The organism is Marmoricola sp. URHA0025 HA25 (assembly GCF_054059435.1).
The window spans coordinates 4,045,356-4,155,887 of record NZ_JBSSCD010000001.1 but is presented as its reverse complement, the minus strand read 5'-3'; the positions used below and the strand labels follow the sequence as shown (position 1 = coordinate 4,155,887).

The 110,532-nt window shown below is 71.3% G+C and carries 108 protein-coding genes and 1 tRNA gene (2 of these 109 running past the window's edge); 67 read left to right on the top strand and 42 right to left on the bottom strand.

The window, feature by feature from the left end; all coding sequences use genetic code 11:
* Positions 1-714, top strand: partial view of a hypothetical protein gene (locus ACVW00_RS20410; protein ID WP_457112728.1) — the 3' portion only. It extends 21 nt beyond the left edge of the window; only the last 714 of its 735 coding nucleotides appear in the window; the start codon falls outside the window, past its left edge; it ends in the stop codon at positions 712-714.
* Positions 715-789: 75 nt separating this feature from the next.
* On the opposite strand, the gene ACVW00_RS20405 is transcribed toward ACVW00_RS20410, so the two are convergent.
* The 3 genes from ACVW00_RS20405 to ACVW00_RS20395 form a co-directional block, all read right to left on the bottom strand.
* Positions 790-1,836 (bottom strand): C40 family peptidase, encoded by a 1,047-nt coding sequence (locus ACVW00_RS20405; protein WP_457112727.1) that lies wholly within the window; start codon positions 1,834-1,836, stop codon positions 790-792.
* A 78-nt stretch (positions 1,837-1,914) separates the two neighbouring features.
* On the bottom strand, positions 1,915-3,936 hold the full coding sequence (locus ACVW00_RS20400; RefSeq protein WP_457112726.1) for an oxidoreductase: 2,022 nt from the start codon (positions 3,934-3,936) through the stop codon (positions 1,915-1,917).
* The gene (locus ACVW00_RS20395; RefSeq protein WP_457112725.1) at positions 3,933-4,463 is read right to left on the bottom strand and encodes a PadR family transcriptional regulator; all 531 of its coding nucleotides are present in this window, start codon (positions 4,461-4,463) and stop codon (positions 3,933-3,935) included. Before ACVW00_RS20395 ends, ACVW00_RS20400 begins: the two co-directional genes overlap by 4 nt.
* 98 nt (positions 4,464-4,561) lie before the next feature.
* Between ACVW00_RS20395 and ACVW00_RS20390 the strand changes: the two genes are divergently transcribed.
* A complete protein-coding gene (locus ACVW00_RS20390) occupies positions 4,562-5,056 on the top strand; it encodes a DUF4396 domain-containing protein (protein WP_457112724.1) in 495 nt (164 codons plus the stop codon).
* Here the strand turns inward: ACVW00_RS20390 and ACVW00_RS20385 are convergent.
* Complete coding sequence (locus ACVW00_RS20385) at positions 4,998-5,642, bottom strand: TetR/AcrR family transcriptional regulator (RefSeq protein WP_457112723.1); 645 nt, start codon at positions 5,640-5,642, stop codon at positions 4,998-5,000. The two genes, ACVW00_RS20390 and ACVW00_RS20385, sit on opposite strands and share 59 nt — an antisense overlap.
* 67 nt (positions 5,643-5,709) lie before the next feature.
* On the opposite strand from ACVW00_RS20385, the gene ACVW00_RS20380 reads away from it, so the two are divergent.
* Together ACVW00_RS20380 and ACVW00_RS20375 are read left to right on the top strand one after the other, a co-directional pair.
* On the top strand, positions 5,710-6,192 hold the full coding sequence (locus ACVW00_RS20380; RefSeq protein WP_457112722.1) for a cupin domain-containing protein: 483 nt from the start codon (positions 5,710-5,712) through the stop codon (positions 6,190-6,192).
* Between the two features lie 58 nt (positions 6,193-6,250).
* On the top strand, positions 6,251-7,420 hold the full coding sequence (locus ACVW00_RS20375) for a CaiB/BaiF CoA transferase family protein (protein ID WP_457112721.1): 1,170 nt from the start codon (positions 6,251-6,253) through the stop codon (positions 7,418-7,420).
* A gap of 12 nt (positions 7,421-7,432) precedes the next feature.
* On the opposite strand, the gene ACVW00_RS20370 is transcribed toward ACVW00_RS20375, so the two are convergent.
* Both ACVW00_RS20370 and ACVW00_RS20365 read right to left on the bottom strand, forming a co-directional pair.
* Complete coding sequence (locus ACVW00_RS20370) at positions 7,433-8,827, bottom strand: amidase (protein WP_457112720.1); 1,395 nt, start codon at positions 8,825-8,827, stop codon at positions 7,433-7,435.
* Positions 8,824-10,005, bottom strand: coding sequence for a PucR family transcriptional regulator (locus ACVW00_RS20365; protein WP_457112719.1), 1,182 nt, complete (start codon positions 10,003-10,005; stop codon positions 8,824-8,826). The genes ACVW00_RS20370 and ACVW00_RS20365 overlap by 4 nt, the downstream gene beginning before the upstream one ends.
* A 112-nt stretch (positions 10,006-10,117) precedes the next feature.
* On the opposite strand from ACVW00_RS20365, the gene ACVW00_RS20360 reads away from it, so the two are divergent.
* Positions 10,118-11,287, top strand: a complete 1,170-nt coding sequence (locus ACVW00_RS20360) for a ferredoxin reductase (RefSeq protein ID WP_457112718.1) — start codon at positions 10,118-10,120, stop codon at positions 11,285-11,287.
* Positions 11,288-11,318: 31 nt separating this feature from the next.
* On the top strand, positions 11,319-12,545 hold the full coding sequence (locus ACVW00_RS20355; RefSeq protein WP_457112717.1) for a fatty acid desaturase family protein: 1,227 nt from the start codon (positions 11,319-11,321) through the stop codon (positions 12,543-12,545).
* A 44-nt stretch (positions 12,546-12,589) separates the two neighbouring features.
* Here ACVW00_RS20355 and ACVW00_RS20350 read toward each other — a convergent pair whose 3' ends face one another.
* Positions 12,590-12,961 carry a VOC family protein gene (locus ACVW00_RS20350; protein ID WP_457112716.1) on the bottom strand — a complete coding sequence of 124 codons (372 nt, stop codon included), beginning with the start codon at positions 12,959-12,961 and terminating at the stop codon, positions 12,590-12,592.
* A gap of 320 nt (positions 12,962-13,281) precedes the next feature.
* Here ACVW00_RS20350 and ACVW00_RS20345 point away from each other — a divergent pair, with 320 nt between their 5' ends.
* Both ACVW00_RS20345 and ACVW00_RS20340 read left to right on the top strand, forming a co-directional pair.
* Positions 13,282-14,454 carry an alpha-hydroxy-acid oxidizing protein gene (locus tag ACVW00_RS20345; RefSeq protein ID WP_457112715.1) on the top strand — a complete coding sequence of 391 codons (1,173 nt, stop codon included), beginning with the start codon at positions 13,282-13,284 and terminating at the stop codon, positions 14,452-14,454.
* Between the two features lie 115 nt (positions 14,455-14,569).
* On the top strand, positions 14,570-15,127 hold the full coding sequence (locus tag ACVW00_RS20340) for a dihydrofolate reductase family protein (protein ID WP_457112714.1): 558 nt from the start codon (positions 14,570-14,572) through the stop codon (positions 15,125-15,127).
* 73 nt (positions 15,128-15,200) lie between these two features.
* Here ACVW00_RS20340 and ACVW00_RS20335 read toward each other — a convergent pair whose 3' ends face one another.
* Together ACVW00_RS20335 and ACVW00_RS20330 are read right to left on the bottom strand one after the other, a co-directional pair.
* Entirely contained in the window at positions 15,201-15,629 is a 429-nt protein-coding gene (locus ACVW00_RS20335; protein WP_457112713.1) for a pyridoxamine 5'-phosphate oxidase family protein, read from the bottom strand.
* A gap of 108 nt (positions 15,630-15,737) precedes the next feature.
* Positions 15,738-16,490, bottom strand: a complete 753-nt coding sequence (locus ACVW00_RS20330; protein WP_457112712.1) for a hypothetical protein — start codon at positions 16,488-16,490, stop codon at positions 15,738-15,740.
* 137 nt (positions 16,491-16,627) lie between these two features.
* Here ACVW00_RS20330 and ACVW00_RS20325 point away from each other — a divergent pair, with 137 nt between their 5' ends.
* The 4 genes from ACVW00_RS20325 (at position 16,628) to ACVW00_RS20310 (ending at position 22,515) form a co-directional block, all read left to right on the top strand.
* Positions 16,628-17,845, top strand: coding sequence for an acetyl-CoA C-acetyltransferase (locus ACVW00_RS20325; RefSeq protein WP_457112711.1), 1,218 nt, complete (start codon positions 16,628-16,630; stop codon positions 17,843-17,845).
* A 133-nt stretch (positions 17,846-17,978) separates the two neighbouring features.
* On the top strand, positions 17,979-20,168 hold the full coding sequence (locus ACVW00_RS20320) for a 3-hydroxyacyl-CoA dehydrogenase NAD-binding domain-containing protein (protein ID WP_457112710.1): 2,190 nt from the start codon (positions 17,979-17,981) through the stop codon (positions 20,166-20,168).
* A gap of 111 nt (positions 20,169-20,279) precedes the next feature.
* Positions 20,280-21,005, top strand: a complete 726-nt coding sequence (locus ACVW00_RS20315; protein ID WP_457112709.1) for an ABC transporter ATP-binding protein — start codon at positions 20,280-20,282, stop codon at positions 21,003-21,005.
* A complete protein-coding gene (locus ACVW00_RS20310) occupies positions 20,980-22,515 on the top strand; it encodes a hypothetical protein (protein ID WP_457112708.1) in 1,536 nt (511 codons plus the stop codon). The genes ACVW00_RS20315 and ACVW00_RS20310 overlap by 26 nt, the downstream gene beginning before the upstream one ends.
* A gap of 3 nt (positions 22,516-22,518) precedes the next feature.
* Here ACVW00_RS20310 and ACVW00_RS20305 read toward each other — a convergent pair whose 3' ends face one another.
* Entirely contained in the window at positions 22,519-23,076 is a 558-nt protein-coding gene (locus tag ACVW00_RS20305; RefSeq protein ID WP_457112707.1) for a hypothetical protein, read from the bottom strand.
* A gap of 293 nt (positions 23,077-23,369) precedes the next feature.
* Between ACVW00_RS20305 and ACVW00_RS20300 the strand changes: the two genes are divergently transcribed.
* The 6 genes from ACVW00_RS20300 to ACVW00_RS20275 are packed head-to-tail and all read left to right on the top strand — an operon-like array spanning position 23,370 to position 29,521.
* Positions 23,370-23,924: an LPXTG cell wall anchor domain-containing protein gene (locus ACVW00_RS20300; RefSeq protein ID WP_457112706.1), complete on the top strand. Its 555-nt coding sequence runs from the start codon at positions 23,370-23,372 to the stop codon at positions 23,922-23,924.
* Positions 23,925-23,934: 10 nt separating this feature from the next.
* Complete coding sequence (locus ACVW00_RS20295) at positions 23,935-25,701, top strand: DUF4012 domain-containing protein (protein ID WP_457112705.1); 1,767 nt, start codon at positions 23,935-23,937, stop codon at positions 25,699-25,701.
* Positions 25,702-25,732: 31 nt separating this feature from the next.
* Positions 25,733-26,980 (top strand): acyl-CoA dehydrogenase family protein, encoded by a 1,248-nt coding sequence (locus tag ACVW00_RS20290; RefSeq protein WP_457112704.1) that lies wholly within the window; start codon positions 25,733-25,735, stop codon positions 26,978-26,980.
* The gene (locus ACVW00_RS20285; protein WP_457112703.1) at positions 26,977-27,777 is read left to right on the top strand and encodes an SDR family NAD(P)-dependent oxidoreductase; all 801 of its coding nucleotides are present in this window, start codon (positions 26,977-26,979) and stop codon (positions 27,775-27,777) included. The genes ACVW00_RS20290 and ACVW00_RS20285 overlap by 4 nt, the downstream gene beginning before the upstream one ends.
* Positions 27,777-28,865 (top strand): phosphotransferase family protein, encoded by a 1,089-nt coding sequence (locus tag ACVW00_RS20280; RefSeq protein WP_457112702.1) that lies wholly within the window; start codon positions 27,777-27,779, stop codon positions 28,863-28,865. The genes ACVW00_RS20285 and ACVW00_RS20280 overlap by 1 nt, the downstream gene beginning before the upstream one ends.
* The gene (locus ACVW00_RS20275; RefSeq protein WP_457112701.1) at positions 28,865-29,521 is read left to right on the top strand and encodes a histidine phosphatase family protein; all 657 of its coding nucleotides are present in this window, start codon (positions 28,865-28,867) and stop codon (positions 29,519-29,521) included. The genes ACVW00_RS20280 and ACVW00_RS20275 overlap by 1 nt, the downstream gene beginning before the upstream one ends.
* On the opposite strand, the gene ACVW00_RS20270 is transcribed toward ACVW00_RS20275, so the two are convergent.
* Positions 29,508-30,689 (bottom strand): MFS transporter, encoded by a 1,182-nt coding sequence (locus ACVW00_RS20270; RefSeq protein WP_457112700.1) that lies wholly within the window; start codon positions 30,687-30,689, stop codon positions 29,508-29,510. The two genes, ACVW00_RS20275 and ACVW00_RS20270, sit on opposite strands and share 14 nt — an antisense overlap.
* Before the next feature lie 42 nt (positions 30,690-30,731).
* On the opposite strand from ACVW00_RS20270, the gene ACVW00_RS20265 reads away from it, so the two are divergent.
* On the top strand, positions 30,732-31,481 hold the full coding sequence (locus tag ACVW00_RS20265) for an SDR family oxidoreductase (RefSeq protein ID WP_457112699.1): 750 nt from the start codon (positions 30,732-30,734) through the stop codon (positions 31,479-31,481).
* Positions 31,482-31,487: 6 nt separating this feature from the next.
* Here the strand turns inward: ACVW00_RS20265 and ACVW00_RS20260 are convergent, their stop codons facing one another.
* The 3 genes from ACVW00_RS20260 to ACVW00_RS20250 are packed head-to-tail and all read right to left on the bottom strand — an operon-like array spanning position 31,488 to position 34,078.
* A complete protein-coding gene (locus tag ACVW00_RS20260) occupies positions 31,488-33,017 on the bottom strand; it encodes a PH domain-containing protein (RefSeq protein ID WP_457112698.1) in 1,530 nt (509 codons plus the stop codon).
* On the bottom strand, positions 33,014-33,505 hold the full coding sequence (locus ACVW00_RS20255) for a PH domain-containing protein (RefSeq protein ID WP_457112697.1): 492 nt from the start codon (positions 33,503-33,505) through the stop codon (positions 33,014-33,016). The genes ACVW00_RS20260 and ACVW00_RS20255 overlap by 4 nt, the downstream gene beginning before the upstream one ends.
* Positions 33,506-33,535: 30 nt before the next feature.
* Positions 33,536-34,078: a QsdR family transcriptional regulator gene (locus ACVW00_RS20250; RefSeq protein ID WP_457112696.1), complete on the bottom strand. Its 543-nt coding sequence runs from the start codon at positions 34,076-34,078 to the stop codon at positions 33,536-33,538.
* 80 nt (positions 34,079-34,158) lie between these two features.
* Between ACVW00_RS20250 and ACVW00_RS20245 the strand changes: the two genes are divergently transcribed.
* Genes ACVW00_RS20245 through ACVW00_RS20235 form a run of 3 tightly spaced genes read left to right on the top strand, consistent with a single transcriptional unit; the run spans position 34,159 to position 36,198 of the window.
* A complete protein-coding gene (locus ACVW00_RS20245) occupies positions 34,159-34,893 on the top strand; it encodes an FAD-binding protein (RefSeq protein ID WP_457112695.1) in 735 nt (244 codons plus the stop codon).
* A gap of 4 nt (positions 34,894-34,897) precedes the next feature.
* A complete protein-coding gene (locus ACVW00_RS20240) occupies positions 34,898-35,812 on the top strand; it encodes an FAD-binding dehydrogenase (RefSeq protein ID WP_457112694.1) in 915 nt (304 codons plus the stop codon).
* A gap of 5 nt (positions 35,813-35,817) precedes the next feature.
* Positions 35,818-36,198 (top strand): VOC family protein, encoded by a 381-nt coding sequence (locus tag ACVW00_RS20235; protein WP_457112693.1) that lies wholly within the window; start codon positions 35,818-35,820, stop codon positions 36,196-36,198.
* On the opposite strand, the gene ACVW00_RS20230 is transcribed toward ACVW00_RS20235, so the two are convergent.
* Both ACVW00_RS20230 and ACVW00_RS20225 read right to left on the bottom strand, forming a co-directional pair.
* Complete coding sequence (locus tag ACVW00_RS20230) at positions 36,192-36,764, bottom strand: YbhB/YbcL family Raf kinase inhibitor-like protein (protein WP_457112692.1); 573 nt, start codon at positions 36,762-36,764, stop codon at positions 36,192-36,194. The genes ACVW00_RS20235 and ACVW00_RS20230 overlap by 7 nt on opposite strands.
* Before the next feature lie 18 nt (positions 36,765-36,782).
* A complete protein-coding gene (locus ACVW00_RS20225; protein WP_457112691.1) occupies positions 36,783-37,523 on the bottom strand; it encodes a TetR/AcrR family transcriptional regulator in 741 nt (246 codons plus the stop codon).
* Positions 37,524-37,631: 108 nt separating this feature from the next.
* Here ACVW00_RS20225 and ACVW00_RS20220 point away from each other — a divergent pair, with 108 nt between their 5' ends.
* Positions 37,632-39,833, top strand: coding sequence for an MMPL family transporter (locus ACVW00_RS20220; protein WP_457112690.1), 2,202 nt, complete (start codon positions 37,632-37,634; stop codon positions 39,831-39,833).
* Here the strand turns inward: ACVW00_RS20220 and ACVW00_RS20215 are convergent.
* Complete coding sequence (locus ACVW00_RS20215) at positions 39,803-41,608, bottom strand: CocE/NonD family hydrolase (RefSeq protein ID WP_457112689.1); 1,806 nt, start codon at positions 41,606-41,608, stop codon at positions 39,803-39,805. The genes ACVW00_RS20220 and ACVW00_RS20215 overlap by 31 nt on opposite strands.
* A gap of 107 nt (positions 41,609-41,715) precedes the next feature.
* On the opposite strand from ACVW00_RS20215, the gene ACVW00_RS20210 reads away from it, so the two are divergent.
* From ACVW00_RS20210 to recD, 8 genes are read left to right on the top strand one after another with little or no spacing between them, the layout of a single operon-like run.
* Positions 41,716-42,771: a CE1758 family FMN-dependent luciferase-like monooxygenase gene (locus ACVW00_RS20210; protein ID WP_457112688.1), complete on the top strand. Its 1,056-nt coding sequence runs from the start codon at positions 41,716-41,718 to the stop codon at positions 42,769-42,771.
* A complete protein-coding gene (locus ACVW00_RS20205; protein WP_457112687.1) occupies positions 42,768-43,415 on the top strand; it encodes a CE1759 family FMN reductase in 648 nt (215 codons plus the stop codon). The genes ACVW00_RS20210 and ACVW00_RS20205 overlap by 4 nt, the downstream gene beginning before the upstream one ends.
* Positions 43,416-43,446: 31 nt before the next feature.
* Complete coding sequence (locus tag ACVW00_RS20200; RefSeq protein WP_457112686.1) at positions 43,447-43,953, top strand: general stress protein; 507 nt, start codon at positions 43,447-43,449, stop codon at positions 43,951-43,953.
* Positions 43,954-44,013: 60 nt separating this feature from the next.
* Positions 44,014-46,056 (top strand): exodeoxyribonuclease V subunit gamma, encoded by a 2,043-nt coding sequence (locus tag ACVW00_RS20195; protein ID WP_457112685.1) that lies wholly within the window; start codon positions 44,014-44,016, stop codon positions 46,054-46,056.
* Positions 45,941-46,987: a hypothetical protein gene (locus ACVW00_RS20190; protein WP_457112684.1), complete on the top strand. Its 1,047-nt coding sequence runs from the start codon at positions 45,941-45,943 to the stop codon at positions 46,985-46,987. The genes ACVW00_RS20195 and ACVW00_RS20190 overlap by 116 nt, the downstream gene beginning before the upstream one ends.
* 37 nt (positions 46,988-47,024) lie before the next feature.
* Positions 47,025-47,327, top strand: coding sequence for a hypothetical protein (locus ACVW00_RS20185; protein ID WP_457112683.1), 303 nt, complete (start codon positions 47,025-47,027; stop codon positions 47,325-47,327).
* Positions 47,324-50,626: a UvrD-helicase domain-containing protein gene (locus ACVW00_RS20180; protein WP_457112682.1), complete on the top strand. Its 3,303-nt coding sequence runs from the start codon at positions 47,324-47,326 to the stop codon at positions 50,624-50,626. Before ACVW00_RS20185 ends, ACVW00_RS20180 begins: the two co-directional genes overlap by 4 nt.
* Entirely contained in the window at positions 50,623-52,440 is a 1,818-nt protein-coding gene (recD, locus tag ACVW00_RS20175; RefSeq protein ID WP_457112681.1) for an exodeoxyribonuclease V subunit alpha, read from the top strand. Before ACVW00_RS20180 ends, recD begins: the two co-directional genes overlap by 4 nt.
* Positions 52,441-52,586: 146 nt before the next feature.
* On the opposite strand, the gene ACVW00_RS20170 is transcribed toward recD, so the two are convergent.
* The 5 genes from ACVW00_RS20170 to ACVW00_RS20150 form a co-directional block, all read right to left on the bottom strand.
* Positions 52,587-54,683 carry an elongation factor G-like protein EF-G2 gene (locus ACVW00_RS20170; protein ID WP_457112680.1) on the bottom strand — a complete coding sequence of 699 codons (2,097 nt, stop codon included), beginning with the start codon at positions 54,681-54,683 and terminating at the stop codon, positions 52,587-52,589.
* Entirely contained in the window at positions 54,640-56,496 is a 1,857-nt protein-coding gene (gene treZ / locus ACVW00_RS20165) for a malto-oligosyltrehalose trehalohydrolase (protein ID WP_457112679.1), read from the bottom strand. The genes ACVW00_RS20170 and treZ overlap by 44 nt, the downstream gene beginning before the upstream one ends.
* Positions 56,496-58,868 (bottom strand): malto-oligosyltrehalose synthase, encoded by a 2,373-nt coding sequence (treY, locus tag ACVW00_RS20160; protein WP_457112678.1) that lies wholly within the window; start codon positions 58,866-58,868, stop codon positions 56,496-56,498. The genes treZ and treY overlap by 1 nt, the downstream gene beginning before the upstream one ends.
* The gene (glgX, locus tag ACVW00_RS20155) at positions 58,865-61,030 is read right to left on the bottom strand and encodes a glycogen debranching protein GlgX (protein ID WP_457112677.1); all 2,166 of its coding nucleotides are present in this window, start codon (positions 61,028-61,030) and stop codon (positions 58,865-58,867) included. The genes treY and glgX overlap by 4 nt, the downstream gene beginning before the upstream one ends.
* A gap of 70 nt (positions 61,031-61,100) precedes the next feature.
* Positions 61,101-62,021 (bottom strand): M15 family metallopeptidase, encoded by a 921-nt coding sequence (locus ACVW00_RS20150; RefSeq protein WP_457112676.1) that lies wholly within the window; start codon positions 62,019-62,021, stop codon positions 61,101-61,103.
* Positions 62,022-62,060: 39 nt separating this feature from the next.
* Between ACVW00_RS20150 and ACVW00_RS20145 the strand changes: the two genes are divergently transcribed.
* From ACVW00_RS20145 to ACVW00_RS20110, 8 genes are all read left to right on the top strand, one after another.
* Positions 62,061-62,798, top strand: coding sequence for a hypothetical protein (locus ACVW00_RS20145; protein ID WP_457112675.1), 738 nt, complete (start codon positions 62,061-62,063; stop codon positions 62,796-62,798).
* Positions 62,799-62,821: 23 nt separating this feature from the next.
* Positions 62,822-63,967 carry an acyl-CoA dehydrogenase family protein gene (locus ACVW00_RS20140; RefSeq protein WP_457112674.1) on the top strand — a complete coding sequence of 382 codons (1,146 nt, stop codon included), beginning with the start codon at positions 62,822-62,824 and terminating at the stop codon, positions 63,965-63,967.
* An 8-nt stretch (positions 63,968-63,975) separates the two neighbouring features.
* A complete protein-coding gene (thpR, locus tag ACVW00_RS20135; protein ID WP_457112673.1) occupies positions 63,976-64,542 on the top strand; it encodes an RNA 2',3'-cyclic phosphodiesterase in 567 nt (188 codons plus the stop codon).
* A 27-nt stretch (positions 64,543-64,569) separates the two neighbouring features.
* Positions 64,570-64,800: a hypothetical protein gene (locus ACVW00_RS20130; protein ID WP_457112672.1), complete on the top strand. Its 231-nt coding sequence runs from the start codon at positions 64,570-64,572 to the stop codon at positions 64,798-64,800.
* A 79-nt stretch (positions 64,801-64,879) separates the two neighbouring features.
* On the top strand, positions 64,880-65,248 hold the full coding sequence (locus ACVW00_RS20125; RefSeq protein WP_457112671.1) for a hypothetical protein: 369 nt from the start codon (positions 64,880-64,882) through the stop codon (positions 65,246-65,248).
* A gap of 185 nt (positions 65,249-65,433) precedes the next feature.
* The gene (locus ACVW00_RS20120; protein WP_457112670.1) at positions 65,434-66,849 is read left to right on the top strand and encodes an HNH endonuclease signature motif containing protein; all 1,416 of its coding nucleotides are present in this window, start codon (positions 65,434-65,436) and stop codon (positions 66,847-66,849) included.
* A 28-nt stretch (positions 66,850-66,877) separates the two neighbouring features.
* Positions 66,878-67,507: an NADPH-dependent F420 reductase gene (locus ACVW00_RS20115; RefSeq protein WP_457112669.1), complete on the top strand. Its 630-nt coding sequence runs from the start codon at positions 66,878-66,880 to the stop codon at positions 67,505-67,507.
* Between the two features lie 53 nt (positions 67,508-67,560).
* Positions 67,561-68,202 carry an ACT domain-containing protein gene (locus ACVW00_RS20110; RefSeq protein WP_457112668.1) on the top strand — a complete coding sequence of 214 codons (642 nt, stop codon included), beginning with the start codon at positions 67,561-67,563 and terminating at the stop codon, positions 68,200-68,202.
* 15 nt (positions 68,203-68,217) lie between these two features.
* On the opposite strand, the gene ACVW00_RS20105 is transcribed toward ACVW00_RS20110, so the two are convergent.
* Genes ACVW00_RS20105 through ACVW00_RS20095 form a run of 3 tightly spaced genes read right to left on the bottom strand, consistent with a single transcriptional unit; the run spans position 68,218 to position 69,423 of the window.
* Positions 68,218-68,661 carry a nitroreductase family deazaflavin-dependent oxidoreductase gene (locus ACVW00_RS20105; RefSeq protein ID WP_457112667.1) on the bottom strand — a complete coding sequence of 148 codons (444 nt, stop codon included), beginning with the start codon at positions 68,659-68,661 and terminating at the stop codon, positions 68,218-68,220.
* Between the two features lie 43 nt (positions 68,662-68,704).
* A complete protein-coding gene (gene trxA / locus ACVW00_RS20100) occupies positions 68,705-69,037 on the bottom strand; it encodes a thioredoxin (protein WP_457112666.1) in 333 nt (110 codons plus the stop codon).
* Complete coding sequence (locus tag ACVW00_RS20095; protein WP_457112665.1) at positions 69,034-69,423, bottom strand: MerR family transcriptional regulator; 390 nt, start codon at positions 69,421-69,423, stop codon at positions 69,034-69,036. Before ACVW00_RS20095 ends, trxA begins: the two co-directional genes overlap by 4 nt.
* Positions 69,424-69,518: 95 nt before the next feature.
* On the opposite strand from ACVW00_RS20095, the gene ACVW00_RS20090 reads away from it, so the two are divergent.
* The 4 genes from ACVW00_RS20090 (at position 69,519) to ACVW00_RS20075 (ending at position 72,914) form a co-directional block, all read left to right on the top strand.
* The gene (locus tag ACVW00_RS20090; protein ID WP_457112664.1) at positions 69,519-70,436 is read left to right on the top strand and encodes a 1,4-dihydroxy-2-naphthoyl-CoA synthase; all 918 of its coding nucleotides are present in this window, start codon (positions 69,519-69,521) and stop codon (positions 70,434-70,436) included.
* Between the two features lie 113 nt (positions 70,437-70,549).
* Positions 70,550-71,344 (top strand): ABC transporter ATP-binding protein, encoded by a 795-nt coding sequence (locus ACVW00_RS20085; protein WP_457112663.1) that lies wholly within the window; start codon positions 70,550-70,552, stop codon positions 71,342-71,344.
* Positions 71,341-72,117 carry an ABC transporter permease gene (locus tag ACVW00_RS20080; RefSeq protein WP_457112662.1) on the top strand — a complete coding sequence of 259 codons (777 nt, stop codon included), beginning with the start codon at positions 71,341-71,343 and terminating at the stop codon, positions 72,115-72,117. Before ACVW00_RS20085 ends, ACVW00_RS20080 begins: the two co-directional genes overlap by 4 nt.
* 29 nt (positions 72,118-72,146) lie before the next feature.
* Positions 72,147-72,914 (top strand): MerR family transcriptional regulator, encoded by a 768-nt coding sequence (locus ACVW00_RS20075; RefSeq protein ID WP_457112661.1) that lies wholly within the window; start codon positions 72,147-72,149, stop codon positions 72,912-72,914.
* 21 nt (positions 72,915-72,935) lie between these two features.
* Here ACVW00_RS20075 and ACVW00_RS20070 read toward each other — a convergent pair whose 3' ends face one another.
* From ACVW00_RS20070 to ACVW00_RS20040, 7 genes are all read right to left on the bottom strand, one after another.
* A complete protein-coding gene (locus tag ACVW00_RS20070; RefSeq protein ID WP_457112660.1) occupies positions 72,936-73,619 on the bottom strand; it encodes a response regulator in 684 nt (227 codons plus the stop codon).
* The gene (locus ACVW00_RS20065; RefSeq protein ID WP_457112659.1) at positions 73,616-76,129 is read right to left on the bottom strand and encodes a DUF4118 domain-containing protein; all 2,514 of its coding nucleotides are present in this window, start codon (positions 76,127-76,129) and stop codon (positions 73,616-73,618) included. The genes ACVW00_RS20070 and ACVW00_RS20065 overlap by 4 nt, the downstream gene beginning before the upstream one ends.
* Before the next feature lie 4 nt (positions 76,130-76,133).
* Complete coding sequence (gene kdpC / locus ACVW00_RS20060) at positions 76,134-76,742, bottom strand: K(+)-transporting ATPase subunit C (RefSeq protein WP_457112658.1); 609 nt, start codon at positions 76,740-76,742, stop codon at positions 76,134-76,136.
* A 26-nt stretch (positions 76,743-76,768) separates the two neighbouring features.
* On the bottom strand, positions 76,769-78,874 hold the full coding sequence (kdpB, locus tag ACVW00_RS20055) for a potassium-transporting ATPase subunit KdpB (protein ID WP_457112657.1): 2,106 nt from the start codon (positions 78,872-78,874) through the stop codon (positions 76,769-76,771).
* Positions 78,874-80,532, bottom strand: a complete 1,659-nt coding sequence (gene kdpA, locus ACVW00_RS20050; RefSeq protein ID WP_457112656.1) for a potassium-transporting ATPase subunit KdpA — start codon at positions 80,530-80,532, stop codon at positions 78,874-78,876. Before kdpA ends, kdpB begins: the two co-directional genes overlap by 1 nt.
* Position 80,533: 1 nt before the next feature.
* Positions 80,534-80,623, bottom strand: a complete 90-nt coding sequence (kdpF, locus tag ACVW00_RS20045) for a K(+)-transporting ATPase subunit F (RefSeq protein ID WP_457112655.1) — start codon at positions 80,621-80,623, stop codon at positions 80,534-80,536.
* A 76-nt stretch (positions 80,624-80,699) separates the two neighbouring features.
* A complete protein-coding gene (locus ACVW00_RS20040) occupies positions 80,700-81,071 on the bottom strand; it encodes a hypothetical protein (protein ID WP_457112654.1) in 372 nt (123 codons plus the stop codon).
* Positions 81,072-81,222: 151 nt separating this feature from the next.
* Between ACVW00_RS20040 and ACVW00_RS20035 the strand changes: the two genes are divergently transcribed.
* Complete coding sequence (locus ACVW00_RS20035) at positions 81,223-83,106, top strand: amino acid transporter (protein WP_457112653.1); 1,884 nt, start codon at positions 81,223-81,225, stop codon at positions 83,104-83,106.
* Between the two features lie 6 nt (positions 83,107-83,112).
* Here ACVW00_RS20035 and ACVW00_RS20030 read toward each other — a convergent pair whose 3' ends face one another.
* Positions 83,113-83,484 carry a winged helix-turn-helix transcriptional regulator gene (locus tag ACVW00_RS20030; protein WP_457113149.1) on the bottom strand — a complete coding sequence of 124 codons (372 nt, stop codon included), beginning with the start codon at positions 83,482-83,484 and terminating at the stop codon, positions 83,113-83,115.
* Between the two features lie 90 nt (positions 83,485-83,574).
* Between ACVW00_RS20030 and ACVW00_RS20025 the strand changes: the two genes are divergently transcribed.
* The 3 genes from ACVW00_RS20025 (at position 83,575) to ACVW00_RS20015 (ending at position 85,406) form a co-directional block, all read left to right on the top strand.
* Positions 83,575-84,174 (top strand): NAD(P)-dependent oxidoreductase, encoded by a 600-nt coding sequence (locus ACVW00_RS20025; RefSeq protein ID WP_457112652.1) that lies wholly within the window; start codon positions 83,575-83,577, stop codon positions 84,172-84,174.
* Between the two features lie 67 nt (positions 84,175-84,241).
* Positions 84,242-84,958: a flavodoxin family protein gene (locus ACVW00_RS20020; RefSeq protein ID WP_457112651.1), complete on the top strand. Its 717-nt coding sequence runs from the start codon at positions 84,242-84,244 to the stop codon at positions 84,956-84,958.
* A gap of 31 nt (positions 84,959-84,989) precedes the next feature.
* A complete protein-coding gene (locus ACVW00_RS20015) occupies positions 84,990-85,406 on the top strand; it encodes a hypothetical protein (protein WP_457112650.1) in 417 nt (138 codons plus the stop codon).
* Position 85,407: 1 nt separating this feature from the next.
* Here the strand turns inward: ACVW00_RS20015 and ACVW00_RS20010 are convergent, their stop codons facing one another.
* Positions 85,408-87,003 carry a glycoside hydrolase family 13 protein gene (locus tag ACVW00_RS20010; RefSeq protein ID WP_457112649.1) on the bottom strand — a complete coding sequence of 532 codons (1,596 nt, stop codon included), beginning with the start codon at positions 87,001-87,003 and terminating at the stop codon, positions 85,408-85,410.
* Positions 87,000-87,332 carry an ArsR/SmtB family transcription factor gene (locus ACVW00_RS20005; RefSeq protein WP_457112648.1) on the bottom strand — a complete coding sequence of 111 codons (333 nt, stop codon included), beginning with the start codon at positions 87,330-87,332 and terminating at the stop codon, positions 87,000-87,002. Before ACVW00_RS20005 ends, ACVW00_RS20010 begins: the two co-directional genes overlap by 4 nt.
* Before the next feature lie 107 nt (positions 87,333-87,439).
* Between ACVW00_RS20005 and ACVW00_RS20000 the strand changes: the two genes are divergently transcribed.
* Genes ACVW00_RS20000 through ACVW00_RS19990 form a run of 3 tightly spaced genes read left to right on the top strand, consistent with a single transcriptional unit; the run spans position 87,440 to position 90,075 of the window.
* Positions 87,440-88,669, top strand: coding sequence for an MFS transporter (locus ACVW00_RS20000; protein WP_457112647.1), 1,230 nt, complete (start codon positions 87,440-87,442; stop codon positions 88,667-88,669).
* 39 nt (positions 88,670-88,708) lie between these two features.
* Positions 88,709-89,287 carry a hypothetical protein gene (locus tag ACVW00_RS19995; protein ID WP_457112646.1) on the top strand — a complete coding sequence of 193 codons (579 nt, stop codon included), beginning with the start codon at positions 88,709-88,711 and terminating at the stop codon, positions 89,285-89,287.
* Between the two features lie 47 nt (positions 89,288-89,334).
* The gene (locus ACVW00_RS19990) at positions 89,335-90,075 is read left to right on the top strand and encodes a VIT1/CCC1 transporter family protein (protein ID WP_457112645.1); all 741 of its coding nucleotides are present in this window, start codon (positions 89,335-89,337) and stop codon (positions 90,073-90,075) included.
* A 6-nt stretch (positions 90,076-90,081) separates the two neighbouring features.
* On the opposite strand, the gene ACVW00_RS19985 is transcribed toward ACVW00_RS19990, so the two are convergent.
* Together ACVW00_RS19985 and ACVW00_RS19980 are read right to left on the bottom strand one after the other, a co-directional pair.
* Positions 90,082-90,978 (bottom strand): hypothetical protein, encoded by an 897-nt coding sequence (locus tag ACVW00_RS19985; protein WP_457112644.1) that lies wholly within the window; start codon positions 90,976-90,978, stop codon positions 90,082-90,084.
* The gene (locus ACVW00_RS19980; protein ID WP_457112643.1) at positions 90,975-91,511 is read right to left on the bottom strand and encodes a SigE family RNA polymerase sigma factor; all 537 of its coding nucleotides are present in this window, start codon (positions 91,509-91,511) and stop codon (positions 90,975-90,977) included. The genes ACVW00_RS19985 and ACVW00_RS19980 overlap by 4 nt, the downstream gene beginning before the upstream one ends.
* Before the next feature lie 127 nt (positions 91,512-91,638).
* Here ACVW00_RS19980 and ACVW00_RS19975 point away from each other — a divergent pair, with 127 nt between their 5' ends.
* The 5 genes from ACVW00_RS19975 (at position 91,639) to ACVW00_RS19955 (ending at position 95,856) form a co-directional block, all read left to right on the top strand.
* Complete coding sequence (locus ACVW00_RS19975) at positions 91,639-92,874, top strand: Re/Si-specific NAD(P)(+) transhydrogenase subunit alpha (protein WP_457112642.1); 1,236 nt, start codon at positions 91,639-91,641, stop codon at positions 92,872-92,874.
* On the top strand, positions 92,871-93,203 hold the full coding sequence (locus tag ACVW00_RS19970) for an NAD(P) transhydrogenase subunit alpha (protein WP_457112641.1): 333 nt from the start codon (positions 92,871-92,873) through the stop codon (positions 93,201-93,203). Before ACVW00_RS19975 ends, ACVW00_RS19970 begins: the two co-directional genes overlap by 4 nt.
* Positions 93,200-94,591: an NAD(P)(+) transhydrogenase (Re/Si-specific) subunit beta gene (locus tag ACVW00_RS19965; protein WP_457112640.1), complete on the top strand. Its 1,392-nt coding sequence runs from the start codon at positions 93,200-93,202 to the stop codon at positions 94,589-94,591. Before ACVW00_RS19970 ends, ACVW00_RS19965 begins: the two co-directional genes overlap by 4 nt.
* A gap of 112 nt (positions 94,592-94,703) precedes the next feature.
* Complete coding sequence (locus ACVW00_RS19960; RefSeq protein WP_457112639.1) at positions 94,704-95,624, top strand: hypothetical protein; 921 nt, start codon at positions 94,704-94,706, stop codon at positions 95,622-95,624.
* Between the two features lie 55 nt (positions 95,625-95,679).
* A complete protein-coding gene (locus tag ACVW00_RS19955; RefSeq protein WP_457112638.1) occupies positions 95,680-95,856 on the top strand; it encodes a hypothetical protein in 177 nt (58 codons plus the stop codon).
* 12 nt (positions 95,857-95,868) lie between these two features.
* Here ACVW00_RS19955 and upp read toward each other — a convergent pair whose 3' ends face one another.
* On the bottom strand, positions 95,869-96,510 hold the full coding sequence (upp, locus tag ACVW00_RS19950; RefSeq protein WP_457112637.1) for a uracil phosphoribosyltransferase: 642 nt from the start codon (positions 96,508-96,510) through the stop codon (positions 95,869-95,871).
* A gap of 94 nt (positions 96,511-96,604) precedes the next feature.
* On the opposite strand from upp, the gene ACVW00_RS19945 reads away from it, so the two are divergent.
* Positions 96,605-97,093 (top strand): tRNA adenosine deaminase-associated protein, encoded by a 489-nt coding sequence (locus tag ACVW00_RS19945; RefSeq protein ID WP_457113148.1) that lies wholly within the window; start codon positions 96,605-96,607, stop codon positions 97,091-97,093.
* Between the two features lie 28 nt (positions 97,094-97,121).
* On the top strand, positions 97,122-97,553 hold the full coding sequence (gene tadA / locus ACVW00_RS19940; RefSeq protein WP_457113147.1) for a tRNA adenosine(34) deaminase TadA: 432 nt from the start codon (positions 97,122-97,124) through the stop codon (positions 97,551-97,553).
* On the opposite strand, the gene ACVW00_RS19935 is transcribed toward tadA, so the two are convergent.
* From ACVW00_RS19935 to ACVW00_RS19925, 3 genes are all read right to left on the bottom strand, one after another.
* Positions 97,537-97,917, bottom strand: a complete 381-nt coding sequence (locus ACVW00_RS19935) for a DUF779 domain-containing protein (RefSeq protein WP_457112636.1) — start codon at positions 97,915-97,917, stop codon at positions 97,537-97,539. The two genes, tadA and ACVW00_RS19935, sit on opposite strands and share 17 nt — an antisense overlap.
* Before the next feature lie 111 nt (positions 97,918-98,028).
* Positions 98,029-99,552, bottom strand: a complete 1,524-nt coding sequence (gene exaC, locus ACVW00_RS19930) for an acetaldehyde dehydrogenase ExaC (RefSeq protein ID WP_457112635.1) — start codon at positions 99,550-99,552, stop codon at positions 98,029-98,031.
* An 82-nt stretch (positions 99,553-99,634) separates the two neighbouring features.
* Positions 99,635-100,846, bottom strand: coding sequence for a GAF domain-containing protein (locus ACVW00_RS19925; RefSeq protein ID WP_457112634.1), 1,212 nt, complete (start codon positions 100,844-100,846; stop codon positions 99,635-99,637).
* Positions 100,847-101,014: 168 nt separating this feature from the next.
* Here ACVW00_RS19925 and ACVW00_RS19920 point away from each other — a divergent pair.
* The 6 genes from ACVW00_RS19920 (at position 101,015) to ACVW00_RS19895 (ending at position 105,437) form a co-directional block, all read left to right on the top strand.
* Positions 101,015-101,104, top strand: a tRNA-Ser gene (locus ACVW00_RS19920).
* Positions 101,105-101,230: 126 nt separating this feature from the next.
* On the top strand, positions 101,231-101,539 hold the full coding sequence (locus ACVW00_RS19915) for a hypothetical protein (RefSeq protein WP_457112633.1): 309 nt from the start codon (positions 101,231-101,233) through the stop codon (positions 101,537-101,539).
* A 76-nt stretch (positions 101,540-101,615) separates the two neighbouring features.
* Positions 101,616-102,107: a hypothetical protein gene (locus ACVW00_RS19910; protein ID WP_457112632.1), complete on the top strand. Its 492-nt coding sequence runs from the start codon at positions 101,616-101,618 to the stop codon at positions 102,105-102,107.
* A gap of 24 nt (positions 102,108-102,131) precedes the next feature.
* Entirely contained in the window at positions 102,132-103,544 is a 1,413-nt protein-coding gene (locus ACVW00_RS19905; protein WP_457112631.1) for a sensor histidine kinase, read from the top strand.
* Positions 103,541-104,176: a response regulator gene (locus ACVW00_RS19900; RefSeq protein WP_457112630.1), complete on the top strand. Its 636-nt coding sequence runs from the start codon at positions 103,541-103,543 to the stop codon at positions 104,174-104,176. Before ACVW00_RS19905 ends, ACVW00_RS19900 begins: the two co-directional genes overlap by 4 nt.
* A gap of 28 nt (positions 104,177-104,204) precedes the next feature.
* A complete protein-coding gene (locus ACVW00_RS19895) occupies positions 104,205-105,437 on the top strand; it encodes an MFS transporter (protein WP_457112629.1) in 1,233 nt (410 codons plus the stop codon).
* On the opposite strand, the gene ACVW00_RS19890 is transcribed toward ACVW00_RS19895, so the two are convergent.
* Entirely contained in the window at positions 105,387-105,911 is a 525-nt protein-coding gene (locus ACVW00_RS19890; RefSeq protein ID WP_457112628.1) for a hypothetical protein, read from the bottom strand. The genes ACVW00_RS19895 and ACVW00_RS19890 overlap by 51 nt on opposite strands.
* A 112-nt stretch (positions 105,912-106,023) precedes the next feature.
* Here ACVW00_RS19890 and ACVW00_RS19885 point away from each other — a divergent pair, with 112 nt between their 5' ends.
* The 4 genes from ACVW00_RS19885 to ACVW00_RS19870 all read left to right on the top strand — a co-directional run.
* Positions 106,024-106,884 (top strand): AAA family ATPase, encoded by an 861-nt coding sequence (locus ACVW00_RS19885; protein ID WP_457112627.1) that lies wholly within the window; start codon positions 106,024-106,026, stop codon positions 106,882-106,884.
* The gene (locus ACVW00_RS19880; RefSeq protein WP_457112626.1) at positions 106,881-108,290 is read left to right on the top strand and encodes a vWA domain-containing protein; all 1,410 of its coding nucleotides are present in this window, start codon (positions 106,881-106,883) and stop codon (positions 108,288-108,290) included. Before ACVW00_RS19885 ends, ACVW00_RS19880 begins: the two co-directional genes overlap by 4 nt.
* Positions 108,291-108,320: 30 nt before the next feature.
* Positions 108,321-109,241 (top strand): metallophosphoesterase family protein, encoded by a 921-nt coding sequence (locus ACVW00_RS19875; protein ID WP_457112625.1) that lies wholly within the window; start codon positions 108,321-108,323, stop codon positions 109,239-109,241.
* A gap of 61 nt (positions 109,242-109,302) precedes the next feature.
* Positions 109,303-110,532, top strand: the 5' portion of a protein-coding gene (locus tag ACVW00_RS19870) for a HelD family protein (protein ID WP_457112624.1). The gene runs 903 nt beyond the window's last position; 1,230 of the gene's 2,133 nt are visible here — the first part of the coding sequence; it begins with the start codon at positions 109,303-109,305; its stop codon lies beyond the right edge, outside the window.

The following is a 110,532-nucleotide window of genomic DNA, read 5'->3' as shown; positions in this document are numbered from 1 at the left end:
GCCCTGAGCCTGGGCCTGACCGCCTTCGCCGGCTCGGCGAACGCGGCACGCTCGGCATCGAAGTGTTCGGCCCAGCACACCGCCCTGGTGAAGGCCAGGAAGCACGTCACGAAGGACAAGAAGCAGCTGCACGCGGCCAAGCGGCACCACAACAAGGCAGGTGTCCGGAAGGCCAAGCGGCACCTCGTCCGCGACCGGGCCCGGCGCAACGCCGCCCGCAACGCCTACTACGCCTGCGTCTACGGCACCCCTGCCCCGGCCCCGTCCGGCGGCACTCCCGCACCGGCACCGGCCCCTTCGAACCCGGTGACCGAGCAGTGCAACGCGATCGCGGGCCAGATCGCGGCCCAGGACCCGACCGGCTCCTTCAGCTCCGGTGCCTCGGCCTTCTGCGACCTGCTCGGCCAGGTCAGCGCATCCGCCCCGAGCTCCGACCCGACGGCGGTCTGCAGCCAGCTCGCCGCGCTCGACCCGAGCGGCCAGTTCGGCCAGATCTGCGACGCCATGGGTGGCGGCCTGCCCACGGGCGGCGGCCTCCCGGGCCTGCCCGGTCTGCCCGGCCTGCCGGGTCTGCCCGGCCTCCCGGGTGTGCCGAGCAGCGACGGCGGCATCATCGGCGACACGCTCGGTGACCTGTGCGACCAGATCGCCACGCAGGACCCGTCCGGCCAGCTCGTCCACCTCTGCGACGCGCTGCACTCGCTGCCGATCTGACCGACTGTTCGACACCGGGGACGCCCGGCACGCACCACGCGTGCCGGGCGTCCTCACGTCATGTCCCGGCGCTGGTCAGTCGAGATAGCGTCGCGCGCCGGCGTACTCGGCTCGCAGCGGCGGCGCTGAGAACGAAGCGATCCGTACGACGTCGCCGGTGTGCGGCGCGTGGATCATCAGGCCGTCGCCGAGGTACATCGACACGTGGTGCACCAGTCCGTTGCTGGCGTAGAACAACAGGTCGCCCGGGAGCCGCGTCGTCACCTGCCGGCCGGCCCGCGACTGCGGCAGGGCGTCGCGCGGGATCCGGATGCCGTGCGCGCGGTAGTCCAGCCAGGTCAGCCCGGAGCAGTCGATCCCGAAGCCGGACAGTCCACCCCAGAGGTAGGGCAGCCCGAGGAACGACCGTGCCGTCGTGGTCATGCCGGCCGGGCTCGCGGCGAGCGCAGGTCTGCCGGGCGCGTGCACCGCGACGACCGAGCTCGCCAGGCGACGCACGGCCCCGCCGGGGGCCGTGACCCGCACGTAGCCCGCGGCGGTCCCGGCGACCGGCAGGTCGGTCCCGAAGCTGATCTCGGTCAGCCGCTGAGCCGCGGCGTCGTCGCTGCGGAGCCAGGCGGTCCGCGCGACGACGGTGGCGACCTGTCCCGGGCTGCCCGGTCCGACCGCAGTCAGCTGCCGGCGTGGCACCCACCCCGGGTAGCCGCGCGGATCCTTCTGGCTCGGCTGCGACGGCACGACCACCTTCGCCCAGTGCGGCCGCAGGCGTACGACGACCACTCGGTCGCCCATGAGGGCCTCGGTGTCGCTGCGGAGGTCGAGCGCCCGCCGCTGCGAGAGCGACATCGCTCGCAGCCACGCGCGGAACTGCACCGGTGCTCTCAGCGCCGGCGCGTCCACCGACCAGGGCGAGTGAGGTGACTGCCACAGCCGGGCGACCGCGACCGACACCCATGCGCTGGAACCGGTCGCGAGCGCCGGAGCAGCCGACGCGTGCGCCGGCGCAGCCACGGGCGCGTGCGGCCGGACGGCGGTGGGCTGGGGCGCAGCGGTCCCGCACCCGGCCACCACGGTCGCGACCACGGCGGCCGTCACCAGGCGCGAGATCCGAAGGCGCAGCACACAGCCACGGTAGGTCGAGTTGGCAGGAACGACCCTGCGAGTGGGCAGAAAAGTCCGCGTGAGTGGGCAGAAAGTCGCTCAGCCGGCGGCCAGGCGGACGCCCTGCTCGATGGCGCGCTTGGCGTCCAGCTCGGTGGCCACGTCGGCACCGCCGATGACGCTCACCTTGGTCCCGGCGACGGCGGCCAGCTCGTCGTACAGGCTGCGCACCGACTCCTGCCCGGCGCAGACCACGACGGTGTCGACCTCGAGCAGGCGTGGCCGACCGTCGACGGTCAGGTGCAGCCCACGGTCGTCGATGAGGTCGTACGCCGCGCCGCTGACCTGCTCGACGCCGGCCTGCTTGAGCACCGCCCGGTGCGCCCAGCCGGACGTCTTCCCCAGGCCCTTGCCGATCATCGACGTCTTCCGCTGCACGAGGGTGACCTCGCGGACCGGGTCGCGCGGCTCGGGCTCGGTGAGTCCGCCGGCGTGCAGCGCAGGGTCGCCGACACCCCAGTGCGCGAGCCAGTCGTCGGTCGTCTCGGACGGGTCGTGGGTGAGGAAGTGTGCGACGTCCACGCCGATGCCGCCGGCGCCGATCACCGCGACGCGACGTCCGGCGGTGGCGGTCCCGTCGAGCAGTTCGGCGTACGAGACCACCGTGGGGTGGTCGATGCCCGGGATCGCCGGCATCCTGGGCTCGACCCCGGTCGCGACGACGACCTCGTCGAAGCCGGCCAGCGTCGAAACGGTGGCCGTCGTGCCGAGCCGCACGTCGACGCCGAGGACCTCGAGCCGGCGCCGGAAGTAGCGCAGCGCCTCGGAGAACTCCTCCTTGCCGGGGATCTGCATGGCCAGCCGGAACTGTCCGCCGAGCTCAGCTGCCTTCTCGAACAGCGTGACCCGGTCACCGCGCTCCGCGAACGACACAGCGGCGCTGAGGCCGGCGGGTCCGCCACCGACCACCGCCACCGAGCGGGGCCGCATCACCGGCGTGAGCACCAGCTGGGTCTCCCGGCCCGCCCGCGGGTTGAGCATGCAGGAGGCCGACCGGTTCACGAAGGCGTGGTCGAGGCAGGCCTGGTTGCAGGCGATGCACGTGATGATCTCGTCCTCGCGCTCGGCCGCGGCCTTGTTCACGAACTCCGGGTCGGCCAGCAGCGGGCGCGCCATCGAGACCAGGTCGGCGGTCCCGTCGGCGATCAGCCGCTCGGCCAGCTCCGGGGTGTTGATCCGGTTCGACGCGCAGACCGGGACGCCGACCTCCTTCCGGAGCCGTGCCGTGGTCCAGGTCCACGCGCCGCGCGGCACCTGGGTGATGATCGTCGGGACCCGCGCCTCGTGCCAGCCGATGCCGGTGTTGATGACGGTCGCGCCGGCCTCCTCGACGAGGTGCGCGAGCGTGACCACCTCGTCCCAGGTCTGGCCGCCCTCGACGAGGTCGAGCAGTGAGAGCCGGTAGATGATGGGGAACCCGTCGCCGACGACCTCGCGCGTGCGCCGGACGATCTCGACCGGGAATCGCATCCGCTTCTCGGCCGACCCGCCCCACGCGTCTGCGCGGTGGTTGGTGCGCGCGGCCAGGAACTGGTTGATCAGGTACCCCTCGGACCCCATGATCTCGACGCCGTCGTACCCCGCGCGCTGGGCGAGCCCGGCCGTGCGCGCGAAGTCCGACACGGTCCGGTCCACGCCCCGGCTCGACAGCGCGCTCGCCTTGAACGGGTTGATCGGCGCCTTCGTCGAGGACGCCGAGACGGAGAACGGGTGGTAGGCGTAGCGGCCGGCGTGCAGCACCTGGAGCGCGATCGCGCCACCCTCGGCGTGGACGGCCTCGGTGACCTGCTTGTGGCGCTCGGCCTGCAGCCGGTTCGACAGCTCGCTCGCGAGCGGCTTGAGCCAGCCGCGCCGGTTGGGCGCGTAGCCCCCGGTGATGATCAGGCCGACCCCGCCGCGGGCGCGTTCGGCGAAGTACGCCGCGAGCTTCGGGAGGTCCCAGAAACGGTCTTCGAGACCGGTGTGCATGGACCCCATCACGGCCCGGTTGCGCAGCGTGAGGTCGCCGATGGTGACCGGCTCCAGCAGGTGGCCGTACTTGAGATTGCCGGTGCGGGTCATGCGTGGGCCTCCAGGTACTCGGTGAGCCAGGAGATCCAGAAGGTCTCCTGGAGGATGCCGCCGCGCAGCACCAGGTAGGTGTCCAGGTCGTGCCCGGTGAGCTCGTGCGGCTCGGGGTAGTCGCGCTCCGCCAACGACTCGTAGTGCGCGAGCCGGGTGCGGTGGTCGCCGACGAGCTCGGCGATGTCCGCGAGGAGCGCGGGCCGGTCGCCGTACGACGCGCCGCGCATCTTCACCGCGATCTCGCTGCGGAAGCCGGGCCGCGGAGTCGTCGTGGCGATCCACTCGGTGAGCGCCTTGGCGCCGAGGTCGGTGACCGAGTACTCGCGCTTCTCGGGTCGTCCGGACTGCCCGATCACCCGGGCCGTCACCCAGCCGTCGTCCTCCATCCGGCGGAGCACCTTGTAGATCTGCTGGTGGGTGGCGGTCCAGAAGAACCCGATCGACCGGTCGAACCTGCGCGCGAGCTCCAGGCCGGCAGCAGGGCGCTCGCGCAGCGAGACGAGCAGGGCGTGTTCGAGGGCCACGCGTCCACTGTGCCCGGAACGACCGCGCATGTGCAACTAGTTGCATACGTGATGCCGTTCACTTGCCACATACCCCCAGGGGGTATATGTTTCGCGGCATGGACCACTCCGGACACCACAGTGAGAGCACCCACGACCACGCGACCGCAACGGGCCACGACTCGTCCTGGCAGACCGCCATCTCGGCCACCCTGCACTGCCTGACCGGCTGTGCGATCGGCGAGGTGCTCGGCATGGTGCTGGCGACGTGGTGGGGCTGGGACAACCTGCCCAGCATCGCGCTGGCGGTCGTGCTCGCCTTCTTCTTCGGCTACCTGCTCACCTTCACCTCGGTACGCCGCCACGGGCTGACGTTCGCCGACGCGATCAAGGTGGCGATCGCCGCCGACACCGTGTCGATCCTGGTGATGGAGCTGATCGACAACGCGTTCATCGTCGTCGTCCCGGGCGCGATGGCCGCCGGCCTCGCCGACGTGCTGTTCTGGACGAGCCTGGTCGCGTCGCTGGCGATCGCGTTCGCGGTCACCGTGCCCGTCAACCGCTGGATGATCGGCCGCGGCCGCGGGCACGCGGTGGTCCACTCGATGCACTGAGCGCGTCGCGCACCAGGGCGCGAGCCGACGACAGCATCAGCTCGGTGGCCTCGTCACGGGTCAGGCCGGCGACGTCGACGAGCCAGACGAGCGACTCGATGCCGACCGCACTGCGCACGGCGACAGCGAGCCGACGGACGCCGGCCGGGGACAGCTCGAGCGTGGCCGGCGCGAGGGCCTCCTCGAACCAGCCGATCGCCCGACCCTTGCGCAGCGGCAGGTCCCGCGGCTCGTCGGCCTTCTCCAGCGAGAGCCGCAGCATGGTGCGCTGCTGTGCCTCGGTCTGCACCACCATGTCGAGGAACCCGCGGGCGACCGCGAGGAGTCGCACCTCCGGGTCGTCCCCGATGCCGGGCGGCAGCCAGGTCGCGCGATCGACCTCGGGGTGCGCCGCGACCAGGAGCTCCTCCTGGCTGCGGAAGTACCGATAGGCGGTCGTGCGCGAGATCGACGCCGCAGCCGCGGTCTCCTCGACGGTCGGCGCCCGGCCTCCGCGCGCGATGAGCTCTCGGGCCGCAGCGATCAGGTCGCTGCGGGTGCGCTGCTTCTGCCGGGTCCGGCCGGAGTCCTCGTACGCCGTTGACACGGCACTCACGGTACCGTAGTTTCTTCATGGGACATCAGTCCCATGAAGGCGGAGAACGGAGATCATCGTGGAGACCTTGACGGCGACGGTGCGGGACAGCGGCACAGGCGAGGCGCGCTGGTTCTACGGGGGCGGCAAGCTGACCTGGCTCGCCACCCCGGACGAGACCGGGGGCGAGTTCTTCCTCACGGAGTTCTCCGGCGAGGCCGGGAAGGTGACGCCGCTGCACATCCACCCGGCTGCGCACGAGACGTTCTACGTGGTCGACGGCGAGATCGTGCTCGACCTCGACGGCACGAAGCGCCCGCTCGCCACCGGCGGCATCGCCGTGGTGCCGCGCGGGCTCCCGCACGCGTTCATGGTCACCTCGGCCGACCTGCGGATGCTGATCCTCCAGACGCCCGGCACCGACGAGGCGTTCTACCGGATGGCCAGCGAGCCGGCGACGGCCGGCAGCTCGCCGGTCGCCGTGGACTTCGACAGGATCAGGCAGGCGGCACTGGCCACCGGGGCGATCGAGATCGTGGGCCCGCCGCCCTTCGGGCCCTGATCCGCCTGCGCCGGACAGCCGCGGGATCGTGACAGTGAATCTGTCATGATCCCGGGTCATGACCTATCAGCTGGGACAGGGCACCGGACCGCTCCGGGGCGTCAAGGTCGTGGAGATCGCCGGCATCGGCCCGGGGCCACACGCGTGCATGCTGCTCGCGGACCTGGGCGCCGACGTGATCCGCATCGAGCGGCCGGGCGGGCAGATGCTCACCGGCGGGTCGCACGACCTGCTCAATCGCGGCCGTCCCAGCGTCGCCCTGGACCTCAAGAAGCCGGAGGCCGTCGAGACCGTCCTGCGCCTCGTCGAGGACGCCGACGTGCTCGTCGAGGGGATGCGGCCCGGTGTCACCGAGCGGATCGGGATCGGGCCGGACGCGTGCCTGGCCCGCAACCCGCGGCTGGTCTACGGCCGGATGACCGGCTGGGGCCAGACCGGCCCGTGGGCGAAGACAGCCGGCCACGACATGAACTACATCGCGATCACCGGCACGCTGTTCGGGCTCGGGCAGGTCAAGGAGAAGCCGCAGTTCCCGACCAACCTCGTCGGCGACTTCGGCGGCGGGTCGACGTACCTGGTCATCGGCGTGCTCGCCGCGCTGCTCGAAGCCAGGCTGAGCGGGCAGGGCCAGGTCGTGGACGCCGCGATCGTCGACGGCACCGCGAGCCTCAACGCGATGGGCGCAGCCTTCCTCGCGAGCGGCACGTTCAAGGAGGAGCGTGCGGCGAACCTGCTCGACGGCGGGGCGCCGTACTACGACATCTACGAGACCGCCGACGGCAAGCACATGTCGGTCGGGGCTCTGGAGCCGCAGTTCTACGAGGCGTTCGTCGACCTGCTCGGGATCCGGGACGTCGCGCCGGACCGCTACGACTTCGACCGTGCCGGGGAGCTGCGCGCCATCATCGCTGCGCGGTTCCTGGAGAGGTCCCAGGCCGAGTGGTCGGCGGTCTTCGACGGCACCGATGCGTGCGTCGCGCCGATCCTCCCGATGAGCGAGGCGATCGACCACCCGCACATCAAGGAGCGGGGCGTCTTCGTCGAGCACGACGGTCTGGTGCAGCCTGCTCCGGCGCCGCGCTTCTCGCGCACGGAGGCCACCCTCGGCCTGCCGCCCGCACCGGGACCCGGCGCGCACACCCGGGACGCGCTGACCGCCTGGGGCATCGCGGAGGTCGACTCGCTCATCGAGGCCGGGGCCGCGGTCCAGGCACCTGCCGGTGGTTGAGCCTGTCGAGACCTAGACGAAGTCCGGGTACGTCGGCTCCGGCAGCGGTCCGGTGTCGGCGTCACGGGCGAGCTCGTAGCCGTGGCCGATCTCGACGAGCGTCGCCTCGCTGCGGGCGCCCGCCCAGAAGCTGATCGCCACCGGCAGGCCGTGCGCCAGGCCGCACGGCACGGTGAGGATCGGGTAGCCGGCGAGCGCGCTGGGCGTGGAGCAGGAGCCGCGAAAGCCGTCGCCGTTGGCGAGGTCGATCGAGACGGCGGGGCTGGAGGACGGCGCGACGAGCGCGTCGAGCCGGTCCTTGCGCAGGGCCGCGTCGGTGCCGTCGCGGCCGATCCGCAGGCAGGTGGCGAGGGCCGCGGCGTACTCGGGTGAGTCGGGTCCGGCCGACTCCAGCGCACGCTCGAAGAAGTCCTGTCCGAACCACTGCAGCTCGGTGTCGGCGTGCGCGCGGTTGAACTCCACGACCTCCGCGAGTGTCCTCGGCACCCCTGAACGCGTTGCGAGGTACGAAGCCAGGCCGGGGCCGAGCTCGGCGAGCATCACGGTCAGCTCGTCGTTCCAGTCGAGATCGGGATACCCAGGTAGCAAGGTGCGCTCGATGATCTCCGCACCTGCCTTCGACAGCACCGAGAGGGCCGCCTCCGCCGCTGCGTCCGCAGGCGGGCTGTAGCCCCACAGCTCGCGCGCGACGCCGATCCGCTTGCCACGCAGCCCGTCCTCCCGAGCGTGGGCGACGTAGTCGGTGCCGTTGCCGGCCAGCACGCTGAGCAACGCGGCGGCGTCGCGCACACTGCGCGCCATCGGGCCGGGCGCGTCCATCGACCAGGAGATAGGCACCACGCCGGCGGTCGGCACCAGGCCGACGGTGGGCTTGAGCCCGACACAGCCGTTGAACGCGGCGGGGCAGGTGATCGACCCGTCGGTCTCGGTGCCGATCGCGAAGGGTGCGAGCCCCGCTGCGACCGCGGCACCGCTGCCCGAGCTCGAGCCGCCGGCCGAGCGGTTGAGGGCGTAGGGGTTGCGGGTGAGGCCGCCGTACCCGCTCCAGCCGGACGTGGATCCCGGCCCCCGGATGTTCGCCCACTCGGTGAGGTTCGTCTTGCCCAGGACGACCATGCCGGCCTCGCGGAGCCGCCCGACGAGGGCCGCGTCGGCCGCGGGCGGATGACCGGCGAGGGCGAGGGAGCCGGCGGTCGTCGCCAGCCCCGCCGTGTCGATGCTGTCCTTCACCAGGACGGGCCGTCCGTGCAGCGGACCGCGCCGCCGCCCGGCCTCCGTCTCCCGGTCGAGCTGCGCAGCCTCGTCCAGGGCCCGCGGGTTCACGTCGGAGACGGCGCACACCTGCGCGTCGACCTCGCGGATCCGGTCGAGCAGCTCGGCGACTTCCTCGCGCGCGGTGTTCGTCACCGTTGCAGTCTTGCCCGACCGGAGCCGGTCAGGCCAGCGCGATGGTGGCGTCGCCGCACGAAGGCCGGGTCGGTGAGCCGGTCGCCGTACAGGTCGCGCAGCTGGCCCATCCGGTAGCGCACGGTCTGCGGGTGCACGAACAGCTCTGCGGCGACCTCGTCGCGCCGGCCCTGGTGGCGCAGCCAGGACGCGAGCGTCTCGGTCAGCTTCTCGGCAGAGGCTTGCCTGACCTCGCGGAGCGGGGCGAGCACCCGAGCGCGGAGGTCGTCGAGGGCGTCGCCGTCGGCGGTGCGGACCAGCTCGGCGAGGTGGGTCTCGGTGTCGAGGGCCAGGCCGAGGCGCTGGGCGCGGACCGCGCGCCGGTACGACGCGCGCACGTCGGTCCACCCGCGGGTGGGCCCGACGACCGCTCCGCTGTCACTGAGCACGCGGAGCAGGGCCTTCCGCGCCGTCGCCGATCCGACCGGCACGAGCAGCACGGTCAGGCCGCTGTCGATGTCGACGCTGGGTGAGTCCTCCGACAGCTGGAGGGTCTGGAGGTCGAGCCGGCCGATGACCGCCCGGACCCTGTCCTCGGGAAGGACGACCGCGGCCATCGACTTCGGCGGCGCCCAGTCCGCGCGCTCCGCCGCTCCGACGACGTCGGCCTCCGCGGCGCCCTCGAGCAGCAGCACCGCGAGCCGCTCGAGCCGCCGCTGCCGGAGGCGTCCGGACGTGGCCAGCTCGTCGGCGTGCCCGGTGACGCTGGCGTCGGAGAGCTCGTCGATGTAGGCGAAGACCAGCTCGGCGAAACGGGCGGTGGTCGTGGCCGACAGGCCGGCCCCGACGGCCGCCCCGCTCATCTCGCGCCATGCGACGCGGGCGCCGACGCGGTACGCCCGCGCGAGAGCGTCCATGCTCCGGCCGCTGCGTGCCTCCCCGCGGCCCAGCGCGTACGCCGCGTCGAGCACCGCCTCGATCTGGTCCCCGGCGTCGATGCCCTCACGTCGTGCGGCGAGGTCGAGGAAGCCCTCGAGCGCCGTCTTCACCGCGATCTCGATGTTGCGCCCCATCTGGCCACGGAACGGGTCGCTGTAGCTGGGCACCTCGTTGATCACCGCGGAGACCACCTGCTCGGCGACCCCGGTGACGTCGCGGCGCATCACCTCGACCACCTCGCCGGGGAGCCGGAGAGCCATCTTCTGACGGTGCGGTGCCATCGGTGCCCTTTGTTCGGAGAGTACAAAACTAGCCGATGGATTCACGTACAGGGGTCAGGTCTTTGCCATCGAGAGCCGCAAAACTGGGACCATGACCGACACGATCGCCCCGTCGCGTGCGTCGCGCCCGTTGCGCCGGCTCGGTGCTGAGCTGGGCCGGCTCGCCGGTTCGGCGACCACGCCGCTGCTGCCCGACGACTACCTCGACCTGTTCAGCCCGCTGCGCCGCGGCGCAGAGCTGCGCGGCCGGGTCGTCGAGGTCATCCCGGAGACCCGCGACGCCGCCACGCTGGTGATCAGGCCCGGCGCCGACTGGGCCGGCCACGTGCCCGGCCAGTACGTCCGCGTCGGGGTCGACGTCGACGGCGTCCGCGAGTGGCGCGCCTACTCGCTGACCCACGGGCCGCGCCGGGACCGCAACATCTCGATCACGGTCAAGGCCGTGCCCGACGGCAAGGTCAGCAGCCACCTCGTCCACCGGACGCGTCCGGGCACGCTGGTCCACCTCGAGCAGGCGACCGGGGACTTCGTGCTGGCCGATCTCGACACGGCCAGGCTGCTCTTCGTCACCGCCGGCTCCGGCGTCACGCCGGTCATCGGGATGCTGCGCAACCTGTACCCGTCCACCGACGAAGGGGTGCTGGGTCTCGACAGGCTCAACCGCCGAAGGTCGCTCGACGACCGCGGCCGGGGCCTCGACATCGTCGTCGTGCACGTCGCTCCCCGAGAGCCCGACTCGATCTTCCTGTCCGACCTCAAGGCGCTCGACGCGGCCGGGGCCATCCGCCTCGTCGCCCGGTACGACGACGAGCACGGCGTCCTCGACGTCGCGGACCTCGCGACGCTCGTGCCCGACATCGCGGACAGGACCACCTATGCCTGCGGGCCCGGTGGCCTCCTCGATGCGCTCGAGGACCACCACGCCCGGGCAGGCCTGCCGCTCTACACCGAGCAGTTCCGGGTGAGCACCCTGGTCGCCGGTGAGGGCGGCGAGGTCACCTTCGGCCGCAGCGGCACCGTCGTCGAGGCCGACGGCACCACCCCGATCCTGGTGGCCGCTGAGGAGGCCGGCGTGCTGATGCCGTCGGGCTGCCGGATGGGCGTCTGCTACAGCTGCGTGCTCCCGCTCAGGGAGGGCGCCGTGCGCGACCTGCGCAGCGGCGACCTGACCACCGCCGTCGCCGGTGAGACCGACCCCGGCGGCGTGCTCGTCCAGACCTGCATCAACGCGGCCGCCGGCCCGTGCACCTTCGACCACTGAACCGACCACCCACGTAACCGGGAGGAACCCGATGACCACGATCCAGAAGAAGAGCGACAACCCGATCGCCCACCTCAGCGCCCAGGACATCGAGCAGCTCGGCAAGGAGCTCGACGCGATCCGCGCCGAGGTGATCGCGTCGCGCGGGGCCGACGACGCGGCGTACATCAGGAAGCTGATCAAGACCCAGCGCTCGCTCGAGCTCGGCAGCCGGATCGTGCTGCTGGCCTCGATCTTCCCGCCCGCGTGGCTGGTCGGCACCGCCGGCCTGAGTGTCGCGAAGATCCTGGAGAACATGGAGATCGGCCACAACGTCCTGCACGGCCAGTGGGACTGGATGCGCGACCCGAAGATCCACTCCACCACCTGGGAGTGGGACATGGCCACGCCCGCCAAGGACTGGCAGCACTCCCACAACGAGCTGCACCACACGTACACGAACGTGATCGGCAAGGACAACGACCTCGGCTACGGCATCGCGCGCGTCGACGAGGAGCAGCCGTGGCACCCGATGTTCCTGGGCCAGCCGCTGTGGAACTTCATCAACGCCGTCTTCTTCGAGTACGGCATCGCGGCGTACGACCTCGAGCTCGGCGCCACCATCAAGAAGAAGAAGACCAAGGACCCGGACTTCCAGCGCCGGCTGAAGGGCGTCCTCCGCAAGATCCGCAAGCAGGCCACCAAGGACTACCTGGTGCATCCGGCCCTGTCGATCCCGACGGGGTCGTTCCTCCCGACCCTCTCGGCGAACTTCACCGCCAACATCGTGCGCAACCTGTGGAGCAACTCGATCATCATGTGCGGCCACTTCCCCGAGGGCGTCGAGACGTTCGAGAAGCGCTCGATCGAGGGCGAGACGAAGGGTGACTGGTACCTGCGCCAGATGCTGGGCGCCGCGAACATCTCCGGCGGCAAGGCGATGCACATCATGAGCGGCAACCTGAGCCACCAGATCGAGCACCACCTGTTCCCCGACCTGCCCAGCAACCGGTACGCCGAGGTCGCGCCGAAGGTGAAGGCACTCTTCGACAAGTACGGCCTGAACTACCACGCCGCACCGTTCCCGAAGCAGCTCTACTCGGCCTGGCACAAGGTCGTCCGGCTGTCGCTGCCCAACGGGTGGCTGGCCGAGACCAAGGTGAGCAACGCACCCAGGCAGCTCGCGAAGCTCTACAAGATGACCACCGGCGGGCCGAAGGTACGCCGCGCGATCATCGCCCTCGACCGGCGGGCGGCGACCGAGGGCCAGGCCGCCTGACCACGGCGGAGCCCGACTCCTTCGCGGCGGCGCCGCCAGATCGCTCAGGAGGCCTGCGCGACCATCAGGTTGTTGCCCTCGGGGTCCCGGAACCAGAACGTGGGCGGGGCGCCCTCGTAGTCGTCGATCTCGTCGTCGACGTCCGCACCGGCTGCCTTCAGGCGCGAGTGGAAGGCGTTGACGTCGTCAGTGTGGAGCGAGATCCCGGTCTCCTTGCCGCCCGGCGTGACGCCAGGTCCGGGCGGGCAGATGGCGATGGTGGTGGCCGAGTCCTTCGGGGCCACCTCGATCCAGCGCAGACCGCCTCCGAAGGAGAGCTCGGCCCGCTTCTCGAACCCGACGACCTCGGTGTAGAAGGCCAGGGCCCGGTCCTGGTCGGCGGTGGGGATGATGAGGTTGGCGATCTTCAGGGTCATGCTGGATCTCCTTGAGGGTGGATGAGTCGCGCGAGCGGCCCGAAGCCCGGTCGGGCCGTCGGCTGCGTGTCGGTCGAGGTGCTGACTCCTCGTGAGGTCGATCCGACGACATCACTCTGGTGGCGACGAAGGCCGGGCGGGAGTGCGCCGGGGCACGACGTCGTCCCGCACCCTGCACGCGCGAGGTGTGCAGTTCGCCCTACCGGATGAGACTGCGCGGGTGACGGCATCGTCGGGACCCGAACCGAGGGGCCGCCGCGCGACGAGCCGGGAGCCCGCTTCGGCCGCGAGAGTCATGCCGGAGTGACAGACTCCGAGCAATGTCAAACTTCGGCGACTTCAACATGGGTGTCTACGTCAACAACTTCTTGGCGGGCCAGAAGTCGCCGTACCCTTTCACGTACGCCGAGCTGGAAGCCCGAGCCGCGGAGCTGCTCGGCCCGGAGCTGTTCGACTACGTCGCCGGTGGCGCCGGTGATGAAAGCACGGCGCGGGGCAACGTGGCTGCGTTCGAGCGCTGGGGCATCGTTCCGCGAATGTTCGGCGGTGCGGCCGTACGCGACCTCTCCATCGAGCTCTTCGGTCGCCGCTATCCCACGCCCCTTATGATGGCGCCCATCGGCGTGATCGGCGTGATGCACGCAGGCCAACACGGCGATCTGGAAGTGGCGAAGGCGGCCGCCGCGACGGGCGTCCCGATGGTGGCTTCGACGCTGACTCAAGACCCGATGGAGGACGTTGCTGCCGAGCTGGACGAGGCGGCGGGCTTCTACCAGCTCTACACGCCGAATGATCGCGAGCTGGCCGAGAGCCTCGTCCGGCGTGCTGAGGCCTCCGGGTACGCCGGAATCGTGGTCACCCTCGACACGTGGGCACTCGGGTGGAGACCGCGTGACCTGAAGCACGCTTCGTTTCCCCAGCTCAAGGGTCTGTGTCTTGCGAACTACTTCTGCGACCCTGTCTTCCTCGGTCGCCTGGAAAGGTCTCCGGCGGAGGACCTCACTTCCGCGACGCTGGCGGTGACCCAGGTCTTCGGAGACCCCTCTCTCTCGTGGGAAGACCTCGCCTGGCTTCGCGGGCTCACCGATCTGCCGCTGCTGCTCAAGGGAATCTGTCATCCCGAAGACGTGCGCCGCGCCCGAGATGGCGGCGTCGACGGCATCTACTGCTCCAACCACGGAGGCCGCCAGGCGAGCAGCGCTCCCGCCCTCGAGTTCCTGCCGGGGGTGGTCGCGGCAGCCGAAGACATGCCCGTGATCTTCGATTCTGGCGTTCGTTCTGGGGTCGACGTCGTCAAGGCGCTCGCTCTCGGAGCGACAGCGGTGGCGATCGGTCGTCCGTACGGTTACGGCATCGCCATCGGCGGCGCCCAAGGCGCCGAACACGTTCTGCGCTGCATACTGGCCGAGGCCGACCTGACCATGGGGTTGAACGGTTATCGGTCCATCGCCGACCTGAAGCCCGACGTCCTCGTTCGGCTGCCCCAGGGATGACCTAGGAGGCTCGATCCCTGGCGTCGTCGGTGTCGGATCCGGCCCGGCTCGTTCGTGGTGATGGCACGGGTGTGGCGCACGGCCGCGCCGACCAGAAGCGGAACAAGGAGGAGCCATGTCGCTGTCTGTGCTCGACATGTCGGTCTCGGTCGACGGCTTCGTGGCCGACGCCAACGACTACCTCGGCGGTGCGGATGGCGAGCGCCTCCACACCTGGGCCGAATCACGAGACCCGTCGCGACCGGTCAAGCAGTTCGAGGACGAGTGGAGGGCGGCCGGGGCGATCCTCGCCGGCCGCCGGACTGCGCAGCTCATGGATCACTGGGGCGGTTCGCACGGCGGGCTTCCCATCTTCGTGGTCAGCCACCGCCCGCCCCCGCCGGCCGCCCGCTGGGGCTACCCCTTGGTCAGCTACGTCTCCGGCATCGAGAGCGCAATGGAACGAGCGAAGGCTGCCGCCGGCGACAAGGATGTCCAGGTCCGTGGCGCCAACGTCGCACAACGAGCCCTCGAGGCCGGTGTCCTCGACGTGATCCAGATCCACCAGATCCCTGTCCTGCTGGGCGAAGGTCGCCGCCTCTTCGACGTCCTGCCCGCGCTCGTCGAGCTGGACATCCGCCAGGTGATCGACACCCCCGAGGCGACCCACATCCGGTACGGCGTCCGTCACTGAGCCGAGCCGCCGCACCTGCACCCCGGACCGAGAGGACGGGGCGGTGTGCTTCGGCTCTGGGCGAGCCGCGCTCTCAGCTCGACGGCACCATGTGCAGCCACGGGCGGCTGAGCTCGAAGGCCCGGCCGGTGATCTCGGTCGGCCGGATCTCCACGACGTCGTACTTCAGCGTGGGCACCCACGGTCGCAGCGGCACGTTCTCCGCACGGTGCTGCTCGTCCTCCTCCAGACGGCGGGCGACGCCGCGGAGGACGACGCTGCGGGCGTGGTGCTCGTCGAACTCGTCGATCTCGAACGCGACGTCGGGGTTCATCACCACGCCGAGCAGCTTGCTGCCCTCGGCGGTGCGGAAGAGCAAGGTGCCGTGGTCTACGGCGTAGTTGACCGGCGCCAGGTGCACCTCCCCGGCAAGGTGGAAGGCGAGCCGCCCGAACTCTGCTGCCCGAAGCATCTCCCAGCACTGCTCGGTGGTCATCACGCCGACCGGTTCGTTCTCACTCATCGAGGCACCTCCTGCCGTGGTACTTCGACGCTAGGTCTCCCGCCCGGTGAGCGGCGGAGTCCTTGGTCCCGAGATGGCGGCCGAGAGACCCGGCTGCGTCGCCGGCCGTCAGTCGGCGACGTCGACGTGCACGTGGTCGCGGTGCTCGAGCACGCGGAGGACGGCCGGGCTCTTGCCCGACGGATCGACGCGGTAATCGCGCCAGCCGTCTGCCGCACGCTGCGCGGTCCAGATCCTCGCGTCGAAGATCACGGTGTCGATGGACAGCCGCGCCGCCTGGGCGACCAGGTACTGCGCCAGCGCCCATCCGCGGACCTTGTCCGCGGCGCTCACCGGACGGAAGAAGACGTCGATCGCCCGGCCCTCGTAGTGGGCAGACCCCGGCATGTGGCCGCTGTGCACGCCGCCCGGCGCGAACCCGCCGAGGGGGAGCGGACCGAAGGCGTCGAGCACGTCCTCCCGCACCGCCTCGGCACGCCCGGTGAGCCCGCCGGCGTCGAGCCGGTCCGGCTCGGAGGTCGACGCCCCGCCGTGCCGGCACGAGAGAGCCTCCGCCGAGCGCCCGGTCAGCGCATCGGCAACCAGCCGGCTGTCCTCGCCGGACGTCCCGGCCGCGTGGGCGACGGCGCTCGCCGCTGCGGACGGCCCGCCTGCCCGGCGTACGACGGGCGCGACTGCGGTCGCCGCCCGCTCGGCCTGATGCTGGTCGAGGTCGACGGTCCGGCTGCCGGACCGGACGACGCAGTCCGGGGAGCCGGTGAGCCGGAGGACGACGACGGTGAGGCCGGTGACCACGAGCAGCCCGGCCACCGCCAGCGCGACCCAGCCGGCGCGCGTCAGCCGTACCCCGCTCGGTGACATCGACCCAGTCTCCCGCGGTCTCCAACTCACCCGGGTGAGGTAGCCCACATGCCCGATCCCATTGACCCTGACAGTCTTACTGTCACAATGGCGGAGGCCCGCATCCACGGGCTCCACCGACCGAGTTGGGACTTCTCATGGCACAACCTGAAGCGCTCGTGTACGACGCCATCCGCACGCCGCGGGGCAAGGGGAAGAAGGACGGGTCGCTGCACGGCACGAAGCCGGTCGACCTGGTCGTGGGTCTGCTGGACGCCGTCCGCGAGCGGAACCCGAACCTCGACCCGAACCGGATCGACGACCTGGTGCTCGGCGTCGTGTCGCCGGTCGGCGACCAGGGTGGCGACATCGCGAAGACCGCGGCGCTCGCGGCGGGCCTGCCCGACACCGTGGCGGGCGTGCAGCTCAACCGCTTCTGCGCCTCGGGCCTCGAGGCGGTCAACCAGGCCGCCAGCCGCGTCCGCGGCGGCTTCGAGGACCTGATCCTCGCCGGCGGCGTCGAGTCGATGTCACGGGTCGCGATGGGCTCGGACGGTGGCGCCTGGGCCTCCGACCCGTCGACGGCGTTCGGCACGTCGTTCGTGCCGCAGGGCATCGGCGCCGACCTGATCGCCACCCTCGAGGGCTTCACCCGTGACGACGTCGACGCGTTCGCCGTGCAGTCCAACCAGCGTGCCGCCAAGGCGTGGGCCGACGGCCGCTTCGCCACCTCGATCGTCCCGGTCCGCGACCGCAACGGCATCACCGTCCTCGACCACGACGAGTTCATCAAGCCGGAGTCGACCGTCGAGGGCCTGGCCAGGCTCAAGCCCAGCTTCGCCAGCCTCGGGGCCGACGCGGGCTTCGACAGCGTGGCGCTCGAGAAGTACCACTGGGTCGAGAAGATCGACCACGTCCACCACGCCGGCAACAGCTCCGGCATCGTCGACGGCGCAGCGCTGGTCGCGATCGGCAACGAGCAGGTAGGCAACGACCTCGGTCTGACCCCGCGCGCCCGGATCGTGGCCACCGCGGTCTCCGGCGCCGACCCGACGATCATGCTCACCGGTCCAGCGCCGGCGAGCCGCAAGGCGCTGGCGAAGGCGGGCCTCGAGGTCAAGGACATCGACCTCTTCGAGATCAACGAGGCCTTCGCAGCCGTCGCCATGCGGTTCATGAAGGACATGGGCATCGATGAGGAGATCACCAACGTCAACGGCGGCGCGATCGCCATGGGCCACCCCCTGGGAGCGACCGGGGCGATGATCCTCGGCACGATCATCGACGAGCTCGAGCGCCGCGACCTGAAGCGTGGCCTCTGCACGCTCTGCGTCGGCGGCGGCATGGGCATCGCGACGATCGTCGAGCTGATCTGACCGAGGAACGAGGCCAGGTCAGCTCATCGGTGGTCGAGCAGCGTCCGCGAGTGAGGAACGAACTCGCGAAGAGCGTGTCGAGACCTGGTGAGCGACCTGGCGAACGCAACCAAAGCTTCGAGAGAGAAGAAAAATGACTGACTCTGCAGTGAAGTACGAGCGCGGCGACGACGGCATCGTCGTCCTCACCCTCGACGACCCGACAGCCAGCGCCAACACGATGAACGACCTCTACCGCGACTCGATGCGCGCGGCGGTCGACCGCCTGTACGCCGAGAAGGACGACCTGACCGGCGTGGTGATCACCAGCGCGAAGAAGACGTTCTTCGCCGGCGGCAACCTCAAGAGCATGCTGGCCGCGACCCCGGACGACGCCGACCAGGTGTTCGCGCTCGCGGAGGGCATCAAGGCCGACCTGCGTCGCCTCGAGCTGCTCGGCAAGCCGGTCGTCGCGGCCATCAACGGCGCCGCCCTCGGCGGCGGGCTGGAGATCACCCTGGCCTGCCACCACCGGATCGTCGTCGACGACCCGAAGGTCGACCTCGGCCTGCCCGAGGTCACCCTGGGCCTGCTGCCCGGTGGCGGCGGCGTGACGCGCGTCGTACGCATGCTCGGGATCCAGTCCGCCCTCATGGACGTGCTCCTGCAGGGGCCCCGGTTCAAGCCGGCGCAGGCCAAGGAGAAGGGCCTGGTCGACGAGCTGGTCGCCACCCGCGAGGAGCTGGTCCCCGCCGCGAAGGCCTGGATCCAGGCCAACCGCGACAACGCCGAGGCGGCCACGAACCCCTGGGACCGACAGGGCTACAAGATCCCGGGCGGTACGCCGTCCTCCCCGTCGCTGGCGGCGTTCCTGCCGGCGTTCCCGGCGATGCTGCGCAAGCAGACCAAGGGTGCGCTCTACCCGGCACCCCGCGCGATCATGGCCGCGGCCATCGAGGGGGCGCAGGTCGACTTCGACACGGCGAGCACCATCGAGTCGCGCTACCTGACCAACCTGGTCGTCGGGCAGAACGCCAAGAACATGATCCAGGCGTTCTTCTTCGACCTCTCGGCGATCAACGGCGGCTCGCTGCGGCCCGACGGTGTCGAGGTCTTCAAGCCCACGAAGGCGCTCGTGCTCGGCGCCGGCATGATGGGCGCCGGCATCGCCTACTCCTGTGCGCGCAGCGGCATCGAGGTGGTCCTCAAGGACGTCACGCTCGAGGCTGCCGAGAAGGGCAAGTCGTACTCGGAGAAGCTGCTCGGCAAGGCCGTCGAGCGCGGCAAGATGGACGAGGCGAAGAAGGCCGAGATCCTCGGCCGGATCACCGCCACGGCCGATCCCGCCGACGCCAAGGGCTGCGACCTCGTGATCGAGGCCGTCTTCGAGGACCCGTCGCTGAAGGCGAAGGTGTTCGGCGAGATCCAGGAGCTGGTCAACCCCGACGCGCTGCTCTGCTCGAACACCTCGACCCTGCCGATCACCGAGCTCGCCGAGGGCGTCGACCGCCCCGAGGACTTCATCGGGCTGCACTTCTTCTCACCGGTCGACAAGATGCCGCTGGTCGAGATCATCAAGGGCGCCAGGACGACCGACAAGGCGGTCGCGCACGCGCTCGACGTCGTGATGGCGATCCGCAAGACCCCGATCGTGGTCAACGACAGCCGCGGCTTCTACACCAGCCGGGTCATCGGCACGATGATCAACGAGGGCCTGGCGATGCTGGCCGAGGGCGTCCACCCGATGTCGGTCGAACGGGCGGCGACGATCGCCGGCTACCCGGTCGGCACGCTGCAGCTCTCCGACGAGCTCAACCTCGAGCTGATGAAGAAGATCCGGGTCGCCAACGACGAGGCCGCGGTCGCCGCGGGCCTCACCCCGTCCGACCACCCGTCGAACGCGGTCGTCGACGCCATGATCGAGGCCGGTCGTCCCGGCCGCCTGCGTGGTGCGGGCTTCTACGAGTACGACGAGAACGGCCGTCGCGGCGACCTGTGGGCCGGCCTCGCCGAGCTGTTCCCGCCGAACCCGGCGCCGGCCGACCTCCCGGACCTCGAGGACCGCTACCTCTTCATCGAGGCGCTCGAGACCGCCAAGTGCTTCGAGGAGGGCGTGATCGAGTCCGCGGCCGCGGCCAACATCGGCTCGATCATGGGCATCGGCTTCCCGGCGCTGACCGGCGGCACGGTGCAGTACATGGCCGGCTACGAGGGCACCGCCGGCAAGGGGCTGGTCGGGTTCGTCGCCCGGGCCCGTGAGCTCGCCGCGAAGTACGGAGAGCGCTTCGAGCCGACCGCGCGCCTGGTCGAGATGGCCGAGAAGGGCGAGTCCTTCCCCGCCTGAGCACGACGCCGAGGCGGCGCAGATGAAAATGCGAAATGTTTCATTTGCGCCGTCTCGACGCATTCGGGGCTTTCATCTGCGCCGCCTCGGCGAATCGGGGAGGATGGCTCGGTGGAGAGTCGTGCGGCCGAGCCCAACGAGCGGATCCGGGTGCGTGGCCTCTGGGTGCGGTTCGGGTCCGTGGAGGCGGTGCGCGGCATCGACATCTCGGCGTACGCCGGCCACGCGACCGCCCTGCTGGGCCGCAACGGCGCCGGCAAGTCGACCACCATGCGCGTGCTCGCGGGGGTGGTCCCGCCGACCTCCGGCGAGGTCCTCGTCGACGGGGTCGACGTGCGCGCCGAGCCGCTCGCCGTCAAGCGGTCGGTCGGCTACTGCCCCGACGTCGGCGGGCTGGTGCCGCGGGCGACTCCCTGGGAGCACCTGCAGCTGGCCGCGCGCCTCCGGCGCATGGACGGCTGGGAGACCCGGGCGCAGGACCTCCTCGAGCGCTTCGAGCTCGGCGACGCCGCCCACCGGGTCACCGGCGGCTTCAGCCACGGCATGGGCCGGCGCCTCTCGGTCGTGCTGGCCGCCTTCCACCGCCCGGGCGTGCTGCTGCTCGACGAGCCGTTCGACGGTGTCGACCCGCTCGGGGTCGAGGCGACCCAGCAGGTCATCGACGACGCCAAGGCACGCGGTGCCGCGGTCCTGATCTCCACCCACCTGCGCGATCTCGCGATGGAGTCGTGCGAGGACGCGCTGGTGCTGCGCGGTGGCGCCGCCGTCGCGGCGATGGACGCGGGCGGGCTCGTGGGAGAGGCGGGCGCGCGTGCCTACCGAGCACTCCTGGACTGAGGTACGCCGCGGGCTGGCCGACCTGCGAGCACTGCTGGCCTTCCGAGCGGCAGGGCTCGCCGACCGGGTCCGGCTGCGGCTGCGGATCGCGGGCGGTCTCGTGCTCGCCGTGACGGTCGCCGCGATCTTCGTTCCGGCGTACCTCAGGGAGCCGCTCGACGGTCGCCACGCCAACCAGTTCGTCGCCGTCCTGCCGTCGGTCTACCTGGGCTTCCTCATCCTTGCCGTGCTCGGCGCGATCGCCTCCGGCGGCGGCCGCGAGGTGGTGCCGCGCGAGCAGGCGGTCGCGTTCCCGATCTCGAGCGTCACCGAGCACTTCGGCGCCCTGCTCCTGGCGCCGCTGAACATCGCCTGGCTGATCCAGGCCTGGACGATCCTGGGGCTGACCTCCTACGTGGTCGGCCCGTTCGGGGTGGCCCTGGCGGCCGTCCCGCTGCTGCTCTGGATCGCGCTGGCGACCGCGTTCGGGCAGGCCGCCGGCTGGGTGTTCGAGGGGATCCGCCGCGGGCCGCACGGCATCCTGGTCGCGCGCCTGATCTCGGGCGCTGCGCTGGCGACGGTCGTCGCCCTGGTGCTCTCCCACCGGCTGGTGCCCCTGCTCGACCGGAGCCCCACGGTGCGGGTCTACCTGACGGCGGCGTACGGCGGCAGCCGTGTGTGGGTCCCGTGGGCACAGGGTGTGGCATCGCTGGCGGCGCTGGTCGTGGTGACGACGCTCATCGGCCTGCTGCCGGCGCGATGGGCGCTGCACCGCGCGCTGCGCGAGGAGCTGCGCCTCGAGTCGGGACACATCGAGCCGCGGCCCAATCCCCGCAGCGACCTGCGCGCGATGCTGCGTGTCGACCGGGCGTCGATCTGGCGGGCGGTGCCGCTGCGTCGCGGGCTGATGGTGCTGGCCTTCATGCCCGGCCTGATCGCGGTCGCCGGGCACCTCGAGTGGGACATGGTCACGATCCTTCCGGGCCTGGTCGCGTCCGGCGGCGCACTGCTCTTCGGCGTCAACACCTGGTGCCTCGACGGCCGCGGGGCGCTGTGGCGCGACAGCCTGCCGGTGTCCGCCGCGGTGGCCTACTACGCGAAGGTGATCGTGCTGTTCGAGGTGCTGATCGGCGCCGCCGGGCTCACCATCGTGCTGGCGTCGTTGCGCGCCGGAAGGCCCACCTCGGCCGAGCTCGCCTCTGCCGTGGCCGCCGCAGCCGTCGTGGCCACCCAGGTGGTCGCCGCCGCGATGCGATGGTCGGTCGAGCGGCCGTTCGCGACCGACATGCGCTCGGCCCGGGCCACGCCGGCGCCGCCGGTGGTGATGGCCGGATACAGCGCGCGGCTCGCCCTGAGGACGACCATGGTCGGCCTGGTCTTCTCGGCCACCGCGCTCGCACCCGACTGGCGGTTCCCGGTGCTCGTCGCGGTGCCGTTCCTGTGCTGGTCGGGCTACCGCCTGGTCCGCACCGAGGGCATGTGGGCACTGCCCCCGGTGCGCGCGCGGGTCATCGCCGTCGTCGCCAGCTGAGGGCTACTTCTTCGAGGAGTTCTTGCAGTCGGTCATCGCCTTGGTGCCCTGCTCGCCGATCTGCGCTTGGTCACTGGCGTTCGTCTGTGACGCGACCAGCATCTTCTTGACCAGCGAGTCGGGGAGATTCTTCTTCAGGCACGCCTCGAACTTGGTGACGTCGATGGTCGTGTCGGTCTTCGCGGTCTCGGTGGCCAGCCGCTTCTGGTAGTCCACGCAGCCGAGCAGGGCGTCGGCGAACTTGCCCGACGTGTCGTTGTCGAACGTCGGGCTGCCGGTGGTGTTGACCTCGTCCTTGTCGGTCAGCAGCTTCGCGGACTTGAGCTTGGTCAGGCCCACCTTGTCGACGAAGTCGGTCGCGACGCACTTGGCCTCGGTGGTGCTGAGCCCGCCGGTCGTCGACTGCGTGAACGCCTTCTCCAGGTTCGTGACGGCGGTCTTCTCCTCCGCGGAGAGCTTGACCGTCTCCTTGCCCTTGGTGTCGTCGGACTTGCTGGATCCGCATGCGGTCAGCGCAACCATCAGCAGGACGCCGAGGGCGGCCGTCGAGGCCTTCTTCATGAGGTCTCCGATTCGTCGGTGAGCGCTCCGGCTGGGGCCCGGCGTGGGCCCCGGGGCGCGGCGTACCGGGCCAAGCCTGCCTCATCGACCCTGCGGACGCAGCATCGGCGCCGTACTCGGCCTCGTGGCCGGGCGTCGACCGGCTGTTCCGTCGTCCCGGCAGCCCCACCAGCCCGCCCGACATTTCTGCGTTGCATCCGTAACCTCCCCCGGAACCCGTCGTTGACCAGTCGTTCACAGGTGCCAGGGGAGTGCCTTTTCCGCCGCTCATGCCGACGTTCTGGGAGATCGTCATGAAGAAGTTCGTTTCGCTGGGACTCGCTGCGTTCGCAGCGCTGGCCGGCGTGCTCGTGATCCTCGGGGCACAGACCCCGGCCCAGGCGTACCCGGAGCTGTCGATCTCGCTGTCGGTGAACCGCACCGTGCTCTACGGCGGCCAGACCTTCACGGCCACGGCCACGGGGAACGTCACCTGTGACTGGGACCTTGCCTGGAACGGCGCGGTCCGCGACGCCCACCGGGCACCGAACGCGGCGTTCGACACCACGTTCACGGCGCCCAAGGTCACGAAGGTGACCAAGATCCCGCTGCACGGCACCTGCGTGTACGACGCCGCCGAGCACCCGAGCGCCCGGACGACCGCCGCGTGGCAGCGCACGATCGTGATCACCCTGCTTCCGCGCAGCAGCGCGGTCTCCCCGCCGGTGGGCTCGCACCTGCCGAGCACCGGCGGACCCAACCTGCTCTTCCTCGTCGGCGGCTTGGGCCTGCTCGTTGCCGGCGCCACCGCCGTGACCGTTGCCCGCCGTCGCGCCGAGGAAGCCGAGATCCAGGCTTCCGGGGCCTAGTCTCGGGCGCGTGGGCAACCTGACGACATCCGGGTTGTCCCGTCGCCGGATCCTCTGGGGCCTCGCCCTGCTCGTGCTCGTGGCGATCGGGGTGTTCGCCTGGCAGGCAGTGACGGCCAGCCGCTCACTGCTGGACGCGCGCGAGACGGGCGAGAAGGTCCAGCAGCTGATCCGCACCGGTGACTTCGACGGAGCCAACCGGGCTCTCGCCGACCTGCGCGCCGAGACGCACCGGGCCCACGACTCCACCGACGGGGTGCTGTGGGACCTCGGCGGGCATGTCCCCTACCTGGGTCGCAACATCGCAGCGGTGCAGACCGTCTCGGACGTCCTGGACACCGCGACCAGCGTCAACGCCCCGATCGCCCTGCAGCTGAGCAAGGCGGTCGACGAGGGTCAGTTCCGGCCCAAGGACCAGCGGATCGACCTCACGGAGGTCGAGAAGCTCACTCCTTCGGTACGCCGTGCCGCCGACTCCATCGACCGGGCCGCCTCGCGGCTGGCCGGCACCCGGCCCGACGAGCTGCTCTTCCCGTTCAACGACCTCGTCGGTGACCTCCAGACCCAGGTCGAGCGGGCCAGCTCCGCGGCCGGCGCCACCGCCAACGCGTTCGAGCTGCTCCCCGACATGCTCGGCGAGCAGCAGCCCAGGAACTACCTCCTGGTGGTCCAGAACCCCGCCGAGCTGCGGTCTACCGGCGGCCTCCCGGGATCGCTCGCCGTCCTGCACGCCGAGGACGGGAAGCTCACCATGGGCTGGCAGGGCTCGGCGTCCGACATCGCCGGGCCGGCGACACCCGCCCTCGCGCTGAGCAAGGACACCGAGCAGCAGTACGGACCGAGCCCGGCGTTCGACCCACGCGACGCCAACTTCACCCCGGACTTCCCCGAGGCGGCCCAGATCCTCAAGGCGATGGTCGAGCGCACCCGCGGGGTCAAGATCGACGGCGTCGTCGCGGTCGACCCGATCGCGCTGGCCTGGCTGATGCGCGGCACCGGCCCCGTCCCGGTCACCAACGGGGTCACGCTCACCGCCGACAACGTCGTCCAGGCCCTGCTCAACCAGACCTACCAGGTGCTGCCGGACCCTCAGGCGCAGAACGACTTCTTCGAGGCCTCCGCGCGCAAGATCTTCGACTCCGTGATGGGCGGGCAGGGCGACCAGCAGCTGGCGATCCGTGGCCTGGCCGCCGCCGCCGGAGAGCACCGGGTGCTGCTGTGGTCTGCCCACGACGACGAGCAGGCGGTGATCGCGGGGACCGGGGTATCGGGGTCGATCTCGCCCGCGTCCTCTCGCCACGCCCAGATCGGGCTGTACATCAATGACAGCACCGCGGGGAAGATGGACTACTACCTGCAGTACCGCAGCAGCGCTGCGGCTGTCGACTGTCGCCGTGACGACAGCCAGGACGTCAGGGTGACCATGGCGCTCACCTCCACGATGCCGGCGGACTTCGGTTCGCTCTCGGAGTGGGTGCTCGGCAACGGCCAGTACGCACCCCAGGGGACGATCGCCTTCAACCTGCGCGTCTACGCGCCGCCCGGCGGCGAGATCACCGGGCTCGCCGTGGACGGCCAGACCCGCTCGATCACCTCGGACAAGCACCTGGGCCGGCAGGTCGCGCTGCTCCCGGTCAGCCTGGGTCCGGGGCAGAAGAGCACCGTCACCGCGGACATCCGGACGGCGCAGGGACAGTCCGGCGCCGGCGTCCTCAGCTTCACCCCGGGCATGGTGCCGGCCCCCAACGGCGTCCGCATCGCCAGCGCCTGCGGGTGACCCGGCTCGCGGCGCTCGATAGGCTCCGCGGGTGGACTTCTCCCCCTCACCGCGGGCCGCTGAGCTCGCTGACCTGGTCGGCCGGTTCGTCACCGACGAGATCGAGCCGGTCCAGGCTGCGTACCACCGAGACGTGGCCGACGCGCACCGCAGCGGCACCTGGGCGGAGTCTCCGATCCTCGGCGAGCTCCGCGCGAAGGCACGGGCGCAGGGCCTCTGGAACCTCTTCCTTCCCGCCGGGCACGACCGGCCCTGGGCCGAGCAGTTCGGCACCCACGGCGGAGCCGGGCTCACCAACACCGACTACGCGCCGCTCGCCGAGCTGATGGGCCGGGCGACCTTCCTGGCGCCGTACGTCTTCAACTGCAACGCGCCCGACACCGGCAACATGGAGGTGCTGCTCAAGTACGGCACGCCCGAGCAGCAGCAGGAGTGGCTGGTGCCCCTGCTCGACGGGCGGATCCGGTCCGGCTTCGCGATGACCGAGCCCGCGGTGGCGTCCTCCGACGCGACGAACATGGAGGCCACGGCCACCGTCGACGGCGACGAGGTCGTCATCAACGGGACCAAGTGGTTCACCACCGGTGTCGGCCACCCCGACTGCAGGATCCTCGTCTTCATGGGGCTCTCGGACCCCGACGCGGACCGGCACCACCGGCACACCATGGTGCTCGTCCCGGTCGACACTCCCGGCGTGAAGGTCGAGCGGCTGCTCACCACGATGAATGTGTACGACGAGCCGGTCGGCCACGGCGAGGTCTCCTTCACCGACGTGCGGGTCCCGGCCTCGAACATCCTCCTCGGCCAGGGGCGCGCGTTCGAGATCGCCCAGGGCCGCCTCGGTCCGGGACGCGTGCACCACTGCATGCGGCTCGTCGGCCAGGCAGAAGTGGCGCTCGAGCTGGCCATCAAGCGCGGGCTCTCCCGGACGGCGTTCGGCAAGCCGCTGGTGAACCTCGGCGGCAACCCGGAGCGCATCGCCGACGCCCGGATCGCGATCGACCAGGCCCGGCTGCTGGTCCAGAACGCGGCCTGGAAGCTCGACCAGGGCGGCGCCCTCAACGCGCTGTCCGAGGTGAGCCAGATCAAGGTGATCGTGCCGAACGTCGCCCAGCAGGTGATCGACTTCGCCATCCAGATCCACGGTGGTGGCGGCATGACCGACGACTTCCCGCTCGCGGCGATGTGGACCAACGCCCGCGCGCTGCGGGTCGCCGACGGACCCGACGAGGTGCACCGGGGCATGGTCGCGCGGCTGGAGATCGGCAAGCACCGGTGACGCTCCGCGTCCTGGTCACCGGCGGCTCGTCGGGCCTGGGTGCGGCGCTGGTCGCGGCGTACCGTGCGCGCGGAGCGGAGGTGCTGAACTGCGACCTGCAGGCGCCGACGGCCTCGACGGCCTCGACGGACTCCGGCGCGGCAAACACCCCCTACTTGCACCTCGACGTGCGCTCCGACGACGACTGGGCCTCGGCGGTCGCGTGGGTCGAGGAGCACTGGGGCGGTCTGGACGTGCTCGTCAACAACGCCGGCGTCGCCGGTGGTGGCCGGATCGACGTCGCCACCCTGGAGGAGTGGCAGTGGATCACCGAGATCAACCTCTTCGGCGTCGTCCGCGGCACCCGTGCCTTCGTGCCGTTGTTCAAGCGGCAGCACAGTGGCCGGGTCGTGAACGTCGCCTCGCTCGCCGGTCTGGTGCACCCTGCCGGGATGGCGTCGTACAACGCCGTGAAGGCTGCGGTCGTGGCGTTCACCGAGACGACCGGGCACGAGCTCGCGGAGTACGGCGTGACGGCGCACGTCGTCTGCCCGTCGTACTTCCGCACCGGGCTGGTCGACTCGATGCAGGGCTCGGACGAGGCGGTCGGCGCGGTGATCGGCGCGCTGGTGGCGAACTCGCCGGTCGGCCCCGACGACATCGCGCGCGCCGTGCTGGAAGGTGTCGACCGCGGTGACGAGCTGATCCTGCCCGACGAGGCGGCGCGAGGTGCCTACGGACTGAAGGTCTCCGACCGGGTGGCCTACGACGACGTCATGCGCAAGCAGGCCGCTCGGCTCAACGCGATGGGGAGCTGATGGTTTCGCCAGGCTCGACCACCGGGGGCGGCACCGGCGCGGGCGAGGTGCGGGAGGAGGACGCCTTCGACGTCGAGGCCGTGCGCGCCTGGCTGGCCGGACAGGGCCACCCGCTCACCGGTGAGGTGACGGTGCGTCAGTTCGCGGGCGGCGCGTCCAACCTGACCTACTCGCTGCAGACCGAGCGCGACGACCTGATCCTCCGCCGGCCGCCGAGCGGGCAGAAGGCCAAGGGCGCCCACGACATGGGCCGCGAGTTCCGGATCCAGGACGGGCTGGCGGCGGTGTTCCCGCTGGTGCCGGAGATGGTGGCGCTGTGCGAGGACGAGTCGGTGATCGGCTCGCCGTTCTACGTGATGCAGCGCATCGACGGGATCATCCCGCGCCGCGACCTGCCGCCAGGCGTCAGCCTCAGCGAGGAGGAGACCCGCGCCCTGTGCACCAACGCGCTCGACGTCCTCATCCGGCTCCACCAGGTCGACGTCGACGCCACCCCTCTCGCCGGGATGAACAAGGGCGATGGCTACGTACGCCGCCAGGTCGAGGGCTGGTCGACCCGCTTCCGCAACGCGCGCACCGACGACGCGCCGGACGGCGAGGCGGTGATGGCGTGGCTGGCGGACCACCAGCCGGCCGACGTCGCGCACTGCCTGATCCACAACGACTTCCGCTTCGACAACCTCGTGCTCGACGGCGACGACCCGACCCGGCCGATCGGCGTCCTCGACTGGGAGATGGCCACGGTCGGCGACCCGTTGATGGACCTCGGCGGCACCCTCTCCTACTGGGTGCAGGACGACGACGACGAGTTCTTCCGCCAGTTCCGTCGCCAGCCCACGCAGCTGCCCGGAATGCTCACGCGGGAGGAGGTGGTGGCCTACTACTGCGACGCCATGGGCTACTCACTCTCCGAAGAGCAGTGGCGCTTCTACGAGGTCTTCGGCCTGTTCCGGCTGGCCGTCATCGCCCAGCAGATCTACTACCGCTACTTCCACCGGCAGACGACCAACGAGTCCTACGCGATCTTCGGCCCCGCCGTGCAGTACCTCGAGTCGCGGTGCCGCTCGATCATCGGCAGTGCCACCTGATGGGGCAGCTGCTTCTCGTCCGGCACGGCCAGGCCTCCTGGGACGGCGACGACTACGACGTGCTCTCCGAGGCCGGCCACCGGCAGGGCGAGCTGCTCGGCATTGCACTCTCCGCGCGCGGCACTCGTCCCGACGTGATCGTCAGCGGTGGCATGCGCCGGCACCGGGAGACGGTGGACAACCTCCTGCACGGTGCCGGGCTGGGCTCGGTCGACGTCCAGGTCGACCGGGGTTGGGACGAGTACGACCACGTCTCGATGCTCGCCCAGGTGCCGACGTCGTTCGCCGGGGAGAAGCCGACGGCTGCGGAGTTCCAGGCCTGGATGGAGCAGGCGACCGACCGCTGGATCCGCGGCGAGAACGCCGAGGACTACCACGAGCCGTTCGCCGAGTTCACCGGCCGCGTGGAGGCGGCGCTCCGGCGGGCGGTCGGCGGCGGCCACGGCACCACCGTCGTGATCACCTCCGGCGGTCCGATCGGCTGGGTGACGGCCGCGCTGCTCGGAGGGGGCGCCGGGCTGTGGAGCCGGCTCAACGTGGTGTGCGTGAACACCGGCGTCACCAAGCTGGTCAGCGGCCGTCGCGGGACCACGCTGGTCTCCTTCAACGAGCACACCCATCTCGAGGGCCTGACGGGGCTGCTCACCTACCGCTGACGCTGTCGACGCCGGTTGGCTTGCGGGCCGCCGGCACCAGCAGCGCCGCGGGCAGCAGCAGTGCGCTGATCACAAGGAGCGCGTGCAGGGTGCCGACGTGGTCGCCGATGAAGCCGAGCGTCGGGGGGCCGGAGAGGAAGGCGACGTAGCCGATCGTCGAGACCACGCCCACCCGGGCAGGTGCCCGCGCCTCGTCGTCGGCGGCAGCGCTCATGCCGACCGGGAAGCCCAGGGAGGCGCCGATGCCCCACAGCACGATGCCCGGGACGACGAGGGCGGGGTGGGAGCCGAAGACGACCAGGAGCACGCCGAGGGACGCCAGCGACATCGTGCCCCAGAGGGTCCGCGCCCGTCCGAACCGGTCGAGCAGGTTGGTGCCGAGCATCCGCCCGACGGTCATCGCGGTGACGAAGAGCGCGAAGCCCGCGACACCCAGCCAGGCGGCGACGCCGTACCCGTCGACGAGCCCGATCGCGAGCCAGTCGTTCGCGGCGCCCTCGGTGAGCGTCAGGGCGAGCACCATCAGGCCGATCATCAGGGTGCGGCGCTCGGTCCAGGCAGCCCGGATGCTTCCGCGCGGGGCGTGCTCGAGGGCCTCGAGGTCGCGCGGCAGGAACGCGCCGGTGGTCGAGAGCACGCTGGCCAGGATGAGCGACGCCACGGTCGGCAGGACGACGAGCATCGGCACGCCGACCTTCGCGGTCAGTGCGCCGAGGACGGCTCCGGCGACCGAGCCGAGGCTGAACATCGCGTGGAAGCGCGGCATGATCGTGCGCTCGAGCCGGTGCTCGACGCCCGCGCCCTCCACGTTCATCGCGACGTCCCACAGGCCCATGCCCAGGCCCCAGACGAACAGCCCGCCCGCCACGGCGACCGCGCTGTCCAGGACCACCGCACCGAGGGCGATCGCGACCACCCCGACGGTGTCGACGACGACCCCGAGCCGGACCGTGGTCGCAGCGCCGCGTCGCTCGATGAGCTTGCCGGCACCGGTCAGCCCGATGATCGAGGCGATCGACCCCGCGAGGAGGACAGTGCCGAGCTCGCCGTTCGTCAGGTCGAGGCGGTGCCGGATCTCCGGGAGGCGGGCGACCCAGGTCGCGAACGTCGCGCCGTTGAGGAAGAAGGACACCACGACGGCGTTCCGGGCGGCGGTGACCTGGGGCATGGGCCCAGTCGATCATGCCGGTCGTCTGCGAGGATCATCAATATGCGCAAGACGATCCTGATCACCGGCGCCAGCAGCGGCCTCGGCGCCGAGATGGCCCGTCAGTTCGCGGCCCGCGGGCACGACCTCGCCCTCTGTGCCCGGCGTACCGAGAAGCTCGAGGCGCTGCGCAGCGAGATCCTCGAGCACCACACTGGGGCTCGCGTCGAGATCCGCGCCCTCGACGTCACCGACGACGACGAGGTCTTCGAGGTGTTCGGCGCCTTCCGCAAGGACTTCGGCACGATCGACCGCGTGGTCGTCAACGCCGGCCTCGGCAAGGGCGCGCCGCTGGGCACCGGCCGGTACGACGCCAACCGGCAGACAGCGATGACGAACTTCGTCGCGGCGCTGGCCCAGACCGAGGCGGCGATGGAGATCTTCCGCGACCAGGACGCCGGACACCTGGTGATGATCAGCTCGATGTCTGCCGTGCGCGGCATGCCCAGGACGCTGACGACGTACGCCGCCACGAAGGCGGGCGTCGCGCACCTCGCCGAGGGCCTCCGTGCGGAGCTGCACGGCAAGCCGATCAAGGTCACCGTGCTCTACCCGGGCTACATCCGCTCGGAGATGAACGAGAAGGTCACCCAGCCGACGCCGTTGATGGCGTCGACCGAGAAGGGTGTCCGGGCGATGGTCGAGGCCATCGAGAAGGAGAAGGCGTCGGCGCACGTGCCCGCCCTGCCGTGGGCGCCGATGTCGGTGCTGATGAGGCACGCCCCGATGCCGCTGTTCAAGAAGCTGATCTGAGACGCGTCAACCAGCGGAGTGCAGGAACTGGCCGACCAGCCCCGGCACGGCCTCGTCGGCGAGCGCGATCGCGACCGACTCGGGGACGTCGAGGATCTCGTAGGACTGCTGGCCCGCTGCGGTGGTCGCGGTCAGGCTGACCAGACCCGCTCGCTTCTGGAACCAGCTCTGCTGGATGTTCCACCCGATGATCCCGCTGCGCTGGAGTGCGTCCCGGCGGCCCCGGAGGGACCCCCAGCGCACCACGACGTACGCCGGCGTCAGCGCGTGTCCGAGCCGGGCGTACCGGTCGAGGCCGAGGGCCAGGCCGGCCAGTGGCAGCGGCGCCGTCGCGACCACGAGCCACGGCGGGAGGTCGCCGACGACCGCGAGCAGCCCGAGGACGGCGGGCACGAGTGCCAGCGGCACGATCCCGCGCATGATCCGGCGCCGCCGGGCGGCCGGTCCGTGCTGGAGGAGCGGGGTGGTGAGCGGACCGGCCTCGCCGAGGACGTGCTCGCCGACGCCGAGGACCACCGACCGCGGGGCCGCCGGCACCAGCGCGGTGCTCTCGCTCGCCCGGCGGTTGAGTCCGGTGACGACGGCGTTGAGCCGGCCGCCGCCGCCCAGCCGCAGGCCGAGCGGCTCGTGCACCTCGAGACCGCGGAGCCGGTCGACGTCGATGCTGGTCTCGCGCGTGGTGAGCAGCCCGCGCCGCACGTGGAACGAGCGCCCGGTGGCGTCACGCGACAGCGTGAAGCCCCAGTTGGCCAGCACGTAGCCGCCGATCGCGAGCACCGAGACGATCAGCACGAACGTGAGCACGCCTGCCGGGATCGCCACCGCGAGCGGCAGGGCGCGGAGCTCGTCGTCCAGCTGCGAGGAACGGGCCGCCCGCTCGACGACGTTGCCGACCAGCTGGCTCCCGGCGCCCAGGGTCGCGAGGGCGATCACGATGCCCGAGGTCGTCAGCGGAGCGAACCGGATCCACGAGGGGTCGAGCCGCATGATGACCAGGTCGGCGGTGGCGGCGGCGGGTCCGGCGCCGGGATCTGCCACGTCGCTGCCGGGCACCCGGTTGAGCAGCTCCGCCCGCAGCCGGCGGGCGTGCTCGGCGCCGAGCGAGTCGAGGACGAGCCGGCTGTCGCCGCTCCGGGAGCCGCTGCCGGTGCCGATCTCCACCTTGGCGAGCCCGAGCACCCGGTGGATCGGCGAGGCGGTCAGCTCGACCGTGCGCACGCGGTCGAGCGGCGCGGTGAGGACATTGCGGCTGAGCAGGCCGCGGCGCAGCTCGATCTGCCCCCGGGTGATCCGGAAGCTGGTGCTCGCGAACCGCCAGAGCCCGAGCGCGATCGGCACCGCCACACCCAGGTAGTGCCACGGGTCGCCCTGGTTGCTGTTGCCGAGCAGGAAGACACCCACGATCAGGGGCAGGAAGCGGACCAGCTCGTTGACGGGGTGCACCAGCAGCATCCGGGCGTCGAGGCGGCGCCAGGCCTGGTCGTCGGTGAGCTCGGTGTCCTCCGGTGGCGCCGTCGGTGACGGTGTGGTGCTCACGTCGCGTCGCCCGCCTCTGCCTCGGTACGCCGGGTCAGCTCGTCGACGAGCCGCTCCGCGGTCTCGGTGTCGAGCCCCTCGATCCGGAGCGGACCGGCGGCAGAGGCAGTCGTGACCGTGACGGTCGCCAGCCGCAGCAGGCGACTGACGACACCCTGCTCGAGGTCGACCGTCTGCACCCGCGACATGGGCGCGATCCTGCGCTCCCGGCTCAGCCACCCGCGCTGGGTGTAGACGGCCGTCTCGGTGCTCTCCCAGCGGTGCACCCGGTAGCGGTAGACCGGCATCGCCACGGCGTACCCGATCACCACGGCGACGTACGCGACCCAGGCCCACATCGACATGGTGAAGAGGTCGGCCACCACCGTCGCCGCGAACAGACCGGAGGCGAGGATCGCGCCGCGCACCAGGGCACCGGCGGCCCAGACCATCGGCGCACGAGGTGAGACGCGGCCCGAGGGCTCACGCAGGGTGACGGTCTCCGGCATGGCTCAAACCTAGACGAGCGCGACGGCTGCTCACTCCAGGAGCAGCCGGATCACCTGGACGGCGCGGTCGATCTCCGGCTCGCTGCGCACGACGGTGTCGTTGTAGACGAAGCCCTCCATCGTGCGGACCGCGGCATAGGCGAGCAGGCCGGTGTCGGCGCGCGGCGTGAACGTGCCGCGTGCCACTTCCTCCTCGACCAGCTCCCTGACCTTGGCGACCAGCCGGTCCTGGAAGGCGCCCTGCGAGGTGAGCAGCCGCAGCGCGACGTAGGTCTCGTTGCGCAGGAACTCCTGCAGCGCGCGCGACTCGACGATGGTGACCAGGTAGCGGCGCAGGGCCTCCACCAGCCGGCTCGTGCCGCGCCGGCGCGAGGTAGCGGCCCAGATGTCGGCGATCGCGTGCTCGCTCAACGACCAGATCACGTCCTGGAGGAGGCGTTCGCGACCACCGGTCCAGCGGTAGAGCGTGTTGCGGGCCACCCCGAGCTCGCCGGCCAGCTCGCGCATGTCGAGACGCCGGCCCTCGAGGTAGGCGCGCGTCGCCGCGTCGTACGCGTCGCGGGGAGTCGGCATGGGCGCACTGTAGCGCGTGTGAGGACACACACAGGATGTGTCATTGTGAGACACATCGCAAATATGTCACTGTCCTCGACATGGATGCTGACGTCATCATCGTGGGCGCAGGACTCGCCGGACTGGTCGCTGCTGCGGAGCTCGCCGACGCCGGCCGCAAGGTGCTGCTGCTCGACCAGGAGCCGGAGCAGAGCCTCGGCGGTCAGGCGTTCTGGTCCCTGGGCGGCCTGTTCCTGGTCGACTCGCCGGAGCAGCGCCGGATGGGCATCAAGGACTCCTACGACCTGGCACTGCAGGACTGGATGGGCAGCGCGCAGTTCGACCGCGACTGCGACCACTGGCCGCGCAAGTGGGCCGAGGCCTACGTCGGGTTCGCCGCGGGCGAGAAGCGGCAGTGGCTACACGACCAGGGCCTCCGGCTCTTCCCGGTCGTCGGCTGGGCCGAGCGCGGCGACGGCCGCGCGGGTGGCCACGGCAACTCGGTCCCGCGCTTCCACCTGACCTGGGGCACCGGGCCGGGTGTCGTCGCGCCCTTCGAGCGTCGCGTGCGCGAGGCGGCCGCTCGTGGCCTGGTCACCTTCGGCTTCCGGCACCGCGTCGACGACCTGGTGAAGACCGCCGGCGTCGTGACCGGCGTGCGCGGTGCGGTGCTGGCCGGCGACGACATGGAGCGCGGCCGGCCCTCCAACCGTGACGAGGTCGCCGACTTCGAGTACGCCGCCCAAGCCGTGATCGTGACGTCCGGCGGGATCGGCGGCGATCACGACCAGGTCCGCAAGCAGTGGCCGGTCGAGCGCCTGGGGCCCACCGCCTGAGTCCATGGTCGCCGGCGTCCCGGCCCACGTGGACGGGCGGATGCAGTTCATCACCGAGAAGGCCGGTGGCGAGATCATCAACCCGGATCGGATGTGGCACTACACCGAGGGCCTGCGCAACTGGGACCCGATCTGGGAGAACCACGGCATCCGGATCCTCCCGGGCCCGTCGTCCCTGTGGCTCTCGGCCACCGGCGAGCGCTTCCCGGCGCCGTACCTGCCGGGCTTCGACACCCTGGGGACCCTGGGCGCGATCCTGCGCACCGGCTACGACTACTCCTGGTTCGTGCTCACCCAGAAGGTGATCGAGAAGGAGTTCGCGCTCTCCGGCTCCGAGCAGAACCCCGACCTCACCGGCAAGGACATCAAGCTGCTGCTCTCCCGGGTGCGCGCGGGCGCGCCCGGCCCGGTGGAGGCGTTCAAGCAGCACGGCGAGGACTTCGTGGTCGCCGGCACCGTAGAGGAGCTGGCCGCGGGGATGAACCGCGTCGCCGGCTCGTCGCTGATCGACGTCGAAGCGCTGCGCAAGGTGGTCACCGAGCGCGACCGCGAGCTGGACAACACCTTCTCCAAGGACACGCAGATCACCTTCATCCGCGGGCACCGCAGCTACCGCGGCGACAAGCTGATCCGAACCGCGTCGCCGCACAAGTTCCTCGACCCGAAGAACGGCCCGCTGATCGCCGTCCGGCTGAACATCCTCACCCGCAAGACGCTCGGCGGCCTGCACACCGACCTCGACGCACGCGTGCTCCAGGCATCCGGCGAGCCGCTGCCGGGCGTCTACGCCGCCGGTGAGGTCGCCGGCTTCGGGGGCGGCGGCGTGCACGGCTACAACGCCCTCGAGGGCACCTTCCTCGGCGGCTGCATGTTCTCCGGAAGGACCGCAGGGAGGGCCGCAGCGGCGGCGCTAGGCTGACCGCCATGAGCGGACGCGTCGTGCACTTCGAGGTCCCCTACGACGACGGGGACCGGGCCCGCACCTTCTACCGCGAGGCCTTCGGCTGGGTGATCGACGAGATCCCGGAGATGCACTACTCGCTCGTGCAGACCGGGCCCACTGCGGACGCCGGCTTCCCCGCGGAGCCGGGCTACATCGGCGGCGGCATGCTCAAGCGCGAGTCGCCCACCGACCGGCCGGTGATCACGATCGACGTCGAGGACATCGACGCGGCGCTGGAGAAGATCGAGTCGCTGGGCGGGATGACCGTGCTCGGCCGTCAGGACGTCGGCGACATGGGCTGGGCGGCGTACTTCCGCGACGTCGAGGGCAACCTGATGGGGCTCTGGCAGTCGCGTCAGTAGCCGCCACCGGAGTCGCCACCGGACGCCGTGACGGTGCCCGTGAGCCGCCCCCAGGCAACGGCCCGGTCGGCGATCGTCGCGAGCACCTCGTTCAGCGGCTCGTCGTCGCCGAGGAAGAACCCGGTCTCCGAGCGGAATGCGTAGACCGTGAACCGGTAGTGGTGGGTGCCCGAGGGCGGACAGGGCGGCTTCCAGCCGTGCCCGCCCGAGCCGTCGACCTGCGTGGCGCCGCCGGGCAGGCTGCCCGCCTGGAGCCCGCCGTCGCCGATCGGCAGACCGAGGACCACCCAGTGGACGTAGCCCCCGTCCCGTGCGTCCGGGTCGTCGACGACGAGCGCCAGGGACCCGATGTCCTCGCCCAAGCCCGACCAGGCGAGCGGTGGTGAGGTGCCGTCGCCGTGGCAGGTGTACTCGGCGGGGATGGTCTTCCCGTCATCGAACGCGGGGCTCGAGACCCTGAGCGTGGCCGGCGGACCGGGATCCCGCGCAGACGCGTGCTCCGCGTGGTCGCCACACCCGCCGACCAGCACCGCGGCGACGGCGAGCAGGAGCAAGCCCCGTGTCATCTCGCCATTGTCGCCCGCTCAGCTCTGCGTGAGCAGCCCGTCGACCAACGCGCGCAGCCGCGGGAGGTCCTCGACGAGACCGAGCGGACCGGCCTGGTCCTCGATCATTGCGCGGAAGAGGTGCGCCTCCTCGACGATGCGCGGGTCGATGTGCCGGAAGACCTCGAGCGTGACGGTGCCGTAGAGCCGTGACCAGGCCCGCTCGAGCACCCAGATCAGGCCCCGCACGTCATCGGGTACGCCGGTCAGGTCGGCCGGCACCCGGGGGTCGCGCAGGATCTCGGCGAGCCCGGGGTCGAGGTCGTCGAGCCGCGGGATCGGGAACTGCCGCTGCGCCCAGAGCTCGAAGAGCAGCCCCGAGAAGATCATCCCGGTCGACTCCGATCCCGCGAGCTCGTCGAGGCAGTCCACGTCGACGTTGGTGAAGACCAGGCTGAACTCGTGGCGGTTGGCCAGCGCCCAGGCGCGGAACTCGACGGCCGCGGCGATGAGGCGTGCGGCCGGGTCGTCGTCCGGCTGGGCGCCCGCGGCAGCCTCGATCCGCTCGGCCACGTCCGCGTCGATCGCGATCGCGACGATCCTGACCAGCTCCTCGTGGCTGGGCGCGTAGCGGTAGAGGGCCGGCGCGGTCATGCCGAGCTCGCGCGCGACGGCGCGCAGCGTCACCTGGCCGTCGCTGACCAGCAGCCCGCGGGCCGCCGCGACGATCCGGGAGGCGGTCGCCGCGTGGGCCTCGGTGCGGCTGGGTGCCTGGGTCATCGGTCCTCCGGGGCCGGGCGAGAAAGAAATTCGGGAAAACGGGCTTGACGAAACCTAGTTTACACCGTTTACAGTAAACGGTGTAAACCACAGACGCCAGGAGCCGACATGCTGAACCGCTGGACCACCATCCTCCTCGACCGTGCCCGTGTCGTCCTCGCCCTGGCCATCGTCGCCACGATCGCGGCCGCGACGTACGGGCTCGGTGTCTTCGACTCGCTGGGGCAGGGCGGCTTCGACGACCCCCACACCGACGCGTCCCGGGAGCTCGCCCGCGAGCAGGCCGTCTTCGGCAACAAGAGCGTCGACGTGGTGGCGATCTACCGGAGCAGGACGATGACCGCCGACGACCCGGCGTTCGAGCGCGAGGTGCAGCAGACGCTGGCCGGCATCCCGAAGGGCACCGCCACGTCGGTGATCACCGCCTGGGACACCAAGGACCCCGCGATGATCAGCACCGACAAGCACGCGGTCCAGGTGCTGGTCTCGCTGGCCGGCAAGGGCCAGGCCGAGCAGGCCGACAACGTCGACCCGGTGATGAAGGCCCTGAAGGACACCAGCCTGCAGACCGACATCGCCGGCCCGTGGGCGGTCTACAAGGGTGTGAACACCACCGTGAGCGAGGACCTCGCGCGCGCCGAGACGTACTCGCTGCCGATCGTGCTGATCCTCTCGCTGCTCATCTTCGGCAGCCTGGTCGCGGCGTCGATGCCGGTGATGGTCGGCGCGCTGTCGGTGATCGGAGGGCTCGCCGTGGTCCGGCTGATCACCAACGTCACCGAGGTGTCGGTCTTCTCGATCAACGTGATCTCGCTGCTGGGCATGGGCCTGGCGATCGACTACGCCCTGTTCGTGATCAGCCGCTACCGCGAGGAGCTGGCGAAGCTCCCCGCCGACGATCCGGGCGCACCACGTGCCGCGATGACGGTGACGATGAGGACGGCGGGACGCACGGTGCTGTTCTCCGGCCTGACCGTGGCGGCGGCCATGTCCGCGCTGCTGGTGTTCCCGCAGAACTTCCTGCGCAGCCTCGGGTACGGCGGCATCGCGGCCGTGCTGGTCGGCGTGATGACCGCGCTGACGGTGCTGCCCGCCGTGCTGCTCCTGCTGGGCCGCCGGATCGACGCGGGCCGGCTCCCGTGGCGGCGTGGCCGTGCGGTGAGCGTCGACACCGAGCACGGCACCTGGGCCCGGCTCGCGCACGCGGTGATGCGCCGGCCGGTCGTCGTGATGGTCGTGATCGTCGCCGGCCTGCTGCTGGTCGCGTCGCCCTTCCTCGGCGTGAAGTGGGGCTCGGTGGACTACCGGGTCCTGCCGTCGCACCAGCCGGCGTACCAGGCCTCGGTCAAGCTCAACCACGACTTCGGGGAGGAGCGGTCGTCGGCCAACCTGCTCCTCGAGACGACCGACCAGCAGGAGGTCGGCGCCTACGTCGCGCGGGTGAAGGCGGTCCCGGGCTTGGAGGACGTCCGGACGGTCGACGGCGCGAGCGGCGTCACGCTGCTCCGAGCCAGCTGGGCCGGCAACAGCCAGACCGGGGCCTCGCAGGACGTCGTGAAGCAGATCCGTGCGGTGCCCGGGCCCGGTGGTGATCACGTGCTCGTCGGCGGGCTGAGCGCCGACACCGTTGACCTGCTCGGCTCGATCAAGAGCCACCTGCCGTGGATGGCGGGGATCATCGTCGCGGTGATGATGCTGCTGCTGTTCCTCGCCTTCGGGTCCCTGGTGCTGCCGCTCAAGGCCGTGGTGATGAACCTGCTCTCGATCAGCGCGTCGTTCGGCGCGATCACCTGGATCTTCGCCGACGGCCACCTCGAGCGGCTCCTGGGCTACACCTCCACCGGGTTCCTGGACGCCACGCAGCCGATCTTCATGCTGGCGATCCTGGTGGGCCTGTCGATGGACTACGAGGTGTTCTTGCTCAGCCGCGTGCGCGAGCAGTGGGACCGGAGCGCCGGCTCGGGCGTGGCCGCCCACCAGCGGAACACCGACGCCGTTGCGGTCGGACTGCAGAAGACCGGCCGGATCATCACGTCCGCAGCGCTCCTCCTGGCGGTCGTCATCGGTGCGTTCTCGACCAGCGGCATCGTGTTCATGAAGATGATCGGCGTCGGCATGCTGGTGGCGCTGCTGGTCGACGCGACCATCGTCCGTGCCCTGCTCGTGCCGGCGACGATGAAGCTGCTCGGCCGGTGGAACTGGTGGGCACCACGACCGCTGCTCCGCTTCTGGGACCGCTTCGGCATCCGCGAGGTCGAGGACCCGGCCCTGCCGGAGCCTCAGCCGACGGCGGGCAGGGTGAGCGTCTGAGCGGCGCCGCCGTTGATGGTCACCAGGTTCGCCAGCTGGCCGCCCCGGTAGTTGATCGACCCACCGGCGACCACCAGGCGGATCTGGTGCCCGGCCGCGAACTGGTGCGCGATCGCCGGCATCGTCACCGTGAACGGCTTGGTCACGTCCGGCACGCGGACCGGTGCGGTCAGCTGCCGGATGTCGGTGACGGTGCCGTCGGGGGCGACGTCCTGCATCCGGACGAAGACCACGAGCATGCCGGCCGGACCGGCCAGCTGCGAGACCGCGGCGAGGGGCGCGTCCACCTTCACGGTGAGCCGCGGTGACCCCACGACGGCGAGCGGCGCGGTGAGCGACGCGGAGTTCCACGCCGCGAACGTGCCGGGCACGTCCTGCTCGGGCAGCGGGGCCGGCAGGTAGCTGGCGACGGCGTCGAGCGGGTTGGTCGAGGTGGGCGCACCGGCCGGCGGGGTGAGGAACGTCTGCCCGCCGGACAGCAGCGGCTTGGCGGCGCTCAGCTGGGTGCCGTCGAGGTAGAAGGTCCGGGGTGCACCCACCGGGAAGCTCTTCGCGGTGGCGAACGCCGGCGCGGCGTTGCCGGTGTAGGGCACCCAGTCGCGGAAGTACGCGAACTCCGGGCCGGTGTCGGCGTCCACGCCCTTCAGGTAGCGGTCGAACCAGGCGGCGACCCGGCCGGTCTCGTACTGCGTGTTCCGGTCCGGGTTGGTCAGGTCGAGCTCGCCGGGCGCAGGCGTGCCGTGCGAGTGGCCCCACGAGTGCCAGATCATCTTCACGGTGGTGCCCTGGGCCTTCAGCGCCTGGTACGTCGCGACGGCCTCGTTGAGGTTGAACAGCGTGTCGAACTCGCCCTGGGCGAGCAGGACCGGGACCTTCACCTGCGGCAGGTAGGTCGCCACGGACGCGTGCCGGAGGTGGGCGACCGTGGAGTCGTCGACGTAGCCGGTCGTGCCGGCGAAGGCCAGGCCCGGGCACACCCAGTCGGCGAAGTTCGGGCACGGGAGGAGCCGTCCGGGATCGGTCTGCGCCCCCTCGAGGCCGTCGAGGACGCCGATGGCCGAGAAGCCTGCCGCCCAGAACAGCTTGGCGGCGCCGGAGGTCGCCGTGCTCACGCCGGTGGTCTGGTCGGTGTTGTTCGGTCCGAGCGAGTAGCTCAGGTCGTTCCAGGTGATCATCGGCACGATCGTGTCGACCCGCGCGTCGCGCCCCGCGGTGGCGAACTGGATCTCGCCGCCGTACGAGCCGCCGATCATGCCGACCCGCGGGTCGTCGGCCCGGTGCACGCCGGCGTGGTCCTTCGGGTCGAGCTGGACGACGTCGAGCGCCGCGCTGGGCTGGGTGTGCTCGGCGTCGAGGTAGGCGACACCCGGGTCGCCGCCGAGGTAGCCGACCAGGTCGCTCGCCGCCGCGCCGTCCGTGTCGGGGTCGTCGAGGGTGATCTTGCAGCTCGAGCCGCCGAAGCCCAGGCCTGAGTAGGAGAGCACCACGTAGCCGTTCGAGGCGAAGTAGCGCGCCAGGCCGGCCTGGTCGTCCTTCGAGCCGCCGAAGCCGTTGGTGGTGAGGATCGCGGGCACCCGGCTGGCGCTGGTCGCGGCGTTCGGCGTGTAGAGGTCGCCGACGACGTCGCACGCGCCCTCCGGGCCCGCGCCGACCTTGAAGTGCAGCGTCTGCACCGTGTAGACGGGGTCGGCGCCGGCTGGCGCGGCCACGGTGACGCCGCCCAGGGAGACGGCGGCCAGGGCGAGGGTGGTGAGCGCGGTCACAGGTCGTCGCATGGCCGATAAACGAGGCGGGGAGCGGCTTGGTTACGTGCCGGTAACCCACGGAATGCCCTGTGCACCAGAGTGGTTGAACAATCAACGAGCAACGACCGGAGGACCCCATGGAGTACGGCATCTTCACCGTCGGTGACGTCACCACCGATCCGACCAACGGACGCACGCCGTCCGAGCACGAGCGGATCAAGTCAGTGGTGGCGGTCGCGCTGAAGGCGGAGGAGATCGGGCTCGACGTGTTCGCGACCGGCGAGCACCACAACCCGCCGTTCGCCGCGCCCGCGAACCCGCCGGTCCTGCTCGCGCACCTCGCCGCGAAGACCGAGCGGATCAAGCTGTCGACGTCGACGACGCTGATCACCACCAACGACCCGGTACGGATCGCGGAGGACTACGCCTACCTCCAGCACCTGGCCGACGGCCGGATGGACCTGATGCTCGGCCGCGGCAACACCGGCCCGGTCTACCCGTGGTTCGGCAAGGACATCCGTGACGGCATCGCGCTCGCCGTCGAGAACTACGCGCTGCTGCACCGGCTCTGGCGCGAGGAGGACGTCGACTGGGAGGGCAGGTTCCGGACGCCGCTGCAGGGGTTCACCTCCACTCCGCGCCCGCTCGACGGCAACCCCCCGTTCGTCTGGCACGGCTCCATCCGCAGTCCCGAGATCGCCGAGCAGGCGGCGTACTACGGCGACGGGTTCTTCTCCAACCACATCTTCTGGCCGCCCGAGCACACCGCCCGGATGATCGCGCTCTACCGCGCGCGGTTCGAGCACTACGGCCACGGCAGGGCGGAGGACGCGATCGTCGGCCTCGGCGGCCAGGTCTACCTGGCGAAGAACAGCCAGGACGCGATCCGGGAGTTCCGGCCGTACTTCGACGAGGCCCCGGTCTACGGCCACGGCCCGTCCCTGGAGGAGTACATGGCGTCCACGCCGCTCAGCGTCGGCTCCCCCGAGCAGGTGCTCGAGAAGACACTCGGCTTCCGCGAGTACGCCGGCGACTACCGCCGGCAGCTGTTCGTCGTCGACCACTCCGGGCTGCCGCTGGACACGGTGATGCACCAGCTGGACCTGCTCGGTGACCTGGTCGCCGAGCTCCGCAAGCACGACCCGGCCACCCCGGTGGTCGAGCCTGTCGAGACCGAGGAGATCCACGCATGACCCGCCGGATCGCCGTCGTCACCGCCGGCCTGAGCGACCCTTCCTCGACCCGGCTGCTGGCGGATCTGCTGGCGAGGGCGACCACCGAGGCGCTCGGCGCCTCGGTGGTCGACCCGGTCGAGGTCGGGACGATCGAGCTGCGCCCGCTCGCGCACGCGCTCGCCGACCGGCTGCTCACCGGCTTCGCCACCGGCGAGCTGGCGAAGGCCGAGGAGGCCGTCGCCCAGGCGGACGCGGTGATCGCGGTGACCCCGGTCTTCAGCGCGTCGTACTCAGGTCTGTTCAAGACCTTCTTCGACGTCCTCGAGCCGGGCGCCCTCGACGGCACCCCCGTCCTGGTCGCCGCCACCGCGGGCAGCGCGCGCCACAGCCTCGTGCTCGACCACGCCCTCCGTCCGCTGTTCGGCTACCTGCACGCCGTCGTCGTCCCCACCGGCGTCTTCGCCGCGAGCGAGGACTGGGGCGCCGCCAGCGCGTCCGGCTCCCTGACCCGGCGGATCGAGCGTGCCGCGGCCGAGCTCGCCGCCCTCGTCGCGGCTCGCGAGCCGGCGACCCGGCCCGACCCTTCGACTCGGCTCAGGACAAGCAAGTTCGACCGCGACCTCGCGGCGATGGGCGACTTCGAGAACCTGCTCAACGGCTGACCCTTCGGAGCCGACCGGCACAATGGACGGCATGGCCACCCCACAGCCCCGCACGACCGCAGGTCTCGACCTGGAGTTCCCGCAGTCGCTGGCGGTCTACGAGAAGTACGCGGAAGCCCAGAAAGCGGTCGATTTCCTCAGCGACCACGAGTTCCCGGTGCAGAACTGCATGATCGTCGGCACCGAGCTCAAGCAGGTCGAGCGGATCACCGGCCGCCTCACCAACGGCCGGGTGGCAGCTGCCGGCGCGCTGTCCGGCCTCTGGCTCGGGCTCTTCGTGGGCCTGATCTTCTCGTTCTTCGGCAAGGACTCGACCTCCGGCCTGGCGATGATCCTCTCGACCGCGGTTCTGGGCGCGGCCTTCGGTGCGATCTGGGGACTGGTCGGCTACCTCGCGACCCGCGGCCAGCGCGACTTCTCCTCGGTGTCGGCCGTCGTGGCGACGCGCTACGAGGTGCTCGTCGAGCACAAGCACCTCGCCGCCGCCCAGGAGCTGCTCCGGCAGCTGCCCGGGGCGCTCCCGAACCCGTTCGCCTGAGGGACGGCACTGGTGCAGCCGAACGGCAAACGTGTCGTCGGCCGCCACTAATGTGACCGCGTGGTGTTCGAGGTGCATCGAGCGGGTCGAGCCGACCTGCTCGCGGAAGGGCTGGCGCAGCTGCTGCGCAACCCCTTGCCCGACCCCTTCGCCCGCGAGCTGGTCATCGTCCCGGCCCGGGGCGTCGAGCGCTGGCTCTCCCAGCGGCTGTCCCACCGGCTGGGCCCGAGCGAGGGGGGCGACGACGGTGTCTGCGCGGGGGTCGACTTCCAGCCGCCCGCGAGCCTGGTCGCCGAGCTGACCGGCACCCGCGACGCAGACCCGTGGACTCCCGACGCGCTCGTGTGGCCGCTCGTCCACGTGGTCGACGCCTCGGCCGGCGAGGCCTGGTGTCGCACCCTGTCGGAGCACCTCGGCCACGGTCGCGAGGGCGAGGAGCTGGAGCTGCGCCAGGGCAGGAGGTACTCCGTCGCCCGGCGCCTGGCCAGGCTGTTCGCGTCGTACGCCGTGCAGCGACCGGGTCTCCTTGCCGACTGGGAGGCCGGGCGCGACACCGACGGGGTCCCGACCACCACCGGGGGGCTGGATCCCGACCTGCTCTGGCAGCCCGAGCTGTGGCGCCGGCTCGTCGCACACCTCGGTGTCCCCTCGCCGAGCTCACGGCACGCCGCGGTGCTCGAGCGGCTCCGCACGCAGCCCGCTGCCTTCGAGCTGCCGCCGCGGCTGTCCCTGTTCGGGCACACCCGCATCCCGGCGACCGAGATCGAGCTGATCGAGGCGCTCGCCGAGCACCGTGACGTGCACCTCTGGCTCCCGCACCCATCGCCCGCCCTGTGGGAGGCGCTGCGCGACCTGCGCGGACCGGTCGCGCGCACCGACGACGACTCGCACCTGCGGGTCGGGCACCCGCTGCTGGCGTCGCTGGGCCGCGACCTGCGCGAGCTCCAGCGGATCCTGGTCGCGCCCGGCTCGACCACCGGACAGGTGAGCGGCGCCGCGGGCGTCGAGGGGGCCACTCCCGGCACGCTGCTGCGGCAGCTCCAGGCCGACATCGCGGCCAACGCCCTTCCCGGTCAGCCGCGCCCGCTCGACCCGGGCGACCACAGCATCAGCGTCCACGCCTGCCACGGCCCGGCGCGGCAGGTCGAGGTGCTCCGCGAAGTCCTGGTCGGGCTGCTCGCCGAGGACCCGACGCTCGAGCCGCGCGACATCCTCGTCATGTGCCCCGACATCGAGGCCTACGCCCCGCTGGTGTCCGCGGCCTTCGGCCTCGGCGACGGCCACCCGGGCCAGCACCTCCGCGTCCGGCTCGCCGACCGCGCGCTCACCCAGACCAACCCGCTGCTCGGGGTCGCGATGCAGCTGCTCGACCTCGCGGGTGGTCGGGCCGAGGCGAGCAAGGTGCTCGACCTGCTCACCCTCGAGCCGGTCCGCCGCCGGTTCGGGCTCTCCGAGGACCACCTCGAGCGGATCAACCACTGGGTCGAGCTGGCCGGGGTCCGGTGGGCCTTCGACGCGGCGCACCGCGAGGCGTTCGCGCTGTCGGGCATCGTGCAGAACACCTGGCAGTTCGGCCTCGACCGGATCCTCGCCGGCGCCGCCGTCTCCGAGGACTCCGGTCGCTGGTTCGGCACGACGCTGCCGCTGGACGACGTGTCCAGCACCGACATCGACCTCGCCGGCCGGCTCGCCGAGTGCCTCGACCGGCTCCAGCGCAGCAGCGACGCGCTCACCGGCGCCCACCCGGTCGAGCACTGGGTCGAGACGCTGGCCGACGCGATCGGCGGCCTCACGCTGGTCGCCCGCGGCGACGAGTGGCAGACCGGGCAGGTCCAGCGCGAGCTCGCGGCGATCGGTGCGGCTGCCGGTGACGGGACGCTCCTGCGCCTTGCCGACGTCCGCGCGCTCCTGGAGGAGCGCTTCGGCGGCCCGACCGACGCGCGCCAACTTCCGCACCGGGTCGCTGACCATCTGCACGATGACGCCGATGCGCTCCGTGCCGCACCGCGTGGTCGCGCTCCTCGGCCTCGACGACGGGGTCTTCCCCCGAGCCGGGGCGGTCGACGGCGACGACGTGCTCGCGCGGCGGCCGCTGACCGGTGAGCGCGACCCGCGCAGCGAGGACCGCCAGCTGATGCTCGACGCGGTGCTGGCCGCGTCCGAGCGGCTGGTGATCACCTACACCGGTGCCAACGAGTCCACGGGGCAGCGCCGGCCGCCCGCCGTGCCCCTCAAGGAGCTGCTCGACACGCTCGACCGCACCGCCATCGGCGCGGCGGCGCACGCCGAACGCCGGCAGCCGCTGCAGCCCTTCGACCCGCTCAACTTCGCCGGTCCGCAACCCTTCTCCTTCGATCAGGCCGCACTCGCCGGCGCGCGGGCCGCGACCCGCGAGCGGGTCGCGCCGGAGCGGCTCGCCGACCTGCACCTGCCGCCGGCCACCGGCGACGTCGACCTGGCGCTGCTCACGTCCTTCCTCTGCCGCCCGGTGCAGCACTTCCTGCGCCACCGCCTCGAGGTCTCGCTGCTCGACGAGTCCGAGCCGGAGCCGGACGCGATCCCGGTCGAGCTGGACAACCTCGAGCAGTGGTCGGTCGGTGACCGGCTGCTCTCGGACCTGCTCGCCGGCCGGAGCCGCGACGACGCGCTGGCGCTGGAGTGGCGCCGCGGGCTGCTGCCGCCCGGGCAGCTGGGCTGGCGCCGCGCCCAGCAGATCGCCGACGACGCTGCGCCGGTCGCCGAGCTCGTGGAGGCGTTCACCGCCGGGATGCCGATGCGTGCGGTCGACGTCGACGTGGATCTCGGTGGTGGCCGGCGGCTCGTCGGGACCGTGACCGACGTCTACGACCGCCGTGTCGTCCGCGCCGGTTACTCGCGCCTCGGCCCGCGCCACGAGCTCGAGGCGTGGGTCGCCGTGGTCGCGCTCGAGGCGGGCCCACCCCGGTCGTGGCTGGAGCTCGGGTGCAGTCGGCCGCGGCGGCCGCGGCGAGGCGCCGATCCGCGCTGCGTTCTCCTCTCCCGAGCACGCGGCTGAGAGGCTCGCCGACCTGGTCGCGCTCCATGACGCCGGCATGAGCGGGCCACTGCCGCTCCCGCTGAAGACCGGCCACGCGTGGGCCAGGCGTCGGCTTGCCGGGGCCGGCGACTCCGCCTGCCGGTACGCCGCCGAGCAGGAGTGGGACCCGCGCAGCTCCCGGTTCCCGGGCGAGAACGCCGACGCAGCGCACCGGTTCGTCTGGGGCGAGCACGCGCCGCTCGGCGTACTCCTCGGCGCTCCGCTGGCGGGCGAGGAGCACGCCGGTGAGAGCACGCGCCTCGGCTCCCTGGCGATGCGGCTGTGGGCGCCGATCCTGCAGTCGGTGGTACGCCGATGATCGAGCCGTTCGACATCCTGGCCGACCTCCCGACCGGCACCACCATGCTCGAGGCGAGCGCCGGCACCGGCAAGACCTACGCGATCGGCGCCCTCGTCACCCGCTACATCGCCGAGGACGTCGCCGACCTCGACCAGATGCTGGTGCTCACCTTCGGCCGGGCTGCCAGCCAGGAGCTGCGCGAGCGCGTGCGCGCCCAGCTCGTCGAGGCGGAGGCAGCCCTCGCCGATCCGCAGACGGCGCTGGCCCGTGGTGGCCTGCTCGCCCACCTCGCCGCGCTTCCCGACCTCGACGGTGTCCGCCGCCGGCTCGGGGCTGCGCTCGCGTCGTACGACTCCGCGACGATCGCCACCATCCACCAGTTCTGCCAGGTGGTGCTGAGGTCGCTCGGCGTGGCCGGTGACACCGACTCGCGCGCCGAGCTGGTCGAGGACCTCTCCGACCTGGTCACCGAGGTGGTCGACGACCTCTACCTCGCCCGCTTCGTGGGCTCCGCGTCCCCACCCTTCGGTCGGGAGCAGGCGCTCACCGTCGCCCGGGCCGCGCTGGGCGACCCGCAGGCGGAGCCGGTCGCCACCGGCAGTGGCGAGACCGCCGCACTGCGCCTGGAGTTCGCCCGTGACGTGATCGGCGAGGTCGAGCGCCGCAAGCGCCGCCTCGGCATCCTCAGCTACGACGACCTGCTCAGCCGCCTCGCGACCGCGCTCGAGGAGCCCGACTCGCCCGCGCGCGACCGGATGCGGTCGCGCTGGAGGGTGGTCCTGGTCGACGAGTTCCAGGACACCGACCCGGTGCAGTGGGCCGTGCTGGACCGCGCGTTCAGCGGGCACGCCACGATGGTGCTGATCGGCGACCCGAAGCAGGCGATCTACGCCTTCCGTGGCGGTGACATCGCGAGCTACCTGGCCGCGCGCGACACGGCCGGCACGATGCGCACGCTCGCCACGAACCACCGGAGCGACGCGCCGCTGGTCGAGGCGCTCCAGGTCCTCACCCGCGGGGTCGAGCTCGGGGACCCCCGGATCGTGGTCCACGAGGTCGGTGCGGCTCATCAGGGCCGGCGCATCTCAGGCGCGCCGACGTCCGCGCCGGTGCGGTTGCGGCGCATCGACGGCGAGGCGCTCGGGGCCAACGACAAGGGCCAGGTCGGCATCGGCAGGCTGCGTGGGCACATCGCCCAGGACCTCGCCGCCGACGTCGCGGCGCTCCTCTCGGCGAAGCCCGAGCACGACGGCCGCCCGCTCGTCGCGGGTGACGTCGCGATCCTGATGAGCAGCGTCAAGCCGACCCAGGTCGACCCGTTCCGGGCGGCGCTTGCCGAGCGCGGGATCGCGTCGGTCATCACCAGCGGCAGCAGCGTGCTGCTCAGCCAGGCCGCGTCCGACTGGCAGGCACTGCTCGAGGCGATGGAGCGGCCGTCGACCACGCGGCGGATCCGGGCTCTCGGCCTGACCGCGTTCGGCGGGTGGAGCGCCGCCGAGCTCGCCCTCGGCGGTGACGACGCGACCGACGAGCTCGGCGACGCCGTGCGTGGGTGGCTCGACCTGTTCCGCAGCCGCGGGATCGCCGCCGTGCACGAGGCGATCGTCGCCGGCGGGCTCGACGCCCGGGTCCTCTCCAGGCCCGACGGCGAGCGCCTGCTGACCGACCTCGACCACCTCGCCCAGGTCCTGCACGAAGTGGCCCGTCGCGACCGTCTCGGGCTCCCGGCCCTGCTGGCGTGGCTGCGCGCCGAGCGCGTCGTCGCCGAGCGGAGCTCAGAGCGCACCCGCCGCCTCGACACCGACGCCGCGGCCGTCCAGATCCTCACGATCCACGGCAGCAAGGGCCTGCAGTACCCCGTGGTGTACCTGCCGCTGGCCTTCAACTACTCGGCGCCGCCCGACACCGACGAGGTGCTGTTCCACACCGACCTGGGGCGGCGCTGCCTCGACGTCGGCGGTGGCCCGTCGGCCGACACCAGGGCGCGAGGGCGTGCAGAGCGCTGTGCCGAGGAGCTCCGGCTCACGTACGTCGCCCTGACCCGCGCCCAGTCCCAGGTGGTGACCTGGTGGGGGCCCAGCGCCCGCGCCTGCGACTCCGGGCTGACCAGGTTGCTGCTCGGGCGCGTCGCCGGGGAGTCCCGGGTGCCGGGCTCGGTGCCGCTGCCACCCGCGGCGGAGGTCGACGCACGGCTCTCGGCGTGGGCCGCCGCCGGCGCCTTCGAGCTCGAGGCGTCGGTGCCCGACGCACGCGTCGAACGGGTGCCGCTCGAGCCGCCGCCCGCACTCACGGTGCGCACCCTCGACCGCAGCATCGACGAGACGTGGCGCCGCACGTCGTACTCCGGGTTGATCCGGGTCGAGGAGCAGGCCACCGCGCTCACCGCCGAGAGCGAGCCGGAGGTGGAGGGCACCATCGACGAGCCGGGAGCCGATGACGGTGAGACGCCGGCCCCCGGCCCGGGTCGGCCGCAGACCGACCTCCCCAGCCCGATGGCAGATCTCCCGGCCGGAGCGACCTTCGGCTCGCTCGTCCACGGCGTCCTCGAGCACGTCGACCCCCAGGCCGCCGACCTGCCGGCCGAGCTGCTCGCCCGAGTGCGCGAGCAGCAGCAGTGGTGGTCGGTGGACGCCTCGGCGGAGGCGATCGCGACGGCGCTCCTGCCGATGCAGGCCACCTCCCTCGGTCCACTGGCGGGAGGACTCCGGCTGGTCGACGTCGGACGCGACGACCGGCTGTGCGAGCTGGACTTCGAGATCCCGCTGGCCGGCGGCGACCTGCGGCACGCGCCGCCCGAGGTCCGGCTGGCCGACCTCGCCGGCGTGCTCCGGCGGCACCTCGATCCGGCCGACCCGATGCGCGCCTACGCCGACCAGCTGGAGTCGCCCGCGCTCGGCGACCAGCTGTTGCGCGGCTACCTCAGCGGTTCGATCGACGTGGTGCTGCGGGTGCCGGGGCCCGAGGGACACCGCTACGTCGTGGTCGACTACAAGACCAACCTGCTCGGCGACCGGGGTGCGGCAGTGACTGCCTGGGACTACCGGCCGGAGGCGCTGACCGCGGCGATGCTGCATTCGCACTACCCGCTGCAGGCGCTGCTCTACTCGGTCGTCGTGCACCGCTACCTGCGCTGGCGACAGCCGGGCTACGACCCGGAGCGGCACCTCGGCGGGATCCTCTACCTCTACGTCCGCGGCATGTGCGGCCCCGAGACCCCGGAGTTCGACGGGCAGCCCTGCGGTGTGTTCGCCTGGCGGCCGCCCGTGGCGATGATCGAGGACCTGTCGGGCCTGCTCGACGCGGAGCTGGTCCGATGACCGCGGACCGGGTGACCGCCCCCTGGGCCGACGCGCACGACCGTCGCCGTGCCGTCGGCGCGACCGGGCTGCTGCGGACCTTCAACGAATCCGGGATCCTCGAGGCGGCAGACGTCCACGTCGCCCAGCGGCTGGGACGGCTCGCGGGCGAGGAGTCGCCCGCGGTGCTGCTGGCCACGGCGCTCACTGTGCGGGCGGTGCGCCGCGGCTCGATCTGCCTCGACCCGCGCACGATCGCCGATCTTCCCCTGGACGAGGCCCCGTCGGCGGCCCCCGACGGCGAGCTGCCGTGGCCGGACCCCGAGACCTGGCTGGAGGCGATCGGTGCCAGCCCGCTGGTGACGACGCAGGTCCTGCGCCTCGACCAGGACCTGCTCTACCTCGACCGCTACTGGCGCGAGGAGGTGCAGGTCTGCGACGACCTGCTCGGCCGGTTCGGCCTGCGGCCCCCGGAGGTCGACGAGGAGGTCCTGGAGGCCGGGCTCGCGCGGATCTTCCCGGGCGACGGCTACGCCGAGCAGCGCGGTGCCGCCCGGGCCGCTGCGCGGCAGTGGACCACGGTGCTCACCGGCGGCCCGGGCACCGGCAAGACGACCACGGTCGCCGGCGTACTCGCGCTGGTGGCCGAGCAGCACGAGCTCGCCACCGGTGACCGCCCGCGGATCGCGCTCGCCGCGCCGACCGGCAAGGCCGCGGCACGGTTGCAGTCCGCGGTCCAGGAGGCGATCGGCCGCTTCGACCCGGCAGATCGCGAGCGCCTGGCCGGAGTCCGGGCCGTCACCGTGCACTCGCTGCTCGGCTCGCGGATGCCGCGCACCAGCGTGCGCTTCCGCCACAACCGCAACCACCGGCTGCCCTACGACGTGGTCGTCGTCGACGAGGGCTCGATGCTGGCGCTGTCCCTGGCGGCCCGGCTGCTGGAGGCGCTCCGGCCGCAGACCCGGTTGCTGCTCGTCGGCGACGCCGACCAGCTCTCGTCCGTCGACGCGGGTGCCGTGCTGGCCGACCTCGTCGCGGGGCTCGCCGAGCGTGCCGACTCCCCGGTGACCCGGCTGGTCACCACGCACCGCTACGGCGCGGGCATCGATGCCCTGGCCCAGGCGCTCCGCGATGCCGACGCCGATCGGGTGGTCGAGGTGCTCCGCGGCGAGGGCACTGGAGTCGTCTGGATCGACCCCGAGGACGAGGAGGCGATGGCCGCGCTCCGCGCCGACCTCCACCGCCGCGCGGTCGACCTCCTCGACACGGCTCGGCGCGGCACCGCCGCCGACGCGGTCGCGGCCCTCGACCGGCACCGGCTGCTGTGTGCGCACCGCGAGGGACCGTACGGCGTCACCGGCTGGAACCGCGAGATCGAGCGGCTGCTGGCCGAGGGCGGCGAGGGCTACGTCTACCAGGAGTGGTACGCCGGCCGGCCGGTGCTGGTCACCACCAACGACCGGCTCCTCGGGCTCAACAACGGCGACATGGGCGTGACCGTGTTCGGCGAGGGCGCGGACGGCGTCGGGCGGCTCCGGGTGGTGCTCCCCGGACCCGACGGGCTCCAGTCGTTCCCGACCACGCGGATGCCGGCGGTGCAGACCGTCTTCGCGATGACGATCCACAAGAGCCAGGGCAGCCAGGCCGACACCGTGAGCGTCATCCTGCCGCCCGAGGACTCTCCGCTGCTGACCCGCGAGCTGTTCTACACCGCGGTCACGCGCGCCCAGCAGACGGTGCGGGTGGTCGGGTCCGAGGCCGCGGTGCGCGCGGCGGTCTCCCGCGAGGTGCAGCGGGCCACCGGGCTGCGCGCCCGCCTCAGCTCCGCGACGTGACCGACGTGACGCACGGCCACGTCACCCGGCCCCTGGCCGGCTGCGCGACGCCCGGCCGGCGGCTCGCTGAGTTGTCGTCGGTCGACGGCCAACCCCGGGCCGCCTCCCTCCTCCGCCTTGCGAGCCACTCGGCCGGACGCCGCTCGCTACGGCCGAGAGCCGGGCGACGTGACCGTCTTCGCCTGCTCCTCCGGCATCGGCTCGTAGTGGGCGAAGCTGCGGGTGAACGTGCCCGCACCGTGGGTCGACGAGCGCAGGTCGATCGCGTACCTGATCAGCTCGCGCTGCGGCACGTGCGCCCGGACCGTCGTCCGGTCCTCGCCGACCTTGTCGGTGCCGAGCAGCCGGCCGCGCCGGGCCGAGAGGTCGCTCATCACCGCGCCGACGTAGTCGTCGGGCACGATCACCGCGACCTCGTCGTAGGGCTCGAGCATCGAGACCGTCGCGGACTCGGCGGCGTCGCGCAGCGCGAGCGCACCGGCGCTCTGGAAGGCCATGTCCGAGGAGTCCACGCTGTGCGACTTGCCGTCGGTCAGGGTGACCCGCAGGTCGACCACCGGGAAGCCCGCGCGGACGCCGCGTTCCATCTGCGCCCGGACCCCCTTCTCGACGCTCGCGAAGAACTGCCGCGGCACCGCGCCGCCGACGACCTTGTCGAGGAACTCGAACCCGCTGCCCTCGGGGAGCGGCTCGACGGTGATGTCGCAGATCGCGTACTGGCCGTGCCCGCCGGACTGCTTGACGTGGCGGCCGTGCCCGGTGGCCGGTCCGGCGAAGCACTCGCGCAGCGGCACGATCACCTCGCGCTGCTCGACCGAGACGCCGTAGCGCTGCTGGAGCCGTTCCAGGGCCACCTCGCCGTGCGACTCGCCCAGCACCCAGATCACCAGCTGGCCGGTCTCGACGTTGTTCTCCACCCGGAGGCTGGGGTCCTCGGCGGCGAGGCGGGACAGTGCCGACGACAGCTTGTCCTCGTCGGAGCGGGTCGCGGCCTCGATCGCGATCGGCAGCAGCGGCTCGGGCATGTCCCAGGGCCGCAGCACCAGCGGCCGGTCGACGTTGGACAGCGTGTCGCCGGTCTCCGCGCGGGAGAGCCGCCCGATCGTGGCGATGTCGCCGGCGACGACCCGGGTCGCCGGCACGTTCTGCGCGCCGAACGGATGCGCCAGTACGCCGATCCGCTCGTCCTCGTCGTGGTCCTCGTGCCCGACCACGTCGGTGAAGAACGCGGAGAAGTGCCCCGACACGTGCACCGGCACGTCGGGGTCGAGGGTGCCGGAGAACACCCGGACGAGGCTGACGCGCCCGACGTACGGGTCGCTGGCCGTCTTCACGACCTCGGCCACCAGCGGGCCGGACGGATCGCAGCTGATGCCCTCGACCGGCTTCCCCTCCGGGGTGTACACCTCCGGCGCCACGTGCTCCTGCGGTGACGGGAAGGCGCGCACGCACAGGTCGATCAGCTCGCCGAGCCCGACCCCGGTGGTGGCGCAGACCGGGATCACCGGGAAGAACCCGGCTCGCGCGATCGCCTTCTCCAGGTCGTCGATCAGCACGTCCTCGTCGATCTTCTCGCCGGCGAGGTAGCGATCCATCAGCGACTCGTCCTCGGACTCCTCGATCACGCCCTCGATCAGCTCGCCGCGCCGCGGGTCGTCGCCCCCGGAATGAGACGCAGCGCCGGTGATCAGCCCGAGCAGCCGATCGCCCTCGTGCAGGTACACCGGCAGCACCTTGTCGCCGAAGGCCGCCTGGGCCGCTCGCACGACGCCGTCGGTGTCGGCGCGGGCGTGGTCGAGCTTGGTGACGACCACGGCGCGGGGCATCCCGACGGCGCTGCACTCGCGCCACAGCTGGCGGGTCCCGTCGTCGACGCCCTCGTTGGCACCCAGCACGAAGAGCGCGCAGTCGGCGGCGCGGAGGCCGGCGCGGAGCTCGCCGACGAAGTCGGCGTACCCCGGGGTGTCGATCAGGTTGACCTTGGTGCCGGCGTGGACCAGGGGCGCGACGGCGAGCGAGCTGGAGCGCTGGTGGGTGCGCTCAGAGTCCTCGGTGTCGCACACGGTGGTCCCGTCGACGACCGAACCGGCGCGGGGGATGGCGCCCGAGTGGGCGAGGAGGGCCTCGACGAGCGAGGTCTTGCCTGACTGCGTGGGCCCGACCAGGACGACGTTGCGGATCCGGTCGGGCCCGGTCGCCTCAAGGTCGTGGTCGGAGCCCTTTCGTGCGTGCTTCTCGGCCATGGGTCCAACCAACTCCGGTCGGCGCCGGTGCGCAAGGCCCCCGCGACAGCCGCTGGACGAGTGCGCCGCCGTGCGACGGGAGCACCAGCACGTCGTCGCGCAGCTGCGGCCCGTTCGGCGTACCGAACAGCAGGCGGGCCGGTGCGTCGACCGGCACCTGACCCGCGTCGTCACCGAAGTTGACGGCGACGACGACGTCGTCACGGGACAGCACGAAGAGCCGGCGCTCCTCGTCGACCGTGCAGGAGACGGAGCCGAACCACGGATCGGTCAGCGCCGGGACCGTGCGGCGCAGCGTCAGCAGCTGCCGGTACGCCGTGAGCACGACGGCGTGGTCTCCCGCGGCCGCCTCGGACCAGTCCAGCCGGGAGCGCCTGAAGGTCTCCGGGTCCTGAGGGTCCGGCACGACGGCGGGGTCCCAGCCCATCCGCTCGAACTCGGCCAGCCGACCCTCAGCCGTGGCCCGGCCGAGCTCCGGCTCCGGGTGGGAGGTGAAGAACTGGAACGGCGAGCTCGCCGCCCACTCCTCGCCCTGGAAGAGCATCGGCGTGAACGGGCCGGCCAGGGTGAGCAGGGCGGCGCAGACGAGCTGGTCGACGTCGAGGTGCCCGGGCGACGGGTCCGAGAGCCGGTCGCCGCGGGCCCGGTTGCCGACCTGGTCGTGGTTCTGGCTGCAGACGACCAGCCGCCAGGTCGGCATCGCCACGGTGTCGACCGGCGCGCCGTGGTCGCGACTCCGGAAGCTCGACCAGGTGCCGTCGTGGAAGAAGCCGCTCTCGCACACCTTCGCCAGCGCCGAGAGCGGTGCGAAGTCCCCGTAGTAGCCGCTGGTCTCGCCGGTCAGTGCCACGTGCACGGCGTGGTGGAAGTCGTCGCTCCACTGGGCGTCCAGGCCGAACCCGCGCGCCTCCCGCGGCGTGACCAGCTGGGTGTCGTTGAGGTCGGACTCCGCGATCAGGGTGAGCGGGCGGCGCTGGTGTGCCGACAGCGCCGCGACCTCGACCGCGAGCTCCTCGAGGAGGTGCACGGGCGACTCGTCGACAAGTGCGTGCACCGCGTCGAGCCGGAGCCCGTCGACGTGGAAGTCCTCCAGCCACATCAGCGCGTTGTCCAGGACGTACCGGCGCACCTCGTGCGACCCGTCGCCGTCGAGGTTGACCAGCGAGCCCCAGGTGTTCGCGCCCTCCGCCTTGAGGTACGGACCGAACTCCGGCAGGTAGTTCCCCGACGGTCCCAGGTGGTTGTAGACGACGTCCTGGACCACACCGAGGCCGGCCGCGTGGGCGGCGTCGACGAACCGCTGGTACGCCGCCGGCCCGCCGTAGGCCTCGTGGACCGCCGACCACAGGACGCCGTCGTAGCCCCAGTTGTGGACGCCGTTGAAGGCGTTGACCGGCATCAGCTCGACCAGGTCGACGCCCAGCTCGACCAGGTGGCCGAGGCGCTCGGTCGCCGCGTCCAGGGTGCCCTCCGTCGTGAAGGTCCCGACGTGCAGCTCGTAGAGCACCGACCCCGCGAGCTGGCGGCCGGTCCAGGACCGGTCGGTCCACGCGAAGGCGGTGGGGTCGAACGTCCGCGAGCGTGCGTGCACGCCGTGCGGCTGGCGGCGGGAGCGCGGGTCGGGCAACGGGTCCTCGCGGTCGTCGAGGAGGTACCCGTAGTCGACCTCGCCGGCCGGCGTCGCGCCGTCAGGGGTCCACCAGCCGTCGTCGATCCGCACCATGGCGACGACCTCGTCCCCGACGCTGAGCCGGACCCGCTCGCAGCGCGGCGCCCAGACATCGAACCGGCCGCGGTCCCGATGCCGGGCCATCACTCCGCCCGGGTCAGCAGGGCGACCGGCAACCGGCGCAACACCAGCTCGAGCGGCGCCGCGCCCTCGAACGGGCGGTCCTCCGGAGCGAGCAGGTTGCGCCAGCGGCCGGCCGGGAGCGGCAGGGTGGTGTCCGCCCAGCCGCCTGCCCGCGCGAGCCCGACCGGCAGCCGCGTGCCGACGGTCACCGCACCGCCGCGGTCGAAGGCCAGCACGTGCGCCGCTGCCGGTCCGGTCGCGGCCAGGCCGGCGTACCGGTCGAAGAGGTCGGGTCGGTCGCGCCTGAGGCGGAGCGCGGCCCTGAGCACCCAGAGCTTGGCCAGGCCGGTGTCGGAGGCGCTCGACGGACGCGACGGTGTGCCGGTCCCGGCGAGCGCGTCGAGCAGCGCCCGGCGCCGGTCGAAGTCCACGGGTCGCCGGTTGTCGGGATCGACCAGGCTCTGCTCCCACAGCTCGCTGCCCTGGTAGACGTCGCACACACCCGGCGCGGTGGCCGCGACGAGCTTGGCCACGAGCGCGTTGCTCCAGCCGGGGGCGACCACCTGGTCGAGGAGCTCGGCAAGGATGGCGCGCACCGCCGGATCGTCGAACGCCGCGTCCACCGCCTCGTGCACCGCCTTCTCGTACGTCGGGTCGGGCTCCGTCCAGGTCGTGCGGACCGCCGCCTCGCGCATCGCCTTCTCGGCGTACGCGTGCAACCGGGGGCGCAGGTCGGGCACCGGGTCACCGTAGGGAGAGGCCGGCCATGCGCCCACGATCGCCTGCCACAGCAGCGAACCGAAGACCGGGTCCGGCAACGGCGCGCGTGCGAGCAGGCCCTCGAGTGCCTCCTCCCAGACCCCCGGCAGCTCCGCGAGCACGGTGATCCGGGCGCGGACGTCCTCACCGCGCTTCGTGTCGTGGGTCGACAGCGCGGTCATCGCGGCGGGTCGGCGCTGCTGGCGCTCCGCCATCGCCCGGTGGAAGTCCTCGGGTCGCACCGCGAACCACGAGGGGTCGCCGCCCACCTCGTTGAGCGAGGTGAGCCGAGGGTGCCGGTAGAACGCACAGTCCTCGACACCCTTGGCCATCACCATCCCGCTGGTCTGCTGGAACCGGGCGGCCGCAGGGTGTGCTGCGTCGCCGAGCTCCTCGGCGATCGCGCCGATGGCCGCGGCCAGGTCCGGACGGGCGGTCCGCGCCCGCTGGACGGCCGTCTCCAGGTGCTCGCGGCCGTCGGGGAGGTAGGACCGGTAGACCGGGAAGCAGGCCAGCAGCTCGGCGACCGCGGCCTCTGCCGCCGCCTCTCCGACACCGGTCCCATCGCGCAGCTCGCGCACGATGCGCCGCGTCTCGGAGCGCAGGATGCCGGTCGCGACCTCGAGCTTGCGGTCGTGCTCCTCGCGGTCCCAGTCGGCAGGTTCACCACGCAGCCGGCTGTCGAGCGCGGTCAGCGGCTCCTCGCCGGCAGGGTCTACGAGCACGCGGTCGATCAGCGCCAGGGCGTCGTACCCGGTGGTGCCGGCCGTGGCCCACGTGTCCGGGAGCTCCTCGTCCGCGGCGAGGATCTTCTCGACCACGACGTAGGGCCGGCCGGTCAGCCCGGCGAGCCCGTCGAGGTAGCCCTTCGGGTCGCGGAGGCCGTCGGGATGATCCACACGGAGGCCGTCGACGAGGCTCTCGCGCAGCCAGCGCCCGATCTCGGTGTGGGTCGCAGCGAAGACGTCCGGGTCCTCGACGCGGACCGCCGCCAGCGTGCTCACTGCGAAGAACCTGCGGTAGTTGAGGTCCGCGTCGGCCCGGCGCCAGCTGATCAGCTCGTAGTGCTGCCGGGCGTGCACCGCACTGGCGTCCACGCCGTTCCTGCCCAGGTCGTCCGCCGTGCCCGCAGCGATGGGGAACCGGTGGTCGTGGTAGCGAAGCTCACCGCCGACCACCTCCAGGTGCGCGATGGCGCCGTCGTCGTCGGGCAGGTCCTCGTCGGCGAGTACCGGGATGCGCAGCCGCCCGTTGCCGAACGCCCAGTCGACGTCGAACGCCCGGGCACGGACCGACTCGGGACCGTGCTCGAGGACGTCCCACCACCAGTGGTTCTCGGCCGGCGTGGCCACGCCGACGTGGTTCGGGACGATGTCGACGAGCACGCCCATCCCGAGTCGACGCGCCTCGGCCGACAGCGCCTCGAGGCCCTCGGCACCCCCGCGCGCCTGGTCGACGTGGTCGAACGCGACGACGTCGTACCCGTGCGCGCTCCCCGGCTCGGCCGCCAGCAGGGGCGAGAGGTAGACCCAGTCGACGCCGAGATCATCGAGGTAAGGAAGCTGCCGGGTCGCCTCGACCAGGTCGAACGCGTCGGTGATCTGGAGGCGGTAGGTGCTGGTCGGCGCTCTCACGCGAGTCCTTCGGAGACGGGTGTCAGCGACGCTGCCACCGACGGGTCGGCGTCCTCGTCGCGGAGGTCGCGCCCCTCGCGCAGCACCAGGGTCGAGCGCTTCTCGAGGACGAGCGTGTCGCCGGCGACCAGCGACCGCTCCTCGTCCACGACCCCGCCGGTGTTGACCACGATGTTCCACGCAGCGCAGTAGTCGAGCGGAGGCAGGGTCACCTCCAGCCGGTCGCCGACGTTGAAGAACAGCAGGAAGTGGTCGTCGACGATGCGCTCCCCGCGCGGGTCGACCCCTTCGATGCCGCGTCCGTTCAGGTACATGCCCAGCGCGGTGCCGCCGGCGTCCCAGTCCTCGTCCGCCATGGCGCGGCCGTCGGGGTGCAGCCAGACGATGTCGTCGAGACGCTCCCCGTCGCGCACCGCCGTGCCGGTGAAGAACCGCCTGCGCCGGAACGTCGGGTGCTCCCGGCGCAGCCGGACGAGGGCAGCGGTGTAGTCGATCAGCGTCCGGTCGGCCTGGTCCCAGTGCACCCACGAGATCTCGGAGTCCTGCGCGTAGCCGTTGTTGTTCCCACCCTGGCTGCGACCGAGCTCGTCACCGTGCAGCAGCATCGGCACGCCCTGGCTCAGCAGCAGCGTCGCAAGCAGGTTGCGCTGGTCGCGCGAGCGCAGCGCGAGCACCTCCGCGTCGTCCGTCGGACCCTCGACGCCGTGGTTCCAGGACCGGTTGTGGCTCTCGCCGTCCTTGTTGTCCTCGCCGTTCGCCTCGTTGTGCTTCTGCTCGTAGGAGACCAGGTCGCGCAGCGTGAAGCCGTCGTGGGCGGTGACGAAGTTGATGCTCGCGAACGGGCGCCGCCCGGAGTTCTCGTAGAGATCGGCCGATCCCGCGAGCCGGGTCGCGACCTCGCCCAGCCTCGGCTCACCCCTCCAGAAGTCGCGGACGGTGTCGCGGTACGCGCCGTTCCACTCGGTCCACTGCGGCGGGAAGTTGCCGACCTGGTAGCCACCGGGGCCGATGTCCCACGGCTCCGCGATCAGCTTCACCCGGCTGACCACGGGGTCCTGCTGCACCATCTCGAAGAAGGTGGCCAGCCGGTCGACCTCGTAGAACTCGCGCGCGAGCGTTGCCGCGAGGTCGAACCGGAAGCCGTCGACGTGCATCTCGGAGACCCAGTAGCGCAGCGAGTCCATGATCAGCTGCAGGGAGTGCGGGTGCCGCACGTTCAGCGAGTTGCCGGTGCCCGTGTAGTCCAGGTAGTACTGCGGGTCGTCGTCGACCAGCCGGTAGTACGCCGGGTTGTCGATGCCCTTGAAGCTGAGCGTCGGCCCGAGGTGGTTGCCCTCGGCCGTGTGGTTGTAGACCACGTCGAGGATCACCTCGATCCCGGCGGCGTGCAGCGCCTTCACCATGCCCTTGAACTCCGCGACCTGCAGCCCGGCACTCTCCGAGGCGGTCGAGGCGTACGCCTCGTGCGGTGCGAAGAAGCCGAGGGTGTTGTAGCCCCAGTAGTTGCGCAGGCCCTTCTCGAGCAGCGTCTGGTCCTGGGCGAACTGGTGGACCGGCATCAGCTCGACCGCCGTGACACCGAGGCGGAGCAGGTGGTCGAGGACGGCGGGGTGGGCGAGGCCGGCGTACGTGCCGCGGAGCTGCTCGGGGACGTCCGGGTGCAGGAAGGTCAGGCCCTTGACGTGCGCCTCGTAGACGACGGTGTCGGCGTACGGCACCTCGAGCCGGCGGTCGCCCTCCCAGTCGAAGTACGGATCGGTGACGACGCCGTGCAGCATGTGCGCCGCGGAGTCGTCGTCGTTGCGGGACTCGGGATCGCCGAACCGGTAGCCGAACAGTGACTCGTCCCAGTCGATCTCCCCGGTCGTGGCACGGGCGTAGGGGTCGAGGAGCAGCTTTGCCGGGTTGCAGCGCAGGCCCTGGGCCGGGTCCCACGGGCCGTGCACGCGGAATCCGTAGCGCTGGCCGGGACGCACGGCCGGCAGGTAGCAGTGCCAGACGTAGGCGTCGACCTCCGTCAGCGGGACGCGCTGCTCGGCCCCGTCGTCGTCGAACAGGCACAGGTCGACGCCCTCGGCTACCTCGCTGAACAGGGCGAAATTCGTCCCCACACCGTCGAATGACGCGCCCAGCGGGTACGGCTTGCCGGGCCAGGTGTTCACGCAGCTCCTCGGGTGTCGTGCGACCGGGCGATCGCCACGCCTGTTACCCGCTCCGGGGCGCTGCGATGCGTCAGGTCCCGTTGGCCGAGAAGTGCTGCAGGTCCTTGAGCGAGTGCCAGCTGCCGCCCCAGCCCCAGCCGACGGCAGTGAACGCCCGGACGACGGGGCCGCCGGGGAGGATCATCCCGGGTCGCACCCGGCCGCGGTCGCGGTAGGCGCTCGCCAGCTCGGGGAGCACCAGGTCGCCCTTGAGGTAGGGGTTCTGGAAGGGGTTGACGTCGACCGCGAGCCCGTACGCGTGCTGGCTGTACGTCGTCGCGCCCCGCACCGCGCGACAGTTGAACGCGCTGGTGTCGTTGCCGTCGCCCGTCGGGGGCGCGGTCTGCTCGGCCTTCGGGGTGATCCGCATCTCCTCGATCGGGAACCTCGCGTCGTAGAGGTCGTGGAAGACCTTCACGACGTCGGTCGCGGCGCTCCGGTTCACGAGCAGCTCGCCGGTGTGCCGGGCACCGTCGAACCCGCGGAAGGTGAGCCGCACCCAGGACAGGTCCTTCGCGGCCACCGGGCAGCCTGCAGCCCAGGTCGACCGTGCCAGCACCGCCGCGGGTGCGGGAGTCGCGACCCGGGACGCGAAGCTCGTCCCCGGCAGCGCCGGGATCGAGTCGGGCAGCGTGAAGCGGCGGTCGCGCAGCTCCGGCGGGGTCGGCTGGATCTCGCCGAAGCCCGCGGGCGTGACCGGGAGCGGACGGGTGCCGAGCCAGGACGGCGGGACCGTGCCGAGCGCCGGCACGGCGGTCGGAGTGCTGCTGGGGGTCGAGCCTGTCGAGACCCCGCCACCCCCGGTGGTCGAGCCGCTCCCGGTGGTCGAGCCGGTCGAGACCCCGCTCCCGGTGGTCGAGCCGGTCGACACCCCGCCCGGCGCCGCGGCGGGCGTCCCACCGCACGCGGCCACGGCCAGCAGCAGCATCATCCCGGCCACCGACGTACGCATGGGTCGACTGTAGGTGCGCCCTGTCTGCATGATGGCCACGTGCATCGGGCTCGGGTGAAGGTCGTGGTGGCGCTGGCTGCCGCGGCGGCCCTCGTGTCGGGATGCGCCGGCACCGGCCCCACCGCCGCGCCCAGCCCTCGCTCGGGGGAGGGCGCCTTCGCCGACCTCTCCGGCCGGCAGGTCGCCGAGGCGACGGCGGCAGCGCTGAAGAAGGTCTCGTCGGTCCATCTGGAGGGGACCGGCAGGTACCGGGGCGACGACGCCACGATGGACGTCGCCGTCAACAGGGCGGGGACCTGTGTCGGGGGCTTCGAGGTGGGCGGCGCTCGCTTCGACGTCATCCACGCACCCGACGGGCGGTGGCTCTTCCGGGCCAACGCGAGGTACTGGCAGCAGTTCGGACCACGCAGGCACCACGCGCAGCTGGTCGAGCGGTTCGGCGACCACTGGGTCGACGTGTCCGACGAAGACCTCAGCGACGAGCTCAAGGCCAACTGCGACCTCTCGGCGCTGCGGGCGGAGATCATCCCCGACGACGTCGACGGCTGCGTCAAGGGCCTCGGCGGGCCGGCGACGGAGGAGCCGACCGTCCAGGTGATGTGCGACGACACCCGCGTCTGGGTGCAGGCGGTTGCCCCGCACCGTCCTGTGAAGTACGACGGGCCGCACGGCGACGACATCGAGGACATCACCTTCAGCGACTACGACCGGCCCGTGAAGGTCGACCTGCCTCCGGACGACCAGATCATCGGCGTGGGCGACAGCGCCCTGGTGTGACCCGATCCACCTACGATGGCCGCATGGAGCGCAGCATCTACGAGGCCGACCACGAGTCCTTCCGCCAGTCCGTCCGGGAGTTCCTCGAGCGGGAGGTCAAGCCGCACCTCGAGGACTGGATCGACCAGAAGGCGATCCCGCGGGAGTTCTGGCTCGCCGCGGGCAAGCAGGGCTTCCTGGGGCTGGAGATCCCCGAGGAGTACGGCGGGTCCGAGGCCGGTGACTACCGGTTCAACGCCGTGCTGACCGAGGAGCTCGCCAAGGTCAACATGGCGCTGCCGAGCTGCGTCGGCATCCACGCGGACATCGTGGCGCCGTACCTGGTGCACCTGACCACCACCGACCAGAAGAAGCGCTGGCTCCCGCGCTTCTGCTCCGGCGAGCTGCTGACCGCGATCGGCATGACCGAGCCGAGCGGCGGCTCGGACCTCGCGGCTCTGAAGACCACGGCGGTCCGCGACGGCAACGAGTTCGTGATCAACGGCTCGAAGACCTTCATCACCAACGGCTACTCCGCCGACCTCGTCATCGTCGCCGCGCGCACCACCCCGGAGAAGAAGGCCCGGGGCATCACGCTGTTCGGCGTCGACACGACGCTCGAGGGCTACTCGAAGGGCCGCAAGCTCGACAAGGTCGGGCAGCCCGAGTCCGACACCGCCGAGCTGTTCTTCGAGAACGTCCGGGTCGGCGAGGACGCGATCATCGGGGAGTTCGACAACGGCTTCATCCACATGATGCAGTGGCTGCCGCAGGAGCGGCTCGGGTCCGCGATCACCAACCTGGCGCACGCGCGGGAGATCCTCGACGAGACGATCGCCTACTGCCACGACCGGTCGGCCTTCGGGCAGTCGATCGGGCAGTTCCAGCACAACAAGTTCCTGCTGGCCGAGCTGGTCACGCAGGCCGAGGTCAGCCAGGCCTTCGTCGACCAGTGCGTGCTGGCCCACCGGCAGGGTGAGCTCACCGCGATCGACGCCGCGAAGGCGAAGTGGTGGACCTCCCAGGTCCAGAACGACATCCTCGACGCCTGCGTCCAGCTGCACGGCGGCTACGGCTACATGAACGAGTACCGCGCGGCACGCGCGTGGCGCGATGCCCGGGTGACAAAGATCTGGGCCGGCTCGAACGAGATCATGAAGGAGCTCATCGGGCGCGACCTGGGCTTCTGACCTCGCCGATGCGGATGTTCGTCGCGGCCGTGCCGCCGCTCGACGTGCTCGAGGACCTCGAGGAGTTCCTGTCCGTACGCCGCGAGGCGGCTGCCTTCCGCTGGACGGTCCCGGAGCAGTGGCACCTCACCCTCGCGTTCCTCGCCGAGGTCCCGGACCGGACCCACGACGACCTGGTCGAACGGCTGTCGCGGGCGGCGCGCAAGCGCCACCCGATGCGCGCGACGATCGGTGGCGGCGGTGCGTTTCCCCATGTGGGGCGGGCGAAGGTCCTCTGGGCAGGAGTCTCGCTCGACGACCCCGAGGAGCTGCGTCGCCTCGCGACCGGCTGCCGTGCCGCGGCCGCCCGGGCCGGCATCGAGGTGGCCGGCGAGCGCTTCAAGCCGCACCTGACCCTCGCCCGGATGGGCCACCCGGTCGAGGCAACGCCCTGGGTGCGGCTGCTCGACGGCTATCGCGGCCCGGCGTACGACCTCGACGAGATCAGCCTGATCGCCTCGCACCTGGGCGAGGGTCCGCGGAAGCGGCCCCGGTACGAGGTGCTCGAGACGTTCCGACTCGGGGTTGGAGGGTGAGCCGCCGCGTCGTGCGACACTCACCGGATGGCCGTGGTCCCCGTCTGGTTGGGTGACCTGCCACTCCCTCTCCGGTCCGCACTCGTCGGAGCAGCGGGCCTCGGTGCTCTTGGCGGCCTCGCCGGGCTCGTGCTGGGGCTCATCGCACATCCGGCGACCGCGTGGTTCGCGATCCTCGAGGTCGGCGTGCCGACAGGCATGCTGGGAGGTGTCCTCGGCCTCCTCGGCGGTTGGGTCGCCGGTCGGCTTCGGCCGTAGCAACCGGCACCAGGGCTGTAAGCAGCCGCGATCCGGCTCGGCTGAGCTCCCGGCGCGGCCGGCGGGCTAGCCTGCGATCGTGACCGTCGCCCGCAAGCTGCAGATACCGGCCGCGGCGACGGTGGTGGTCCTGGGGCAGCCCGCCGACGTCGACCTCGAGATCCCGGGCGACTGCCTGGTGCTGAGCGATCCTGCGGACGCGGCGGAGGCAGCGGCGGTGATCGGCTTCGTCGTACGGGCGGGCGATCTCGACGAGCTCGGCGGTCCGGTGCTGGCCGCCGCGCGGGAGGATCGGGTCGCCTGGATCGCCTACCCGAAGGCACGCCAGCTCGGCACCGACCTCAACCGCGACATCCTCGCCGAGCTGGTCCAGGGGCGTGGCGCGCAGCCGGTCCGGTCGGTCTCGCTGGGCAGCGTCTGGTCGGCGCTGCGGTTCCGGCCGCTCTGAGGTTCAGCAGGAATCTGCTGAACCGGGCCGACCGGGAATTGTCGGTGCTGGCTGGTCGAATGGATGCAGGGTCGATCACCACTACTCGGGAGGTGTCGGTGCCGACGTACCTGGCAGAACGAGCTCCAAACCCACGTGACCTCGAGCTCGGCCGGCTCGGACCGCCGACCCGGAGCCTGCAGCCGTTGAGCGACCGCGACGTGCTCCTTGCCGGCCGGCGGGCGCGCATCGCGGAGAACCGGGCGAACGGTCAGCGGTGGCTCTGCTTCGTCGAGTTCTACCGCCGCCGGCTCGACACCGAGGAGCAGAAGCGAGCAGCGTCCCCGCACTTCGCACTCACAGCCCGACAGGAGACGGTGGTCGAGATCGGCTCGCTCTGGGGGATGGATGCCGCGCGGGTGCGCAAGGAGCTCAACGTCGCGCTCCATCTCTGCCAGTACGCCGAGCCGATCCGGGAGATGTGCGAGGCCGGGCAGCTCGACGGCTACCGGGCGAGCCTGGTCGCCGACGCGGCTCGACAGAAGCTGGACTCCGCAGACGAGATCGCGAAGTTCATGACCAGGATGCTGACCTTCCTGCGCAAGAGTCTGACCGGCGTCGACGGTGACCCGGAGTCCGAACCGCTGGTCACCTGCACGGTGCGGCAGCTGCGCAACAAGATCGACTACGAGATCCGCAAGCTGCAGCCGACGCGGGAGGACGAGCTGTTCCGCCGCGCCTTCGAGTCACGCGGCGCCTGGGCACGCGACGACGTGCCCGGCATGGGCTGGCTGTCGGTCAACGGCCGCATCGACAAGGTCAGGCTCGCCGACCACCGGCTGAAGCTGGCGGCCCGGCGCCGACGCCAGCAGGGCGACGAGCGGACCATCGACCAGCTCAAGGCCGATCTCGCGCTGGACCTCCTGATCGGGACGCAGGACGCGGCACCGGTGCCGGTGTACGCGCGACCGATCGTCAACCTCACCGTCCCGATCCAGACCCTGATGGGGATCGCCGACGATCCCGGGGTGCTGTCCGGTGGCACGGTGGTGCCGGCCTCGCTCGCCCGGATGATCGCCCACGAACCGGGCGGCACCTGGCACCGGATGCTCACCGACGAGGCCGGCCACCTGGTGGAGCTCTCCACGAAGAGCTACCGACCGACCGGCCCGATCTGGCGCCAGGTGGTGGCCGAGCACTCCACCTGCTTCCGGCCCGGGTGCGACGCTCCCTCGACCGAGGACGACCTCGACCACCGGGTCGCCTGGCCGCTCGGGGCGACCGACACCGCCAACCTCTGGCCAGGCTGCCGCGCCGACCACCGCACCAAGCACGCGCCCGGGTTCGCCATCGAGCAGGCCTCCGACGGCGGCTACGTGTTGCGCACCGCGTCCGGCTTTCGCCATCCGATCGCTCGCACGACGCACCCTGTGTCCGACGACTTCTCGTGGGCCGACCTGGAAGCCGACGGATTTCAGCTCTCCGCGACTGAACTTCGCGACGCGATCGTCGGTCTGCGCGACTGGGCCGAGCTCAACCGGCCGCGGTCACCGGAGCAGCTCTGGGAGGAGGACTTCGACGAGGGGCTGACCGAGGAGGAGTGGGCAGCGACCTACGCGTAGACGCACGCGGGAGCCGTAGGCTCCCGGCATGAGGATCGCGGTGATCGGGACCGGCTCTGCCGGCAGGCAGCTGGCCGACGGGTTCCGGCGGATCGGGCACGACGTCGTGGTCGGCACCCGCGATCCGGCGGCGACCGCGCAGCGCGACGAGTGGGCCGGCAACGACGTACCGCTGGTCGCGATGGCCGACGCCACCACCGGCGCGGACCTGGTCGTCAACGCGACCGGGGGAATGGTCAGCCTCGAGGCGATGGCGCAGGTCGACCTCGACGGCAAGGTGCTCATCGACGTCTCGAACCCGCTGGACTTCTCCGACGGGTTCCCGCCGCGTCTCAGCGTGGCGGACACCGACAGCCTCGCCGAGCAGATCCAGCGCGCGCACCCCGAGGCGCGGGTGGTCAAGGCGCTGAACACCGTGAACGGTGCGGTGATGGTCGATCCGGGCCGGCTCGCGGAGGCGACCACGATCTTCGTCGCCGGCGACGACCCGCCCGCCCGTGAGGCCGTCCGCGCGCTGCTCGGGGAGCTCGGCTGGGTGGACATCGTCGAGTTCCCCAGCCTCGAGGCTGCCCGCGGACTCGAGATGTGGCTGCCGCTCTGGGTGCGGCTGATGGCCAACCTCGGTACGGCCGATTTCAACCTTCGGCTCGTCCGCTGAGGGGCGCTGAGACAGGAAATCCGGGCGAAACGAGCGTTGGCTAGGGTCGCTGCATGTCCTACCTGCTTCGCGTCGAGCTGCCTGACGTCCCGGGATCGCTGGGCCGGCTGGCGAGTGCGATCGGTGCCTCGGGGGCCAACATCGACGCGATCGAGATCGTCGGCCGTGACGCTGAGGCGGGCACGGCGATCGACGACGTGTTCATCGCCGCGGACGCCGAGGTGATGCCGGACAGCATCGTCTCTGCGTGCACCTCCCTCGACGGGGTCAAGGTCCTCTGGATCTCGCGGTACGCCGCCGGCGGCAACCTCTTCCTGGACCTCGAGGCCGTCGAGTCGATGACCGAGGACCCGGCGAAGGCGATCGAGCGGCTCGTGGACTCGTTGCCGACGGTCTTCCTGGTCGACTGGGGGGTGCACCTGCGCCGCGACGGCGAGACGGCAACTGTCGTGCACGGCACGCCGGCGGCCCCGACGGAGATCCCCGAGAAGATCGTCTGGCCGGCGAACCTCGAGAAGGGTCAGCTGGTCGAGGTGCCGGAGGAGTGGTCCGACCTGCTGGTCGCGGGCTCGCCCCTCGGCAACGACGAGCTGGTCGTCGTCGGCCGGCGCGGCGGACCGGAGTTCCTCGACTCCGAGATCGCCCGGCTGGCGCACCTCATCGCGATGGCCGCCTCGCTGCGCCGCAACGCCTGACCGCTCGGGGTCCGGTCAGTCGACGGGCTCGAGCAGGAAGACGGGGATCAGCCGGTCGGTCTTCTTCTGGTACTCGCCGTACGTCGGCCACGTGTCGACGGCGTACTGCCACCACTCGGCGCGCTCGTCGCCCTCCAGCAGGCGGGCACGGTAGGTCTTCTTGACCGGACCGTCCTGGAGGTCGACCTCCGCGTGCGCGAGGAAGTTGTGGTACCACTCGGGCTGCTGGGGGGAGCCACCCTTGGAGGCGATGGCGACGTACTTGCCGTCGCGCTCGACCCTCATCACGGGGTTCTTCCGCAGCTTGCCCGACTTCACGCCGACCGACGTGATCACCACGATGGGGTCGCCGGTGCGCTCGAGCACGGTCGCCTCGGTCCCGCCGGAGGCCTCGAACCGCTCGACCTGCTCGCGGACCCAGTCCTGCGCGCTCGGCGCGTACTCACCTTGAAGCGTCATGTCAGGGGAATGCCCGAGACGGGCGCGAACATTCCCCACCGGCTCAGGCGGGCGCCAGCGCCTTGTCGAGCTCCCGCTCGATCGCCGACTTCGGCCGGGCACCGGTGAGCTGGAGGACCGGCTCGCCGCCGTCGAAGAGCAGCATCGTCGGCAGCCCCAGCACGCGGTAGCGCGCGGACACGAGCGGGTTCTCGTCGGAGTTGATCTTCACCACACGCAAGGTGTCGGTGCGCTCCTCGGCGATCTTCTCGACGACCGGCGCCACCAGGTGGCACGGGCCGCACCACTGCGCCCAGAACTCCACCAGCACCGGGAGCTCGGAGCCGAGCACCTCCGCCTCGAACTGGTCGTCGGTGATCTCGTGGACTGCACTCATCGTTGCTCCTTCGGGGTCCGGTAGCTCTCGGCCTGGGCGAGGAGGTCCGCCAGCTGGCTGCGCAGGCCCGACAGCTCGGCGATGCGGTCGTCGATGTCCGCGATCCGGTCCCGGTACGCCGAGAGCGAGGCCGGGCAGACGTCCGCCCGGTCGTTCCCGGCGCGCAGGCACTCGACGAACGGATGGATCTGCTCGGCGGTCAGCCCGAGCGACAGCAGCGCCCGCACCTCCCGCACGACCCGCACGTCGGCGTCGTCGTAGAGGCGGTAGCCGTTGGTGGCGCGACGCGGGCTGATCAGGCCGCGCGACTCGTAGTAGCGCACCGCCTTCACGGTGACGCCGGCGCGCTCGGCCACGCCTTTGATGGACATGGTCTCGCTCTGCATGGTGGTCTCCTCGTCGACGACCGTAGACGTTGCCCCCAGGGTCAAGGTCAAGCCCTCGCTGGTTGAGCCTGTCGAGACGCCGATAGATTCCCGCCATGAGCGCGATCGAGGGCGTGAGCGAGATCTTCGACCCGGCCGACTGGGACGTCGTACCGGGGTTCGAGGACCTCACCGACCTGACCTACCACCGCGCCAGGGCGCACGGCACCGTGCGGATCGCGTTCGACCGGCCCGACGTGCTGAACGCGTTCCGGCCGCACACGGTCGACGAGCTGCTGCGCGCGCTGGAGCATGCCCGGACCTCCTCCGACGTCGGCTGCGTGCTGCTCACCGGCAACGGGCCGTCGGAGAAGAACAGCAAGTGGGCCTTCTGCACCGGGGGCGACCAGCGGATCCGCGGCAAGGCCGGTTACCAGTACGCCGACGGCGAGACCGCGGACACCGTGGACAAGGCGAAGATGGCCCGCCTGCACATCCTGGAGTGCCAGCGGCTGATCCGGTTCATGCCCAAGGTGGTGATCTGCCTGGTCAACGGCTGGGCGGCCGGAGGGGGCCACTCCCTGCACGTGGTGTGCGACCTGACCCTCGCCAGCGCCGAGCACGGGCGGTTCAAGCAGACCGACGCAGACGTCGGCTCGTTCGACGGCGGCTTCGGGTCGGCGTACCTCGCCCGTCAGGTGGGCCAGAAGGTCGCGCGGGAGATCTTCTTCCTGGGCCAGGAGTACTCCGCCGAGGACGGCGTGCGGATGGGCACGGTCAACCGGGCGGTGCCGCACGCCGAGCTCGAGAAGGTCGGCCTCGAGTGGGGCCGGCTGGTCAACAGCAAGAGCCCGACGGCGCAACGGATGCTGAAGTACTCCTTCAACCTCATCGACGACGGCCTGGTCGGGCAGCAGCTGTTCGCCGGCGAGGCGACGCGGCTCGCCTACATGACCGACGAAGCCCAGGAGGGCCGCGACCAGTTCCTGGAGAAGCGCGAGCCGGACTGGTCGCCGTACCCCTGGTACTACTGACGCCCCTGTCCGCTTGACCTTGACGCTGCGTCAACCCTGCACGCTGGTCCTCGAGGCCATCGGGGCCTCTTCCGAGCATGGCGGGAACCGCCAGGAGGAGTCAGGTGCAGCAGGTGGAGACAGTGGAGATCGTGGGTGAGCAGGTCCCGGGTCCGGCGATCAGCGTCCGGGGCCTGGAGAAGTCGTACAAGGAGCTGCGCGTCCTGCGCGGGGTGGACTTCGACGTGGCGCGGGGGAGCATCTTCGCGCTGCTCGGCTCGAACGGTGCGGGGAAGACCACGGTCGTGAACATCCTGGCCACCCTGCTCGAGGCTGACGCCGGCTCGGCCGTGGTCAACGGGTTCGATGCCGCCGCGGACGCCGCGGGCGTGCGTGAGTCGATCAGCCTCACCGGGCAGTTCGCGGCCGTCGACGAGGTGCTGACGGGACGGGAGAACCTCACGCTGGTCGCCCGGCTGCGGCATCTCGACGAACCCGGCGAGGTCGCCGACCGGCTGTTGGGACGGTTCGGACTCGCGGACGCCTCCGGACGCCGGGTGGCGACGTACTCGGGCGGCATGCGGCGCCGTCTGGACATCGCGATGAGCCTGATCGGCAGCCCGCCGGTGATCTTCCTCGACGAGCCGACCACCGGTCTCGACCCGCAGGCGCGGATCGAGGTCTGGCAGACGGTCAAGGAGCTCGCCCACGGCGGCACGACGGTGCTGCTGACCACGCAGTACCTCGACGAGGCCGAGCACCTCGCCGACCGGATCGCGATCCTCCACGAGGGCCGCATCCTGGTCAGCGGGACCCTCGCCGAGCTCAAGCAGCTCATCCCTCCGGCGAAGGTCGAGTACGTCGAGAAGCAGCCGAGCCTCGAGGACGTCTTCCTCGCACTTGTCGACAACCAGGGAGTGGCACGATGACCAGCACCCGCACGAACAGGCACCTCGTGGGCGACAACCTCGTCCTCCTCGGCCGGTCGCTGCGCCACATCCTCCGCAGCCCGGACACGATCATCACGACCGCGATCATGCCCATCGCGTTCATGCTGCTGTTCGTCTACGTGCTCGGCGGTGCGATCCGCACGGGAACCGACTCCTACGTCACCTACCTGCTGCCCGGCATCCTGGTCATCACGATCGCCTCGGGCATCTCCTACACGGCGTACCGGCTCTTCCTGGACATGCAGAGCGGCATCTTCCAGCGGTTCCAGTCGATGCCGATCGCACGGTCCGCGGTGCTGTGGGCGCACGTGCTGACCTCCTTGGTGGCCAACCTGGTCTCGCTCGCAGTCGTCGTGCTCGTCGCCCTGCTCATGGGCTTCCGCTCCGGCGCCGGGGTGCTGGCGTGGCTCGCGGTCTGCGGCATCCTGGTCCTCTTCACGTTGGCCCTGACCTGGCTCGCCGTCATCCCCGGCCTCACTGCGAAGTCGATCGACGGCGCGAGTGCGTTCTCCTACCCGCTGATCCTGCTGCCGTTCATCAGCTCGGCGTTCGTGCCCACCGACACCATGCCGGGCCCGGTGCGCGCCTTCGCCGAGCACCAGCCGGTGACCGCGATCGTCGACGCCGTTCGCGCGCTCTACGCCCAGCAGCCGGTGCAGAGCGACGTGTGGGCCGCGCTGGCGTGGTGCACCGGACTGCTCGTCGTCGCGTACGGTCTGGCGATGGCGGTCTACCGCAGGAGGTTCTCCTGACGAGCGCGCGGACGGGACAGGTCGTGGGCATGCTGACGATCGGGCAGCTGGCGTCCCACGCCGGGGTGACGGTCCGGGCGGTCCGGCACTACCACCAGGTCGGACTGCTTCCCGAGCCGCCGCGAGATGCGTCGGGCTACCGTGCGTACGACGCCGCCGCTGTCGTCCAGCTCATCAAGATCCGGACGCTTGCGGAGGCCGGCGTGCCGCTCTCCCGTGTGCACGACCTGCTGGATGCAGACGCCGAGACGTTCGCGGCGGCCACCGAGGAGATCGACCGTCGGCTCCGCACCGAGATCAGCTCGCTGCAGGCGCACCGCCGGCGGATCCGGCAGCTGGCCGCCGGCGACTCACTGGCACTTCCGGACGAGGTGGTCGGCTTTCTCGACCGGCTCCGCGACAGCGGCGTGCCGCCTGCGCTGGTCGAAGGCGAGCGCGATGGCTGGATCCTCGTCGCCGCCCGCTGGCCTGACCAGATCCCCGCGTTGATGACTGACAAGCATGCGCAGCTGGACGATCCGAGGATGTTGCAGCTCTACCGGTTGATCGGGGAGCTCGTCGAGGCCGGCGCCGACAACGACGTGCGGCTCGGCGCGGTCGCGGACCTCTTGGTCCAGATGCTGGAGGAGGCCGACGAGCGCGGCGAGCTGGAGCGACAGGGCCAGGAGATGGACGACGAAGGCTTCATCGCCCTCCTCGACTCCTTCGCCTCCGACTCACACCCGATGATGGCGCGCCTCCAGGAGCTGATCGCCGAGCGGGGCTGGACCGGATGGACACGGATCGAGAAGGTCTGACCTCCGCTCACGGCGCCGGCGCTACGGCTCGAACCGGTAACCCAGCCCTGGCTCGTTGACCAGGTGTGCGGGGTTGGCGGGGTCCGCCTCGAGCTTGCGTCGTAGCTGGCCCATGTAGAGCCGGAGGTTGCCGTGGGCGTTCTCGTACCCCGGACCCCAGACCTCGGCGAGGAGCTGGGCCTGGCTGAGCAGCTTGCCGGGATTGCGGACGAGCACCTCGAGCAGCTGCCACTCGGTCGGGGTCAGCCGTACGTCGGTGCCTTCGGACTCGTTGGTCACCCGACGGTTGGCCAGGTCGACCAGGAACTCGCCGAGCTTCACGACCGGCTGGTCCTCGGCGACCGGCGTACCGCGGCGGGTGATCGCGCGCATCCGGGCGAGCAGCTCGTCCATGCCGAACGGCTTGATCACGTAGTCGTCGGCACCTGCGTCGAGTGCATCGACCTTGTCCGCGCTGTCCGTGCGTCCGGACAGGACGAGGATGGGGACCGTGGTCCAGCCACGAAGCCCGGCGATGACCTCGGTGCCGTCCATGTCGGGCAGTCCCAGATCGAGGATGACCAGGTCGGGAGGGTGCGCTGCTGCGACCCGCAACGCCTCGGCGCCGGTGTCAGCGCTGAAGACCTCGTAGTGGCGCGCACGCAGGTTGATGGCCAGCGCGCGCAGGATCTGTGGCTCGTCGTCGACCACCAGGACGCGGGTCACCGGTCCCGCTCCGGGACGTTCTCGTGCACGGCCTCGAGGGCGACGACCATCGTGAGACCTCCTCCGGGCGTCTCGTCAGGCTCGAGTGTCCCGTGCATCGCCTCGGTGAGGCCGCGTGCGAGCGCCAGCCCGAGCCCGACGCCCGTGGTGTTGTCGGTGTCGCCGAGCCGCTGGAAGGGGAGGAACACCCGCTCGCGATCGGCCTCCGAGATGCCGGGGCCTCGGTCCACGACCCGGATCTCCACCCGATCGCCCAACCTGCTGGCGGTGACCAGCGGCGGACGGTCTCTCGGTGAGAATCGCTGCGCGTTCATGACCAGGTTGGCCAGGACCCGTTCCAGCAGTCCGGGGTCGGCGTACACCTCCGGCAGGTCCTCCGGCATGTCGAGCAGCGGACGGCCGTCCGAACCCAGGTTGTCGACGGCCCGGGCGACGACCTCGTCGAGCCGGACCGGCCCCATGTGCAGGGAGAGCGCGCCTGCCTGGAGCCGGCTCATGTCGAGGAGGTTGCTCACGAGTCCGGCCAGCCGGTCCAGCGACTCGTCGGCGGTCACGAGCAGCTCCCGCCGGTCCTCGTCGCCCAGGCGGATGTCGCTGCTCAGCAGGCTGGAGACCGAGGCCTTCGCAGCGGCCAGAGGGGTGCGCAGGTCGTGGCCGACCGCAGCGAGGAGGGCCGTCCGCATCCGGTCGGCTGCGGCGAGGGGTGCAGCTTCGGCGGCCTCTCCGGCGAGGCGGATCCGGTCGTGCACCAGGCCGACCTGCGCCGCGAGGGCGCCGATCAGGCGCTGGTCCTCGGCCTGGAGCAGGCCCCCCCGCAGGGCGAGGACGAGCCCGTCACCCGCCGGGACCTCGGTCTCGGCCTCGCTGGGTTCCGCGCACGGCGGGCCGGCGCTCGCCAGCCGATCCCAGCCCGCCTCACCCTTCTCGAACAAGGTCGCCGAGCGGAGACCGAAGGTCTCACGCACGCGTTCGAGCATCTCCAGGAGCGCTTCCTCGCCCCCCAGCACGCTCCCGGCGAGACCGGCGAGCACCCGCGCCTCCGACGCCGCCCGGGCGGCCTCACGCGTCCTGCGGGCGGCGAGGTCGACGACCGAGCTGACCAGGGTCGCGACCAGGATGAAGACGAACAGGGCGAGGGCGTTGTTGGTGTCGCGGATCGTAAGGGTGTGGAACGGCGGCGTGAAGAAGAAGTTCAGCAGCACCGATCCCGAGACCGCCGTCACCAGGGCGGGCAGCAGCCCGCCGACGAGCGCCACGACCACGGTCATCAGCAGGAACAGCAGCATGTCGCTGACCAGGTTCACGCTGCTGCGGAACGGCACCAGCAGCAGGGTGAGGAGGGGCGGCAGGACGACTGCGATCAGGAGGCCACGCACGCGACGCTGCCGGCTCAGTGCACCCCCGGCTCGGGGCAGGTTCGGGCCCCGCGCTCGTTCACCGTGGGTGACGATGTGCACGTCGATGTCGCCGGACGCGGCGATCGTGTTCGCGGCATTGCCCGGCCCGAGGATCCGGGCGAGCGCGGGACGACGGCTGTCCCCGAGCACGAGCTGGGTGGCGTTCTCGGCGCGGGCGAAGGCGAGCAACGCGCCGGGCACGTCGTCGCCGAGCACCTGGTGGAAGCTGCCGCCCAGCGACTCGACGAGCTGGCGCTGTGCGGCGAGCGCCTCGTGGCTGGCTCCCACGAGCCCGTCCGAGCGGGCGACGTGGACGGCGAGCAGGTCGCCCCCGCTCGACCGTGCGGCGATCCGTGCGGCACGCCGCACCAGGGTCTCGCCCTCCGGTCCGCCAGTGAGGCCGACCACGATGCGCTCGCGTGCCTCCCAGGTGCCGGTGATGTCGTGCTGCTCGCGGTATTGCTTGAGCGCGTCGTCGACGCGGTCGGCGGTCCACAACAGGGCCAGCTCGCGCAACGCGTTGAGGTTGCCTGCCCGGAAGTAGTTGGACAGGGCCGCGTCGACCTTCCCGGGGGCATAGACGTTGCCGTGCGCCAGCCGGCGCCGCAGAGCCTCGGCGGTCATGTCGCGCAGCTCGATCTGGTCGGCGGCCCGGACCACCGCGTCCGGGACCGTCTCCTGCTGCGCGACGCCGGTGATCTTCTCGACCACGTCGTTGACGGACTCGAGGTGCTGGATGTTCACCGTCGTGACCACCTCGACGCCGGCCTCGAGCAGCTCCTCGACGTCCTGCCAGCGCTTCTCGTTGCGGGATCCGGGCACGTTGGTGTGCGCCAGCTCGTCGACGAGCGCCACCTTCGGGTGCCGGGCCAGGACCGCGTCGACGTCCATCTCCTCGAACCTCGCGCCGCGGTACGACAGGGTGCGCCGGGGCACGACCTCGAGGTCGCCGATCATCTCCTCGGTGAACCGGCGGCCGTGAGTCTCGACGAAACCCACGACCACGTCGGTCCCACGTTCGGCCCGGCGGTGCGCCTCGCCGAGCATTGCGTAGGTCTTGCCCACGCCCGGCGCTGCGCCGAGGTAGACCCGGAGCTTCCCGCGGGTTCCCACGGGCCTAGTGTGCCGTGCCCGTCGCGCGGTCGAGGGCGAGGTTGAGCAGCAGCACGTTGACGCCGGGCTCACCGAGGAACCCGAGCACGCGTCCGGCGGTGTACCGGTCGACCAGGTTGCGCACTGTGGCCGGGTCGACCCCGCGCACGCGTGCGACACGCTCGACCTGCTGGGCGGCGTACGCCGGGCTGATGTACGCGTCCAGGCCCGAGCCGCTTGCGAGGAGTGCGTCCGGCGCGACCTTGCCGGGAGCGGTGCCGTCGAGCCTCGCTGCGGCCGTACGGCGGGACCCGATCGCCTTGATCAGGTCCTCGTTCTCCGGGCCGAGGTTCGAAGCGGAGGACGCCAGCGGGTCGTAGCCGTCTCCCGCCGCCGACGGGCGGCTCTGGAAGTACTTCGGCAAGCCGGAGAACGACTGCCCGATCAGCTTCGAGCCGACCATGGTGCCGTCCTGCCTCACGAGCGAGCCGTCGGCACGGCCCGGGAACGCGAGTTGCGCGAACCCGGTCATCGCCAGCGGATAGCCGAGGCCGACCAGCACCGTCATCACCAGCAGCATCCGCAGGGCGGGCCAGAGCTGGCGCGCAGCGGGCTGCGCGAGGGGGGTGGACATGGCGGTGTCTGTCACTTCGGGGCCTCTCAGCCGATGCCGGGGATCCGGGACACCAGCAGGTCGACGAGCTTGATGCCGATGAACGGGGAGACGATGCCGCCGACGCCGTAGACGAGCAGGTTGCGGCGCAGCATCGCGGATGCGGTGGACGGTGTGTACCGGACGCCGCGCAGGGCCAGCGGGATCAGGGCGACGATGACCAGGGCGTTGAAGATGACCGCCGAGAGGATCGCCGACTCGGCGCTGTGCAGCCGCATGATGTTGAGCTTGTCGAGGCCGCCGTACACCCCTGCGAACATGGCCGGGATGATCGCGAAGTACTTCGCGACGTCGTTGGCGATCGAGAAGGTGGTCAGCGCTCCGCGGGTGATCAGGAGCTGCTTGCCGATCTCGACGATCTCGATCAGCTTGGTCGGGTTGGAGTCGAGGTCCACCATGTTGCCGGCCTCCTTGGCCGACGACGTGCCGGTGTTCATCGCGACGCCGACGTCGGCCTGGGCGAGCGCCGGGGCGTCGTTGGTGCCGTCGCCGGTCATCGCGACGAGGCGACCGCCCTCCTGCTCCTTCTTGATCAGCGCCATCTTGTCCTCCGGCGTCGCCTCGGCCAGGAAGTCGTCGACGCCGGCCTCCTCGGCGATCGCCCGGGCGGTCAACGGGTTGTCACCGGTGATCATCACGGTCCGGATGCCCATCCGGCGCATCTCGACGAACCGCTCGCGCATGCCCTCCTTGACGACGTCCTTGAGGTTGATCACCCCGAGCGCCCGAGCCGATCCGCCGGACAGCTCGGCGACGACCAGGGGAGTCCCGCCAGCCGTGGAGATCCCGTCGACGATCGCGCCGACCTCCTCCGTGGGGTGACCACCGTTGTCGCGGATCCACTTCATCACCGCCGCTGCGGCGCCCTTGCGGATCTGTCGACCACTTCCTCCGTCTCCGTGCAGGTCGACGCCGGACATCCGGGTCTGCGCGGTGAACGGGACGAAGTCGGCGCCGGCGAGCTCGCCCTCGTGGCGCTCGCGGAGGCCGTACTCGTTCTTCGCGAGGACGACGATCGAGCGGCCCTCCGGCGTCTCGTCGGCGAGGCTGGAGAGCTGTGCGGCATCCGCGAGCTCGCGGAGGCCGACGCCGGCCACCGGGACGAACTCGGCCGCCTGGCGGTTGCCGAGCGTGATCGTGCCGGTCTTGTCGAGCAGCAGGGTGTTGACGTCTCCGGCTGCTTCCACCGCCCGGCCGGACATCGCCAGCACGTTGTGCTGCACGAGCCGGTCCATCCCGGCGATGCCGATGGCGGAGAGCAGCGCGCCGATCGTGGTCGGGATCAGGCAGACGAGCAGCGACACCAGGATGATGCTCGACTGCGGCGCACCCGAGAAAGCGGCGAACGGCTGGAGCGTGGCGGTCGCGACGAGGAACACGATCGTCAGGCTGGCCAGCAGGATGTTCAGGGCGATCTCGTTGGGCGTCTTCTGCCGGCTGGCGCCTTCGACCAGGGCGATCATCCGGTCGATGAAGCTCTCACCCGGTCTGGCGGTGATCTGCACGACGATCCGGTCCGAGAGCACCTTGGTGCCCCCGGTCACGGAGCTCCGGTCGCCCCCCGACTCGCGGATCACCGGTGCCGACTCACCGGTGATCGCCGACTCGTCGACGCTGGCGACGCCTTCGACCACGTCGCCGTCGCCGGGAATGGTCTCGCCCGCGACCACGACGACGCGGTCGCCGAGCCGCAGCTGCGTGGCGGGAACGTCCTCCACCTCGGTGCCTGTCGACACCAGCCGGTGGGCGGTCGTCTCTGTCTTCGCTCGGCGAAGCGTCGCTGCCTGGGCCTTGCCGCGGCCCTCGGCTACCGCCTCCGCGAGGTTCGCGAAGATCACCGTCAGCCAGAGCCACACGACGATGCTCCAGGAAAAGCCGCTGGGCCCGGTGAGCGCGGACACGGTGGTGAACACCGCGCCGACCTCGACCACGAACATCACCGGGTTGCGCACCATCGTGCGCGGGTCGAGCTTGCGCACGGCGTCGGGGAAGGAGGTCAGCAGCATCTTCGGGTCGAGCAGCCCACCCGCGACCCGGGTGGGCGACCCAGCCGGTACGACGGGCTGCCTCACGGTTGTCGTCGGGATGGACATCACAGGCCTTCCGCGAGGGGACCGAGAGCGAGGACAGGGAAGAACGTGAGCCCGGCGACGATGACCACCACACCGACGAGCATGGTCACGAACAACGGACCTCTCGTGGGCAGGGTGCCGCCGGTCTCCGGCACCGTCTGCTGGCGCGCCAGCGACCCGGCCAGGGCAAGCACGAACAGGATCGGCAGGAACCGCCCGATCAGCATCGCGAGCCCGAGAGCGATGTTGTAGAACGGCGTGTTGACGCTGATGCCCGCGAATGCGGACCCGTTGTTGTTGGCTGCCGAGGTGAAGGCGTAGAGAACCTCGGACAGGCCGTGTGGTCCGCTGTTGAGCATCGAGGCGCGCGGGGTGGCGAAGGACATCGCGATGCCCGCCCCGATGAGCACGACCAGCGGCATGGTGAGGATGTAGAGCGACACCAGCTTGATCTCGCGCGCGGTGATCTTCTTGCGCAGGTACTCCGGCGTGCGTCCCACCATCAGCCCGGCGACGAAGACTGTCATGATCGCGAGCACGAGCAGCCCGTAGAGCCCGGAGCCGACGCCACCCGGCGTGACCTCGCCGAGGCCCATGTTGAGGATCAGGGCCCCGCCCCCCAGGCTCGTGTACGAGTCGTGGAACGAGTTCACCGACCCGGTGGACGTGCCCGTGGTCGACACCGCGAACAGGGCCGACGCCCACTCACCGAAGCGGGTCTCCTTGCCCTCCATCGCGGCGCCGGCCGCCTGCAGGGCCGCGCCGTGGTGCTGCACCTCGAAGTAGGTCACCGCTGCGACGAGCGTCGCCCAGATCGACCCCATCGCGGCGAGGAGCGCGTAGCCCTGGCGCTTGTCGCCGACCATCACCCCGAAGGTCCGGGTCAGGGCGAACGGGATCAGCAGCAGCAGGAAGTTCTCGAAGATGTTGCTGAGCGGGTTCGGGTTCTCGAACGGGTGGGCCGAGTTCGCGTTGTAGAACCCTCCGCCGTTGGTGCCGAGGTCCTTGATCGCCTCCTGCGACGCCACCGGACCACCGGTGATCGTCTGGTGCCCGCCGGCGAGCGTGTGGATCTCGGTGCCCGAGGAGAAGTTCTGGACCGCGCCGATGACGATCAGCACGACGGCGGCGGCAACCGAGAGCGGGAGCAGGATCCGTACGACGATCCGGACCAGGTCCACCCAGAAGTTGCCGACCCTGTCCGTCCGCGAGCGCATGAACCCGCGGATCAAGGCGACCGCGACCGCGATGCCGACCGCGGCCGAGAGGAAGTTCTGCACGGCCAGTCCCGTCATCTGCACGAGGTGGCCCATGGTCGCCTCGCCCGAGTACGCCTGCCAGTTCGTGTTGGTCACGAAGGACGCGGCGGCGTTGAACGCCAGGGCGGGGTCGACGCCGGGGAAGCCCAGGGACAGTGGCAGGTGACCCTGGACCCGCTGGAAGACGTACAGCAGCACGACGCTGACGAACGAGAATGCGACCAGGGACGCGGCGTACACGCTCCAGCGCTGGTCCGCCTCCGAGTCGACGCCGACGAGTCGGTAGATCCCCCGCTCCACCCGGAGGTCACGGTCGCTCGTGAAGACCCGGGCCATGTGGTCGCCGAGGGGCCGGTAGCACAGCGCCAGGGCAGCGATGAGGGCGCCGACCTGGAGCAGGCCGGCTGCGGTGTCGGACATGTCAGAAACGCTCCGGGAAGAGGAGGGCCACCAGGAGGTAGCCGAGGAGGAGGACGCTCACGATCAGGCCGATCAGGTTCTCTGGGCTCACAGCCGTCCGACCGCCTTCAGGATGAGGAACGCGACAGCGAAGAACGCTGTGGTCAGGACGACGTAGAGGACGTCGTTCACCGGGCGTGTCCTCTCACGGTCGTGGCGAGGCGGGAGCGGATCGGGTGGGCCAGCGCGACCGTGAGGAGCACGAAGCCGGTCAGGCTGAACAGGTCGTGTCGCGCAAGGGTGAGTACGCCGTACCGGTTCTCGAAGAACCCGGTGAAGAAGGCCCAGGCCTCGAGGCCGAGGACCATGCCGAGGTGCCAGCGCATCGTCGCAGCAGCGAGTGCCGCCGTGATCAGGGCGATGAACGCGGTTTCACCGAGGTCGAGCGGCAAGGCGGCCGCGAGCAGGAGGACGAGCACCAGGGCACCGTTGGCGAGGCCGAACCGGACGCCCAGCTCGTCGACCATCCGGGGGGTGACGGGTGGGGTTGACGTGGTCACGTCTCCATCGAAGACCCCGCGCGACCTCCCGGCGGCGTCCCTAACGGCCCCCTAACGGCGGGCGGTCGAACCCTAACGCCGTCCTCACGGCTCCCCGCGTGGTGTTAGGAAGGTGTTAGGGCCTTCGGAGTCCGTCCCATCGCCTGATTCGATGGAGTCCGTGACACTGGCGACCGAAGCACCTCTCGAGTCGCCGGAGCGCACCCACTCGTGGTGGAAGGTCATGTGCCTCACCGGCGTCGACTACTTCTCCACGCTCGGGTACCAGCCGGGCATCGCCGCACTCGCTGCAGGCGCCCTCGCCCCGATCGCGACGGTCGTCCTCGTGCTGCTCACGCTGTTCGGTGCACTCCCGGTCTACCGCCGGGTCGCCGCGGAGAGCCCGCACGGGCAGGGCTCGATCTCGATGCTCGAGCGGCTGCTGTCCTTCTGGAAGGGCAAGCTGTTCGTGCTGGTGCTGCTCGGCTTCGCGCTCACCGACTTCATGATCACGATCACCCTCTCGGCCGCGGACGCAAGCGCCCACGTCGTGGAGAACCCGAACATCCCGGGCTTCCTGCACGGAAAGGAGGTGGCGATCACGATCGCGCTGGTCGTGATGCTCGGCGCTCTCTTCCTCCGCGGCTTCACCGAGGCGATCGGCATCGCGATCGCCCTCGTTTCCATCTATCTGGTGCTGAACCTGGTCGTGATCGGCGTCGCGTTCGGGCACGTGTTCGGTGACCCGTCAGTGATCACGGACTGGACCTCCGCCCTGACCAAGGAGCACGGCAACCCCCTGATGATGGTCGCGATGGCCATCGTGCTGTTCCCGAAGCTGGCGCTCGGGATGAGCGGGTTCGAGACCGGCGTCGCGGTGATGCCGCACGTCGCCGGAGACCCCGGCGACACCGAGGCACGACCGACGGGGCGGATCCGGAACACCAAGAAGCTCCTCGCCACCGCCGCCGTCTTGATGAGTGGCTACCTGATCGCCAGCAGCCTCGTCACCACCTGGCTGATCCCGGCGAAGCAGTTCGAGCCCGGGGGGAAGGCGAACGGCCGCGCGCTGGCCTACCTGGCCCACGAGTACCTGGGCAGCGGGTTCGGCACTGTGTACGACGTCTCCACGATCGCGATCCTCTGGTTCGCCGGCGCCTCCGCGATGGCCGGGATGCTCAACCTGATCCCGCGCTACCTCCCGCGCTACGGCATGGCGCCGGAGTGGACGGCGGCGGTGCGACCGCTGGTCGTCATCCTCACCGCGATCGGGATCGCGGTGACCGTGATCTTCAAGGCCAGCGTCGACGCCCAGGGCGGCGCCTACGCGACCGGCGTCCTCGTGCTCTTCACCTCCGCCGGGGTTGCGGTGGCCCTTGCCGCCAGGAGAGCCGGTCAGCGCAGGCTGATGTGGGCGTTCGCGGTCATCACCCTGGTGTTCGTGTACACGACCGTCGACAACATCTTCGAGCGCCCCGACGGCGTGAAGATCGGTGGCTTCTTCATCGCGGCGATCGTCGGGCTGTCGATCCTCTCCCGGCTGCTGCGGGCGTTCGAGCTCCGGACCACCGAAGTGGTCTGGGACGACACCGTCGAGATGTTCCTGCGCGACTGTGCGCGCCGCTCGATCCGGATCGTGGCCAACGAGCCCGACGACCACGGCCAGACGGAGTACCAGGACAAGCTCAAGCAGATCGTCGCCGACAACGACCTTCCGGATGCCAGCGACATCATCTTCCTCGAGGTGACCGTCACGGACCCGTCGGACTTCGAGTCGACGATCGAGGCTCGCGGCCATGCCGCGCACCGGCTCTACCGGGTGATCAGCATCGCCTCACCGACGGTGCCGAACGCGATCGCGGCGCTGCTCCTGCGAATCCGCGAGCACACGGGAGTTCGCCCGCACATCTACTTCGAGTGGACCGAGGGCAGCCCGGGCCTGAACCTCCTGCGCTTCCTGCTGTTCGGCGTCGGCGAGGTCGCACCAGTGACGCGCGAGGTGCTTCGCCGCGCCGAGCCTGACCGCACCAAGCGACCGCACGTGCACGTGGGCTGACTTGCCCTACTGAGCCGCTGAGCGGGCCTCGTGGCGCTCACGGTTGGCCACGATGCGCCCGGCATGGTCCTCGGCCCAGGCCCGGATCGCCTCGATCGGCGCGCACAGGTCGCGACCGAGATCGGTGAGCTCGTACTCGACCCGCGGGGGCACCTCCGCGAAGACGGTCCGGGTCACCAGGCCGTCGCGCTCGAGGGCGCGCAACGTCTGGGTCAGCACCTTCGGAGTGATGCCCTCGATCACCGCGCGCAGCTGGGAGAACCGGAGCCGGCCGTCGGAGAGGGCGACCACGATCAACACCGTCCACCGGTCGCCGATCCGGTCGAGCACGACCCGGGAGGCGCAGTCGCGGGCGAACACGCTCGGCGGCAGATCCATGGTTTCCACTGGGTATCTATAGCACGTTGAAGTACTCAGTATCCAATCGATACTGTGAGGCCTTCCCCCACCAACTGCAAGGAGACTTCCATGAGGATCGCCGTGTACGGCGCCACCGGTGCCATCGGCAGCGCCATCGTCGAGGAGGCCCGCAGCCGCGGGCACGAGATCACCGGTGTCAGCCGCCGGGGCAGCGACGCGCCCGGCCAGGTGACCGGTGACGCGCTCGACGCCGCCTTCACGACGGAGATCGCCGAGAAGCACGACGTGGTCGTCTCCGCGATCGGGCCGAGCCGGGTCAGCGACGACGGCACCCGCTTCGTGGACAGCATCGCCAACCTGGTCGCGACCCTGGGCAGCCGCCGGCTGCTGGTCGTCGGCGGCGCGGGCAGCCTGCAGGTCGACGGTGTCCGGCTGGTCGACGCGCCGGACTTCCCGGACGCCTACAAGGCCGAGTCGCTCAAGGGCGCGGAGACGCTCGCGCTGCTCCGCGACGCAGCCGACGACGTCGACTGGACCTACCTGTCACCCGCCCCGGTGATCCTCCCCGGCGAGCGCACCGGCTCCTACAAGATCGAGCTCGAGACGCCTGCCGGCGAGCAGATCAGCATCCCGGACTACGCAGTCGCCCTGGTCGACGAGATCGAGCAGCCGCAGCACGTCCGGCAGCGGTTCACCGTCGCGAACTGAGCGGCTGTAAGGGCTTCGTCATCACCGGTCCATTGCCGGTCGGCCCGCAGACCGTCAGAGTCGTCGCATGACCGATGACCTCGACTTCAGCGGCCTCAGGGCCATGTTCATCAACTGCACGCTCAAGCGCTCACCCGAGACCAGCAACACCCAGGGTCTCGTCGACGCGAGCGCGGGCATCATGGCCAAGCACGGTGTCGAGGTCGAGGTCATCCGGGCGGTCGACCACGACCTCGCCACCGGGGTCTACCCGGACATGACCGAGCACGGCTGGGCGAGCGACGAGTGGCCCGAGATCTACCCACGCGTGCTGGACAGCGACATCCTCGTGATCGCGGGTCCGATCTGGCTGGGCGACAACTCGAGCCAGACCAAGATGATCATCGAGCGGCTCTACTCGCTGAGCGGGATGCTGAACGACAAGGGCCAGTACCTCTTCTACGGACGTGTCGCCGGGTGCCTGATCACCGGCAACGAGGACGGGATCAAGCACTGCGCCCAGAACGTGCTCTACAGCCTCCAGCACATCGGCTACACGATCCCGCCCAACGCGGACGCCGGCTGGATCGGTGAGGCGGGTCCCGGGCCGTCGTACCTCGACCCGGGCAGCGGTGGACCGGAGAACGACTTCACCAACCGCAACACCACGTTCATGACCTGGAACCTGCTGCACCTGGCCCGCATGCTCAAGCAGGCCGGCGGCGTCCCGGCGTACGGCAACCAGCGCTCGGAGTGGAACGCCGGCGCGCGCTTCGACTACGCCAACCCCGAGTACCGCTCCTGAGGCTGTCGGTGCCGGGTGCTCCCATGGACGGATGCAGATCGAGTTCATAGCCAGCTTCGCGGTGATCACGCCTGACCCGGTCGTGAGCCACAACCTGTACGTCGACGCGCTCGGCCTCCCTTTGGGCCACGCCGAGGGCGACGACTACGAGCACAGCGAGGAGATCGACGGCAGCAAGCACTTCGGCGTGTGGCCGCTGCGACAGGCCGCACAGGCCTGCTTCGGCACCGACGAGTGGCCCGAGGGCACCGTCGTCCCGCAGGCGTGCGTGGAGTTCGAGGTGGCTTCGCCCGAGGCGGTCGCGGCCGCAGCGACGGAGCTCGAGGCCGGCGGTCACGAGCTCGTGCACGGTGCGCGCACCGAGCCCTGGGGTCAGACCGTCGCCCGGCTGCTGTCTCCCGAGCACCTCATCGTGGGCATCTCCTACGCGCCCTGGCTGCACGCGTGAGTCAGCGACGGAACCATCCGGCCGAGTCAGCCGGGAGGGCGCGGCCGGTTGCCTCGACGGTCGCGAGGACGCGGCTGCCCCAGTCAGCGGGCACGTCGTACGGCGAGCCGGCGAAGACCGTGACGCAGACCAGGTCGCCGCGCCGGAAGGCGAGCACGTCCGACCGGCCGGTGTCGAGCCACTCCAGGGCCGACCCCGCGTCGATGTCCCGGCGCGCGGCGACGGCGGCGCGGTAGAGGTTGAGCACGGAGCCGGGGTCGTCCTGCTGGCGATCGGCCGCGTAGATCGCGAACCAGTCCGGCTGGGGCAGCCACGGCGCGCCGGTGGAGAACCCGAAGTGCGGCTCCCCGGCGCGCCAGGGCAGCGGCACCCGGCAGCCGTCGCGTCCGTAGTCGGTGTGCCCGGAGCGCTCCCACATGGGGTCCTGGCGGGCGGCGTCGGGCAGGTCCTGCACCTCGGGGAGGCCGAGCTCCTCACCCTGGTAGAGGTAGACGGACCCGGGCAGCGCGAGGACGAACAGCAGCGCCGCGGTGGCCCGCCGGGTGCCGAGCGCGACGTCGACGCGCCCGCGACGGCGGGTGCTCAGCGCCAGCGGGTCGGCGCTGAGGGTCGGCTCGGGCTCGACGAGCCCGTAGCGGGAGACCGAGCGGTGCACGTCGTGGTTGTTCAGCGCCCACGTCGGCGCGCCGTGGCCCTCCGCGAGCGGCGCGTACGCCGCCTCGACCGAGGCCCGGAACTCCGCGGCGCCGAACGGCTGCTGGGTGAGGCCGAAGTAGAAGACCTGCTCGAGCTCGTCGGAGCGGATGTAGTCGGCCGCGTGCTCGGGGCTCACCCACGCCTCGCCGACCAGTGTGAGCTCACGGTCGTAGCCGTCGGCGATCTTGCGCCAGCGCCGGAAGATGTCGTGCACCCCCGGCTGGTCCCAGGCATGCGGGTTGATCGCCTCGCCGTGCGCGTCCGGGAGGCCGGCCTCCTTGACCATGCCGTGGGCGACGTCGATCCGGAAGCCGTCGATGCCGCGGTCGAACCACGTGGTGAGCACGCCGTCGAAGAGCGCGGCCACCTCCGGGTCGTCCCAGTTGAAGTCGGGCTGGGAGGCGTCGAACAGGTGCAGGTACCACTGCCCGTCGGCCACCCGCTCCCACGCGGGTCCGCCGAACACCGACTGCCAGTTGTTCGGCGGCTGGGAACCGTCGGCGCCACGCCCTTCGGCGAAGTGGAACCGACGCCGCGCTGCCGAGCCGCGGCCGGCGGCCAGCGCGTCGGCGAACCAGGCGTGCTCCGAGGAGCAGTGGTTCGGCACCAGGTCGAGCAGCACCTTCAGCCCGCGCTCGTGCGCTGCGTCCAGCAGGCGCTCGAACGCCGACAGCCCTCCGTAGGCCGGGTCGATCGTCGAGTAGTCGGCGACGTCGTACCCGCCGTCGTGCTGCGGCGAGGGGTAGCACGGGTTGAGCCAGATGCCGTCGACACCGAGCGACACGATGTGGTCGAGCTCGGACTCCAGCCCGGCCAGGTCACCGAAGCCGTCGCCGTCGGTGTCGACGAAGGACTTCAGGTAGAGCTGGTAGACGACGGAGCTGCGCCACCACTGGCTCACTCGCCGGCCGCCGCGACGACCGACGCGAGCACGCCGGGGAGTGCGGCCTCGACCTCGGCCAGCCGCAGCCGCTGGTAGGTCTGGCCGGTGAGGACGACCCGCTCGGTGAGTCCCGCCTCACGCAGCGTCTTGAAGTGGTGGCTCGCCGTCGACTTGCTGATGTCGGAGTACAGGTCGGAGCACGCGATCGGCTCGCCGCGCTCTGCGAGCCGGCGCACCATCTCCAGTCGCACCGGGTCGGCCAGGGCGGCCAGCACCTGCTGCAGCGAGGCGACGGGCTGGACCGCGGGGAGGGAGAGGTCCTCGTCCTGCTCGAGCGTTCGGGTCACCGGTTCCTCCGGAGGTCGGGCGAGAAATCAGTTTGATGTTCATCGAACCGCGTCGTACGGTGTTGTTCGACGTACATCGAACTTAGCACGTTTCCCAGGAGGATCCGATGAGCACTTCGACGCTGACGAGGACGGTCGAGGACGTTCGCGCGGCCCGCAGGCCCCTGATCGCCCCGTACCCCCTGCTCATCACGCTCCTGGCCGTGGCACTCGGCGTCTCCGGTGCCCCGGCGCCGCTGTACGGCGTGTACGAGCGGGAGTGGCACCTCGCCCCGATCACGACCACGCTCGTGTTCGCGGTCTACGCCTTCGCGGCGCTCGGCTCGGTGCTGGTGGCCGGGCAGATCTCCGACCGCTACGGGCGCAAGCCGCTGCTGCTGGCCTCGGTCGTCGCGATGGTCGCCGGCCTGGTCGTGTTCATGACGGCCCAGGACGTCGCGGCGCTCTTCGTGGCTCGCGCGCTCCACGGCGCGGCCGTCGGCGCGACGGTCGTCGCCGCGAGTGCTGCCCTGCTCGACCTGCGCCCGCACGACGGTGCCCGCACCGGGCACCTCTCCGGGATCGTCTTCAACATCGGGATGGCGGTGACGATCCTCGTCGCTTCGGTGCTCGCGCAGTACGGGCCGGACCCGCTGGTGACGCCGTACGCCGTCGTCGCGGCGGTCGTGGTCCTGCTGCTGGTCAACCTGGTGCTGATGGCCGAGACCCACGAAGTGCGCCCGGCGACGAGGATCCGGCTCACTCGACCGAGCGTCCCCGAGGCCATCCGGCTCGACTTCCGGTTCGCCGTCCTCGGCGTGATGGCCTCGTGGTCCGTGCTCGGCGTGTACCTGTCCCTGTTCCCCGGTTTCGCCGGCCAGTCGACGCACATCCACAGCCTGGTGTTCGGCGGCGCGGTGGTCGCCGCGATGGCGACGGCCGCGGCGGTGAGCCAGGCGTTCGGGATCCGTGTGCTCGCACGCCGGGCGGCGATCATCGGTGACTTCGCCACCGCGGCAGCCCTCGTCGTCAGCGTGGTCGCGCTCGACAGCCACCACGCCTGGGCGGTTGCCGCCGCGGCAGTGGTCCTCGGGCTGTCGTTCGGGCTCGCGTTCGGCGGCTCCTTGCGGCACCTGGGCCAGGTCGTGCCGGCCGACCACCGCGGCGAGGTGATGTCGGCGTACTACGTGCTGGCGTACGGCTCGATGGCGGTGCCCACGATCCTGGCGGGCTGGGCGGCCACCCAGTGGAGCCTCTCGGCGATCTTCCCCTGGTTCACCGCCGCCGTCGCACTCGCGTGCGTGCTGGCCGGGACGCTCGGCCTCACCGCCCGGCGGCGGGAGGTCGCGATCGCCTGATCGCCCCTGCGCCGTTGGGGTGGGCTGGAAGATGGAGCCATGCCTGTCGTCCTCGCCCGCACCGCGTGCGCGCTGATGGTCGCGGTGCTGTCGACCGGTTGCGGACACGACGTCGTACGCCCGGACACGCTGGCCGGCGACAAGGTGGCCGCGATGGCCGAGCGCGAGCTCGAGGCGGAGAACCAGCAGCTCACGAGAGGCACGTTGAGCTGCCCCGACCTCGACTTCCACGTCGGGGCGTCCGTGCGGTGCCTGCGCACGACGACGCTGACCAGCGGTCGGGTCGTGAAGGTCGGCGGGACGGTCCGGGTCACCTCCTTGGTCGCCGGCGGCCGGCTCCACGTCGCGATGGACGAGGTCGCCGAGGAGTTCGGGATCACCGGAGAGCAGGTGGCGACCGAGCTCCGCGCCAAGTACGGCCGGATGTTCGGTGGCCGGGCCGACTCGGTCACGTGCCCCTACGTCCGCGGCCAGGTCGGTGTCACCGTGACGTGCCGCGTGCAGGCGGCGGACGGCCCGCGCCGGGTGGACGCCGTGGTCGCCCACGTGGACGCGGAGAAGTACGCCGTCCGGTGCGCCTTCCGGCCGCACAGGAAGGTGTCCGCAGCGACCGGCTGAGGGTTGCCTTCGTTGCCGGAGCACCCGCGACGTGGTGGATTTGGGGCATGACCGCCGAGGCCGAGCTCCCGCCGCACGCCGACATCGGGCCGCACGACGACGAGCCGCACGAGGCCAGCACCTCGAGCCTGCTCAACTGGCTGCGCGCCGCGGTGCTGGGTGCCAACGACGGCATCGTGTCGGTCGCCGGTCTGGTCATGGGCGTCGCCGGTGCCACCGACGACCGGCACACGATCTTCGTCGCGGGTCTCGCCGGCCTGGTCGCGGGTGCGCTCAGCATGGCGGCGGGCGAGTACGTCTCGGTGAGCACCCAGCGCGACACCGAGCAGGCGCTGCTCGCCAAGGAGCGGCGCGAGCTCGAGGAGGAGCCCGAGGAGGAGCTCGCCGAGCTCGCCGGCCTCTACATGGGCAAGGGGCTCAGCGAGGAGACCGCTCGGCAGGTGGCGCTCGAGCTGACCGAGCACGACGCGCTGGCGGCGCACGCGGAGGTCGAGCTCGGCATCGACCCGGACGAGCTCACCAACCCCTGGCAGGCCGCGCTGGCCTCGATGATCGCGTTCACGGTCGGTGCGCTGCTGCCGATGCTGATGATCCTGCTGCCGCAGGGCTGGCGGGTCGGCGCCACCGCGGTGTCCGTCGCGATCGCCCTCGCGCTGACCGGCTTCCTGTCCGCCCGCTTTGCCGAGGCTGACGCCCGCCGCGCGGTCATCCGCAACATCGCGGGCGGTGTGCTCGCGATGGCCGTCACCTACGTGATCGGTGACCTCGTCGGTGGACGGATCGTCTGAGGTTCCTCAGCCCCTGGACGAGGGCTCGCCGGCGGTCGGCGTCACGTTCGCCGGCGCGCTGCGGTCGCTGTAGGGCGACAGCTTCTCGCCCTCGTTGGAGAAGTACGCCGGGAGCTCGGCGCCCCACCACGGCTGGCCCACGATCGCCACCAGCTGGTCGGTGGTGAGCACCGGCTCGTCGCGAGCGATCTTCTCGTCGAGCTCGGTCACGTCGAACCCGTTGGAGGCCGAGGCGACCACACGCACCCCGTCGGGGCGGTAGAGCGCGGCGACCCGCCGGATGCCGGCTGAGCCGTGGGACGAGGTGTCGTCGTAGGTGGTCAGCTTCGAGCCGTCGTCGAGCCGCGTGAAGGTGCACCTCTGCATCCACGACTGGCACTGCGCGTCGGCCAGGGTGGTGTGGTCGCCCGGCTTCGGGTCGTTCGGGTCTCCGGCGAAGTTCGGCTGGACGTTGACGGCGACCTCGCCGGAGGTGTCGCTTCCGGCCGGGGTGAACCGGAAGAGCGTGTACGACTCGACGTACGGGCCGTTGGCCCGGGGGTTGTCGACGGCGCTGCGGAAGTCCGTGCCGTTGCCCTGGGCGGTCAGCCCGACCGCGTAGAGCAGGGCCGCCGCGGCAGATCGCCCGGTGACCGGACGGGTGTCCTGCGCGTCGAACGCGACGGCCGTCGTGCCCACCTGCATCGCGTCGGTCGCGTGTCGACCGTGGTCACCGGCCACGACGCTGGGGGCGAGGACGGCGAGACCGAGCGCCGCGGCGACGCCGAACGTCCCGAGCGCCTGGCGGCGGCGGCGGATGCCCATCCCGCGGCGCCGCGCGGACGACACCAGCTGGTCGGTGTCGGGGTGGGTGGGGGCCACGGCCTCGGCCATGGCGGCACGCAGGTTGGTCTCGACGCTCATCGGTCTTCCTCCAGGTCGGGCATCAGGGCTCGGATCCGGGTCAGCGCCCGGGCGGTTCGCTGGCGGCAGGCGGGCTCGCCGGTGCCGAGCAGCCGGGCGGTGTCGGCGACGCTGAGGTCCTCCCAGAAGCGGAGCACCAGCACCGCCCGGTCGTCGGCGGACAGGCCCTGCAGTGCGGTCAGCAGGTCCAGGCGGAGGCTGGCGTCCTCGACGGCGCCGGCTGACTCCGGCAGCACCTCGACCGGTCGCTCCGTGCTCCGCCGGAGTCGCCGGTGGGAGAGGAACGTGCGGACGAGCACCTGGCGCGTGTACGCGACCGGGTCATTCGCTGCCGCGACGCGTCGCCAGGACGCGAACACCTTCGCGTACGTCGTCTGGGTGAGGTCCTCGGCCAGGTGGTGGTCGCCGCAGAGCAGCACGGCGGTGCGGTGCATCGCCGCCCCGGTGGTGTGCACGAACGCCTCGAAGGACAGGGCAGCGACGTCCGGACGGGCCTCGGGACCGGTGCCGGCGATCAGTCCGCCCACCTCCATGCCTTGAATGGTCACACCTCTGAGACGCTCCGGGGCGCGTGCCGCGTGACAGTCTGGAACGTTCCAGCGGTGAGACGGTCGTCTCAATGCGCGGATGCACGGTCGTGCGTGCAATAAGTTGCGGAACGTGAAGATCGCAGTTGCCAGGGAGACCCGTGAGGGTGAGGCGCGCGTCGCGATGGTCCCGGAGCTGGTCGGCAAGCTGACCGGGCTGGGCTACGAGGTGCTCGTCGAACCGGGCGCGGGCGGGAACGCGGAGTACGCCGACGAGGAGTACGCCGAGGCCGGTGCCTCGCTCTCGGAGTCGGCGCTCGCCGACGCCGACGTGGTGATCGCGGTCCAGCCGCTGTCCGCCGCTGCCGTCGGCCGGCTCCGCGAGGGTGCCGCCGTCCTGTCCTTCTTGCCGGTGAACGCCGAGCAGGACCTCGTCGCCCGGCTGCGCGACGCACGCGTGACGTCGTTCGCGATGGAGCTCGTCCCGCGGATCTCGCGCGCGCAGTCCATGGACGCGCTCTCGTCCCAGGCGCTGGTCGCCGGCTACCGGAGCGCGGTCGTCGCGGCGGGCCTGCTGCGCCGCTTCTTCCCGCTGAACATGACGGCCGCAGGCACGGTCCAGCCGGCCGAGGTGGTCGTGCTCGGTGCCGGCGTCGCCGGCTTGCAGGCGATCGCCACCGCCAAGCGGCTCGGCGCCGTCGTGCGGGCCTACGACGTACGCGCGGCAGCCGCCGAGGAGATCCGGTCGATGGGCGCGAAGTCGATCGACCTGGAGCTGGAGACGCTCGAGGGCGCCGGCGGCTACGCACGCGAGATGAGCGAGGACCGGGCGCAGCGGCAGATGGAAGCCCTCGCGCCGTACATCGCAGCTGCCGACGCACTGATCACCACCGCCGCGGTGCCGGGCAGGCAGGCGCCGCTGCTGGTGACCTCCGCGATGGTCGAGGCGATGAAGCCGGGCTCCGTCGTCGTCGACCTGGCCGCGGAGACCGGCGGCAACGTCGAGGGCTCGGTCGCGGGCAAGGTCGTCAAGATCGGGCACGCGCAGGTCTGGGGTGGTGCGAACGTCGCCTCGCAGATGCCCGGGCCGGCCTCGAAGCTCTACGCGCAGAACATCGTGAACCTCCTGACGCTGATGACCACCGCAGGCGAGGACGGCGGCGAGGGGACCTTCACGCCGGACTTCGACGACGAGATCGTCGCCGGGTCCGCGGTGACCCACGACGGCCGGATCGTGCACGAGCCGACTCGCGAGGCGATCGAGGGGCCCGCCCCCGAACCGGTCGTCGAGCCGGAGCAACCTCCGGAGCCCGAGGAGATCGCGACCCAGCAGCTCGACCTGCCCTACGACCAGGAGGCCGACCAGTGAGTGTTTCCGTCGTCTGGCTCACGTTCTTCGTGCTGAGCGTGTTCGTCGGCATCGAGGTGATCTCGAAGGTGTCCTCGACCCTGCACACGCCGCTGATGTCCGGCGCCAACGCGATCCACGGCATCATCCTGCTCGGCGCGGTCCTCGTGACCGGTACGACGGACAACAACGCCGCGCTCGTCGTCGGCCTGATCGCGATCGTGCTGGCCTCGGTCAACATGGTCGGCGGCTTCGTGGTGACCGACCGGATGCTGCAGATGTTCGTCCGCAAGAAGCCCAGGCCCGGTCTGGACGCCGGGGCCGGCCCGACCTTGGGGGAGACCAAGTGATCTCGCCGACCTGGGTCCAGCTCGTCTTCCTGGCGTGCGGGGTGTGCTTCATCCTGGCGCTCAAGGGCCTGTCCGGCCCGAAGACGGCTCGCAACGGCAACCTCATCGGCGCTGCAGGTGCGGTGGTCGCCGTGGCGATCCCCTTCTTCTACAAGCCGAACGGCGTCGACCACCTGCACCACGTGCCGCTGATCCTGGCTGCGATCGCCATCGGCACCGCGGGCGGCGTGTACGGCGCCCGCAAGGTGCAGATGACCCAGATGCCGCAGATGGTGGCGCTGTTCAACGGGGTCGGCGGCGGTGCGGCCGCCCTGGTCGCGCTGCTCGAGCTGCACGAGCACGGCGACCTCTTCGACTGGTTCCCGCTCGCGGCGACCGCGTTCACCATCGTCGTCGGCTCGGTCTCCTTCGCCGGCTCGATCGTGACGTTCGCCAAGCTGCAGGAGCTGATGACGTCGCGGCCGGTGGTCTTCCCGGGCCTGCCGGTCATCTTCGGCGGATCGTTCGTCGCGGCCGTCGTGCTCTCGATCATGCTGGTGAACCAGCCGCACCTGTGGATCGGCGTGGTGCTCGGGCTGCTGGGCCTCGTGGTCGGCGTGCTGCTGGTGATGCCGGTCGGCGGCGCCGACGTACCGATCGTGATCTCGCTGCTCAACGCGTTCACCGGCCTGACCGTCGCGGCGGGCGGCTACGTGCTGTCCAACACCGTGCTGCTCATCGCCGGCACCCTGGTCGGTGCGTCCGGTACCTTCCTGACGCTGCTGATGGCCAACGCGATGGGCCGCTCGGTGGCCAACATCCTCTTCGGCGCCCTCAAGGGCGGCTCGACGCTGGGCGGCGGCGAGGCGTCCGACCGTCCGGTCAAGTCGGCCGGCCCGGAGGACGTCGCGATCATGCTCAACTTCGCCGAGCGGATCATCATCGTCCCGGGCTACGGCCTCGCGGTGGCGCAGGCCCAGCACTCGCTGCGCGAGCTGGTCGACGTCCTCAGCGAGCGCGGCATCCAGGTCGACTACGCGATCCACCCGGTCGCCGGCCGGATGCCCGGCCACATGAACGTGCTGCTCGCCGAGGCGCAGGTGCCCTACGAGCAGCTCAAGGAGATGGACGAGATCAACGGCGACTTCAAGGACGCCGACGTCGTCCTGGTCGTCGGTGCGAACGACGTGGTCAACCCGGCTGCCAAGACCACGCCTGGTGCGCCCATCTACGGCATGCCGATCCTCAACGCCGACGAAGCCAAGCAGGTGGTCTTCATGAAGCGCTCGATGCGCCCGGGCTTCGCGGGCATCGAGAACGAGCTGCTCTTCGAGCCCAACACCACGCTGCTGTTCGGTGACGCGAAGGACTCGATGAGCAAGCTGCTGAACGCGGTCAAGGCGCTCTGATCTGGACGGGTTGAGTGCTCAAGTGGCTGCGATAGCGACCACCTGAGCACTCAACCCGCACCTGTGGATCCCGGGTCGCGGTCAGATCGGCTGGCCTCCACACTTCCTCGGCATGACGGAGGACTGGAGACGGCTGGCCCAGGTGCAGCACGGTCTGCTGTCCCAGCGCCAGCTCAACCAGCTCGGTGTCACGAGGGCGACGTTGCGCAGCCATCTCCGGGCACGGCGATGGGTACGACGTACGTCGTCGGTCTTCAGCGTCACCACCGGTCCGCTGTCCTGGGAGCAGCAGCTGTGGCGCGCAATCCTGCACGCCGGGCCTGACTCCTTGATCTGTGGTCTGGCAGCGGCGCGCGTGCACGGCCTGCGGAGCTGGGACCGACCCACGATCACGGTCCTCGTCGCCAACACGCTCTCCTTCGACGAGGTGCCCGGCGTGGAGTTCTTCCGGACTCGCCGGTCGGTCGACGAGATGCGCGCCCAGGGTCGGTTGCCGGTGTGCCGCGTGGCGCCCGCAGTCCTGCTGTTCGCCGGCTACGAGGCGAACCGCCGCACCGCCCACGGGGCGGTGGCGGCCGTCGTCCAGCAGCGCCTGACCGGTGTTGCGGACCTGTCCGCCTGGCTGGATCGGTTGAGCCCACTGCCTGGCGCAAAGGGTCTTCGAGCTCTGCTCGACGACGTCGGCGCGGGCGCCCAGTCCCTTGCCGAGGTCGACGTCCGGCGTGCGTGCCGGCGCTTTCGCGTCGCCCTGCCGATCGCCCAGCAACCACGTTTCGACCGGGCGGGACGGCGGCGCTACACCGATTGCGAGTGGCCACTCGCTGATGGCCGTACCCTCGTGCTCGAGGTCGATGGCGCCTTCCACGACGACTTCCTCCAGGCTGCAGCGGACCGGGCGCGCAACAGGAAGCTGACGACGACTGACCGTTTCGTGGTCAGCTGTTCGGCGTACGAGCTGCGGCACGATCCGGCCGCTGTGATGGAGGACCTGATCGCCCTCGGCGTCCCTCGCACGAAGCGACGTGACGGTTGAGAAGATCCTCCCCTGGGAGGAGTCGCGGGGGGCTCTGCCGCCGTAGCGTGAAGTCATGGCACGCACCGATGACTTCCGGATCGCGCCGGGAGACGGTCTGAAGTACTACGCGCCGGAGCCGGATCGCGACCGGCACGACCGCGAGGGCGGCTACGTGATCCTCGCGGTGCTGACGATGCTGTTGCTGCTCGCGATGGCGACCGGCCACGTCACCGTCTTCGGCGGCTACTGAGGTTCTTGGCGGCTACTGGGCCAGGCCGTAGAGCCGGTCGCCCGCGTCACCGAGGCCGGGCACGATGTACCCGCGCTCGTTGAGGCGCTCGTCGAGGGCCGCGGTCACGATCGTGATCGGAATGTCGAGGGCCGCGACGCCCGCCTCCAGGTTGTGCACGCCTTCCGGTGCGGCGAGGAGGCAGATCGCGGTGATGTGGTCCGCGCCTCGGTCGGTCAGGAAGCGCAGGGCGGCCGCCAGCGTGCCGCCGGTGGCGAGCATCGGGTCGAGCACGTAGCACTGGCGACCGGAGAGGTCGAGCGGCAGTCGCTCGGCGTACGTCGAGGCCTCCAGCGTCTCCTCGTTGCGCACCATGCCCAGGAAGCCGACCTCGGCGGTGGGCATCAGCCGCATCATCCCCTCGAGCATCCCGAGGCCCGCGCGGAGGATCGGTACGACGAGCGGCCGCGGCTTGCTCAGCGACACTCCCTCGGCCATGGCGACGGGCGTCCTGACGCTGGTCTCCTCGACCCGGACGTCCCGAGTCGCCTCGTACGCCAGCAGTGTCACCAGCTCCTCGGTCAGCCGCCGGAACTCCGGAGACGCGGTCCGCTCGTCGCGAAGAGCGGTCAGCTTGTGGGAGACCAGCGGGTGGTCGACGACGTGCAGGCGCATGGCCGGAAGACTACGCAGCCGTTACGCAGTTGGCCGCCCCCGCCCTGTTCTGCCACCATCGACGTGTGGCACGAGGTGGTGCGTGGTGACGGACATGACCGACGCCGAGGTCAACGCGGTTGACTTCGCGGTCGTCGCCTACCGCGACGAGGGTGACTGGAGCGTCGCCCAGCTGCCCCCGCGCGCGCTCGACGACGTCGAGACGATCGCCCGCGAGCTGCGCCGCTACCCGGGCGACAACGGCGCGCTCGCGATGATCTCCGTCGACGAGGACTTCGTGCTGCTGATCCGTGCCCAGGGCTCCCTGGTGCGGGTGCTGCTCTCCGACGCGACCGCCGCCACCGACTGGGCGCTGGCCCGCTCGGCAGCCGTCCACCTCGGCGTGCACGTCGCGGTCGACTACGACGAGGAGCAGGCCCCCGCCGGCGACCTCGGGATCGTCGCCGACATGGGCTTCAGCGCAGCCGAGATGGGAGCACTGCTCGACGACTACGACCTGTACCCCGAAGAGCTGCTCGGCGAGATCGCCCGGGGCATCGGGTGCGGGGAGAAGTTCGACGAGATCCTCGATCTCGTCGACTGAGGTGGCTGCTGACCCCTGGGCCACGCCGATGCGCCGAGCCCTCGAGCTCGCCGCGCGTGCGCCCGCCACCGGGGACGTGCCGATCGGTGCCGTCGTCGTCGATGCCGAGGGCGCGGTCGTCGGCGAGGGCCTCAACGTGCGCGAGCGGGACGGTGACCCGACCGGTCATGCCGAGGTCGTCGCCCTGCGTGCGGCGTCCGCACGTCTTGGGGGCTGGCGGCTCGAGGGCTGCACCCTCGTGGTCACCCTCGAGCCGTGCACGATGTGCGCGGGCGCGATCGTGCTGTCCCGGGTCGAGCGCCTCGTGTTCGGCGCGTACGACGAGAAGGCAGGTGCGGTCGGCAGCCTCTGGGACGTCGTACGGGATCGCCGGCTCAACCACCGTCCGGAGGTGGTGGGCGGCGTGCTGGCCGAGGAGTCGGCCGCCCTGCTCGAGACGTTCTTCAAGAGCCACCGCTGAGCGCGTTGCTCTCCTCGTCGGTGAACAGGCGCGACCGGATCAGGAAGCGGACGCCGTGCGGCGCCTCGAGCGAGAAGCCGGCGCCGCGGCCCGGCACGACGTCGATCGTCAGGTGGGTGTGCGACCAGTAGGCGAACTGCGACCTCGACATCCACACCGGGACCGGCCGGTCCAGGCCGACGTCGAGGGCGCCGAGGTGCACGTCGGCGTCGCCGGTGAGGAACTCGCCGTCGGGGTAGCACATCGGCGAGCTGCCGTCGCAGCAGCCGCCGGACTGGTGGAACATCAGCGGGCCGTGTGCCTCGGTGAGGCGGCGGAGGAGCTCCGCCGCCTCACCGGTGACGGCGACCCGATCTATCGGCATGCGACTTCCTTTCGGCTCACCAGGTCTCGGCACGCTCCGTCACGACCTCGCCAGCTCGGTCGTGGTCGCTGCTCGACCACCGACATCCGAGTCCGCTGACGCGTCCTCGGATCAGAAGAACCCGAGGGCATCGGGGCTGTAGGAGACCAACAGGTTCTTGGTCTGCTGGTAGTGGTCGAGCATCATCTTGTGGTTCTCGCGGCCGATGCCCGACTGCTTGTAGCCACCGAAGGCGGCGTGCGCGGGGTAGGCGTGGTAGCAGTTCGTCCACACCCGGCCGGCCTGGATGCCGCGGCCCATCCGGAACGCGAGGCCCGCGTCGCGCGCCCACACGCCGGCTCCGAGGCCGTACAGGGTGTCGTTGGCGATCTTGAGCGCGTCGTCCTCGGCACCGAACGAGGTCAATGAGACGACCGGGCCGAAGATCTCCTCCTGGAAGACCCGCATCGAGTTGTCGCCCTCGAAGATCGTCGGCTTGACGTAGTAGCCCTCGGCGAGGTCACCCTCGAGCACGTTGCGCTCGCCACCGGTGAGCACCTTGGCGCCCTCCTGGCGGCCGATGTCGAGGTAGGACAGGATCTTCTCGAGCTGGTCGTTGGAGGCCTGCGCTCCGATCATCGTGGTGTCGTCGAGCGGGTTGCCCTGGATGATCTTCTCGACGCGCGTCACGGCGTCGTGCACGAAGTCGGCGTAGATCGAGTCCTGCACGAGGGCACGTGAGGGGCAGGTGCAGACCTCGCCCTGGTTGACGGCGAACATCGCGAAGCCCTCGAGCGCCTTGTCGTAGAACGCGTCGTTGTGCGCGGCGACGTCCTCGAAGAAGATGTTCGGCGACTTGCCGCCGAGCTCCAGGGTGACCGGAATCAGGTTCTGGCTGGCGTACTGCATGATCAGCCGCCCGGTCGTGGTCTCGCCGGTGAACGCGATCTTGGCGATCCGGCTGCTGGACGCGAGCGGCTTGCCGGCCTCGACGCCGAACCCGTTGACGATGTTGACCGTCCCGGCCGGCAGCAGGTCGCCGATCAGCTCGAAGAGCACCAGGATCGACCACGGGGTCTGCTCGGCGGGCTTGAGCACGACGCAGTTGCCGGCCGCCAGGGCCGGGGCCAGCTTCCACACGGCCATGAGGATCGGGAAGTTCCACGGGATGATCTGGCCGACGACGCCGAGAGGCTCGTGGAAGTGGTACGCGTAGGTGCTCTCGTCGATCTCGGAGATCCCGCCCTCCTGGGCGCGGATCGCTCCGGCGAAGTAGCGGAAGTGGTCGACCGCCAGGGGCAGGTCGACGTTGAGGGTCTCGCGCACCGGCTTGCCGTTGTCCCAGGTCTCTGCGACCGACAGCAGGGTCAGGTTCTGCTCGATGCGGTCGGCGATCTTGTTGAGGATGACGGCTCGGTCGGCGGGCGACGTACGGCCCCACGCGGGTGCGGCGGCGTGGGCGGCGTCGAGCGCCGCCTCGATGTCCGCCTCGGTGCCACGGGCGATCTCGGTGAACGGCTTGCCGTTGACCGGCGAGATGTCCTCGAAGTACTGACCGCTGGCCGGTGGCACCCACTGGCCGCCGATGAAGTGGTCGTACCGGGACTTCACGCTGACCAGCGAGTCAGCCGAACCTGGGGATGAGTAGACGGTCATGTCGGGCTCCAGACGAAGAGAGGTGTGATGGCGCTCACACGCTAGGAACCGGCACGTTGCGACGACGTTGCGCCGAAGACCGTCAGGCGAGCTCCCTGTCGAGGCGGGCGATCTGCCCGTCGACCAGCGCGAGCATCGGCGAGGACGTCCCGAGGGCCGCGCGCTCCGCGAGCCACATGTCGTAGTCGTCGACGCCCCACGACGACCGGGTCCAGGTCGACATCAGGTCGGCCTGGCCGCTGCGCCGGACCGCCTCGCGCAGGCTCATGTGCAGCTGCTCGCGCAGGCGTACGACGCCCGGCGCCGTCGAGCGTGGCAGGACGGGCCCGCGGTAGGCACGCATCGCCCCGCGCAGGTCACCTGCGGCGAGGCGGGCCTCCAGGGCGAGCCAGTCGCCGTTGACCGAGCCGGTCAGCCGATAGGGGCGCGAGGCCAGTACGTCGTCGCCGAGCAGGCTGCGCAGCCGGTTGAGCTCGGCCCGCAGCGTCGACGAGGCGCCGTCGTCCTCGTAGACCAGCACGGCGAGCTCGTCGCCGGAGAGGCCGCGCGGCGCGGAGGCGAGCAGCAGCAGGATCTCGCTGTGCCGCGGCGAGAGCCGGAGCTTGTGGTCACGGCCTCGGCCGTCGCTGATCGAGAGCAGCGAGTCGTTGCGCCCGAGCGACTCCAGCACCAGGCGCAGCTGTCCCGCACGGGACTCGGTCGGCTCGGGGCGGCTGAGCTTCTCGCGGGCGAGCTCGGACTCGGCCATGCGTGCGGCGGCGCGGACCATCGCCATCGTCTGCGGGACCGCGATGTCGTCGTTCCCGGTGATGTCGAGCACGCCGAGGAGGCCCGCGGAGCCCGGGTCGTGGATCGGGGTCGCTGCGCAGCTCCACTGCTGCACGGATCGCCGGAAGTGCTCCACGCGTCGGACCTGGGCCGGCTGGTCGAGCCGCAGGGCGAGCCCGGGTGCGTTCGTGCCGGCCAGGCGCTCGTCCCAGTTGCTGCCCTCGACGAAGCCGATCTTCTCGGCGCGACGCAGGGTGGCCGGCGTACCGCAGACCCAGAGCAGCTGGCCCTCGGCGTCGGAGACGGCCATGATCGCGTCGCAGTCGCGCGCGGCCTGCCCGAGCACGTCGTCGAGCAGCGGGAAGACCTGCGCCAGCGGGTGCGCCGCGCGGTAGCCGGCGAGCGTGTCCTCCGGCAGCGTGATCGGGGCCTCGACGTCCTCCGCCGACACGCCTGCCGCCGCGGAGAGGTGCCACGAGTCGGCCACCTCGGCGCGCATGGGTGCGCTTCGGGCGGCGGGCGTCATGGGATCAGTAGACAAGGTCATCGCGGGAGGGCACCAGAGGTCGAAGGTCCGTTGCCCGAGGGTCGTGCGACCGGTGTTGCAACCACGTTGCATCCGCTCCGAGCCTTCGAGCCTGCCGAGGCCAACGCCGATTTCTACCCCCGGAGGCGCTCCGGTACCCTCTTCGGCGGTGGCGTGTCCGAGCGGCCTAAGGAGCACGCCTCGAAAGCGTGTGTGGGTGCAAGCCCACCGTGGGTTCAAATCCCACCGCCACCGCCATTGATGTCCCAGGACGTCGCCGACGCCCGGGCCCACCTCGAGGTGGGCCCGGGCGCCCGGTATCCGGGCTAGCCCACCCGCCCTCGGCAGTCACCGGTTCGCGGGCGGGCAACGTAGCGTTGGACCATGGTCGAGGCACCCCGCCCAAGGCTCCAGCAGCCGCGCAGCACGCCCGTGCTGCCCGATGCCCTCGTGCCGGTCATCGCCACGGAGCTCGACGAGACCGGCGAGTACCGTGCCGTGCTCGACGCGAGCGCGCTCCAGCAGCTGGTCGACCTGCGCTGGGCCGCGCTCCGCGCCGGGCGCCTGCTCGGCCGCCGGGTGAAGGTCTCCACGACGCAGGCGGTCACCCCGGGCGATGCGCCCGTGCTGGCCCGGGTGACGTTCACGTCCGGGCACGGCTCGGCGATCCCGCTCCAGCGCCTCCCCGGGTAGGTACTAGGCCCAAGGTCCGATGGCGGTTGGCACCGGCGCACGGCGACGCTGGTGGCATCCCAGGAAAGGACCCCAGATGTTGAAGTACTTCATCGCCGCCGCCGCACTCGTGCTGGCCGGCGTGCCCGCCGCCGTGGGGCTGGCCGGCAACGACTCGTTCAGCCGCGACGTACCCGTCAGGGTGCCCCAGCAGGCGCAGACCACGCCCGTGTCCCCGGACGTCGTCGACGACGACGGCACCGACGACCAGGGCCCCGGTGAGGCCGAGCCCGGTGACGACCAAGGTGTGGACCCGGGCGACGACGCCACCGAGGCGGGCGAGGACCAAGGTGACGACGACGGTGCCGACGTGGCCGGCCACGACGCGGGCGACGACCACGGTGACGACCCCGCCGGCCACGACGCCGGTGACGACCACGGCGGCACCACCGGCACGAGCGGCAGCGACGACGTCAGCGGCCACGACGGCTCGGATTCCGGCAGCGGCAGCGGTAGCGGTAGCGGTAGTGATGACGGCGGCTCCGGTAGCTCGGGCGGAGGTTCCGACGACGGTTCGGGTCACGACTGACCATTTCCCCCCAGAATGGAGTCGATGGCACAGGACCGTGCGGTCACCGACGGTGACCCCCACCGCGCCACCCGGAAGCCTTCCGGGCTGGCGCGGTGGGTCGTCGTGTCCCGGGGCCCGACCGAGGAGCTCCCGGCGGTACGCCGCCCGGCCCGGCTGCTCGTCCTGGTCGCGGCCGGCGCTGTCGCGGTGCTCGTCCTCTCCGCGCTCGTCGGCGTCCTCGCGGCCCGCAAGCTCGCCGAGCGCCAGGCCGTCAACGACGCCGCGAACACCGCTGACCTGCTCGCCGAGGCAGTGGTCCAGCCGATCCTGACCGACGCTGTACCGACCGGCGACCCCGCCGCCATCGCCGCACTCGGCACGGCGCTCGAGCAGTACGTCTCGGCATCGACGCTGGTGCGGATCAAGATCTGGACCCGCGACGGCCGGATCATCTACTCCGACGAGCCGCGTCTGGTGGGCGAGCAGTTCGACCTCGGCGCCGAGGAGCGGGAGGTCTTCTCGCATCCGCGCACGGTCGCCGAGGTCTCCGACCTGCAGAAGCCCGAGAACCGGTTCGAGCGCGGCCGGGGCCGGCTGCTCGAGGCCTACCGGCCGGTGTGGACACCGTCGGGCACGCCGCTGCTCTTCGAGACCTACTCGCCGTACACCGAGGTGGACCGCCGATCCACCCAGCTCTGGCGCGGGTTCGCCGGTGTCACGATCAGCAGCCTGCTGCTGTTCGCGGCGCTGCTCACGCCGCTGGTCTGGCAGCTGCTGACCCGCCTGCGTGCCGCACAGGGCCAGCGCGAGCGACTGCTCGAGCGCGCGGTCACGGCTTCCGAGGAGGAGCGTCGGCGCATCGCGGGCACCCTCCACGACGGTGTCGTGCAGGAGCTGGCGGCGACGTCGTTCGCCGTCGCCGCGGCTGCCTCTCGCGCACAGGCGTCGGGCGACCCGGACCTCGCCGAGGACCTGGACGCGGCTGCCCTGACCCTGCGCAACAGCATCGGGGGCCTCCGGACCCTCCTGGTCGACATCTACCCGGCGACGCTGCAGGGCGCCGGCATCCTCGACGTGCTGCGCGACCTCGCCGGCACGCTGCGGTCGCGCGACATCGAGCTGGACCTGTCGCTGCCCGAGAGCGATCCCGGCCTCGGGACAGCCGGAGACCGGCTGTTGTTCCGGATCACCCACGAGGCCCTGGAGAACGTACGCCGGCACGCCTCGGCCAGGCACGTGTCGCTGCACCTGCAGAGCACACCGGAGTCCGTCGTCCTCGAGATCGCCGACGACGGCGTCGGCTTCGATCCCGAGGAGGCGCTCGCCCGTCCGCCCGAGGGCCACTTCGGCCTGCGGGTGCTGGCCGACGTGGCGTCCGAGGAGGGTGCGGAGCTGGCGGTGTCGTCGGCGCCCGGTGCAGGCTGCCGGTGGAGGCTGACGGTGCCGCGACGATGACGACTCCGCGGACCGGCGTACTCCTCGTCGACGACCATCCCCTCGTGCGCGCGGGGCTCGCCGGCCTCGTCGACGCGACCGACGACCTGGCCGTCGTCGGCGAGGCCGCCGACGGGGAGGCCGCGATCGCCAAGGCAGCACAGCTCGGACCGGCCGTGGTGCTGATGGACGTCTCGATGCCGGGCATGGACGGCATCGAGGCCACCCGCCGGCTCTTCGACGACGGGTATGCCGGAGCGGTGGTGATGCTCACCTCCTTCTCCGACCGCGCGCGCGTCGTCGACGCCCTCGACGCCGGAGCGGTCGGCTACCTGCTCAAGGACAGTGAGCCCGGTGACGTGCTCGCCGCGATCCGGGCCGCGGCAAGTGGCCACACGCCGCTGGATCCGCGCGTCGCCGGGGCACTGCTGCCGTCTCGTCGTCAGGAGCCGGGCGCCGACCTCAGCGCCCGGGAGCGCCAGGTGCTGCTGCTCGTCGCCGAGGGCCTGGCCAACAAGCAGATCGCGAAGCGGCTCGGGATCGCGGAGCGCACCGTGAAGGTGCACCTTGGCAGCGTGTTCCGGCGCATCGGCGTCGCCGACCGGACGAGCGCCGCGCTGTGGGCTCGGGACCACCTGAGTCCGGAGGTATGAGCCGGCCGCCTTCCGGCATGATCGGGCCGTGAGCACCGGACCCTGGCTGACCCGCAACCTCAAGGTCGTCTCGGCGGTCTCGTTCATGCAGGATGCCGCCTCGGAGCTGCTCTACCCGCTGATGCCGATCCTGCTGACCACCGTGCTCGGCGCTCCGGCTGCCGTCGTGGGGGCGATCGAGGGGATCGCCGAGGGCGTCGCCGCCCTCACCAAGGTGGTCGCCGGGCGGGTGTCGGACCGCTATCGCAAGAAGCCGCTAGTCGCTCTGGGCTACGGGCTCGCGGCTGTCGGGAAGGTCCTCGTGGCAGCGGCGTCGGTGTGGCCGGTCGTGCTGGCCGGCCGGTCGGTGGACCGGCTCGGCAAGGGGATCCGCGGTGCTCCGCGTGACGCGCTCCTGGTCCAGGACATCCCGCTGGAGGCGCGCGGCCGTGCCTTCGGATTCCACCGCGCCGCGGACACTGCGGGGGCAGTCGTGGGGCCGCTGATCGCACTCGCGGGCTACGAGCTCCTCGACCACCGGCTGCGGCCACTGCTCTGGGTGGCGGTCGTTCCGGCGGTGCTGAGCGTGCTGCTGGTGTTCCTCCTGCGTGAGCCGCGGGTCGAGGAGCTGGGAGGCGTGGTTTCGACGAGCTCGACCACCGGAGGGGCCCCGTCGGTGCCGTCGGTGGAGGAGGTCCCCGCACTCGGCTCGTCCTTCTGGCGGGTCGTCGGCGTGCTGGGGCTCTTCTCGCTGGTGAACTTCCCCGACGCGCTGCTGCTGCTGCGGCTGCACGAGATCGGCTTCGGAGTGGTCGGAGTGATCCTCGCGTACGTCGGCTACAACGCCGTCTACACGGCGCTGAGCTATCCCGCAGGAGTGGTCGCGGACCGCCTCACCCCGCGCACCGTGTTCGCGACCGGCCTGCTGGTGTTCGCGACGGCGTACACGGGCCTCGGTCTCACCGAGAACCACCTGGCCGCCTGGCTGCTCATCGGCGGGTACGGCGCCTACACGGGCCTGACCGACGGCGTCGGGAAGGCCTGGGTCTCCGAGCTGCTTCCGGCGAAGAGCCAGGGGACCGGTCAGGGCGTCTTCCAGGGCGTGCTCGGTGCGGGCGTGCTCGTGGCGGGCCTGTGGGCGGGGCTGTCGTGGCAGGCCGGAGCCCAGGGCGACGGCCACGTGCCGCTGATCGTGTCGGGCGTCGTCGCCGCCGTCGTGGCGCTCGGGCTGCTACTGGCTCCCCACCGTGACGTGCGTCGAGACGCTGTCGCGCGCTCCTGACGGCGCCGTCGCACGGATCCGGAGGGTGTGTCCGCCGCTCGTCGCCCCGGGCGCCAGTCGCCCGACGACGCGGATCCGCCGGGCGCACTCGGACCTTCGCAGCGACGCGGTGCGGAAGCTGCCGGCAAGGACGCTGCGGGTGACGTCGCGCGACCCGACCCGGTACCTCACCCGAAGGGTCCGGCCGCCCCCCGTGCCGTGGACGCGCATGCGGCCGTGGGTCGTGTTCGCACACACGCGCACGTAGGAGACGGCCCGCTGCGACGAGGTGATCCGCTGCTCGATCCGGCCCTGCTGGTTGGTGTCCGCGCCGACGTACGCCGAGGACCCGTCGGCCCGGATCATCACGTCCGGCCCGACGAAGGGCGCCGGGCCGAGGATCACGACCGGCGGGTCGTCCGCACCGGCCATCGGCACGGGAGCGAACGCGGCGCTCGCCAGCAGGAGCAGCGCGACGGTCAGGGATCTCCGCATCGGTCTCCTCGAGGTCGGCCGAGACACTGGGGTCGATGATCCATGATCGCAGCCGTGATGACTGTGACCGGGGGCACACGCCGCGACGTCGTCGCCACGGCATGATGGGCCGATGACCTGGTTCGACTCTCCGGCCGACGCCGTCAAGCGGCTCGCGGAGGCGGGTTACCTCGCCGACACCGCGACCGCGACGACCACGTACCTCGCCGGCGAGCTGGAGAAGCCGCTGCTGGTCGAGGGCCCTGCCGGTGTCGGCAAGACCGAGCTGGCCAAGGCCATCGCCCGGGCTACCGGGGCCGACCTCGTCCGGCTGCAGTGCTACGAGGGCCTGGACGAGGCTCGTGCGCTCTACGAGTGGAACTACAAGAAGCAGCTCCTCCGGATCCAAGCCTCCGGCACCGACCAGTCGTGGGCCGAGACCCACGACGACATCTTCACCGAGGAGTTCCTGCTGACCCGGCCGCTGCTCACCGCGATCCGCCGCGAGGAGCAGACGGTGCTGCTGATCGACGAGGTCGACAAGACCGACGTCGAGGTCGAGGGCCTGCTGCTCGAGGTGCTCAGCGACTTCCAGGTCACCATCCCGGAGCTCGGCACGATGTCGGCCGTACGCCGTCCGCTGGTCGTGCTGACGTCCAACGCGACCCGCGAGCTGTCCGAGGCGGTCCGCCGGCGCTGCCTCTACCTGCACATCGGCTACCCCGACGCCGACCGCGAGCACGCGATCGTGCTCTCCCAGGTCGAAGGCGTCGAGGACACGCTGGCGCGCCAGATCGTCGAGACGGTGACGCGACTGCGGGCACTCGAGCTCAAGAAGTCGCCGTCGATCGCGGAGTCGGTCGACTGGGCCCGGACGCTGGTGGCGCTCGGCACCGGGACCCTGGACGCCGCGGCGATCGACGCAACCCTCGGCGTCGTGCTGAAGCACCACAGCGACCTCGACCGCGCGGTGCGGGAGCTCCGGCTCCGGTGAGCCTCCTCGACCGGCACATCGCGTTCGTCGAGGCGCTGCGCTCCGCGGGCCTGTCGGTCTCGCTGTCCGAGGGCCTCGACGCGGTGCACGCGGTCTCCCGGCTCGGCCTCGACGACCGCGAGACGCTGCGAGCGGCGTACGCCGCGACGCTGGTCAAGCGCCAGCCGCACCGTCCGGGGTTCGACCAGGTCTTCGACCTGTACTTCCCAGCCCTGGTCGGGAACGGGGCCTCGTCTGAGCTCGACCAGGAAGATGGTGGTCGAGCAGCGAGCGCCAGCGAGCGATCGGACGAGACCTCCCTCAGGGACGGACCACAGGAGCTGGCCGACTTCCGCGAGACGCTCGTCGAGGCCCTGGGGATGGGCGACCCCGATGCCCTGGCGGCGCTGGCGCGCGAGGCGGTGCAGCGGTTCGGGCTCATCCGCGGCCGGGGGCCCGGAGAGCAGCGCTGGTCGTCCTACAACGTGATGAACCGGGTGTCCCCGGGCGAGCTCGTCGAGCGGGTGCTGCAGGGGCTGGGAGTGTCGGCAGGCTCGACCACCGACGTGGCGACGCGGAGGCTCGTCGAGGCGCAGGTGCGCGCGTTCGAGGGCCAGGTCGAGGCGGAGGTGCGACGACGGGCGGCCGAGGTGCGCGGGCCGGAGCACGTCGCCAGGTACACCGTCCGCAAGAGCATCGACCAGCTGGACTTCACGTCGGCCCGCAAGAGCGACCTGGAGGAGATGCGTCGTGAGATCGGCCCGCTCGCGCGCCGGCTCGCCACCCGGCTGAACCGGCACAAGGCGGCCCGGCGGCGCGGTCCGGTCGACTTCCGGCACACCGTCCGGGCCTCGATGTCCTCGGGCGGCGTACCGCTGGAGATCCATCACCGGCCGCGTCGCCCGACCCGGTCGGACCTGGTGGTGCTGTGCGACGTCAGCGGCTCGGTGGCCAGCTTCGCGGGCTTCACGCTGATGCTGGTGTTCGCGCTGCGTGAGCAGTTCGACCGGGTGCGCGCGTTCACCTTCGTCGACGAGATCCACGAGGTCACCGACCGGTTCCGCCCGGGCGGCGACCCGGCGGAGACGCTCGCCTCCCTCGCCGCCAGCGCCCGGCACGCGACCCTTTGGGGCCGCACCAACTACGGACGGGCGTTCACCCGCTTCGCCGAGGAGCACCCGGACGCGCTGACCCCCAAGACCAACCTCCTCGTGCTCGGCGACGCGCGCTCCAACTACTCCGACCTCGCCCTGCCGGTCACCCGTGGCCTGGTGCGGCAGGCACGGCACGCCTGGTGGCTGAACCCGGAAGCGGCGCGCCACTGGGACACCGGCGACTCGGCCGCGCGCGACTACGGCGCCGTGATGCCGATGGTCGAGTGCCGCAACCTGGTCCAGCTCGGTCAGTTCGTGCAGGATCTCGCCTAGTCGGTACCCGCCCCGTCGTACGGTGTGGGCATGCGGACACTTCTCGGGGGACTGGTCGTCGGTGCTCTCCTGCTCAGCGGCTGCGGCGCCGGTACGACGGACCACGCGGGCAGCGCTCCCGACCGGGCGCAACTCGCGGCGACCCCGGTGACCGCCACGGTGGTCGCGGTCGGCGACATCGCCTGCCCGCCGGGGTCGAGGGTCACCAGGAAGACGTGCCGCCAGGCGAGGACGGCGAGGGCGGCGACGGCACTCGCGCCGGACAACGTCATCGCGCTGGGCGACGAGCAGTACCAGAAGGGCAGCTACCGCGGCTTCACGCACTCCTACGCGCAGTCGTGGGGCAAGCTGCTGCCGATCACCTACCCGGTGGTCGGCAACCACGAGTACTACACGTCGGGCGCGCGCGGCTACTTCCGCTACTTCGCGAGCCGCCAGCCGGGGTCGCCCGGGTGGTACCGCCGCGAGCTCAACGGCTGGCAGCTCTACTTCCTGAACAGCAACTGCGGGGTGGTCGACTGCGGGGCCGAGAAGGCGTGGCTCGTTGCGGAGATGGCCGCGAACCCCTCGACCTGCTCGCTGGTCGCGATGCACCACCCGCGGTTCTCCTCGGGAGGCGAGCACGGCAGCAGCCGGAGGATGAAGCCGTTCTGGGACATCGCCTACGCCCACGGCGCGGACATCGCGCTCGCCGGCCACGACCACGACCAGGAGCGTTTCGAGCCGATGACGCCCGCCGGCGCCCTCGACCCCTCTCACGGGATCCAGCAGTTCGTGTCCGGAGGCGGCGGCCGCAGCCTCTACGCGAAGGGCACGCCGGTTGCCGGGTCGGCGTACTTCCGCTCCGGGTTCGGTGTCCTCGAGCTGACGCTGGGCACGCGCGACTACTCGTGGAGGTTCCTCAGCCCGGGGCTGCGCGTCCGGGATTCCGGGAGTGCCGCCTGCAGGTGACGGCTGACGGGTAGAGTTGTCGACTCCCTGATCGTCGTTCGCCCGCGAAGGATCCCCGACCTTGAACGAAGACATCGCTGCGCGCGAGATTGCCCGCGAGCAGGAGTTCGTCGACTCGGTCTACCGCCAGCTCGCGGAGTCGACCCGGTCGGCGGAGCAGCTCGCGGCCGAGGGCCGCGCGCGCGGCCAGCTCGGCCACGAGGGCGGCCTGGTCGAGCGCGACGCGATGGTCTACCAGGCGGCGCGCCGGATGGCGACGCTCGACGCCGCTCACGAGGGCCTGGTGTTCGGCCGGCTGGACATGCGCGCCGAGATCGACGGCGAGGCGCGGTACGTCGGCCGCATCGGCCTGCGCGACTCCAACCGTGACGTGCTGCTGATCGACTGGCGGGCGCCGGCGGCCGCGGTGTTCTACCAGGCGACGCACGCCGACCCGCACGGCGTGATCCGGCGGCGCATCCTGCGCTGCTCGGGCGAGACCGTGGTCGGCGTCGAGGACGACCTGCTCGACACCGAGGTGGAGACCGACCTCCCCGTCGTGGGCGAGGGCGCGCTGATGGCGCAGCTGTCCCGGGCTCGTGACCGGTCGATGCACTCCATCGTCGCGACCATCCAGGCCGAGCAGGACCGCGCCATCCGCGCTCCCAACAAGGGAGTGGTGCTGATCAGCGGTGGTCCCGGCACCGGCAAGACGGTGGTCGCGCTGCACCGCGCCGCGTTCCTCCTGTACGCCGATCGCCGCCGCTACGAGACCGGTGGCGTGCTCGTGGTCGGACCGTCGGGGGTGTTCATGCGCTACATCGAGCGGGTGCTGCCGTCGCTCGGCGAGACCGCCGTCGCGCTGCGCTCGCTCGGCGACGTGGTCGACGGCCTGCGCGCGACGCGTCGCGACGACCCGCGCGTCGCGGAGGTCAAGGGATCGGCCGCGATGGCCGAGGTGATGCGCCGCACCGCCCGCCAGCACGTGCCCGGGAGCCCGCGGGAGTTCCGGGTGTTCTACCGCGACGACGTGCTGTTCCTCGGTCCGCGCGAGCTGGGCCAGGTGCGCCGGCAGCTGCTGTCGATGGGGCCGCGCAACTGGTCGACGACCCGGGTCGCCTCGACGCTGATCGACGTGATGTGGCGCCAGGTGCGCTCGGAGCGCGCCCGCGAGCGCACCAAGGAGGACTTCGCCGAGGAGATCCGCACCAACGACGTGTTCCTGGAGTTCGCGTCCGCGTGGTGGCCGGTGCTCGACGCCGCCGCGGTGCTGGGCTGGCTGCGCGACACCGACCTGCTGGCCCGGGTCGCG

What these genes read in the sequence shown, in the direction of transcription:
- ACVW00_RS19915 (WP_457112633.1), top strand. Translation starts at nt 101,231, where the DNA reads ATGGTCGAGGCACCCCGCCCAAGGCTCCAGCAGCCGCGCAGCACGCCC.
- ACVW00_RS20345 (WP_457112715.1), top strand. Translation starts at nt 13,282, where the DNA reads ATGTCAAACTTCGGCGACTTCAACATGGGTGTCTACGTCAACAACTTC.
- ACVW00_RS19985 (WP_457112644.1), bottom strand. Translation starts at nt 90,978, where the DNA reads ATGAGCGTCGAGACCAACCTGCGTGCCGCCATGGCCGAGGCCGTGGCC.
- kdpC (WP_457112658.1), bottom strand. Translation starts at nt 76,742, where the DNA reads ATGTCCACCCCCCTCGCGCAGCCCGCTGCGCGCCAGCTCTGGCCCGCC.
- ACVW00_RS20350 (WP_457112716.1), bottom strand. Translation starts at nt 12,961, where the DNA reads ATGACCCTGAAGATCGCCAACCTCATCATCCCCACCGCCGACCAGGAC.
- ACVW00_RS20375 (WP_457112721.1), top strand. Translation starts at nt 6,251, where the DNA reads ATGACCTATCAGCTGGGACAGGGCACCGGACCGCTCCGGGGCGTCAAG.
- ACVW00_RS20365 (WP_457112719.1), bottom strand. Translation starts at nt 10,005, where the DNA reads ATGGCTCTCCGGCTCCCCGGCGAGGTGGTCGAGGTGATGCGCCGCGAC.
- trxA (WP_457112666.1), bottom strand. Translation starts at nt 69,037, where the DNA reads ATGAGTGCAGTCCACGAGATCACCGACGACCAGTTCGAGGCGGAGGTG.
- ACVW00_RS20035 (WP_457112653.1), top strand. Translation starts at nt 81,223, where the DNA reads ATGGAGTCCGTGACACTGGCGACCGAAGCACCTCTCGAGTCGCCGGAG.
- ACVW00_RS20185 (WP_457112683.1), top strand. Translation starts at nt 47,025, where the DNA reads ATGAGCGGGCCACTGCCGCTCCCGCTGAAGACCGGCCACGCGTGGGCC.
- ACVW00_RS19990 (WP_457112645.1), top strand. Translation starts at nt 89,335, where the DNA reads ATGACCGCCGAGGCCGAGCTCCCGCCGCACGCCGACATCGGGCCGCAC.
- ACVW00_RS19910 (WP_457112632.1), top strand. Translation starts at nt 101,616, where the DNA reads ATGTTGAAGTACTTCATCGCCGCCGCCGCACTCGTGCTGGCCGGCGTG.
- ACVW00_RS20280 (WP_457112702.1), top strand. Translation starts at nt 27,777, where the DNA reads ATGGTTTCGCCAGGCTCGACCACCGGGGGCGGCACCGGCGCGGGCGAG.
- ACVW00_RS19890 (WP_457112628.1), bottom strand. Translation starts at nt 105,911, where the DNA reads ATGCGGAGATCCCTGACCGTCGCGCTGCTCCTGCTGGCGAGCGCCGCG.
- ACVW00_RS20210 (WP_457112688.1), top strand. Translation starts at nt 41,716, where the DNA reads ATGGAGTACGGCATCTTCACCGTCGGTGACGTCACCACCGATCCGACC.
- upp (WP_457112637.1), bottom strand. Translation starts at nt 96,510, where the DNA reads ATGCGCCTGCACGTCGTCGACCACCCGCTGGTCTCCCACAAGCTGACC.
- ACVW00_RS19955 (WP_457112638.1), top strand. Translation starts at nt 95,680, where the DNA reads ATGGCACGCACCGATGACTTCCGGATCGCGCCGGGAGACGGTCTGAAG.
- ACVW00_RS20140 (WP_457112674.1), top strand. Translation starts at nt 62,822, where the DNA reads ATGGAGCGCAGCATCTACGAGGCCGACCACGAGTCCTTCCGCCAGTCC.
- ACVW00_RS20000 (WP_457112647.1), top strand. Translation starts at nt 87,440, where the DNA reads ATGAGCACTTCGACGCTGACGAGGACGGTCGAGGACGTTCGCGCGGCC.
- ACVW00_RS20330 (WP_457112712.1), bottom strand. Translation starts at nt 16,490, where the DNA reads ATGTCACCGAGCGGGGTACGGCTGACGCGCGCCGGCTGGGTCGCGCTG.
- ACVW00_RS20110 (WP_457112668.1), top strand. Translation starts at nt 67,561, where the DNA reads ATGTCCTACCTGCTTCGCGTCGAGCTGCCTGACGTCCCGGGATCGCTG.
- ACVW00_RS20180 (WP_457112682.1), top strand. Translation starts at nt 47,324, where the DNA reads ATGATCGAGCCGTTCGACATCCTGGCCGACCTCCCGACCGGCACCACC.
- ACVW00_RS20275 (WP_457112701.1), top strand. Translation starts at nt 28,865, where the DNA reads ATGGGGCAGCTGCTTCTCGTCCGGCACGGCCAGGCCTCCTGGGACGGC.
- ACVW00_RS20325 (WP_457112711.1), top strand. Translation starts at nt 16,628, where the DNA reads ATGGCACAACCTGAAGCGCTCGTGTACGACGCCATCCGCACGCCGCGG.
- tadA (WP_457113147.1), top strand. Translation starts at nt 97,122, where the DNA reads ATGCGCCGAGCCCTCGAGCTCGCCGCGCGTGCGCCCGCCACCGGGGAC.
- ACVW00_RS19885 (WP_457112627.1), top strand. Translation starts at nt 106,024, where the DNA reads ATGACCTGGTTCGACTCTCCGGCCGACGCCGTCAAGCGGCTCGCGGAG.
- ACVW00_RS20340 (WP_457112714.1), top strand. Translation starts at nt 14,570, where the DNA reads ATGTCGCTGTCTGTGCTCGACATGTCGGTCTCGGTCGACGGCTTCGTG.
- ACVW00_RS20025 (WP_457112652.1), top strand. Translation starts at nt 83,575, where the DNA reads ATGAGGATCGCCGTGTACGGCGCCACCGGTGCCATCGGCAGCGCCATC.
- ACVW00_RS20270 (WP_457112700.1), bottom strand. Translation starts at nt 30,689, where the DNA reads ATGCCCCAGGTCACCGCCGCCCGGAACGCCGTCGTGGTGTCCTTCTTC.
- exaC (WP_457112635.1), bottom strand. Translation starts at nt 99,552, where the DNA reads ATGACCGTCTACTCATCCCCAGGTTCGGCTGACTCGCTGGTCAGCGTG.
- ACVW00_RS20215 (WP_457112689.1), bottom strand. Translation starts at nt 41,608, where the DNA reads ATGCGACGACCTGTGACCGCGCTCACCACCCTCGCCCTGGCCGCCGTC.
- ACVW00_RS20095 (WP_457112665.1), bottom strand. Translation starts at nt 69,423, where the DNA reads ATGCAGAGCGAGACCATGTCCATCAAAGGCGTGGCCGAGCGCGCCGGC.
- ACVW00_RS19995 (WP_457112646.1), top strand. Translation starts at nt 88,709, where the DNA reads ATGCCTGTCGTCCTCGCCCGCACCGCGTGCGCGCTGATGGTCGCGGTG.
- ACVW00_RS20205 (WP_457112687.1), top strand. Translation starts at nt 42,768, where the DNA reads ATGACCCGCCGGATCGCCGTCGTCACCGCCGGCCTGAGCGACCCTTCC.
- ACVW00_RS20250 (WP_457112696.1), bottom strand. Translation starts at nt 34,078, where the DNA reads ATGCCGACTCCCCGCGACGCGTACGACGCGGCGACGCGCGCCTACCTC.
- ACVW00_RS20115 (WP_457112669.1), top strand. Translation starts at nt 66,878, where the DNA reads ATGAGGATCGCGGTGATCGGGACCGGCTCTGCCGGCAGGCAGCTGGCC.
- ACVW00_RS19945 (WP_457113148.1), top strand. Translation starts at nt 96,605, where the DNA reads ATGACCGACGCCGAGGTCAACGCGGTTGACTTCGCGGTCGTCGCCTAC.
- kdpA (WP_457112656.1), bottom strand. Translation starts at nt 80,532, where the DNA reads ATGTCCGACACCGCAGCCGGCCTGCTCCAGGTCGGCGCCCTCATCGCT.
- ACVW00_RS20265 (WP_457112699.1), top strand. Translation starts at nt 30,732, where the DNA reads ATGCGCAAGACGATCCTGATCACCGGCGCCAGCAGCGGCCTCGGCGCC.
- ACVW00_RS20080 (WP_457112662.1), top strand. Translation starts at nt 71,341, where the DNA reads ATGACCAGCACCCGCACGAACAGGCACCTCGTGGGCGACAACCTCGTC.
- ACVW00_RS20130 (WP_457112672.1), top strand. Translation starts at nt 64,570, where the DNA reads ATGGCCGTGGTCCCCGTCTGGTTGGGTGACCTGCCACTCCCTCTCCGG.
- ACVW00_RS20150 (WP_457112676.1), bottom strand. Translation starts at nt 62,021, where the DNA reads ATGCGTACGTCGGTGGCCGGGATGATGCTGCTGCTGGCCGTGGCCGCG.
- ACVW00_RS20220 (WP_457112690.1), top strand. Translation starts at nt 37,632, where the DNA reads ATGCTGAACCGCTGGACCACCATCCTCCTCGACCGTGCCCGTGTCGTC.
- ACVW00_RS20245 (WP_457112695.1), top strand. Translation starts at nt 34,159, where the DNA reads ATGGATGCTGACGTCATCATCGTGGGCGCAGGACTCGCCGGACTGGTC.
- ACVW00_RS20020 (WP_457112651.1), top strand. Translation starts at nt 84,242, where the DNA reads ATGACCGATGACCTCGACTTCAGCGGCCTCAGGGCCATGTTCATCAAC.
- ACVW00_RS20030 (WP_457113149.1), bottom strand. Translation starts at nt 83,484, where the DNA reads ATGGATCTGCCGCCGAGCGTGTTCGCCCGCGACTGCGCCTCCCGGGTC.
- thpR (WP_457112673.1), top strand. Translation starts at nt 63,976, where the DNA reads ATGCGGATGTTCGTCGCGGCCGTGCCGCCGCTCGACGTGCTCGAGGAC.
- ACVW00_RS20400 (WP_457112726.1), bottom strand. Translation starts at nt 3,936, where the DNA reads ATGACCCGCACCGGCAATCTCAAGTACGGCCACCTGCTGGAGCCGGTC.
- recD (WP_457112681.1), top strand. Translation starts at nt 50,623, where the DNA reads ATGACCGCGGACCGGGTGACCGCCCCCTGGGCCGACGCGCACGACCGT.
- ACVW00_RS20390 (WP_457112724.1), top strand. Translation starts at nt 4,562, where the DNA reads ATGGACCACTCCGGACACCACAGTGAGAGCACCCACGACCACGCGACC.
- ACVW00_RS20200 (WP_457112686.1), top strand. Translation starts at nt 43,447, where the DNA reads ATGGCCACCCCACAGCCCCGCACGACCGCAGGTCTCGACCTGGAGTTC.
- ACVW00_RS19925 (WP_457112634.1), bottom strand. Translation starts at nt 100,846, where the DNA reads ATGACGCCCGCCGCCCGAAGCGCACCCATGCGCGCCGAGGTGGCCGAC.
- kdpB (WP_457112657.1), bottom strand. Translation starts at nt 78,874, where the DNA reads ATGTCCATCCCGACGACAACCGTGAGGCAGCCCGTCGTACCGGCTGGG.
- ACVW00_RS20190 (WP_457112684.1), top strand. Translation starts at nt 45,941, where the DNA reads ATGCGCTCCGTGCCGCACCGCGTGGTCGCGCTCCTCGGCCTCGACGAC.
- ACVW00_RS20015 (WP_457112650.1), top strand. Translation starts at nt 84,990, where the DNA reads ATGCAGATCGAGTTCATAGCCAGCTTCGCGGTGATCACGCCTGACCCG.
- ACVW00_RS19900 (WP_457112630.1), top strand. Translation starts at nt 103,541, where the DNA reads ATGACGACTCCGCGGACCGGCGTACTCCTCGTCGACGACCATCCCCTC.
- ACVW00_RS19935 (WP_457112636.1), bottom strand. Translation starts at nt 97,917, where the DNA reads ATGCCGATAGATCGGGTCGCCGTCACCGGTGAGGCGGCGGAGCTCCTC.
- ACVW00_RS20335 (WP_457112713.1), bottom strand. Translation starts at nt 15,629, where the DNA reads ATGAGTGAGAACGAACCGGTCGGCGTGATGACCACCGAGCAGTGCTGG.
- treZ (WP_457112679.1), bottom strand. Translation starts at nt 56,496, where the DNA reads ATGGCCCGGCATCGGGACCGCGGCCGGTTCGATGTCTGGGCGCCGCGC.
- ACVW00_RS20105 (WP_457112667.1), bottom strand. Translation starts at nt 68,661, where the DNA reads ATGACGCTTCAAGGTGAGTACGCGCCGAGCGCGCAGGACTGGGTCCGC.
- ACVW00_RS19875 (WP_457112625.1), top strand. Translation starts at nt 108,321, where the DNA reads ATGCGGACACTTCTCGGGGGACTGGTCGTCGGTGCTCTCCTGCTCAGC.
- ACVW00_RS20355 (WP_457112717.1), top strand. Translation starts at nt 11,319, where the DNA reads ATGACCACGATCCAGAAGAAGAGCGACAACCCGATCGCCCACCTCAGC.
- ACVW00_RS19960 (WP_457112639.1), top strand. Translation starts at nt 94,704, where the DNA reads ATGACGGAGGACTGGAGACGGCTGGCCCAGGTGCAGCACGGTCTGCTG.
- ACVW00_RS20075 (WP_457112661.1), top strand. Translation starts at nt 72,147, where the DNA reads ATGCTGACGATCGGGCAGCTGGCGTCCCACGCCGGGGTGACGGTCCGG.
- ACVW00_RS19905 (WP_457112631.1), top strand. Translation starts at nt 102,132, where the DNA reads ATGGCACAGGACCGTGCGGTCACCGACGGTGACCCCCACCGCGCCACC.
- ACVW00_RS20305 (WP_457112707.1), bottom strand. Translation starts at nt 23,076, where the DNA reads ATGAAGAAGGCCTCGACGGCCGCCCTCGGCGTCCTGCTGATGGTTGCG.
- ACVW00_RS20240 (WP_457112694.1), top strand. Translation starts at nt 34,898, where the DNA reads ATGGTCGCCGGCGTCCCGGCCCACGTGGACGGGCGGATGCAGTTCATC.
- ACVW00_RS20225 (WP_457112691.1), bottom strand. Translation starts at nt 37,523, where the DNA reads ATGACCCAGGCACCCAGCCGCACCGAGGCCCACGCGGCGACCGCCTCC.
- ACVW00_RS20300 (WP_457112706.1), top strand. Translation starts at nt 23,370, where the DNA reads ATGAAGAAGTTCGTTTCGCTGGGACTCGCTGCGTTCGCAGCGCTGGCC.
- ACVW00_RS20170 (WP_457112680.1), bottom strand. Translation starts at nt 54,683, where the DNA reads ATGGCCGAGAAGCACGCACGAAAGGGCTCCGACCACGACCTTGAGGCG.
- ACVW00_RS20255 (WP_457112697.1), bottom strand. Translation starts at nt 33,505, where the DNA reads ATGCCGGAGACCGTCACCCTGCGTGAGCCCTCGGGCCGCGTCTCACCT.
- ACVW00_RS20320 (WP_457112710.1), top strand. Translation starts at nt 17,979, where the DNA reads ATGACTGACTCTGCAGTGAAGTACGAGCGCGGCGACGACGGCATCGTC.
- ACVW00_RS19980 (WP_457112643.1), bottom strand. Translation starts at nt 91,511, where the DNA reads ATGGAGGTGGGCGGACTGATCGCCGGCACCGGTCCCGAGGCCCGTCCG.
- ACVW00_RS20360 (WP_457112718.1), top strand. Translation starts at nt 10,118, where the DNA reads ATGACCGACACGATCGCCCCGTCGCGTGCGTCGCGCCCGTTGCGCCGG.
- ACVW00_RS20090 (WP_457112664.1), top strand. Translation starts at nt 69,519, where the DNA reads ATGAGCGCGATCGAGGGCGTGAGCGAGATCTTCGACCCGGCCGACTGG.
- ACVW00_RS20230 (WP_457112692.1), bottom strand. Translation starts at nt 36,764, where the DNA reads ATGACACGGGGCTTGCTCCTGCTCGCCGTCGCCGCGGTGCTGGTCGGC.
- ACVW00_RS20235 (WP_457112693.1), top strand. Translation starts at nt 35,818, where the DNA reads ATGAGCGGACGCGTCGTGCACTTCGAGGTCCCCTACGACGACGGGGAC.